The following is a 113,067-nucleotide window of genomic DNA, read 5'->3' on the forward strand; positions in this document are numbered from 1 at the left end:
GCGTCGGCGCCATCCTGGCCGCCTCGGCCACGGCCTTCCAGATCATCAAATGGTTCGGCGTCGCCTACCTTGTCTACCTGGCCTACAAGCAATGGCGAGCCTTGCCGATGGACATGAGCGATGAATCCGCCGTGCGCCCTATCGGTAAACCGCTGAGCCTGGTGTTCCGTGGCTTCCTGGTCAACGTCAGCAACCCCAAGGCACTGGTGTTCATGCTGGCGGTGCTGCCGCAGTTCATCAACCCGCATGAACCGCTGTTGCCGCAGTATGTGGCGATCACCGTGACCATGGTCACCGTGGATATGCTGGTTATGGCGGGGTACACCGGGTTGGCTGCGCGGGTTTTGCGCTTGCTGCGTACGCCCAAGCAGCAGAAGCGTTTGAACCGGACGTTCGCCGGGTTGTTCATTGGTGCGGCTACCTTCCTGGCGACCCTGCGCCGCGCGCCAGTCTGACAGACCGTATGTAGGCCATTCGCGGGCTTGCCCGCTCCCACAGGTATTACTGCAGCCCTGAGGGCAGCGCAGTACCGGTGGGAGCGGGCAAGCCCGCGAATGGGCCACCTCTATTTCTGCTTGTCCACCAACCCCTTGAGCAAATCCACCGGCAGCGGAAAGACGATGGTCGAGCTCTTGTCCCCGGCAATCGTCCCCAGCGTCTGCATGTAACGCAACTGCATCGCCCCCGGCTCCTTGCTCAGCATCTGCGCCGCCTGCATCAACTTCTCCGACGCCTGCAACTCACCCTCGGCATGGATCACCTTGGCCCGTCGTTCACGCTCGGCCTCGGCCTGGCGGGCAATGGCACGCACCATCGATTCGTTGAGGTCGACGTGCTTGATCTCGACGTTGGCCACCTTGATGCCCCAGGCATCGGTCTGTGCATCCAGCACCTGGCGAATGTCCGAGTTCAGCTGCTCGCGTTCGGCCAACAGTTCATCCAGTTCGTGCTTGCCGAGCACCGCGCGCAGCGTGGTCTGGGCCAGCTGGCTGGTCGCCACGAGGAAATCCTCGACCTGGATGATCGCCTTCTGCGGGTCGAGCACGCGGAAGTAGACCACGGCGTTGACCTTGACCGAGACGTTGTCGCGGGTGATCACATCTTGCGGTGGTACATCCAGCACCACGGTGCGCAGGTCGACCCGCACCATTTGCTGGATCACCGGGATCAGCAGGATCAGCCCCGGCCCCTTCACCTGCCAGAAGCGCCCCAGCTGGAACACCACGCCGCGCTCGTACTCGCGCAGGATGCGGAATGCCGACAGCAACAGCATCGCCAGCACGATCAGCACCGCGCCGAAGCCCAATTGCATGAACATGGTCATTCTCCTTGCGCCGCGGGCGCGGCGGCGCTCACTTCCAGCATGACGCCATGGCGCGCGGTCACCCGCACGTTCTGGCCCGCTTGCAGTGGCGTTGCACACTGCGCCTGCCATTGCTCGCCCTGGGCCAGCACGAAGCCACAGAACGGGTTGCCTGCCATCACCTGGGTGACGGTGACCAGGCTGCCGACCAGGCCGGCGTCACCGCTGACCAGCGCCCGTCGGCGGGCCTTGAGCGCCATGCCCAGCACACCGCCGATCAGCAGCGCCGAGAGCACCGCCAGGGTACCGATCAGGGCCAGCGGGATACCGAAACCAGGGGCATCGGTGTCGATCAGGATCAGCGCGCCGACCACGAAGGCGACGATGCCGCCAAAGCCGACCACGCCGAAACTGGGCAGGAAGGCTTCGGCGATCATGAAGGCGATGCCGAGCAATATCAGCGCCACCCCGGCGAAGCTCACGGGCAACAGCTGCAGGGCATACAGCGCCAGCAGCAGGCAGATGCCGCCGACCACGCCGCCTACCGTCGAGCCGGGGTTCATGAACTCGAACAGCAGGCCGTACACACCGATCATGATCAGGATCAGCGCCACGCTGGGGTTGGTGATGACCGCCAGCACCCGTGTGCGCCAGTCCGGCAGGTGCTCGACCAGGCTGGCGCCGGCAGTCTGCAGTTGCTGGGGCTGGCCAGCGACACTGAGCGTTTTGCCATCGAGCTTGCGCAGCAGGTCGGGCAGGTCATCGGCCACCAGGTCGATCACGTCGAGCCGCAAGGCCTCGCTGGCGGACAGGCTGACCGCCTCGCGCACAGCCTTCTCCGCCCAGTCGGCATTGCGCCCGCGCAGCTGCGCCAGGCCACGGATGTAGGCCGCCGCATCGTTGACCTGCTTGCGCGCGAGGGTTTCGTCATCGCTGCCTTTGGCCTTGTCGTCCTTGGGCGTGCCTGGCGGGGCGCCTATCTGCACGGGCGTTGCGGCACCTAGGTTGGTACCGGGCGCCATGGCTGCGACATGGCTGGCATAGAGGATATAAGTGCCGGCGCTGGCGGCGCGGGCACCACTGGGGGCGACGAAGGTTGCGACCGGCACGGGGCTGGCGAGAATCGCCTTGATCATCTGGCGCATGGCGCTGTCGAGCCCGCCCGGGGTGTCCATGCGGATAACCACCAGTTGCGCACCCTGCGTCTTGGCCTGGTCGAGGCTGCGCACCAGATAGTCGGCGCTGGCCGGGCCGATGGCGTCATCGATGCCCAGCACCCATACTGCACCGGGCGCTGCCAAGCTGCCTGGCGTGATACCAAGCAGCAACAGCAGCGACAGCCAGCGCCAGCAGCGGGTGATCACCTGTCGTCACCTCGTTTGCCTCTATTGCACAAGTTTAGCCCTGCCTGCTGGTACCCGGCCTAAAATTGGAAATTGGGGGGCGAAACCGGAGGTGCATCATGCGTATGGCAAAGACCCTGCAGGATCGCCTGGACAAGGCCAACTGCGATTACGACATCATTCCCCATCCACATTCGGCCACCAGCCTGGAGTCGGCCCGTACGGCCGGCGTGCCCGCCGAGCGGGTCGCCAAGTCGGTGATGCTCGATGACCGTCATGGCAACTACATCATGGCCGTGCTACCGGCCAACCGGCATCTGGACATGACCAAGGTGCGCATGTCCGGGGCCTGGCAACTGACCCGGGAAAGCGGCCTGCCGAGCCTGTTCGGCGACTGCGAGCGCGGTGCCGTACCGGCGCTGGGCGATGCCTACCAGATAAAGATGCTGCTTGATTCGAGTCTTACCCGCCAAGGCGATGTCTATCTGGAGGCGGGTGATCACGATCACCTGATCCACATGAGCATGGAGCAATATCTCAAGCTGGTGCCGCGCGCCGAAGTGCGTGAGCTCAGCTGATGCTCTCAACCCATGCCGGGCCGGCATCGTCGACGACCGGTCTGGCGACGAGGAGGAACCATGGATAAGCCGATTCATCCTTTGTCCGAGATTTTCAAACAGCTGGGTCTGTCTGACGATCCGGTCGATATCGACCGTTTCATCACCACCCATTCGCCGCTCGACGACGATATAAAGCTGGTTGACGCGCCTTTCTGGAACGATTCACAGCGCGCTTTTCTGAAAGAGAAGTACATCGCTGATGACGACTGGATTCCGATGATCGACCAACTGAACGAGGCGCTGCATCCAAGCAAAAAATAAAGCGCCGAGTGGTGCCTGACGAGTGATTGGCCGTTGCTATGCTCAGGAAAACAACAAGGGGATAGCGCGATGAAAGATCCCTACGCACCAGGCTTCTGGTGCTCCGTGACGATCCTGGGCACGTTGACGGCCAGTTATTTCTACGGCATACGGCAAACGCAACAGATGAACCAGGCGGTGCATTTCCTGTATGCCGCTGCCGCTGTCACTGTGGCGGTTGCACTGGTGGCGCTGGCCTGGATCGCCTGGCAGCAACTGCACCTGAACAAGCGTGAGGTGGTGCAGGGGCGAACGTTGCTGACCATCTGGAACACCAAGGTCGCGCTACGCCGCGTCGAGACGGTGTTCGACCGCTACTTCTGGGGCAGCTACTGGCATTCGGGGCGCACCTTCGAAGAGGTCATGGGCGAGCTCAAGGGCACGCCGCTGGAGCAGAGCCTGGATGCCCTGAAACGCCAGTGCCGCTTGCTCGATCGCGAAATTCATGACCACCATCACCACTGGCTGGCCAATGCCCGCGACCTGTCCAGCGTGGCCCAAGCCATGGCCCGTGAACGCTACCAGCTGGATGTAGGCGAGCCGACCCGCAGCGGCCATGGCAACACCGCCGTGCTCAACCGGGACTTGGAAGTGCTGGTGTACACCTGGTCGGCGCGCCTGCGCAGTTTCGACCATCAGCTGGACGAGCTGGAGCGCGCCTACCACTGAGGTGCTTCATTCGCCGCGGATGTATTGCTCCAGTTTGAGGATCAGGTTTGCCTGTTCGGCGATGGTTTCCTTGACCAGGTCACCGATCGACAGCAGGCCGAGCAGCTCGCCATTGCTGACCACCGGCAGGTGGCGCAGGTGGCGATTGGTCATCAGGTTCATGCAGTACTCGAGGTTCTGCTTCGGTTCCACGGTGACCACCGGCGCACTCATGATCTCGCGCACAGGGGTGGCGGCGGACGAGCGGCCCTTCAGCACCAGTTTGCGCGCATAGTCCCGTTCACTGACGATACCCACTACCTGGTTGGCCTCGACCACCGGTAGCGCACCGACGTTTTTCTCCGCCAGCAGCTTCAGGGCGTCGAGTACCGAGTCATCCGGGCCGATGGTGTACACGGTCTGGTGCTGGGACTTGGTCTTGAGGATTTGTTCGACGGTCTTCATACGGGCCTCTGCGGGTGAAAAAAGCGATGTCTCGGAGTAAATAAAGCATCCGGCACGGCGCTCTGCACGGCAATGCAGGAAACGGCATCGAGTCGATTGAAAAACGTCATGAGCGGTCGCCTGTGCCGGCCTCTTCGCGGGCATGCCCGCTCCCACAGGTTGCGTAATTCCTGTGGGAGCGGGCGTGCCCGCGAAGAGGCCGGTAGAGTTGGCTCAGAGCTTCGGCATCTGCCCGATCCGCGCCACCATCTCGCTCACCACCTGCAAGTCCAGCATGAATTGCTCAACGGTCTTGAACTCGTTGTCGTTGTGCCCGGTGTACTTCACATCCGGCATGGCCAGGCCGAACTGCACGCCGTTAGGCAAGTCGTGTACCGAGGTGGCGCCCGCCGAGGTACCGAACTCGTGCTTCATGCCCAGGTTCTCGGTGGCCACGTCAAGCAAGGCCTTGACCCATTCGCCCTCGGGGTTGCGGTACATCGGCTCGTCCAGGCTGTAGTCGAAGGCCACCGAGGTATGGCTCTGCCGGGTCCATTTGCCCAGCTTGTCAGCCAGTTCGTCCTTGATCGTGGCAATTGGCTTGCCTTTCGGAATGCGCAGGTTCACCGCCAGTTTCAGGCCTTTTTCATCCACCCCGACAAAGGTCAGCGAGGCGGTCAGCGGGCCCATGAACGAATCCTTGAAGGCCACGCCGAGCTTGTTGCCCAGGTAGTCCAGGCCCCAGTTGTCGGCGGCATAGCGGGCGGCATCGGTGAAGTGGTTGTGCTTGAGCGGCACATCCTTGCCCAGGCCGTTGATGAAACCAAGCATGCGCGCCACCGGGTTGACCCCGGACTCCGGCTCCGAAGAGTGGGCGGACACGCCGGTCACGGTGAGCAACACCTGCTTGCCATCGGCCTTGGCGGCGATGCTGAAGTCGCCGCCATTGCGCTTCACGTAATCGGCGCCGGCTTTTTCCAGCTGGCTGGCCAGCTTCGCCGGGTTGTCGGTGACCAGGGTCGCGACCGAGGTTGTCGGGATCTGGTTGGTGGCCAGGCCGCCGGTCAGGTTGACGATCTCGGCACCCTTGCCACTGGCCTGGCGCTTGCTGAAGCTGGCCATGATCGTGCCGTAGCCTTTCTCGGCGATGACCACAGGGTAGCCGCCATCGAGTGCCAGGTTGTAGTCGGGCGTGGGGTTGCGTTCGAAGTAGTAGGGGATGGCATCACCGCTGGTTTCTTCAGTGGTGTCGATCAGCAGCTTGAACTGGCGAGCCAGCGGCAGGTTCTCGTCCTTGGCCACTTTAAGCGCGTACATCGCCACGACAATGCCGTTCTTGTCGTCTTCGGTGCCGCGGCCGTACATGCGGTCACCGACCAGGGTGACCTTGAACGGGTCCAGGCGCGTGCCATCGGCCAGCTTCCAGTTGTCCGGGTTGACAGGCACTACGTCGGCGTGGGCATGGATGCCGACCACTTCCTTGCCGCTGCCCAGCGAAATCTCGTACACCCGGTTGTCGATATTGCGGAAAGCCAGGCCGAAGCTGTCGGCCAGGGCCTTGATCTTGTCGGCGATCCTGAGGAACTCGGGGTTCTCGTGCTGCGGCGTGCCTTCGACGTTGAAGGTGGGGATGGCCACCAGTTCACGCAGGGTTTCGCTGGCAGCCTTGCCGTACTTGATGCGGGTATACAGGCCGAGCAGGCGGTTGATCTCGTTCTGCTGCTCGGCGGCCAGTGGCTTGCCGGCCAGATAGGCATCCAGGGTTGCCGCGAGGTTGTCGGCCTTGGCCAGGTCGCTGCCTTTGAGCTTGCCGAGGAACTGCTTGAAGTCGCTTGGGTCGCTGCCGTCGAAGGCTTTGACGATGGCCGCGGACTGCTGCTGGGTAAGGTTGGCCTGTGCCGGTTGGGTGAACAGGCCGATGCTGGCCAGCAGCAGGGTGGTGGCGGTAAGTTTTTTCAGGTGCATGGTTGTGCGCATTCCTTCGCCAATCATTGTTGTGGGTTGCCCGTCGGGAAACGGGAAGACGCCCACGCTAACACCAATGACCCGTGGCACGGGAGTGCCAGAAACGCGACATGTCGCACAAACGAAAAAGCCCCGGGCACAGGCCCAGGGCTTTTTGATATGGCGCACTCGGCGGGATTCGAACCCACGACCCCTGCCTTCGGAGGGCAGTACTCTATCCAGCTGAGCTACGAGTGCAACGCGCACGCATGATACCCATCTGATCCGATGGCGTCCATCGCCTTGATCTGTAGCCGTTTTTACCTTTCGCCGAGAGCTGCCGACAGCAGCAATCACAAACGCATCTATCCATATGCGATATCGATATTTCCACAGCAGTTATTATGCCCTCTATTCTCTGGTCACAACTTGTTATAACAAGTATTCGATCAGCGAAGAGACCCCATGGCCGAACTGCTCCCCCTGTCCCCGGTACCGCTTTACACCCAGCTCAAGGAATTGCTGCGCGAGCGCATCCTCGATGGCACTTATCCGCCACATAGCCGCATGCCCTCGGAAAGCGAGCTGGGCAAGGCCTTCGACGTCAGCCGCATCACCGTGCGCCAGGCACTGGGCGACCTGCAGAAGGAAGGGCTGATTTTCAAGATTCATGGCAAGGGCACCTTCGTAGCCAAGCCCAAGGCTTTCCAGAACGTCAGTACCCTGCAGGGGTTGGGCGAGTCGATGACGCAAATGGGTTACGAGGTGATCAACCGCCTGCGCAGTTTCCGCCATGTGCCAGCCAATGCATTGGTGGCCGCGCGGCTGCAGGTCGAGGAGGGCAGCCTGGTCACCGAGATCCGCCGAGTACGGCTGATCAACCGCGAGCCGGTGTCGCTGGAGCTGACCTGGTTGCCCAAGGCCGTCGGCGAAAAGCTGGAAAAGGCCGACCTCGTCACCCGCGACATTTTCCTGCTCCTGGAAAACGACTGCAGCATTGCCCTTGGCCACGCCGACCTGGCCATCGATGCCGTTCTGGCCGACAGCGACCTGACCCAGGCCCTGGATGTTGAAGAAGGCTCGCCGATCATGCGCATCGAGCGCCTGACCCATGCCGCCGACGGTACGCCACTGGACTTCGAACACCTTTACTACCGCGGCGATGCTTTCCAGTACCGCCTGCGCATCGACCGCCAGAAGGGGAGCAAGCCATGAGCATCCAGACCCAGGACTACGACATCATCGTCATCGGTGGCGGTACCGCCGGGCCGATGGCGGCGATCAAGGCCAAGGAGCAGGACAAAAACCTGCGCGTGCTGCTGCTGGACAAGGCCAACGTCAAGCGCAGCGGTGCCATCAGCATGGGCATGGATGGCCTGAACAACGCGATCATCCCAGGCCATGCCACCCCCGAGCAGTACACCAAGGAAATCACCGTGGCCAATGACGGTATCGTCAACCAGGCCACGGTGCATGCCTACGCTACCCACAGCTTTGAAACCATCGAGCAACTCGACCGCTGGGGGGTGAAATTCGAGAAGGACGAGACCGGCGACTACGCGGTGAAAAAGGTTCACCACATGGGCGCCTACGTGCTGCCCATGCCCGAAGGCCACGACATCAAGAAGGTGCTGTACCGTCAGCTCAAGCGTGCTCGGGTCGAAATCAGCAACCGTATGGTCTGCACCCGTGTGCTGCTCGATGGTGAAGGCGCGGCCGCTGGCGTGCTGGGTTTCGATTGCCGTAGCGGCGAGTTTCGCGTGGTGCGGGCCAAGGCGGTGATCCTTGCCTGCGGTGCGGCCGGGCGCCTGGGATTGCCGTCGTCGGGTTATTTGATGGGCACCTACGAGAACCCGACCAACGCCGGTGATGGCTACGCCATGGCCTACCATGCAGGTGCCGAACTGGCCAACCTCGAGTGCTTCCAGATCAACCCGCTGATCAAGGACTACAACGGCCCGGCCTGTGCCTACGTCACCGGCCCACTGGGTGGATATACCGCCAACAGCAAGGGTGAGCGCTTTATCGAGTGCGACTACTGGAGCGGCCAGATGATGTGGGAGTTCCATCAGGAACTCGAGGGCGGCAATGGCCCGGTGTTCCTCAAGCTCGATCACTTGGCCGAGGAAACCATCCAGAACATCGAAGAGATCTTGCACAGCAACGAGCGCCCCAGTCGTGGCCAGTTCCACGCCGGGCGTGGCACCGATTATCGCCAGCACATGGTCGAGATGCATATCTCGGAGATCGGTTTCTGCTCGGGGCATTCGGCGTCGGGGGTGTGGGTCAATGAAAAGGCCGAGACCAGCGTCAAAGGGCTGTATGCCGCGGGCGATATGGCAGCGGTGCCGCACAACTACATGCTCGGGGCCTTCACCTATGGCTGGTTCGCCGGTGTGAACGCTGCGCATTACGTGACCGGGCGCGAATTCGCCGAGGTCGATGCCGAACAGGTCGAGCGCGAGCGCGCGCGGGTGTTTGCCCCGCTGCAGCGTCAGCATGGCCTGCCGCCAGCGCAGGTCGAGTACAAGCTCAGACGCATGGTCAACGATTACCTGCAACCGCCGAAGGTGACCAAAAAGATGGAAATCGGCCTGGCGCGCTTTGCCGAGATCGAACGTGACCTGGACCAGATGAAGGCCAGCAACCCTCATGAACTGATGCGTGCGATGGAAGTTTCGGTGATTCGCGATTGCGCCGAGATGGCGGCGCGGGCCTCGCTGTTCCGCGAGGAAAGCCGCTGGGGGCTGTACCACCACCGGGTGGACTTCCCTGAGCGCAACGATGGCGAGTGGTTTTGCCATTGTCATCTGAAAAAGGGCGAGAACGGTGAAATGACCAGCTTCAGGAAAGCCGTCGAGCCTTACCTGATTGCGTTGGACGCAGAAGAGCAGGCCGCCTACGACCAGCTGCGGGTAAAGGCCGATGCAGCCTAGGCGACGCTCTGTCCTGTGAACACTTCGAAGAACGAGGGCCGCAGGCCCCGAGGACTCCGTGAAATGGCCTACCAGCCGCAAGAAATCTTCTTCCGCAGCAGCGCCCCCGTCACCATCGACGAAGACAAGTGCATCGCCGAAAAAGGCTGCACCGTCTGCGTGGAGGTTTGCCCCATGGACCTGCTGGCGATCAACCCGGCCACGCAGAAGGCCTACATGGCCTTCGACGAATGCTGGTACTGCATGCCCTGCGAAAAGGACTGCCCCACGGGTGCGGTGAAGGTCGACATCCCGTACCTGCTGCGCTGATTCATCCCGCCATCCGGCGCACCACCGGACGCCCTCCTGCTGTGCCCCTCGTTTCCCACCACCCAAGCCGGGCGGCGGAGACGACCCAACTCTTATAACGACTCGAGGGGAAACACCCATGCGCCTTGTTGCAACCGTGGCCGGCCTCGCGCTGGCGCTCACTGGCCTGAATGCCAGCGCCGAAACCATCCGCATCGCCATTGGCACCCAGGACACCACCATCAACTGCGCCACTGGTGGCCTGCTGATACGCGAGCTTGGCCTGCTGGACAAGTACCTACCGCATGACGGCAAATACAAAGATGCCAAGTATCAGGTGGAGTGGAAGAACTTCACCAGCGGTGCGCCACTGACCAATGAAATGGTCGCTGGCAAACTCGACTTCGGTGCAATGGCCGACTTCCCCGGGTCGTTCAACGGTGTTGCTCACCTGGATGCCGGCAAGCGCAGCCTGTTCATAAGCGTGCTGTCGGGCAGCGTGCACGGCAGCGGCAATGGCATCGTCGTACCGGCGGCGTCCAGCGTGCAGTCGCTGGCTGAACTCAAGGGCAGGACCATTTCCGTGCCGTTCGCCTCCACCGCCCACGGCATGCTGCTGCGTGCCGTAGCAGCCCAGGGCTGGGACCCGCAGAAGGATGTGCGAATCATCGCCCAGGCGCCGGAAATCGCCGATTCCGCCCTGCGTAGCAACCGCATCGAAGCCCATGCCGACTTCGTGCCGTTCGCCGAACTGTTCCCCAACCGCGGCTTCGCCCGCAAGATCTATGACGGCGCCCAGGCCAACGCACCGACCTTCCATGGCGCTTTGGTAGATGCCGATTATGCGAAGAAATACCCCGAAGTGGTCACCGCCTACCTGCGCGCCAGCCTCGAAGCCGATCGGCTGATCGCTGCGGAACCTGAGAAGTACAGCGAGTTGATCGAGAAAGTCACCGGCATCGAGGCCGAGGTCAATTACCTGTTCCACGGCCCGCTCGGCCTGCAGACCCGCGACCTGACATGGAAGCCTGAATACCGTCAGGCAGTCGCAACCTCCATCGATACGCTCAAGCTGCTTAAAAAGACCGACCGCGGCCTCGACACCGACAAGTTCATCGACGACCAATACATCCGTGCGGCCTTCAAGGAGGCTGGCCTGGACTACGACAAGGCGCTGAAAGACTACGATCCGCAGCCACTCAAGGCCAATGACGCGCTGACAGGCAAACCGATCACCGACTTCAGCCGCCTGGCACAGATCTGGGTGCGCGGTGAAGGCAAGGTCCGCCACTACGCTTCGCCGGAGGCCGCGCTTGGCGCCTTGGCCCAGCTGGAGCAGGAGGGCAAGGACATCCGCGCCATCTACGCCCAGGCCGCCGACAGCGGAATCAAGTTGCTGGCGAACCAGGCCTGGTTCGTGCGTAACGCCAAGGGTGAACTGGCAGCGTTCCTGCTCAAGGACCAGGCCGAGCAGTACGCCAAGGCCCATGGCGGTGAAGCGCTGGACTTCGTCAGCGCCAACCAGAAGCTGGTCGCCCAGCGCTGACCGGGAGGCACCGACATGACCTGCAACCTCAAGCGCTGGCCGGTACGCCTGGCTTCGCTGCTGGCCTGCCTGCTGTTCTGGCAGGTCGCGGCGAGCGTGAAGCTGGACCTCGGGCTGCTGACGTTCACCTATGTCCCCACACCGAAGGCGGTGCTGGAAGCTGCCTGGCAGTTGCTGACCTCCAGCACCCTGCTGGCGCACCTGGGCAGCAGCCTGTCACGGGTGTTTGCCGGTTATGGCGCCGCGGCGCTGATTGGCGTGGCCCTGGGGTTGTTGATCGGCCGCTCGAAATGGGCCGAGGACACCCTGCTGCCGCCACTCGAAGTGCTGCGGCCGATTCCTGCGGTGGCGTGGATCCCGCTGGCGATCCTGATGTTCCCGTCGTCGGAACTGTCGATGGTGTTCATAACGTTCACTGGCGCGCTGTTCCCGATCCTGCTGAACACCGTGCACGGCGTCGAGGCCATCGACCCGCGCCTGGTGGCGTCGGCGCGCAGCCTCGGTGCAGAACGTTGGTCGATCCTGCGCGAAGTGGTGTTGCCTGGAGCGCTGCCAAGCATCGTCACTGGCCTGGCCATCGGCATGGGGACTTCATGGTTCTGCCTGGTCACCGCCGAGATGATTTCCGGACAGTTCGGTATCGGCTACTACACCTGGGAGTCGTACACCTTGCAAAACTACCCGGACATCATCGTCGGCATGCTGCTGATCGGCGTGCTGGGTATGGGCAGCAGCGCCCTGGTCAAGCGACTTGGGGAATTGGCCACGCCTTGGTACCGCACGCGGAGGGCCAGCTGATGAACAGTTATCAACCAGCACCAGGGCGTATCGACGGGCGTGGCCTGTCGATTCGACTGGGGCACGGCAGCGAAGCATTCGAGGCGGTGCAGCGTCTGGACTTTGCCGTAGAGCCAGGCGAGTTCGTCTGCATCCTTGGCCCCTCCGGTTGTGGCAAGTCGACGTTGCTTGGCGCCCTGGCCGGGCACCTGGTGCCCAGCAGCGGCCAGTTGAGCGTGGATGGCCAGACCGTTGCCGGGCCGTCACCGCAGCGTGGCATGGTGTTTCAGCACCACACCTTGCTGCCTTGGCGTAGCGTGCTCGACAACGTGGCCTTTGGTCTGAAGATGCAGGGCCAGGGCCGCGCCGAACGTCGCCGGCAGGCTCGTGAAATGCTGCAACTGGTGGGGCTGGGCGACTTTGCCGGGCGCTGGCCCAGCCAGCTTTCCGGCGGTATGCAGCAACGGGCCGAGATTGCCCGGGTGCTGATCAACCGCCCGCGCCTTTTGCTGATGGACGAACCCTTCGGTGCCCTGGATGCGCAAACCCGTGCACGCATGCAGGAGCTGTTGCTGGATATCTGGGCAAGCATCCGCACCACCGTGGTGTTCGTCACCCACGATATCGACGAGGCGCTGTTCCTGGCCGACCGTATCCTGGTGATGAGCCCGCGACCTGGCCGCTTTATCGAAGACCTGCACCTGGAGTTTCCGCGCCCACGCCGCGCCAGCCTGCTGACCAGCCCTGAATTCACTCACCTCAAGCGTCACTGTCTGGCCTTGCTCCGTCACGAGGAAGGCCGCGAACTGCCGCGCCTGACCCCGCTGGGCCTGCCGGACACTGAGCACCCACCGCTACGGATCGCGCTATGACTGAACGAACGACTGACAATCCCGACATCCTTGCTCTTCTGCCTCGCCTTGGTGCCGCTGATGCAGGCGTGCGCCGCATCGCCCTGATCGAACTGGCCGACCTGGAAGACCCGGATGGCTTGCCATGGCTCACCGATGCACTGCTGGTGGATGCCGCCGACGAGGTGCGTGCCGAGGCCGCGCGCCTGCTCGAGGCCTGGGAAGAACCCGAAGTTGTGCAGGCCCTGTGCGCTGCGCTGGCCGATGCTGCCGAGCCGGTACGGCTGGCTGCCGCCCAGAGCCTCAGCGAACTCAAGAGCCTTGAAACTGGTCAGCTGATCCTGCCATGGGTCAAACATGCCGATGCCTTCGTCCGTGCCAGCGCCCTGCGTGCCTTGCGCGAGCTGCGCCTGGAAGATGCTGCAGAGCCTGCACTGCTGGCCCTGGCCGATGGCGACGCCGCGGTCCGGCGTGAGGCAGTGGGCATTCTTGGCTGGCTCAAGCACCAGCCGGCATTGCCAGCATTGGCAAAGCTTGCCGCAGACGAGCCGGACACCGAGGTGCGCCGCGCGGCCATTGGTGCGCTGGGCCTCGCCCGCGACAGCGCGGTGGTGCCAGCATTGGTGGCTGCATTGGCTGACAAGGCCTGGCAAGTGCGCGAAGAAGCCGCCACCACGCTAGGCAAGGTGGGCCTGGCCCCAGCAGGCCCGGCACTGGTAAATGCCCTTGCCGATGACTTCTGGCAAGTACGTCTGCGTGCGGCGCGGTCCCTGGGGCGGCTGCGTCATGCTGCGGCCCTGGACGCGCTTGGCGAGTTGCTCGGCCACGGCATTGCCAATCTGCGCAAGGAGGCGGCTCTGGCCCTGGGTGAGCTGGGCCAGGCGCGTGCCTTGCCGGTGCTGCAGGCCGCCGAGGCCGATAGCGACCCCGAGGTGCGCAAGGCTGTGCGGATCGCCATGGCGCAACTGCGCGGGGCCTCCTGATGAACGCCCCGCAAGCTATTCGCAACATGCGCGGGCCCGGGCAATTGGTGCTGCAGTGGCAAGACGGCGAACACAGCTTCAGCCATGCCCGCCTGCGCGGTGCTTGCCCCTGTTCACAATGCCGAGCGGCACGGCTGCAGGGGAGCATCAGCCTGGTTCGCGATGATGTGCGCGTGGTGCAAATCGAGCCGCAAGGATATGGCGTGCAGCTGGTGTTCAGCGATGGGCATGAGCGGGGTATCTATCCTTGGGCTTACCTGCGTGACCTCAGTGCCCGGTGAGACCTGAATTCGCAAGCGGTCCGCGTACCCTGTGGGAGCGGCTTTAGCCGCGAAGAATCCAACTCGGTGCATGGCACCGGCTGCGCCGGTGTTCGCGGCTAAAGCCGCTCCCACAGGGGCCCTGCTAATTCAGTGAGTCATGGGCAGTTCTATGAGTACGGGCCCGTTCCCACAGGCTCAGAGCGCAATCAGCTCCGGCCTCAGCCCTTCGACCCGTCGCACCGGCGGCGTCAGGTAGCCGCCATCCCCGGTGATCTGGTGCAGCACCTTCTCCCGCAGCTCGTGAAGTGCCACGCCCGTACGCAACCGTGGGTGTGGCAGGTCGATCTCCACCACCGACTTGATCCGCCCCGGGCGCGGCTCCAGAACCACCACCCGGTCGGCCAGGTAGGTGGCCTCCTCGGCGTCATGGGTGACCAGCAGCGTGGTGATGCCGGCACGTTCGCGAATGGCCAGCAGCTCGTCCTGCAGTTGCTGGCGGGTCAGCGCATCTAGCGCGCCGAACGGCTCGTCGAGCAGCAGGATACGCGGGCTGGCTACCAGGCCTCGGGCGATCGCCACGCGCTGGGCCATGCCGCCGGACAGCTGGTGTGGGTAGGCCGACTCGAAGCCGACCAGCCCCACCAGTTGCACGAACTCGTGTACCCGCCGCGCGCGCTCACCCTGGGTGAGCGGTTCGTTGACCAGGCCCAGGGCAATGTTCTGTTCCACGCTCAGCCAGGGGAACAGCCGGTGTTCCTGAAACACGATGCCGCGTTCGCTACCAATGCCGCTGACAGTGTGGCCGTCCACACGGATGTTGCCGCTGTAGTCGGTATCCAGCCCTACCAGCAGGCGCAGCAGGGTGGATTTGCCACAGCCGGAAGCACCAACGATGGCGATGAACTCACCCTGGTTGATCGACAGGTTGAAGTTGCGGATGGCTTCCAGCGGCTGGCCATCGACGCTGAACACTTTGCCGACCCCCTCGAAGCTGACCAGGGGCGGGGTGACGTCGGGCTGGTTGGCCGCGTGAAGGTGCGAGGTATTGAAGGCGTTCATGCGGTTCTCCAGCGCGTGGCGCGCGATTCGAGGCGTTGTCCAAGGGTGCCGAGCAGGGCGCCGACCAGGCCGATCAGCAGCATGGCGGCCATTACCTGGTCCATGCGGAACAGTTGCTGGGCGCCGATCATCAGGCTGGCGATGCCACCGTCCGAGGGCATGAAGTATTCGGCACCGATGGTGCCCAGCCAGGCGTAGATCAGCGACAGGCGCAGGCCGGCAAAAATGGCCGGGGCTGCGCCGGGCAGCACCAGCAGGCGCAGGCGTTGCCACAGGTTCAGGCGCAGGGTGCGCGCGGCTTCACCCAGCTGCGGCGAGAGGCTGGCGATACCGCGCTGGGTGGCGATCAGCAACGGGAAGAACGCAGCCATGCCGACGAATACCTGCTTGGCCCCTTCACCCAGGCCGAACCAGGCTGTGAGCAGCGGCACCCAGGCAAACAGCGCCACCTGACGCAAGGCCGACAGGCTGGGCCCGAAGATACGTTCGGCATTGGCCGAAAGCCCCAACAGCAAACCGACCAGCAGGCCAGCGCTACCGCCCAGCAGCAAGCCGGCCAAAGCGCGCTGCAGGCTCAGCAGCAAGGCTTGCGGCAGCGAACCATCGGCCAGGCCGGTCAGCAGGGTGCGCAACACTTCAAGTGGCGAGGTCAGGATGTTGCTGTCGACCCAGCCAAAGCTGCTGCTGGCCTGCCACAGTGCCAACAGTGCCAGTGGCAGCAGCAGGCTTTGCCAACCCCGCGGCACGGGGCCACGGTGCTGCTCCCCTGTGGCCGCTTGCGGCCAGTACAGCAGGCGCTTTTCCAGGGCCGAGAAGCCGCGCTCCAGCAGTGCGCCGACCAGGCCGATCACCAGGATGCACAGCAGCACCAGGTCGAGCATGAACAGCTGCCGTCCCCACACCATCAGGTAGCCAATCCCTTCGCTGGAGGCCAGCAGTTCGACCGCCAGCAGCGAGGTCCAGCCGGTGGCCAGGGCCAGGCGTACGCCGGTGAGGAAGGCGGGCAGGGCAGCCGGAAGCAGCAGGCGCAGGAACATTAGATGGCGAGGCAGGCGCAGCACCGCAGCGGCCTCTCGCAGCTTGGGCTGGGCATCGCGTACACCGACCAGCGTGTGCAAGGTAACGGGGACCACCACGGCTTTCACCAGCACCACCAGCTTGAGCAACTCGCCGATCCCGAAGAACAGCATGAACAACGGGATCCAGGCCAGGGTAGGTATCTGTGCCAGCGCCACGAAGGTCGGCAGCACCAGCGTCTGCGCCCGCCGCGAAGCACCCAGCCAGACCCCCAGCAGCAACCCGCTGCCGATGCCGACCGCCAGCCCCCAGAACAACCGCTGCAAGCTTATCCACAGGTGCCCCCACAGCTCGCCGGAGCCAAACTCCACCGCGCTCTGCCACACCAATGCTGGCGCCGGCAGGATCTGCTCGCTCATCCAGTGCTCCCGGCTGGCCACTACCCACAGCAGTGCAACCAGCACAGGCAAGACCCAGGGCAACAAGCGGGCGCGATCCTTGTGGGAGCGGCCTTGCGTCGCGAAAGGGTCGCGCAGCGACCCCCGGAACAATCCCCGACCTCTGCTCAGAATTCCATTCATCGGCCATCTCTCGAAGCGTTGTTAGATTATTCATTTATGGAATTAAAAATTCTAAAAAATGACTTTCAAGAGATAAGAGCATGCGCTTCATGCATACGGAAGCCCCTCGCCGTTGCGTTTTCCTCATATTTTCCATGCGTTTTCCGCAAGCCAGCCGCAGGCCCGCATGCCGCCTGATTTATGCCTTTCAGTTACTGAAGAATGAAGTTTTGATCTTTGTAGGTTCTAACCAGACCTGCCTAGCTTCTGGCCAAAGCGCCGGCCATCGCCGGTGGCAGCCTGCCAAGGAGCCTTGCCATGAAAACCCCGCTGCGCCACCTGATCACCGCCCTTGGGCTGGCCTTCACCCTCAGCGCCCACGCAGCTGAACCGGCCAAGCCAGCAAGCATCCGCATCGCCGTGCCCGACCTCAGCGCGGGCAGCAAGCCCAGCGCCGGTGGCGTGGTCGACGTGCTGCGTGACCAGCAACTGCTGGAGAAGGAATTCGCCAAGGACAACATTCGCATCGACTGGCACTTCTTCAAGGGCGCCGGGCCGGTGGTGAACGAAGCGTTGGCCAACGGCCAGGCCGATTTCGCCTACCTCGGCGACCTGGCCGCCATCGTCGGCAAGGCCAATGGCCTGGATACCCGCGTGCTGTCGGCGGGGGTACGTGGGGTGAAGAGCTACCTGGGCGTGGTGCCCGGGTCCGGCATCAAGACCCTGCACGACCTCAAAGGCAAGCGCGTGGCGGTGTTCCGTGGCACCGCCAACCAGCTGTCGTTCGCCAGCGCCCTGGCCAGTCAGAGGCTTAGCGAGCGCGAGCTGAAGGTGATCAACCTGGACTTCAACGCCGCCAATGCCGCGCTGGCCGCCAAGCAGATCGACGCCACCTGGGGCCTGTCCAACCTGCTGTCGCTGCGCGAGCGCGGGCTGGTCGAGCTACCGGTCAACTCGCGTGACCTGGAAGGTGCCGGCAGTACCCAGGCGGTGCTGCTGGGCACTGGCGATTTCATCCGCAAATACCCCGAGCTGGTGCAACGCCTGGTCAATGCCCAGCAACAGGCCAGCGCCTGGCTGCGCGACGAACACAACCGCGAGGCCTATGTCGAGTTGGTGGCCAGCAATGCCAACTGGCCGCGCAGCATCCTCAGCGACGACCTGGCCAAGGAAGACCTGGCCCATTACTTCGATCCACGGCTGGACGCCGAATTCGTCGGCCAGTTGCAACAGGGTGTGGACCTGGCCGCCAAGGAGCGCCTGATCCGTCGTGGCTTCCAGGTGGCCGACTGGATCGAACCACGCTTCCTCGATGCCGCCCTGCAACAGAAGCAGGCCGTCCAGGCCGCCCGCTGAACCCCGATAACCCGACAATGACCGCAAGGACACGACCATGAGCAACGCCGCCCTGGCCACCGCGCCACAAACCCTCGAACTCGACATCCACCCGGTTGCCGGCCGCATCGGTGCCGAAATTCGCGGGGTGCAATTGTCCGCCGACCTTGATGCCGCCACCCTCGACGCCATCCAGGCCGCGCTGGTGAAGCACAAGGTGATCTTCTTCCGTGGCCAGACCCACCTGGATGACCAAAGCCAGGAAGCCTTCGCCAAGTTGCTCGGTGAGCCGGTCGCCCACCCCACCGTGCCGGTGGTGGATGGCACCAGCTACCTGTTGCAGCTCGATGGTGCCGAAGGCCAGCGGGCCAACTCCTGGCACACCGACGTGACCTTCGTCGACGCCTACCCCAAAGCCTCGATCCTGCGCAGTGTGGTGGCACCGGCATCCGGTGGTGACACCGTGTGGGCCAACACCGCCACGGCCTACCAGGAGCTGCCCGAGCCGCTGCGCGAGCTGGCCGACAAACTGTGGGCGGTGCACAGCAACGAATACGATTACGCCAGCGTGAAGCCCGATGTGGACCCCGCCAAGCTGGAGCGCTATCGCAAAGTGTTCACCTCGACGGTGTACGAGACCGAGCACCCGGTGGTGCGCGTGCATCCGATCAGTGGCGAGCGGGTGCTGCAGCTGGGGCATTTCGTGAAGCGCATCAAAGGTTATTCGCTGGCGGATTCGCAGCACCTGTTCGCGGTGCTGCAAGGGCATGTGACGCGCCTGGAGAACACCGTTCGCTGGCGCTGGCAGGCGGGGGACGTGGCGATCTGGGATAACCGCGCGACGCAGCATTATGCGCTGGATGATTACGGGACCCAGCCGCGGGTGGTGCGGCGGGTGACCCTGGCGGGTGAGGTGCCGGTCGGGGTGGATGGGCAACTCAGCCGCACTACGCGTAAAGGCTGATATCGCCGGGGCCGCTTTGCGGCCCTATCGCCGGCAAGCCAGCTCCCACAGGTACATCACAGGCCAGAAGGCAGCGGTGATCTTGTGGGAGCTGGCTTGCCGGCGATTCGGGGGCAAAGCCCCCGCCAGCTACAACTCGGTATCGCAGGCAATCAACTGCCTGACCAGCCCCTGAGCCAACGGCGATAGCCCATACCCCACCCGGCTCACCACCCCATAACGGGTATAGAACGCTTCTTCCTGCTCCACCGTCAGGTCGGCCAGCTGCAATGCCACCAATCCCCCATCACGCTGATACGGACGCAAGTTGGCATTGCAGGCAATGCCGATGGTGTCCGAATGCATCACCACATTCAGCAGTGCATAGCCATGCTCGCACTCCACCGTCGGCAGAAAATCCTGCCGACCGCTGAGGTCGCTGAGGATCTTGCGGATGTTCGGCGGGCGGAAGGTGGTGGCCAGGGGGTAGTCGAACAGGTCGCGCGCCCGAACGCTCTCGCGCTCGGTCAACGGGTGCCCGACGCGGCAGCAGAAATGCCAGCGCTGCGGCGTCAGCTTGTGCACCTGGTAGTCCGGGTCGGACTCGAACTGGCGGGTGTCAGCGACGAAGAACTCGATCTCCTCGGCAACCAGCTTGCGGTTCAGCGCCTGCCAGTTGTCCACCTGGAAGCAGGTACGTGCCGCGGGGTATTCGGCGACGAAGCGTGCCACCGCCCGCGGTACCAAACCCCCTGCCGGCGCCGGGCCGGAGCCGAAACGCACCACGCCGGTAGTGGCACCGTTGAACTGATGGATCTCGTTGACCAGGTTGTGCGCCCCATGCACCAGCCGCCGCGAATGCTCCAGCACCAGCAGGCCCTGGCGAGTCGGCGCCAGCTCCTTGCTGGCGCGGTCCACCAGGCGGCAGCCGATGTTGTGCTCGAGGGTCTGGATGCTGCGGCTGAACGCTGATTGCGACAGGTTCACCGCTGCCGCCGCAGCAACGAAGCTGCGGTGCTCGACAAGGGCAATGTAGTGGCGCAGCTGACGGAGATCGATATGCATTTTTTACATTGAAACTTTCGGTCGAATGCAATTGCTGACAAGGGTTAGCCCCCTTATAAAGGGAGTCACTTATTCCACAAAATATGAATTACAAATATTTATATCACCTAAAAGAATATAAGCCCGACTGACCGCGATTCGGTTCCGCCAACGGAAATGCTCGCCAGGGCCCATGCCTCAAGGAGCATTTGCATGTCCGGAGTTTCCCGTTGGCCTGCGCGCGCGTCGCGTTTCACCTTGCAACCCTTGGCTGCCGGCGTGCTGCTGGCGGCGTCCTCTGCCAGCTTCGCCGAAGAGCCAGTCAGCGCCACCCCGGCGGTGGAGCAGGAAGCCAAGCTCGGCACTGTCACGGTCAATGCCCGCCGCCGCGAAGAAACCGCGCAAAGCGTGCCCACGCCGATCAGCGTGCTCGACAGCGAAACCCTGGAAAGCCAACGCATCTACCGCGTGCAGGACCTGCAGCAATTAGTACCCAGCACCAACGTCGCCTACGTTCATGCCCGGCAGTCGAGCATTTCGATCCGTGGCCTGGGCAACAACCCCGCCAGTGATGGCCTGGAAGGCAGCGTCGGCATCTACCTGGACAACGTCTACCTCGGCCGACCCGGCATGGCGGTGTTCGACCTGCTGGATGTGGAGCAACTGGAGGTGCTGCGCGGCCCGCAAGGTACGCTGTTCGGCAAGAACACCACCGCTGGCGTGCTCAACATCACCACGCGCAAGCCCACCTTCCACCGCGAGGGCAGCATCCAGCAGTCGTTTGGTGAAGACGGTTACCTGCAAACCCAAGGCAGCTTCTCGGGGCCGATCAGCGACACACTGGCCGGGCGCATCAGCGCCTATCGCACCGAAGACGACGGCTATGTGAAGAACATCCACAACGGCGACGACCTCAACGGCGGCAAGCGCCAAGGTTTTCGTACCCAGCTGCTGTTCAAACCGAGCGAAACCTTCAACCTGCGCTGGATCGGCGAATACAACGAAGAAGACTCCGACAACGGCATCCTCAGCCTGTACAGCACCGGCCCTACCATCAATGGCGTCAACCGCTACGAAAGCCTGGCCGCCCAGGCCGGCGCGACGTTGGTGTCGGGCAAGCACCGCAAGGTGAACTTCGACGCTGACCAGCAGGTGACGGTGTTCCAGGGCGGTACCTCGGTGGAGGCCAACTGGACCCTGCCCAACGACTTCACCCTGACCTCGATCACCGCCTACCGCTGGTGGGACTTCACCCCGCGCAACGACGACGGCCTAAACGTGCCGGTGTTCTACAGCGCCGGGGTATCGGTGCGCGACAAGCAGTACTCGCAGGAAATCCGCCTGGCTTCGCCCACCGGTGGTGCCTTCGACTACGTGCTGGGCGCGTACTACTTCAAGCAGGACCTGGACAACAAATCCTTCACTTTCTACGGGCCGCAGGCGGACATCTGGAACCTCACCCCGGCCGGCGCCCTGGCCAACGTCGACACCATTGGCAACGGGCACATCGACACGGACAGCTACGCGCTGTTCGCCCAGGGCACCTGGCACATCACCGACCGCCTGGACTTCACCGCCGGCGTTCGCGGCACCTATGAAGAAAAGAGCGCCTGGGTGACCCGCGATGCACCAACCGGCGGTGCGGCAGTAACCGGGGCCGCCGCAGCAGCACGCCAGGGCCGGGTAGGCGCCTACGATTCAGGCGACCTCAACCAGTACAGCTTCAGCCCCTCTGGCCTGCTGGGCCTGAGCTACCGCTTCAACGAGCAATTGCTGGGCTACGCCACCCTGACCCACGGCGAGAAGTCTGGCGGCATCAACCTTACCGTTGGCGCTGCGCCACGGCTGGGTACCGACTCGCTGCTGGTCGGCACCGAGCGGGTCAACAACGCCGAACTCGGCTTGAAAAGCTCGCTGTTCGACGACCGCCTGCAACTCAATACCAACCTGTTCTGGGCCGAAGTGCATGGCTACCAGGCCAACGTCTACGACCAGATCAACCGCGTGCAGTACCTGGCCAACGCCGGCCGCGTGCGCTCGCGTGGCCTGGAGTTCGAAGCCACGGCGCTGCCGCTGCGCGGCCTCACGGTCAACTTCAACGGCTCGTGGAACGACGTGCGCTACACCGAGTACAAGGACGCCCCATGCCCGCCGGAAGTGAGCCTGGCCAATGCCACCGCCACCTGCGATTTGTCCGGCCACCAGGTGGTCGGCGCCTCCAAGTACATCGCCAACCTCAACACCCAGTACAAGTGGCAGGCCAGCGAGCACATCGAACCCTACGTCACCGCCAGCTACGCCTTCCGCTCCAAGGCGGTGGGCACCATCGACGATTCCGATTTCGGCCAGATCCCCAGCTACGCGCTGGTCAACCTTTCCGCCGGTGTGCGCCTGGACCAGGGCGACGGCGTGGTCGACCTGTCGTTGTGGGTGAAGAACGCCGGTGACAAGACCTATTTCACCAGCCTGTGGAACTCCGCCAACGGTGGCTATGCCGGCGTGCTCGGTACCCCGCGCACTTTCGGCGCCACCGCCCGTTACGACTTCTGAGCACAAGGAGCTATGCCATGAATGCCAAGACCGAAACCCCTGCATTGCCTGAAGGCGCCTGCCTGACCGCCAAGGTTCCCGAACGTGACGAGGCGCTGCTCGGCGACGTGGTGGTCAACCCGTATCGCCTGGCGCCGCTGACCGCGATCATTCGCGACGGTGGGCGCAGCCTCAGTGCCGCGCACGTGCGCGTGCTGGGGCGGGGCGAGCGCGGTGTGGACATCGCCTACGAGGTGTCCGACCGTTCGTTGTGGACCTATGGCGGCATCCCGGTATTCGGCCTGTACCCGGATCACGTCAACCAGGTGGAAGTGACCTACAAGCTCGACGGCGAGCGCATCCGCGAGCAGTACCAGATCTACGCCCCGGCCGTGCGCCTGCCGGTGGTGGCCAGGCAGACCGCTGCCTTGCCTGAAGTGCAGCCAGTCAAGGTAGCGCCAGGTTTTGAACAGCGCCTGTACCTGTTCAACCACCTGCAGGGGGACATCCCGGGCGGGCGCGCCTTCAAGTGGAATGCCCTCGGCGGTGCGGCGGAATGGGACCAGGTGGGCAACAACTGGATCGCCGACAGCAATGGCGACGTGCGCTGGTACCTGGACATCGAGCAGATCCACGACTCCAACCGCCGCGATGGCCTGGGCGGCACCATGGGCTTCCAGCAGACCCGCGACGGCAAGCTGATCTGGGGCCAGGGCCAGACCTACTCCAAGTACGACCTGCTGGGCCGGCGCATCTGGCAGCGCAGCCTGCCCGACAAGTTCGCCGACTTCTCCCATGAAATCCGCGAGACCGCCAATGGCACCTACCTGCTGCGGGTGGGCACCAGCGACTATCGCCGGCCCGACGGCAAGCGCGTGCGCTCGATCCGCGACCACATCATCGAGGTCGACGAGGCCGGTGATGTACTGGACTTCTGGGACCTCAACCAGATCCTCGACCCGTACCGTGGCGACCTGCTGGAAACCCTGGGCAAGGCAGCCATCCAGTTGCCGGCCGGGGTGCAGAAACAGGACGAGCGTCTGGCCAACGAACTGGCCGAGGGTGACCTGCCCTTTGGTGACACCCCGGGGGTGGGCACCGGGCGTAACTGGGCGCACGTCAATGCCATCGACTACGACGCCGATGACGACAGCATCATCGTTTCAGCACGGCACCAAGGCGTGGTGAAGATCGGCCGCGACAAGCAGGTGAAGTGGATTCTCGCCTCGCCCCAAGGCTGGCCTGAGCGTCTGCGCGAGAAAGTGCTGAAGCCGGTGGCGAGCGAAGGCTTCGACTGGTCCTGGACCCAGCACACCGCCTGGCTGACCGGAAAAGGCACACTGACCGTGTTCGACAACGGCTGGGGCCGCGACTTTGCGCCGACCAGGCTGACCGGCAACTACAGCCGGGCGGTGGAGTACCGCATCGACGAGGCCAAGGGCACGGTCGAACAGGTGTGGGAATATGGCAAAGAGCGCGGCGACGAGTGGTACAGCCCGGTGACCTCGGTGGTGGCCTACCGGCCGGAGACCGACACCCAGTTCATCTACTCGGCGTCGGTGAACTTCCTGACCCCGGAGAAACTGACCACCACCGTGCTCAACGAGGTGCGGCGCGGGACCCAGGAGGTGCTGGTGGAGCTGAAGGTGCACAGCCGGCAGCCGGGCAGCGTGGGTTACCGAGCCCTGGTGATCGACCTGGCCAAGGCCTTCTGACCCATCCCTTCCGGGAGGGCCGTCGGTCCTCCCATCACATTTCCTTCAGCTCGTTCGTCTAACCTTTACTGACCCTATCGCCGGCAAGCCAGCTCCCACAGGGACCCCACAAAATTCAGCACCTGTGGGGTCCCTGTGGGAGCTGGCTTGCCGGCGATAGGGCCGGTTGCTACGGCACAGAAATGTGAAATTTCCGCCAGGGTGTTCAACCATTCGTTCTTTTTTTCGAACAGCCTATTGTCCAACACCCCAGCAGCCGCTTAGCATTCGTTTGAGATTTCAAACGCTCGATGCCCTGCCTTGGGCGCTTTTCAACAATCAACAATTCGGGAAGCCGACATGCAGCTCAAAGACGCTCAGTTGTTCCGCCAGCAAGCCTACATCAATGGTGAGTGGCTGGATGCGGACAACGGCCAGACCATCAAGGTCACCAACCCGGCCACTGGTGAAGTCATCGGTAGCGTGCCGAAGATGGGCACCGCGGAAACCCGCCGCGCCATCGAAGCCGCCGACAAGGCTCTGCCGGCCTGGCGTGCCCTGACCGCCAAGGAGCGTTCGGCCAAGCTGCGTCGCTGGTTCGAACTGATGATCGAGAACCAGGACGACCTGGCTCGCCTGATGACCACCGAACAAGGCAAGCCGCTGGCCGAAGCCAAGGGCGAAATCGCCTACGCTGCCTCGTTCATCGAGTGGTTCGCCGAAGAAGCCAAGCGCGTCTACGGTGACACCATCCCGGGCCACCAGCCAGACAAGCGCCTGATCGTCATCAAGCAGCCAATCGGTGTTACCGCGGCCATCACCCCGTGGAACTTCCCGGCCGCCATGATCACCCGTAAAGCCGGCCCGGCCCTGGCCGCTGGCTGCACCATGGTGCTCAAGCCTGCCTCGCAGACCCCGTACTCCGCCCTGGCCCTGGTCGAGCTGGCCCACCGTGCCGGCATCCCGGCTGGCGTACTGAGCGTGGTTACCGGCAGCGCTGGTGAAGTTGGCGGTGAACTGACCGGCAACTCCCTGGTCCGCAAGCTGTCCTTCACCGGCTCGACCGAAATCGGTCGCCAGCTGATGGAAGAATGCGCCAAGGACATCAAGAAGGTTTCCCTGGAGCTGGGTGGCAACGCCCCGTTCATCGTGTTCGACGACGCCGACCTGGACAAGGCGGTCGAGGGCGCGATCATCTCCAAGTACCGCAACAACGGCCAGACCTGCGTCTGCGCCAACCGTATCTACGTGCAGGACGGCGTCTACGACGCGTTCGCCCAGAAGCTGGCCGCCGCTGTTGCCAAGCTGAAGATCGGTAACGGCCTGGAAGAAGGCACCACCACTGGCCCGCTGATCGACGGCAAGGCTGTCGCCAAGGTCCAGGAACACATCGAAGACGCCGTTGGCAAAGGCGCCAAGGTACTGTCCGGTGGCAAGATCATCGAAGGCAACTTCTTCGAGCCGACCATTCTGGTCGACGTACCGAAGACCGCTGCCGTCGCCAAGGAAGAGACCTTCGGCCCGCTGGCGCCGCTGTTCCGCTTCAAGGACGAGGCCGAAGTCATCGCCATGTCCAACGACACCGAGTTCGGCCTGGCCTCGTACTTCTACGCCCGCGACATGAGCCGTGTGTTCCGTGTTGCCGAAGCCCTGGAATACGGCATGGTAGGTATCAACACCGGCCTGATCTCCAACGAAGTGGCACCGTTCGGTGGCATCAAGGCTTCGGGCCTGGGCCGCGAAGGTTCCAAGTACGGTATCGAGGACTACCTCGAAATCAAATACCTGTGCATCAGCGTCTGATAGCACGGTAACGGCTTTACCTCTGCCAGCGGGGCGCGAGAGCGACGTCTCGCTGGCCTTTTTTACATCGCAGCACCTGGTGGCCAGGGCGTTCACGGCAGTCGATCAACGAATACTGTTCGCGAGCACTCCCAGCCACCCCCGAATAAAAGCGCCACTCCAGACCGGCGCAATGAGGGCATTATGAGCAAGACCAACGAATCCTTGATGCAACGTCGTGTCGCCGCCGTCCCACGTGGCGTTGGCCAGATCCACCCGATCTTCGTCGATACCGCGAAGAACTCGACCGTGATCGACGTTGAAGGCCGCGAACTGATCGACTTCGCCGGCGGCATCGCAGTACTGAACACCGGCCACCTGCACCCGAAAGTGGTTGCGGCCGTGCAAGAGCAGCTGACCAAGGTCAGCCACACCTGCTTCCAGGTGCTGGCCTACGAACCTTATGTAGAGCTGTGCGAAAAGATCAACAAGCTGGTCCCAGGCGACTTCGACAAGAAGACCCTGCTGGTCACCACCGGCTCCGAAGCCGTTGAAAACGCCGTCAAGATCGCCCGTGCCGCCACTGGCCGCGCTGGCGTCATCGCCTTCACCGGCGGCTACCACGGCCGTACCATGATGACCCTGGGCCTGACCGGCAAGGTCGTGCCGTACTCCGCTGGCATGGGCCTGATGCCAGGTGGCATCTTCCGCGCCCTGTTCCCGAGCGAACTGCACGGCATCAGCGTTGACGACGCCATCGCCTCGGTCGAGCGCATCTTCAAGAACGACGCCGAGCCGCGCGACATCGCCGCGATCATCCTCGAGCCGGTACAAGGCGAAGGCGGCTTCCTGCCAGCGCCGAAAGAGCTGATGAAGCGCCTGCGCGCCCTGTGCGACCAGCACGGCATCCTGCTGATCGCCGACGAAGTACAGACCGGCGCTGGCCGTACTGGCACCTTCTTCGCCATGGAACAGATGGGCGTTGCGCCTGACCTGACCACCTTCGCCAAATCCATCGCTGGCGGCTTCCCGCTGGCCGGTGTGTGCGGCAAGGCCGAGTACATGGACGCCATCGCTCCTGGCGGCCTGGGCGGCACCTACGCCGGTTCGCCGATCGCTTGCGCCGCGGCCCTGGCCGTGATCGAAGTGTTCGAAGAAGAGAAACTGCTGGATCGCAGCAAAGCTGTGGGTGAGCGCCTGACCGCTGGCCTGCGCGAAATCCAGAAGAAGTACCCGATCATCGGCGACGTCCGTGGTCTGGGCTCGATGATCGCTGTCGAAGTCTTCGAGAAAGGCACTCACACCCCGAACGCTGCTGCCGTTGGCCAGGTTGTCGCCAAGGCGCGCGAGAAGGGCCTGATCCTGCTGTCCTGCGGCACCTACGGCAACGTCCTGCGTATCCTGGTTCCGCTGACCGCCGAAGACGCTCTGCTGGACAAAGGCCTGGCTATCATCGAAGAGTGCTTCGCTGAAATCGCCTGATGTGACGTGCTTCAGAAAAAACCCGCTTCGGCGGGTTTTTTTTTGTGCCCAGGAAAGCCGTGGGGCGCTATCGTTGTCGGAGGATTTGCTCAGGAAGCTGCGACGGACTGTGTGTCAGGGCTATTCAGGAGTTGGCGATGAACGCTGCAGACCCCACCCCACCAAGTGTACTGATTGTCGAGGGCGACCCCTGGGTACGCGACATGCTCAGCGAAATGCTGTTGAGCGTGCGCTGTGATGCCCGGCTGCAGGTCTGCGCCGACGGCTCGCAGGCCTTGAGTGCGCTGTCCAGTAAACCCGACCTGATCATCGCCGCGCGCGAACTGGCCGGTGTCGATGGCCTCGACTTGTTGCGCAAGGTGCGCGCCAAAGGTTCGGGGTTGCCGTTCATTCTCATGAGCAACCGCAGCGACAGTGCCAGTGTGCGCGAAGCACTGCCCTTGCACCCCACGGCCTACCTGAGCAAGCCGCTGAACCTGGACACCCTGCGCAAGCGCCTGGAAGAGCTGCTGCTGGCGGTTGGCGAAGAGATCGCCTGCCCGGTGCCGGCCTTGCAGGCTGGTGCCAGCCTGCCGGCCTACCTCGAACAGCGTCGCGCTACCGCCGATGGCGGGCCGCTGCTGGCCGATGTGCAGGTGGCGATCAAGCGCGCGCTCAACCCCCAGGGCCTGAACCTGAGAGTGCTCGAAGAGGAAGTGCAGGGCGACCCGCAGATCACCGCCGTGCTGATCGCTGCGGCCAACAGCGCAGCGCTGCACCGCGAAGCACCGGTGCAAACGTTGCTGCAGGCCTTGAACAAGCTTGGCAGCACCCAGAGCATGAACCTGATCCTGGGCATGACCCTCAAGCGCAGTGCGCGCCTCAGTGACCCGCTGCTGGCGGAGCATGCGGCCCGTTACTGGGAGTTGTCGCTGCACGCTGCCGAATATGGCCGCACCTTGGCACGCATGCTCGAGCTGGACGAAGGGCGTTGTTATTGCGCGGGGTTGCTGCATTGCCTGGGTGACCTGGCGGTGCTGCGCTGCCTGCAGGAATGGCGGCTGGCCGGGGGCGAGCTGGATGAGGACCAGGTGCAGCTGTCGCTCAACGAGTTCGGGGCGGCGTTCGGCTCGGCGCTGCGTACGCGCTGGCGGTTGCCGCTGGGGTTGCGCGAGTTGATTGCGGCGATCTACCAGCTGGGCGGCGGGGTGTATTCGCGGGAGATCCTGGCCATGAACCTGGCCGGGCAGTTGTCGCGGCTGCCGGCCGAGCAGGGGCTGGAGAAGGTGGCCAGCAGCAAGACCGCGCGGCTGCTCAAGCTTGGCCTGCCGGAACTGAGGCGGTTGCGTAAGGTGGAGAACCCTGAGGTGAAACCCCAGGAAGAGCCGCCGGTAGCTGAGGCCGAGGTTTCCAGCTGAGATTTTGGGGCTAGGTTCGTTGAACCCGGCGCAGATCCTGTGGGAGGGGCCTTGTGTCGCGAAAGGGCTGCGAAGCAGCCCCAGCAATTTGTGCATCTGCGCTGAGATCCAGGGGCTGCTTTGCAGCCCTTTCGCGACACAAGGCCGCTCCCACAGGGACCGTACAGGCCAGCAAGTGGTGTAAAACAGTCAGCCGCGGACGATCTGGTTCTTGCCCTGTCGCTTGGCCTGGTACATCGCCGCATCGGCCCTGGCATACAGGCTGTCCAGCGCCACATCCTCGTCAGTCAGCCCGGTCACCCCCTGGCTCACCGTCACCCCGTAGGTCTGCTCCCCATGGCTGAAGCTCAGCCGCTGGATCTGCCGTTGCAAGCGCTCGGCAATCTGCTCCGCGACCTGGGCACTACAGCCGGGGAACACTGCCGCGAACTCCTCGCCACCAATGCGCCCGAACAGGTCACCTCGGCGTAGCACGGCCTTGCCGCTATCGGCGATCTGCTGCAACACCTGGTCGCCTTCCTGGTGACCGTAGCTGTCGTTGATGCGTTTGAAGTCGTCGATGTCCAGCAGCAGGAAGGCCAGTGGCGTACCGTCTTCGCGGGCGCTGTCGAAGGCTTGCTGGGCGCATTCGAAAAAGTGCCGGCGGTTGCTGCTCTGGGTCAGCACGTCGGTGGTGGCCAAGCGCTGCAGTTCACCTTCGAGCTGCTTCTTCTCGGTGATGTCTTCGGCGATGCCGACGATGATCACCCGGTCACCATCGCGTTGCTGGTTGATGTAGCACTTGTCGCTCAGCCAGCGTAGCTGGCCGTCGGCATTGAGGATGCGGTACTCGCGGTCTTCCACCGAGCCCTTGAGCAGTACCTGGGCCAGGCTGCGCTCGGCGAACTCCAGGTCGTCGGGGTAGATGCTGTCGCGCCACTCGTTGTAGTCGGCCAGCACCAGGCTGGCCGGGCGGCCGAAGATGCGTTCGTAGGCGGGGCTGACGTACAGCACCTGACGGGTTTCCCAGTCGAAGGCCCATAACACCGCGTTGACGCTGTCGAGCAGCGAGCTGAACAGCTGCTCGCGCTCGCTCAGGCGGGCAACCTCGCCCTGGGCGTGGAGCAGCGCAAGCAAGGTCTGGGCGGCTTCGGGAGGCGGGGTGCCGGGCAGTGTCGTTGGAATGTTCTTGGCCATGTGCACGGAGCAGATCTCGGCGTGAAAGCGTGCGGCCAGCATCTGGCCCGCCACGCGGGCGATGTGCCAGATATGAGTGTAAACGAGAGGGCGAAGTTCCGAGCGGCACGCCCCGCCAAAGGGGCGTGCCGATCAACGGCGGTCAGGCGCCGGTCGGGCGCAGGGAGTAGGTCTTGAGCTGTGCCGCGAAGTCGCGCAGGGCATGGATGCCGCTGGTTTCCGCCTCGTGTACCCAGTCCTTCATGGCGGCCAGCATGTCGTGGCCGTTGGCGCTGGTGCGCGCCCAGATCTGCTGCAGTGCCAGGCGTTTTTCGTAGATGGTCTTCAGCGCCTGGCTGTGGGCGAGCATCGACTCGATGCGCACATGGTGGCGGTCTTCCAGCAGGCTGGTCTCGCGCGACAACAGGCGCTTGGCGCGGCGGAAGTGGTGGCGCAGCGAGGCATCGACGCGGGCCAGTTCCTGCTTGACCAGCGGGCCGATCACCAGCTTGCGGTACTGGGCCATGATCTGGAAACGGTTGTTGAGGATGGCCATGGCGGTGTCCATGTCCAGGCTGGCCTTGCCGGCCACCCGGTGGGCGATGGGCGCGACGCGCTGCACCTTGGCCAGGCGCAGCAGGCAGAACAGGCGGATCCACGCCCAACCCATGTCGAACTCCCAGCGCTTGACCGACAGCTTGGCCGAGTTGGGGTAGGTGTGGTGGTTGTTGTGCAGCTCTTCGCCACCGATGACGATGCCCCACGGCACCAGGTTGGTGGCGGCGTCGCGGCACTCGAAGTTGCGGTAGCCGAGGGCATGCCCCAGGCCGTTGACCACGCCGGCGGCCCAGAACGGAATCCACATCATCTGCACTGCCCAGATGGTGATGCCGATGGTGCCGAACAGCAGCAGGTCGATTACCGCCATCAGCGCGATGCCACCCAGCTTGTAGCGCGAGTAGAGGTTGCGCTCGATCCAGTCGTCCGGGCAGTTCTTGCCGTAGATGCGCAGGGTTTCGGGGTTGCGCGCCTCTTCCCGGTAAAGCTCGGCACCCTTGCGCAGCACCGTGCCCAGGCCCTTGTACAGCGGGCTGTGCGGGTCGTCGGGGGTTTCGCACTTGGCGTGGTGCTTGCGGTGGACGGCAGTCCATTCGCGGGTGTTCTGCGCCGTGGTCAGCCACAGCCAGAAACGGAAGAAGTGCTTGAGCGCGCCATTGAGCTCCAGGGCCCGGTGCGCGGAATAGCGGTGCAGGTAGACCGTGACGCTGACGATGGTCACGTGGGTCATCAGCAGTGTGATGCCGACCAGTTGCCAGGCCGACAAGTCGAGCAGGCCGTTGTACCACATAGGTGTAAATACCCTCGGAATGCAGGAGGAGGGGCTGATTATCCCTTGGGCAGGAAATAAATACAGTCACCCGTTCAGATAGGAAGTCACGACATGTTTCAGCCTTTATAATGCCCCATCATTTTTTATGGGCAATTGCACCCGACATGTCTGTTTCCGTTCGCGACGCCTTGCGCATGGCTGCGCTGTATGTGGTGCTCTCGATCCTCTGGCTGACGCTGGCCGAGGTGGTGTTGCACAGCATGACCGAGGATCCCCTGGCACTGACCGTGGGCCGGCAGATCAACGTGGTGGTCTGGGTGCTGCTGAGCGCCTTGCTGATCTATGTGTCGCGGGTGCGGCTGCTCGACTTCATCGGCGTTGGCGCGCGTATGCGTGGTGAAGACCGTGAACGCCTGCGCATGGCTGCGGCAGTGTTCGACAGCACCCTCGAAGGCGTGCTGGTGACCGACCGCCATGGCCTGATCGTGCACGTCAACCGTGCCTTCATGCGCATCACCGGCTACCAGCAGGACGAGGTCATCGGCCAGCGCCCGAACAAGTTCAAGTCGGGCCGCCATGGCCTGGCGTTCTACCAGCAGATATTCGCCACCTTGGCGGAAAAGGGCGAGTGGAGCGGCGAAATCTGGAACCGGCGCAAGAGTGGTGAAATCTACCCGCAGTGGCAGACCATTTGCGCCATCCGCGACGATGAAGGCGAGCTCAGCCATTACGTGGCGGTGTTCAGCGACATCAGCGCGATCAAGCATTCGGAACAGGAACTGGCCTACCTGGCCCACCACGACCCGCTGACCGACCTGCCCAACCGCCTGCTGTTCAACGACCGGGTCGAGCAGGCCCTGGCCGCGTCCCAGGCCAACAAGCGTGGTTGTGCCCTGCTGTTGCTGGACCTGGACCACTTCCAGAGCATCAACGACGGCCTTGGTCACACCATTGGCGACCAGTTGCTGAAACTGGTGGGCGAGCGCCTGGGTGAGGTGCTGGGCAGCGGCGTGACCCTGGCGCGCCTTGGGGGCGACGAATTTGGCGTGCTGGCGGAAAACTGCCATGAGGTCGGCCAGGCGGGCAAGCTGGCGCAGGGCATCATCGAGCGCATGCGCGAGCCGTTCCTGTTCGACGGTCACCGCCTGTTTATCAGTGTCAGCGTGGGCATCAGCCTGTTCCCCAGCGATGCCTTGAGTGCCGAGCAGTTGCTGCGCAATGCCGACTCGGCGTTGTACAAGGCCAAGAGCAACGGGCGGGCCTGCTACGCGCTGTACACCGAAGAGCTGACCGCCCACGCCCAGCAGCGGGTCGAAACCGCCGGCGAACTGCGCCGGGCCCTGGAGCAGGACGAGCTGCGGGTGTTCTACCAGCCGGTGCACGACCTGGCGAGCGGCCGCCAGGTCGGCGTCGAGGCCTTGGTGCGTTGGCAGCACCCCCAGCGCGGCCTGGTGCCGCCGGGCGAGTTCATCCCGATTGCCGAGCGTACCGGGCTGATTGCAGAGATCGACGCCTGGGTACTGCGCCAGGCGTGTCGGCAGATGGTGCGATGGCAGGGTGAAGGGCGGCAGCTGGCGTTCGTGGCGGTGAACATCTCCAGCCGCCTGTTTGGCCAGCACGAGCTGTACCAGCAGGTGGCCGAGGTGCTGCACGACACCGGTCTGGACCCGGCCTTGCTGGAGCTGGAGGTGACCGAGAGCGCGGTGATGGAGGACCCGGAGGTGGCCCTGGAGCAGTTGCATCGCCTGCGCGAGCTGGGGGTGACCCTGGCCATCGACGACTTCGGCACCGGTTATTCATCGCTGCTGCGGCTAAAGCGCTTGCCGGTGCAGAAGCTGAAGATCGACCAGGGCTTCGTTGCCGGGTTGCCGCTGGATGAGGACGACATCGCGATCGTCCGGGTGATCATCGCCCTGGCCCGTAGCATGGGCATGCAGGTGCATGCCGAGGGCATCGAGCAGGCAGAGCAGGCCAGTTTCCTGCTGCATGAGCTGTGTCAGCTGGGGCAGGGGTACTGGTTCGGGCGGCCGGTGCCTGCCGGGGATCTGCGCTGGGGTTGAAGGCCCCTTCGCGGGCATGCCCGCTCCCACAGGGATATCGTTGTATTCAAGCCCTGTGCAGTACCTGTGGGAGCGGGCGTGCCCGCGAAGAATTCAGCGTTTGTTCAAGCCTTTCGCCAACCGGTCTCCACCCAGCTGGATCAACGCCACCAACGCCACCAGCATGGCAATCACGGTCAGCATGATCTGGCTGTCGAAGCGCTGGTAGCCATAGCGGTAGGCGATGTCCCCCAGTCCCCCGGCACCGATCGCTCCGGCCATGGCCGAGGAGTTGATCAGGGTTACCAGGGTAATGGTGAAGCCCCCGACAATCCCCGGCAGCGCCTCTGGCAGCAGCACGTGCCAGACAATGTGCCAGCGTCGGCAGCCCATGGCCTGCGCAGCCTCCACCAGGCCGTGGTCGACTTCGCGCAGGCTGACCTCGGCAATCCGCGCGAAGAACGGCGTGGCGGCAATGGTCAGCGGCACCACCGCCGCCCACACGCCATAGGTGGTACCCACCACCAGGCGGGTGAAGGGGATCAGCGCGACCATCAGGATCAGGAACGGGATCGAGCGGAACAGGTTGACGAAGGCACCCAGAACCCGGTTCAGCAGCGGCGCCTCGAAGATCCCGCCCTTGTCGCTGGTGACCAGCAGCACCGCCATCGGTACCCCCACCAGCAGGGCGATCAGCGACGACACGCCAACCATCAGCAGGGTATCGAGCAAGCCTTCCAGCAGGCGATCAAACCACATGGCCCAGTACCTCCACGTCCTCGGCCCAGCGGCGGGCGCGTTCCAGCAATTGATGGGTATCGTGCGGCGAGTGCTGCACCGACAGGATCAGCTGCCCCAGGGCATGCTCGCCAATGGTTTCCACACCGCCCTGCAGCAGGCGCACGCGGCCGCCAAGGTCGTTGAACAGGGCAGACAGTTCGGGCTCGCCGAGCAGGGTCAGCCTCAGCACCACGGCACTGTCGCGGGTTGCCGGGCTGGCCCGCAGGCTGGCTTGCAGCGCGGCTGGCAACCGGGCTTGCAACGGTGCCAGCAGGGTGCGGGTGACTTCGTGGCGTGGTGAGCCAAACACCCGCCAGACCTCACCCTGCTCGACCACTTCTCCACGTTCCAGCACCACCACCCGGTGGCAGATATCGCGGATTACCGCCATTTCGTGGGTGATCAGCACGATGGTCAGGCCCAGGCGCTGGTTGATGTCGCGCAACAGTTCGAGAATGGAAGCGGTGGTCTCCGGGTCCAGCGCCGAGGTGGCCTCGTCGCACAGCAGGATCTCGGGGTCATGCACCAGCGCCCGGGCAATGCCCACGCGCTGCTTCTGCCCGCCGGACAACTGCGCCGGGTACACGTGGTGCTTTTCCTGCAGGCCGACCAGCTCAAGCAGTTCGCGTACCTTGCGCTGGCGTTCGGCCTTGGCTACGCCGGCCACCTTCAGGGGCAGTTCGACGTTCTGCCACACGGTCTTGGCCGACATCAGGTTGAAGTGCTGGAAGATCATGCCGATACGCCGGCGCAGGGCTACCAGGTGGTCCTCGTCGAAGGGCGCGATGTCCACCTGGTCGATCAGCACCCGGCCCTGGCTGGGTTGCTCCAGACGGTTGATGGTACGCAGCAGCGATGACTTGCCGGCGCCGCTGCGGCCGATGATGCCGAAGATCTCGCCATGGCGGATGTTCAGGTCGATGCCTTGCAAGGCCGGTTGCGCCTGGCCCGGGTAGGTCTTGCCCAGGCCGATGAAGCGCACATGGGCTTCATTGACCTCCGGGCGCAAGGCCTGCTCCCTGGCCGTTGGCGGCAGTGGTTGTGCGGTGGGCGCCCGGAGCGCGCTGGCCTGGCTCATGTCAGCCCTCCCAACCGGCCTGGTAGAGCTTGCCGTGGGCTTTGTCCAAGGCTGCGCGCACCACTGGCGAGTGCTGGTAGATGTCGACGAACTTGGCCAGGCGTGGGTCGTCCTTGCTTTGCGGTCGAATGACGAACTGGATCACGTACTCCTTGTTCTCCAGGCCGTCGAACAGCAGTGCGGAGCTGGCGTCGAAGCTGTTGGCCAGGCGGATGTAGGCCGGGTAGCCCTGCACCAGGTCGGCGTCGTCATAGGCGCGTACCAGCTGTACGGCCTCGACCTGAAGGATCTTCAGTTTCTTCGGGTTGGCGACGATGTCGTCCTCGGTGGCCTTGTAGCCTACCCCCGGCTTGAGGGTGATCAGCCCGGCCTTGGCCAGCAGCTGCAGGCCACGGCCGCTGTTGATCGGGTCGTTGGCGATGGCCACGCTGGCACCTTCGGGCAGGTCGGCGAAGCTCTTGTACTTTTTCGAGTACAGGCCGACGTTGTTGATGATGCCCGGGGCGTAGGGCACCAGGTTGAAGCCCGCGGCCGCCTTGGCGTTTTCCAGGAACGGGATGTGCTGGAAGTAGTTCACATCGATGTCGCCGCTGTTGAGGCTGACATTGGGTGCGATCCAGTCGCTGAACTCGACCAGCTTCACTTCCAGGCCTTGCTTGTGCGCTTCTTCCACTGCGGCTTCCAGCGGGATGGCAAAGGCCGAGGTGGTGCCGATCTTCAGCGGTTCGGCAGCCAGCGCGCTGGCGGACAGGCCGAGGGTGAGGGCAATGGCCGCGACGGGCCGGAACAGTTTATCAAGCATGGTGCAGGGCTCCAGTCGGGGCAGGGGTAGAGGTAAAGCGGTAAGCCGAGCCAGGGTGGTCGGCGGGCAAATGCGGGTGGTCGGCCTGGAACAGTTTTTCGCGCAGGGTGCCTTCGGCGTAGGCGGTCTTGTAGCGGCCACGCTGTTGCAACTGCGGAATGACCAGGTCGATGAAGTCCTCGAAGCTTTCCGGGGTTACGGTGCGGGTCAGGTTGAAACCGTCCAGGCCGGTTTCATCGATCCAGGCGATCAGCTGCTCGGCCACCTGCTCGGGCGCGCCGACCAGGGTCACGTAACGGCCACCCAGGGCGTGCTGCTGCAGCAGGCGCCGGCGGGTCCAGGCGTTGTCCTGCAACTGGCGCGTGGCCGACTGGATGGCGTTGCCCTGGCTGAAGGCAATCGGCTCGTCCAGGGCGTAGGCGGCGAAGTCGATGCCGGTGGACGCTGCGAAGTGCGCGACCCCGGCCTCGGCGCTGGCATGGCGCAGGTACTCGGCATGCTTGGCCTGGGCCTGCTGCTCGGTGGCGGCGACGATCACCGTGATGCCCATGAACACCTTGACCGCTTGCGGGTCGCGGCCAGCGGCCTGGGCGGCGGCGCGCACCTTGTCGACCTGGGCGCGGGTGGCGGCCTTGTCCTGGCCACTGATGAACACGCATTCGGCATGGTTGCCGGCGAAGGCCAGGCCACGCTGCGAGCTGCCGGCCTGGAACAGTACCGGTGTGCGTTGCGGCGAGGGCTCGCACAGGTGGTAGCCGTCGACCTTGTAGAACTCGCCCTGGTGGTTGACCTTGCGCACCTTGTCGGGCCTGGCATAGACGCGCTGCTGGCGGTCGGCGACCACGGCATCGTCTGCCCAGCTGCCTTCCAGCAGCTTGTACAGCACCTGCAGGTACTCGTCGGCCTGGTCGTAGCGGCGGTCATGCTCGGGTTGCTGCGTCAGGCCCATGGCCCGGGCAGCGCTGTCGAGGTAGCCGGTGACGATGTTCCAGCCCACCCGGCCATTGCTCAGATGGTCCAGGGTGGAAAGGCGCCGGGCGAACAGGTACGGCGCTTCGTAGGTGAGGTTGGCGGTAAGGCCGAAGCCCAGGTGGCGGGTGACGGCGGCCATGGCCGAGACCAGCAGCAACGGGTCGTTGACCGGTAGTTGGATCGACTCCTTGAGGGTAACGTCCAGCGACTGGCCGTAGATGTCGTAGGTGCCGACGATGTCGGCGATGAACAGCCCGTCGAACAGGCCGCGCTCCAGCAGGCGCGCCAGGCTGGTCCAGTAATCCAGGGTCTTGTACTGGATCGAGGTGTCCCGTGGGTGGGTCCACAGGCCGTGGTTGATGTGCCCGATGCAGTTCATGTTGAAGGCATTGAGCAGGATCTGCTTGGCCATCAGATGGTCCCCCGGCGTGGTGGGTTGGCATCGTTGAGGTAGTAGTTGCCGATGGCGTGGTACTTCCAGCGCACCGGGTCGTGCAGGGTGTGCACGCGGGCGTTGCGCCAGTGGCGGTCGAGGTTGTGTTCGGCCAGGGTGGCCTGGCTACCGCCCAGTTCGAACAGGGTGGTGCCGGCCACGAGGGAAATCTCAGTGCTGATGGCACGGGCCTCGGCCACCGCGATGGAAGCGGCGGCCACGTTGTCGGCAGTGCTGTCGTCGCGGGCGCGGTCCAGGTATTCGCCGGCGCGTTCCAGCAAGGCTTCTGCGGCGTGCAGGCGGATCGCCAGGTGGCCGAAACTCTTCAGCGTCAGCGGGTCATCGCTGGCCTTGTCCAGGCCGGAGTCGACCCAGGGGCGGCTGCGGGTGCGCACGAAGTGCAGGGCATCTTCGTATGCGGCGCGGGCGATGCCGGTGTCGATGGCGGCATGAAGGATCTGCGCCAGCGGGCCGACCGGGGTGGGGCGTTCGAAGGCGCTCTGGAACGGCACCACGTCGGCGGCGCTGACGTACACATTGTCGAACACCACCGAGCCGCTGCCGGTGGTGCGCTGGCCGAAGCCGCTCCAGTCGTCGATCACCTGCAGGCCCTGGCTGTCGGCCGGGACGAAGGCCAGGTGCTGCACGCCCTGTTCATCGACCACCGAGGTGGGAATGCGCTGGGCGTAGATGGCGCCGGTGGAGTAGAACTTGCGGCCGTTGATGCGAAAGCCATCGCCGTCGCGGGTCAGGCGAGTGGTGCGCTCGTTGGCGGTCTTGGTGCCCAGTTCGGCCAGGGCGTTGCCGAAGCGGCTGCCGGCCAGTACTTCGGCGTACAGGCGCTGTTGCTGTTCGGGTGTGCCGTTTACCCGCAGCACTTCCAGGCCATAGAAATGGTTTTGCGGGATTTGCCCGAGCGAGCCGTCAGCCTGGGCGATGCGGGCGATGACCTTGGCCAGGGTGACGTTGGACACGCCGGCGCCGCCGAAGGCCTTGGGCACGCTGATGGCCCACAGGCCGGAGCGGGTGAACAGTTCCAGTTCGGCGTGCGGCAGACGGCGCTCGCGGTCGCGCAGGGCGCTGTCGCGGCGCAGGTGTCGGGCGATGTCTTCGGCGACACTCAGGGCCTGGGTGTCGCTGGTGATGATTGTTGTAGTCATGTTGTTCTCCGGGGCCCTAGGGGCCGCTTCGCGCCCCAATCGCCGGCAAGCCAGCTCCCACAGGGACCGCACAGGTCTTGAAGGCAGTGCAGAACCTGTGGGAGCTGGCTTGCCGGCGATTGGGCTGCAAAGCAGCCCCAAGGCCCACAAATCAGATCCAGGAATGCCGTGCAGGCAAGGTTCCGTTGAGGTGGTAAGCGCCAACCGCGTGGTACTTCCAGCGCACCGGGTCATGCAGGGTGTGCACCCGGGCATTGCGCCAGTGGCGGTCGAGGTTGAACTCGGCGAGGGTGGCGCGGCTGCCGGCCAGCTCGAACAGCTTTTCGCTAGCCTGCAGGGCAATCTCGGTAGTCAGCACCTTGGCCTCGGCCACCGCGATCGAAGCCCGCGCCGCGCTTGCAGCATCGACCGGCGCGGCGTTGACCTCGTCGAGGACCCGCGCGGCCTTGCGCAGCAGCGCTTCGGCGGCGTGCAGCTCGAGCTTCAGGCGGCCGATGTCGGCGATTACATAGGGGTCGTCGCTGGCGCGGTCGACCTTGGCCTCGATCCATGGCCGGGCCTTTTCGCGCACGAAGCTGATGGCGTCTTCGATCGCTGCTTCGGCAATGCCGGCATCGATCGCCGCCTGGATCAGCTGCGAGGCAGCGCCCTGGATGTTGGGAATGTCGCGCTGGCGCCAGTTGTCGATCACCAGGTCGGCATCCACCGGTACCTGGTCGAGCAGCACGGTGCCGCTGGCAGTGGTGCGCTGGCCGAACCCGGACCAGTCATCGACGATGCGCAGCCCCGGGCTGCCTCGGCGCACGAATGCCAGGCGCTGGCGGCCTTCGTCGTCCAGTGCCTTGACCGCCACCCAGTGGGCGAACAGGGCGCCGGTGGAATAGAACTTCTCACCGCTGATGCGATAGCTGTCGCCGACGCGGGTGATCCTGGCCTTGAGGGTCAGGGTGTCCTTGGTGCCGCGTTCGGGGCCGGCATTGCCGATGCGCCAGCCATCGAGCACGCTGCGGAAGATCACCGCCTGTTGCGCCTCGGTGGCAGTCAGGCGCAGCAGTTGCAGCATGCCGAACTGGTTCTGCGGGATCTGCCCCAGGGCCGGGTCGGCGGCGCTGATCAGGCGGAACACTTCGGCCACGGTCTCGAATGACACATCGGGGCCGCCATGGGCCTTGGGTACGCTGATGCTGCCCAGGCCGCTGCGGGTGAACAGTTCGATCTCGGCCCATGGCAGTTTGCGTTGCTGGTCGCGGCGGGCGGCCTGCTCGCGGGCGACCTCGGCCAGTTCGCGGGCCGCTTGCAGGGCTTCGGCGTCGTTGCGCAGTACCTTGGCCGGCAGCAGCAGGGGCGAGCTGTCGAGATCGCTGTGGAATTGGGTATTGGGTTGGCTGGACATCAGTACCGCTCCTTGGCTGCACTCAATGCCCTGGCGTTACGCACTGGGGTGATTGTGATCCTGACCATTCCTGACCTCACAAAAAAGTAATGCCGCTACAGCTGATCGCGACAGATGTGTGCTGGTCCGGTGGTCCGGTTTATATACCCTAATGCTTTATAAAAAGTTTATGAACTAACTCTTTGGAATATGTATAGAAGGAGGGATTTGCTGTGGATGTACTGGCCCTATCGCCGGCAAGCCAGCTCCCACAGGACGCCACAGGTCTTGATTACTGTGGGGTATCTGTGGGAGCTGGCTTGCCGGCGATAGGGCCAGTGCAGGTTTACTCGGAGGCAGCAGTCCCCAGGAACTTGCGCAAGAACTGCCGGGTACGCTCTTCCTTCGGCGCCGCAAACAGCGCCTTGGCCTCGCCCTGTTCCACGATCACGCCCTTGTCGAAGAAGATCACCCGGTTCGCCACATCGCGGGCAAAGCTCATCTCGTGGGTAACGATGATCATGGTGCGCTTCTCCTCGGCCAGGCCGCGGATGGTCGCCAGCACTTCACCCACCAGTTCGGGGTCCAGCGCCGAGGTCGGCTCGTCGAACAGGATCACCTCCGGTTCCATGGCCAGGGCGCGGGCGATGGCCACCCGTTGCTGCTGGCCACCGGAAAGGCGCCGCGGGTAGGCATCTTCCTTGCCCGCCAGGCCAACCTTGGCCAGCAGGCGCCGGCCCAGTTCGATGGCCTGCTCGCGGGGCGTCTTCTTGACGATCACCGGCCCCTCGATCACGTTTTCCAGGGCGGTGCGATGAGGGAACAGGTTGAAGTTCTGGAACACGAACCCGGCCTGCTGGCGCAAGCGGCGAATCGCACTTTGCTGCCCACCCAGCGGGCGGTTGGCATCGATGCTGATGTCGCCAATCTGGATCTGCCCGGCATCGGGTGTTTCCAGCAGGTTGAGGCAACGCAGGAAGGTGGTCTTGCCCGAGCCGCTGGGGCCGATGATGGCCACCACTTCGCCGGGCTGCACGGTCAGGTCGATACCGTTGAGCACGGTCTGGCCCTTGAACCGCTTGGTCAGGCCTTTGACTTCAATCATGCTCAATGCTCCTGGTCATGCTGGTTGACTCGCGCTTCCATGCGGTTCTGGAAGTGCGCGAGGATGCTGCACAGCACCCAGTAGATGACCGCCACCGCCACGTACATGGTGAACACTTCGAAGGTGCGCGCGGTAATCAGCTGGGCCTGGCGGAACAGCTCGGGCACCTGGATGGTCGCCGCCAGGGCGGTGTCCTTGACCAGCGAGATGAAGCTGTTGCCCAACGGCGGCAGTGCGGTGCGCAAGGCCTGGGGCAGGATCGCCCGGCGCATGGCCTGGACGCGGGTCATGCCGATACTGGCGGCGGCTTCCCACTGGCCACGGTCGATCGAGGAAATCGCCGCGCGCAGGATTTCGCAGATGTAGGCGGCCATGTTCAGCGACAGGCCGATCAGCGAGGCCGGGATCGGGTCGAGCTCGATGCCGATCTGCGGCATGCCGAAGTAGATGACGAACAGCTGCACCAGCAGCGGCGTGCCGCGGAAGAACGACACGTAGACCCGCGCCAGCCAGTTCAGCGGCAAGATCTTCGACAACCGCATCAGTGCCAGGGCAAAGCCCAGCAGCAGGCCGAAGAACATGCCGCCAACACTGAGCAGCACTGTATAACCCGCGCCCTTCAGCAGGAAGGGCGCGGAGTCGACAACGAGTTGCAGGCTTTCAGCAATCATTTGGTGACATCGGCACCGAAGTATTTCTCGGACAGCTTGGCCAGCGTGCCGTCAGCCTTGAGCTTGTCCAGCGCCTTGTTGATCGCTGCCAGCAGTTCCGGCTCGCCTTTGCGCAGGGCCACGCCGCTTTCCAGGCGCGAGAAGGCATCGCCGGCCAGTTCGGTGTCCTTGGCTTTTTGCGCGTATTCCAGCGCGGCCAGGCGGTCGATCAGGATGGCGTCGATACGGCCGTTGCGCAGGTCGGCGAACTTGCTCGGGTCGTCTTCGTAGGTGCGCACATCGGCTTGCGGCACGTCCTTCTTGACCCATTGCTCGTAGTTGGTGCCCAGGCCCACGCCGACCTTCTTGCCGGCCAGGTCTGCGGCCTTGTGGATGTTCAGCTGCTCGGCCTTCTTCTTCAGGATCAGCGCCTGGATGCCGGAGATGGTGTAAGGCTCGGAGAAGTCATACTTCTTCTTGCGCTCTTCGGAAATGGTCACCTGGTTGATCACCACGTCCAGGCGCTTGGACTCCAGTGCGGCGAGGATGCCGTCCCACTTGGTCGGCTGCACCTTGGCCTTTACCCCCAGCTCCTTGGCCAGCAGTTCGGACAGTTCCACTTCGAAGCCGGTCAGCTTGCCGTTTTCGTCCTGGAAGCTGAACGGTGGGTAGGTGCCTTCGAGGCCGACGTTGATCACCCCTTTTTCCTGGATGGTCTTCAGCTGCTCGCCGGCGAAGGCCTGGCCGAGCAGGCCGGCACCCAGCAGGAGTGCCAGGCTGGCGTTGAGTAGCGGTTTGGCGAATTTCGACATTTCAAAGCCCCGCGCTTGTTGTGTAAGTGGTGGGTGGCGACTATAGGGTCGGCTGCTTAGGCCAGGAAATACTAAAAAATTATTTTGTTATTCCCTTTTTGGTTTTTGCCAGGTGCTGGCTGCTTTGAGGGTAGGCGAGGTTGCCTGCTCCGTCATCGCGGCTTATGCCTGACTTAGCGCAGGATGGAATAAAGCGTTGTTTTTTCCAAGGGATGGATTTGCCGTAGAGTGGATTGCATGTAGGCAGGTCCGGCCCTTTCGCGGGCTCGCCCGCTCCCACTGGTACTGCACAGGGCTTGGAATTTGTGCAGTCCCTGTGGGGGCGGGCGAGCCCGCGAAGAGGCCGGACCTGCAAATAAAAATGAGTTTGGCCTACTCAGGCAGGAGAAAACCGTGAGCGAACAACCTTCACCCGGGCACTGGCAGTTGCAGAGTATCGTCACCGGCCTGCGCGGTGCCCGTGAACAATGGCGTACCCGCAATGGCCGCAGCAGCGGCGAGCAGGGCGGGCGTGAGCTGCCTTCGCGCGAAGCGATGCGGCACATCCTGGAGCAACTGTGCGGCGCGCTGTTCCCCATGCGCCTTGGCCCGGTCGACCTGCGCGAAGAAAGCGAAGACTTCTACGTCGGCCATACCCTGGATGCCGCGCTGACCGCCTTGCTGGCCCAGGCCCGCCTGGAGTTGCGCTACGCCGCACGGCAAAGCAAGGGCGAGCTGGCCGGCGTCGATGCCCATGCGCTGAGCCTGGTGCAGGGCTTCGCCGCCGCCCTGCCGGGCCTGCGCGTGCTGCTCGACACCGATGTGCTGGCCGCCTACCACGGCGACCCGGCGGCGCGCAGTGTCGATGAAGTGCTGCTGTGCTACCCAGGCATCCTGGCGATCATCCACCACCGCCTGGCGCACCACCTGTACCAGGCCGGCCTGCCGCTGCTGGCGCGGATCAGCTCGGAGTTGGCGCATTCGGCCACGGGGATCGACATTCACCCCGGGGCGCAGATCGGCCCGAGCTTCTTCATCGACCACGGTACCGGCGTGGTGATCGGCGAAACCGCGATCATCGGCGAGCGCGTGCGGATCTACCAGGCAGTGACCCTGGGCGCCAAGCGCTTCCCCAGCGATGAATCGGGCACCCTGCACAAGGGCCTGCCACGCCACCCGATCGTCGAGGACGATGTGGTGATCTATGCCGGGGCAACGGTGCTGGGGCGGATCACCATCGGCAAAGGCTCGACCATTGGCGGCAATGTGTGGCTGACCCGCAGTGTGCCGGCCGAGAGCAACATTACCCAGGCCAACCTGCAGCTGGATTGCCAGGACAAGAACTGATCTGGCATTTCCTTGGCCTGTACCGGCCTCTTCGCGGGTAAACCCGCTCCCACAGGACCCCCACAGATTTTGAATCCTGTGCAGTACCTGTGGGAGCGGGTTTACCCGCGAAAGGGCCGGAACAGGAGGGCACCAATCAGCGCCCCAATTCGCATTGAAATCCGATCCATGTTTAACTTGAACGCTTGTTCAATGAAAAAACGCTGGTCCGCTGCCGGTGTTCAACAGGAGGATTCCTTTGCTGAACCCGTTCATTCCGAGCCTTACGTCATTCGACGAGGTGCGCCCCCAATGAGTGCACCGACGCCTTCCCTTGCCAATGGCAAGATCCGCATGAACCCCCCGGTGTTCTATTTCGCGGCAAGTTTCATCCTCATCTTCGGCCTGGTGGTCATTTCCTATCCGCAAGCAGCAGGCGACTGGTTGCTGGCGGCGCAGAACTGGGCGGCCAACACGGTCGGTTGGTACTACATGCTGGCGATGACGCTGTACCTGGTCTTCGTGGTGGTCACCGCCTTGTCCGGCTACGGCAAGATCAAGCTCGGTGCCGACCACGACGAGCCCGAGTTCAGTTACCTGTCGTGGGCCGGCATGCTGTTTGCCGCCGGCATCAGCATCACCTTGTTCTTCTTCTGCGTGTCCGAACCCCTGACCCACATGCTGCAGCCGCCCCAGGGCGAAGCGGGCACGGCCGAGGCCGGGCGCCAGGCGATGCAGATCCTGTTCCTGCACTGGGGCCTGCATGGCTGGGGCGTGTTCGCCTTCGTCGGCATGGCCCTGGCCTACTTCGCCTACCGGCACAACCTGCCACTGGCCTTGCGTTCGGCGCTGTACCCGCTGATCGGCAAGCGCATCAACGGGCCGATCGGTTATGCGGTGGACGGCTTCGGCATCATCGCCACGGTGTTCGGCCTGGGCGCCGACATGGGTTTTGGCGTGCTGCACCTGAACGCCGGCCTCGACTACCTGTTCGGCATCGACCACAGCCAGTGGGTGCAGGTGCTGCTCATCACCCTGATGATGGGCGCGGCGGTGGCCGTGGCCGTCGCCGGGGTGGAGAAGGGCGTGCGGGTGATGAGCGACATCAACCTGTTCCTGGCCTGCGCGCTGTTGCTGTTCGTGTTGTTCGCCGGGCCTACCCAGCACCTCTTCAACACGCTGATCCAGAACCTCGGCGATTACCTGGGTGCCTTGCCGCGCAAGAGCTTCGACGTTTATGCCTACGGCGAGAACCGCGACTGGCTGGGCGGCTGGACGGTGTTCTACTGGGCCTGGTGGATTGCCTGGGCGCCGTTCGTGGGCCTGTTCATCGCCCGCATCTCTCGTGGCCGCACCATACGCGAGTTCGTCTTTGGTGTGCTGTTGATTCCGCTGGGCTTCACCCTGGCGTGGATGTCGATCTTCGGCAACAGCGCCCTGGACCAGGTCATCAACCACGGCATGACCGCGCTGGGCCAGTCGGCGCTGGATAACCCGTCGATGAGCCTGTACCTGCTGCTGGAGACCTACCCCTGGAGCAAGACGGTGATCGCCATGACGGTGTTCATCAGTTTCGTGTTCTTCGTCACCTCGGCCGACTCGGGCACCGTGGTGCTGTCGACCTTGTCGGCCAAGGGTGGTGATGCCGACGAGGATGGGCCGAACTGGCTGCGCATCTTCTGGGGCGCGATGACGGCGCTGATCACCAGTGCGCTGTTGTTCGCCGGCAGCATCGATTCGTTGAAGTCGGCGGTGGTGCTGACCTCGCTGCCGTTCTCGCTGATCCTGTTGTGCATGATGTGGGGGCTGCACAAGGCGTTCTACCTGGAGTCGCAACGGCAGATCGCGCAGATGCATTCGCTGGCCCCGTTCGCCCAGTCACGCCGCGGCCGTGGCGGCTGGCGCCAGCGCCTGAGCCAGGCGGTGCACTTCCCGTCGCGTGATGAGGTGTACCGCTTCATGGACGACGTGGTGCGCCCGGCAATTGCCGATGTGCGTGAAGTGTTCGAGCAGAAGGGCCTGGTACTGATTACCCAGGACGACCCGAGCCACGACAACGTCAGCTTGAAGATTGGCCATGGCGAGGAACAGCCGTTCATTTACCAGGTGCAGATGCGTGGCTACTTCACGCCATCGTTCGCCCTGGGTGGGCTGGGTACGCAAGAGTTGAAGAACCGCCGTTACTACCGGGCGGAGGTGCACCTGAGCGAAGGCAGCCAGAACTATGACCTGGTGGGCTACAGCAAGGAGCAGATCATCAACGACATCCTCGACCAGTACGAACGGCACATGCAGTACCTGCATCTGGTCAGGTAATAACCTGTACCGGCCTCTTCGCGGGTAAACCCGCTCCCACAGATATAACACTGGCTCAATACCGGTGCGGTACCTGTGGGAGCGGGTTTACCCGCGAAGAGGCCGGCACTGCTGATGCATCTCTATCAGAAGGGCGCATCCCCGAGGATGGTCGCCCGATGCATCACCCGCCGGTTCGGCCGGTAGTCATCCACGGCAAAATGCTGGGTCACGCGGTTGTCCCAGAAAGCCACGTCATTCTCCTGCCACCGCCAGCGAATGCTGAACTCCGGCCGCGTCGCATGGGCAAACAGCAGCTTCAACAGTGCCTCGCTTTCCAGTTCGCTCAGCTCATTGATGCACGTGGTGAACCCCTCATTGACGAACAACGCCTTGCGCCCGCTCACCGGATGCGTGCGCACCACCGGGTGCGACAGCGGCGGGTTGTTGCGCCGGGTTGCTTCCCAGCGCGCCAGGTCTTCCGGCGTGGTACCAAAGCGCTCCAGCGGGAACGACTTGGTGAAGTCATGGGTGGCGGTCAGCCCGTCGAGCAGCTCGCGCAGCGGCGCCGACAAGGCTTCGAAGGCCGCGATGCCGCTGGCCCACAGGGTGTCGCCGCCGTAGGCCGGCAACTGCTTGGCGCTGAGCACCGCGCCCAGGGCCGGGGTCGGCAAGAAGGTCACGTCGGTGTGCCACACGGCGTTGTCGCGCACATCGGTAACTGCCGTATCGAGGATCAGCACCTGCGGGGTTTCCGGCACATTGGGGTAGATCGGGTGGATGTGCAGGTCGCCGAAGCGGGCGGCAAAACGTGCCTGCTGCTGCGGGTTGATCGGCTGGTCGCGGAAGAACAGCACCTGGTGTTGCAGCAGCGCCTGCTCGATGGCGTCACGTTCTTCGACGGTGATATCGCGGCTGATGTCCACGCCGCTGATCTGGGCGCCAAGCGCCGGGCTGAGGGGGGTGATGGTCAGGCTCATGTCGGTCTCTTCAATCAGGCGCCAGGCTGCTGGCGTGGTCAACAGGATTCAGTGGCTCTGCCCGTGCCAAGGCACCAGTTTGCGTTGCAGGGCACGCAGGCTCATTTCCAGGGCGAAGGCGATCAGCGCGATCAGCAGGATCCCCAGCACCACCACATCGGTAACCAGGAACTGCGCCGCCGACTGCACCATGAAGCCCAGGCCACTGGTGGCGGCGATCAGCTCGGCGGCCACCAGGGTCGACCAGCCGACCCCCAGGCCAATGCGGATGCCGGTGAGGATGTCGGGCAGGGCGCTGGGCAGGATCACGTGGCGGATCAGCTGGGCTTTGGTCGCGCCGAGCGACTGCGCGGCACGCAGCTTGGCCGGGTCGACCGTGCGCACGCCGGTGGCGGTGGCAATGGCGATGGGGGCGAAGATTGCCAGGTAGATCAGCAGCACCTTGGACAGCTCGCCGATGCCGCACCAGATGACGATCAGCGGCAGGTAGGCCAGCGGTGGGATCGGCCGGTAGAACTCGATCAGCGGGTCGAGAATGCCGCGGGCCACGCGGTTGTAGCCGATGGCGATACCCACCGGGATGGCGGTGAGGGTGGCGGCAAGCAGGGCCACGCCGATGCGCCCCAGGCTGGCACCCAGGTGCTGCCACAGGCTGGCATCCATGTAGCCTTGGGTCAGCAGGGTCCCGGCCTTGGCCAGGATGTCGGCGGGCGAGGGCAGGAACAGCGGCTCGATCCAGCCGGCCGCGGTCACCAGCCACCAGGCCAACAGCAGGCTGGCCAGGGTCAGGGTGCTGATCCAGCGGGTGGGCAGGGGGCGGCGCAGCTTGGTGGCTGGCCGGGGTTGGGTGTTGCGTTTGCCGGCGACCGGCAGGTCCAGGCTGCTCATGCGCGCTCCTGCAGGCTTTGACGTTGGGAGAACACCCGCGCCAGTACGTGCTCGCGGGTTTCGATGAAGGCCGGGTCGGACTTGATCGCCCGCGCCGGTTCACCGGCTGCGTAGCGTTGGCCGAAGTCCAGTTGCAGGCGCTCCACCACGCGCCCCGGGTTGGGCGCCAGCAGCACCAGCTCGCTGGCGAGGAACACTGCTTCTTCGATGTCGTGGGTAATCAGGAACACCGGCTTGGCGGTGCGTTGCCATACCTGCAGCAACAACTCCTGCATCTGTTCGCGGGTGAAGGCATCCAGTGCGCCGAACGGCTCGTCCATCAGCAACACCCGTGGGTCGGCTGCCAACGCCCGGGCCAGGCCCACGCGCTGCTTCTGGCCACCGGACAATTGCCAGATACGCCGCTCGCCAAAGCCGTCGAGGTCGACCAGGGCCAGCATTTCGCGGGCCTTGGCTTCACGCTCGGCGCGTGGCACGCCGGCCAGTTCCAGGCCGAATGCGACGTTGCCCAGCACGTTCTGCCAGGGCAGCAGCGCATCGTCCTGGAACACTACGCCGCGCTCGGCGCCGGGGCCCTGGACGGGCACGCCGTCCAGGGTGATGCGCCCGCCGCTGGGGGCGACGAAGCCGGCGATCAGGTTGAGCAGCGAGGTCTTGCCGCTGCCGGAAGGCCCCAGGGCCACCAGCAGTTGGCGTGGCCCCAGGCTCAGGTTGATGTCGGCCAGTACCGGGGTTTCGGCACCGGGGTACTGTGCGCTGATGCGCTCCAGTTCGAGCAAGGCCATGGCAGGCTCCGGTCGGTTTTCTACAGGCTTAGTTGGGGAGGTACTGGGCGCTGACGTACGGCGAGTAGTCCGGCAGCACCGCGTCGACCTTGCCTTGCTGCTTGAGGAAGGTGGCCGTGTCGGTCAGCGCCTGGGTGGTCGGTGCGCCCAGTGCATTGGCCTGGTCGGCGGCCAGCGGGTAGACGTTGCCCTGCAGCAGCACCGGGATGTCAGCAGGCTTGGCGCCAGACAGTTTGGCCAGTTTGCTCACGTTGTCGGGGTTGGCCAGCCAGGCTTGCGGGTTCTTGCGGTAGTCGGCGTAGGCGTCGAGGGTGACCTTGGCAAAGGCCTTGACCACGTCGGGGTGCTTGGCGGCAAAGTCCTTGCGCACGATCCATGCGTCGAAGGTCGGTGCGCCTTTCTCGGCCAGCTCGCCGGAGGTGATCAGCACCTTGCCGTTTTCCTTGGCCACGCCCAGGGCCGGGTCCCAGACGTAGGTGGCGTCGATGTCGCCGCGCTTCCAGGCGGCAATGATCGCCGGCGGCGCCAGGTTGAGGATCTGCACCTTGGACGGGTCGATGTTCCAGCTCTTCAGCGCGGCCAGCAGGCTGTAGTGGCCGGTGGAGACGAACGGCACGGCGACTTTCTTGCCGACCAGGTCTTGTGGCGTCTTGATGCTGTCGCGGGCGACCAGTGCTTCACCGGCGCCAATCTGGGTGGCGATCAGGAAGGTCTCGACCGGCAGCTTGCGGGTGGCTGCGGCGGCCAGCGGGCTGGAGCCCAGGTAGCCGATCTGTACATCGCCGCTGGCTACGGCGGTGATCACGTCGGCACCGTTGTCGAATTTGCGCCAGTCGATGCTGGCCTTGCTGGCTTTTTCGTAGTTGCCATCGACCTGCGCCACCTTGGCCGGGTCGACGGTGGTCTGGTAGGCCACGGTCAGGTCGGCAGCCTGGGCCAACCAGCTGGCGCTGGCGAGGGTCAGGGCGGCGAACAGGCGCAGCGGAGCGTGCGGGATCATGGTGAACCTCTCGTCAGGCAATCGATGTGATGGATGGCGAGAAGGCTAAATGATCTAAGAAAAGTAAAATAAATAACTTTTTTCCATTAGCTTAGGAGCCAATTGCTTTAACCACGCTGTCTTTACGCGATCCCCTGTGGGAGCGGGCGTGCCCGCGAAGCAAGCGAGGCCGTGGATGGCACCGGCGTAGCCGGTGTTCGCGGGCATGCCCGCTCCCACATCGAGCGCACGAAGGCCGCAACATAGGTAATCCTGGGCAATGGCGAAATCGCAGACGGCTGCTAGGCTTTTTCGTCCCAATAGAACGATACGGAATTAGGTTATGAGCAAACGTTTGCAAATAACCAAAGGTTATGAAAAGCGATCTGCTGCTAACGAATCGCAGTAACAGTTCCTAACATATTCCTTAAAAATCTTACCAATTCATAAAACGGTCATTTTGGATTTATAGGATTGTCATTATCCTGTAGCGCAGGTGGCGTCTTAGACCAAAGTCGCGAAACGTTTAGAAACGATTGACTAAACGGTCACGCTTTGGGACTAAATCGCCAATCCACGGTGAGCGGGGCAGCAGATCCCACCGCCAGAGATACACAAGAATTAGAACGTAGAGGAGCAAAACATGTACAAGTCCAGCCTGGCCCTGGCCGTGGCACTGGGGGTTCTCGCCCAACAAGCAGGCGCTGCCGGTTTCGTTGAAGACAGCAAACTGTCGCTCAGCTCGCGCACCATGTACTTCAACAACGACAATCGTGAAGCTCACGGAGATGTTCGTCCGGATCAGCGTGAATCCGGCCAGGGCTTCAAGCTCGACTACATCTCGGGCTTCACTGAAGGTACCGTTGGCTTTGGTGTTGATGCCCAAGCGCTATGGGGTATTCACCTGGATGGTGGCCAGGGTTACCACAAGGGTGGTTTCTTCCCGGATGACGGCAAGGGTTCTGCAGCCCAGTGGGCCCGTTTTGGTGCCAACGCCAAGGCTCGCTTCTCGAAGACCGAAGCGCATTTCGGTAGCGCGCTCGCGCCAAACCTGCCGATCCTGGTCTCCAACGATGGCCGTCTGCTGCCGCAAACCTTCGAGGGTGGCACCATCACCTCGAAGGAAATCGACAACCTGACCATCAACGCCGGTCAGCTGACCCATGCCATGGGGCGTGCCTCGAGCAACCGTACCGGTCTGTCCGTTGCGGGCGCTACCGCTGAAAGCAACAAGTTCCGCTACGGCGGCCTGGACTACAAACTCACTCCAGACCTGACCCTGCAGTACTACTACTCGAATCTGGAAGACTTCTACAAGCAGCACTTCCTGGGTGCTACCCATGTCTTCAAGATCGCTGACGACCAGTCGTTCAAGACCGATCTGCGCTACTTCGATAGCAGCGCCGACGGCAAGAACAAGAAAGGTGGCCCAGGCGAGTACAACTTCAATAACAACGGCGGTTACGAGAAGACCGACGGCAAGATCGACAACAAGACCTGGTCCGCCATGTTCACCTACACCCTGGGTGGCCATGCGCTGATGCTCGGTCACCAGCAGGTCGGTGACGACGGCGGCTTCGTATGGCTCAACCAGGGCAGCCTGGTCAACGACAGCGGCACCTCGGAAGGCGCTGGTGGTTCCAGCTTCTACCTGTTCACCGACAGCATGATCAACCAGTTCGCTCGCGCCGGTGAGAACACCACCTTCGGTCAGTACTCCTATGACTTCGCGTCCCTGGGCGTTCCAGGCCTGAAGGCTTCGGTGGCCTACCTGCGTGGTGACGATATCCGCAACAAGTCGGGCGACGGCAGCTACAACGAATGGGAACGTGACGCGCGCGTCGACTACACCATTCAGCAGGGTACCCTCAAAGGCTTGGGCTTCAGCCTGCGTCAGGGTGTCTACCGTGGTAGCGGCGAAAGCAGCGCTGACCAGGATCAGACTCGCTTCATCGTGAACTACACTTACGCCTTCATGTAAGTTCGTGGTGTAACCAAAAGAGCCTCGCCTAGTGCGAGGCTTTTTTGTGTCTGCGATTTCGTATGCCTTATGGTTATAAACAAATCAGTATTTATTCTTTTTGTTTTTAATCGAATGCAGGCACATTGAACCCACACGGTACAGAACCCAGCACAGGAGCCGCAGCCCATGAGCCTAAAACTCGGCGATATCGCCCCCGATTTCGAACAGGATTCCAGCGAAGGCAAGATCCGCTTCCACGAGTGGCTGGGCAACAGCTGGGGGGTATTGTTCTCCCACCCTGCCGACTTCACCCCGGTGTGCACCACCGAACTGGGCCTTACCGCCAAGCTTAAGGACGATTTCGCCAAACGCGGGGTCAAGGCCATCGCCCTGTCGGTGGACCCGGTCGATTCGCACCACCGCTGGATCGATGACATCAACGAAACCCAGAATACCGTGGTCAACTTCCCGATCATTGCCGACGCCGACCGCAAGGTGTCCGATCTGTACGACCTGATCCACCCGAACGCCAGCGACACCCTGACCGTGCGCTCGCTGTTCGTCATCGACCCGAACAAGAAGGTGCGCCTGACCATCACCTACCCGGCCAGTACCGGGCGCAACTTCAACGAAATCTTGCGGGTGATCGACTCGCTGCAGCTGACCGACAACCACAAGGTCGCCACGCCAGGTAACTGGCAGGACGGTGACGACGTGGTAATCGTGCCCTCGCTGAAGGACGAGGAAGAGATCAGGCAGCGCTTCCCCAAAGGTTACCGGGCGGTCAAACCCTATCTGCGGCTGACCCCGCAGCCCAATCGTTAAAGGATTCCTCGTTGCATTGCTCTTAGCCAAAGCAGGGATATTCGGGCCGTTTCGACGGCCCTTTTTTTTTGCCTGCTGAAACTGCGTGGGCTTCTTCGCGGGTAAACCCGCTCCCACAGGGATAGCGCAAGTCTCAGGCCTTGTGCGGTCCCTGTGGGAGCGGGTTTACCCGCGAAAGGGCCAAAACAGGAGATAGATAAAAAATGGAATAAACAAATGAAAAAATATGATTTCTAGATATATGCGGCGACTGTTAATGTCACCTCCAACAGAACACAAGGAAGCGCTGCAATGCTGGTCGTCTCAATCGGTGGTAGCCCCAGTACCCGTTCACGCTCCGGCGTGCTGCTGGAGCGTTCTCGCCAGTGGCTGCAGGACCGTGGCGTCGAGGTAGTGACATTCCAGGTACGTGACTTTCCCGCCGAAGACCTGCTGCACGCCCGATTCGACAGCCCGCAGGTGCAGCACTTCCAGCAGCTGGTGGCCCAGGCCGATGGCCTGATCGTCGCCACGCCGGTGTACAAGGCCTCGTTCGCCGGTGCCCTGAAAACCTTGCTCGACCTGCTGCCCGAACGCGCCCTGGCACACAAGATCGTGTTGCCGATCGCCACCGGCGGCAGCATCGCCCACATGCTGGCGGTGGATTACGCACTGAAACCCGTGCTGTCGGCACTCAAGGCGCAAGAGACCCTGCAAGGGATCTTCGCCGACGACAGCCAGGTCGCCTACGCAGAAGGCTCCAGGCCCGCGCAGCTGGTAGCGGCGCTGGAAGAACGCCTGCAGGACGCGCTGGAAACCTTCCACGTTGCACTGGCCCGTCGGCCGCGCCCCGTGGCCCCCGGCGTATTGAACGAACGCCTGATCAGTGCTCGCTGGAGCATCTGACCGGCCCAACCCGCTTTACCACCTTACTCGCCCGACAACGAGGCAAGCAGGTGCAACCCGAACCCACTCGCACAGGAGAGCGCCATGCGCACAGTCTTCTTGCGTCGCGGTCTGGTCGCCCTGTTTGCGGCGGCTGTGTCCTTCGGCGCCATCACCCAAGCCCAGGCCGAGAGCCTGCGTATCGGTTACCAGAAATACGGCACCCTGGTGCTGCTCAAGGCCAAGGGCACGCTGGAAAAGCGCCTGGCCGAGCAGGGCGTGCAGGTGCAATGGACCGAGTTCCCCGGCGGCCCGCAACTGCTTGAGGGGCTGAACGTCGGCTCCATCGATTTTGGCGTCACCGGTGAAACCCCTCCGGTGTTCGCCCAGGCCGCCGGTGCCGACCTGCTGTACGTCGCCTACGAGCCGCCAGCGCCGCACAGCGAGGCGATCCTGGTGCCGAAGGGCTCGCCGATCCAGTCGGTCAAAGACCTCAAGGGCAAGAAAGTCGCCCTCAACAAAGGCTCCAACGTTCACTACCTGCTGGTTCGCGCCCTGGAAGACGCCGGCCTGAAATACAGCGAAATCCAGCCGGTGTACCTGCCCCCGGCCGATGCCCGCGCCGCCTTCGAACGCGGCAGCGTGGACGCCTGGGTGATCTGGGACCCGTACCAGGCTGCCGCCGAGAAACAGCTGCAGGCTCATACCCTGCGTGACGGCAAGGGCCTGGTCGACAACCATCAGTTCTACCTGGCCACCCGCAACTACGCGAACCAGCACCCGGCGGTGATCAACACCCTGATCGAAGAAGTGCGTGCCGTAGGTCAATGGTCCCAGGCCAACCCGCAGGAAGTGACCGACCAGGTCGCGCCGCTGCTCGGCCTGCCTGCCGATATCACCCTGACCTCGGTCAAGCGCCAAGGCTACGGTGCCGCGCCGCTCACCCCGGAAGTGGTAGCCGCGCAACAGAAGATCGCCGACACGTTCCAGGCACTGAAGCTGATTCCCAAGCCGCTGAGCATCAAGGACGTGATCTGGACACCCCCGGCCAAGGTCGCCAGTGCGCCTTGATTGATTTGCCTGCGCCGGGGCGCCGCCCTGGCTGAGCCCCCTTGAGGAGACAACTCCAATGAGCCTTAACATCTTCTGGTTCCTTCCTACCCACGGTGACGGCAAGTACCTGGGCACCTCCGATGGCGCGCGCGCCGTCGACCATGGCTACCTGCAGCAGATCGCCCAGGCGGCCGACCGGCTCGGCTTTGGTGGCGTGCTGATCCCTACCGGGCGCTCCTGCGAGGACTCCTGGCTGGTCGCGGCATCGTTGATCCCGGTGACCCAGCGCCTGAAGTTCCTGGTCGCCCTGCGCCCCGGGATCATTTCGCCGACCGTGGCGGCACGCCAGGCAGCAACCCTTGATCGCCTGTCCAACGGCCGCGCGCTGTTCAACCTGGTGACCGGTGGCGACCCGGACGAGTTGGCCGGTGACGGCCTGCACCTGAACCATCAGGAACGTTATGAAGCCTCTGTGGAGTTCACCCGTATCTGGCGCAAGGTGCTGGAAGGCGAGGTGGTCGACTACGACGGCAAGCACATCCAGGTGAAGGGCGCCAAGCTGCTCTACCCGCCGATCCAGCAACCACGCCCGCCACTGTATTTCGGCGGTTCCTCGGAAGCTGCGCAGGACCTGGCCGCCGAGCAGGTCGAGCTGTACCTGACCTGGGGCGAGCCGCCGAGTGCGGTCGCTGAAAAAATCGCCCAGGTGCGTGAGAAAGCCGCCGCCCAGGGCCGCGAAGTGCGCTTCGGTATCCGCCTGCACGTGATCGTGCGGGAAACCAACGAAGAAGCCTGGGCCGCTGCCGACAAGCTGATCTCGCACCTGGACGACGACACCATCGCTCGCGCCCAGGCCTCGCTGGCGCGCTTCGACTCGGTCGGCCAGCAACGCATGGCCGCCCTGCACAACGGCAACCGTGACAAGCTGGAAGTCAGCCCCAACCTGTGGGCCGGTGTCGGCCTGGTGCGCGGTGGTGCCGGTACCGCGCTGGTGGGGGATGGCCCGACCGTCGCGGCGCGGGTCAAGGAATACGCCGAGCTGGGCATCGATACCTTCATCTTCTCCGGCTACCCGCACCTGGAAGAGTCGTACCGGGTGGCCGAGCTGCTGTTCCCGCACCTGGATGTGCAACGCCCGGAGCAAGCCAAGACCGGTGGTTATGTGAGCCCGTTTGGCGAAATGGTGGCCAACGACATCCTGCCCAAGTCCGTTGCGCAGAGCTGAGGGCCAGGCCATGAGTCGTGCAACTTCCAACAACCTTGGCCAGCGCCTGGCGCCATGGGCGCTGCCGGTACTGCTGCTGGCTGCCTGGCAGCTGGCGGTCAGCGCCGGCTGGCTGTCGACGCGTATCCTGCCGGCGCCCAGCGCCGTGGTCAGCGCCGGCGTCGAGCTGGTGCGCAGCGGCGAGATCTGGACCCACCTGGCCATCAGTGGCTGGCGTGCCGGGCTGGGCTTCGTCATCGGTGGCAGCATCGGCCTGGTGCTGGGCTTCATCACCGGCTTGTCGAACTGGGGCGAACGCCTGCTCGACAGCTCGGTGCAGATGATCCGCAACGTGCCGCACCTGGCGCTGATCCCGCTGGTGATCCTGTGGTTCGGTATCGACGAGTCGGCAAAGATCTTCCTGGTCGCGCTGGGCACGCTGTTCCCGATCTACCTGAACACCTACCACGGCATCCGCAACGTCGACCCGGCGCTGGTGGAGATGGCGCGCAGCTATGGCTTGTCCGGCTTCAGCCTGTTCCGCCAGGTGATCCTGCCCGGGGCATTGCCTTCGATCCTGGTAGGCGTGCGCTTTGCCCTGGGCTTCATGTGGCTGACCCTGATCGTTGCCGAAACCATTTCGGCCAATGCCGGCATCGGTTACCTGGCGATGAACGCCCGTGAGTTCCTGCAGACCGACGTGGTGGTGCTGGCCATCGTCCTGTATGCGGTGCTCGGCAAGCTTGCCGACCTCGCCGCCCGCGGCCTGGAGCGTGTGTGGCTGCGCTGGCACCCGGCCTATCAAGTGGCGAAGAAGGAGGGCGCATGACCGTACTCAAGGAACAGCCGCCACGCCTGCTGCGTGGCATCCCGCTGGCTTCCAGCGGCCTGCGCAAGACCTTTGGCCAGCGCGAAGTGCTGAAGGGTATCGAGCTGCATATTCCTGCCGGCCAGTTCGTCGCCATCGTCGGCCGTAGTGGCTGCGGCAAGAGCACCTTGCTGCGCCTGCTGGCCGGTCTCGACCAGCCCACTGCAGGCCAGTTGCTGGCCGGTGCCGCGCCGCTGGAGCAGGCCCGTGAAGAAACCCGCCTGATGTTCCAGGACGCGCGCCTGCTGCCATGGAAGAAGGTGATCGACAACGTTGGCCTGGGCCTGTCTGGCGACTGGCGCCCGCGTGCGCTGGAAGCGTTGGAGTCGGTTGGCCTGGCCGACCGCGCCAATGAATGGCCGGCGGCTCTGTCGGGCGGCCAGAAGCAGCGTGTGGCCCTGGCCCGGGCGCTGATTCACCAGCCGCGCCTGCTGCTGCTGGACGAACCGCTCGGTGCGCTGGATGCATTGACCCGTATCGAGATGCAGCAACTGATCGAACGCCTGTGGCGTCAGCACGGCTTCACCGTGTTGCTGGTTACCCACGATGTCAGTGAGGCAGTCGCCGTGGCTGACCGGGTGATCCTGATCGAGGACGGCGAGGTCGGGCTCGACCTCACTGTCGACCTGGCACGGCCTCGGGCGCGTGGTTCGCACCGCCTGGCCGCGCTGGAAAGCGAAGTGCTCAACCGTGTTCTGTCGGCCCCGGGCGCTGCGCCCGAGCCGGATCCTGTAGCCCCTTTGCCCACGCAACTGCGTTGGGCGCACTGACTCACTTACCAGACTGAAGCCATAGAGAAGGAATCAAATCATGACCATCAAAGCCATCAACGTTCGCAACCAGTTCAAAGGCACCGTGAAGGAAATCCTGGAAGGCCCGGTACTGTCGGAAATCGACGTGCAGACCGCCTCGGGCATCGTAACTTCGGTCATCACCACCCGCTCCGTGCGTGAGCTGGAGCTGCAGGTGGGCAGTGAAGTGATTGCCTTCGTGAAGTCGACTGAAGTGTCCATCGCCAAGCTGTGATGGGTGTGGGCCATGGGGCTGCTTTGCAGCCCAATCGCCGGCAAGCCAGCTCCCACAGGTGCCCACAAGCTTCAGGCGTTGTGCTGTACCTGTGGGAGCTGGCTTGCCGGCGATGAGGCCATCAAATTTAACGCTTGGCCAGAAATGGCGGCAGATACAACCCCAGATACGCCTCGAACACTCGCTTGCCTTCCTCGGCCATGCGCGGGGTAATCGCCTCATGCAGCTGCACCGACCGCGCATACACCCGGTCACTCAACTCCATGGCCAGGGCAAACACGTCCACATCCGCCGGCATCACTGGCAGATGAAAGTGCTGGTCGAACAACTTGTGCATCAAGTCGCCCAGTTCCATGTCGTGCTGCCGGTCGGCCTGCACCACTTCGCTCAGGCCATGCTGGGCCAGGATCAGTTGCCGCGCCGCCGCGTCCTCGTTGTAGATATCCAGCATGCGCTGCTCGATCAGCCGTGACAGTTCGTGCCAGGTGTTGAACGCACTGCTGTCGATCGGCGCGCTCAGCGCTTCACGGAAGGCCCGGTGTACATCGGCCGTCAACGCCTCCAGCAGCGCCGGCACGCTGGCGAAGAAGTGGTACACCGAAGACGGTGGAATCTGCGCACGCTCGGCCACGCTGTAGATCGACAGGCTCGCCACCCCCAGCTCGGCCAGCAACTCGCGTGCAGCCGCCAGGATCGCCTCGATCCTGGCCTGGCTGCTGGCGCGCGGCTTGCGCGGGGTGGCAGTGCGGGTCATCAGTTGCTGATCGCCAGGATGCTGGCCTGGTAGGCGCCGACGAACAGGTCGAAGTCGCCGACTTCCTGCTGTTCCAGGCGCGACTGCTCGGCCAGCGAGTCGCGGGCGAGGGTTTCGAAGGCCTGCTGGCGCTCGACCGGCAGTGGCTGCTCGCGGAAGGTTTCGGCGTGGATGCGGCTCTGGCGCAGGGAGAACTTGACGAAGCTTTCGTCATGCTCGGTCATGCGCGCCAGTACCTGGGCCGACGGGGTCAGCGAGGCGTCGTCGACCTTGGCCTGCTGGGCATCCAGGGCCTTGCCGTGTTCTGCACCGCCTTGCGCCTGGTCGAGCAGATCGGCCAGTGGCCGAATACGCTCGATCAGCTCGCTGGCCCAGGCCTTCAGGCCGATCGGCTGGCCATTGCGGTGCAGTTCCAGGCCCGGGCGACGGCCTTCCTTGACCACGGTCAGGAAGTTGTTGGTGCACTGGCCGCATTCGCCGTTGTCCAGTTGCGGGCTGTCTTCCAGTGCGCAGAACAGCAGGAACGCGTCGAGGAAGCGCGCCTCGGTCAGGTCGATGCCCACCGGCAGGAACGGGTTGATGTCCAGGCAACGAACTTCCACGTACTGCACGCCACGCGAGGTCAGGGCCTGGATCGGCCGCTCGCCGGTGTAGGTGACGCGCTTGGGGCGAATGTTCGAGTAGTACTCGTTTTCGATCTGCAGGATGTTGGTGTTCAGTTGTACCCACTCGCCATCCACGTGCGTGCCGACTTCGACGTAAGGCGGGTAGGGCGTGCCCACCGCCTTGCGCAGGCTGTCGGTGTAGCTGGCCAGGTTGTTGTAGCACGGCGTGAGGCCGGCCTGGGCGTTGCTCTGGTAGCCCAGGTCGCTCATGCGCAGGCTGGTGGCGTAGGGCAGGTACAGGGTTTCGGCGTCCAGCTCTTCGAGCTGGTGCGGGCGGCCACGCAGGAAGCCTTTGTCCAGGGCCGGCGAGGCGCCGAACAGGTACATCAGCAGCCAGCTGTAGCGGCGGAAATTGCGGATCAGCGCGATATAGGCCGACGACTGGTAGTCGCGGTCGCTCTCACTGCCGCCTTCTGCGGCGCGCAGCAACGGCCACAGCGCTTCGGGCAGCGAGAAGTTGTAATGGATACCGGCGATGCACTGCATGGTGCGGCCGTAGCGCAGGGCCAGGCCCTTGCGGTAGACGTGCTTGAGCTTGCCGATGTTCGAGCTGCCGTACTCGGCGATCGGGATGTCCTCCTCGGCCGGCAGCGTGCAGGGCATCGACGGGCTCCACAGGTATTCGTCGCCCAGCTTGCTGTAGACGAAACGGTGGGTCTCTTCGAGGCTTTCCAGCACCTTGGCCGGGTCGGGCAGGGCTGGGGTGATGAACTCCAGCAGCGACTCGGAATAATCGGTGGTGATCTGCTCGTTGGTCAGCGCCGATCCCAGTGCTTGCGGATGCGGGGTCTGGGCCAGGCGACCTTCGTCGGTCACGCGCAGGCATTCGCGCTCAATACCGTGCAGGCACTGCTTGAGCAGGGGGAGATTGGCGCCGAGCAGGCTCAGGCGGCGGTTGAGGAGGTCGCTCAAGATGTATTCCTTCACGCGTCAGTCGCCCCAATATGGGGGTAGAAAAGACGGTCTACAAGGGTAGTGGGAAAAGGAACTGGCGTTGTCGCCTGGTTTACGCGGTTCCGGCATTGCGCAGCGCCGACTTCGGGGGCCGCTTCGCAGCCCATCGCCGGCAAGCCGGGCTCCCACAGGTAAACCACGATATTCAGGCTTGTGGATTACCTGTGGGAGCCCCGCTTGCCGGCGATGGGGCGCGAAGCGGCCCCCGGCTGTTGCCGAAAATACCGCAGATACCGCTTGGTGAGCTAGAGAACCGCGAAGGTTCCTTGCGCTTTCGCCACCAGCTTGTCGCCCTGAACTACGTCGGCGTCGACCACCAGGGTGCGCCGCCCGGCGTGCAGCACACGGGCGGTGCACAGGACCTCGCCGTCACTGACGGCGCGCATGTAGTTGATCTTGCACTCGATGGTGACGCTTTGCTGGTCGAAGCCATGGCTGGCCGAGCAGGCCAGGCCCATGGCGATATCCACCAGGCTGAAGATCGCGCCGCCGTGCAGCTTCTGGCCACGGTTGCGCAAGTGTGGCTCGAGCGCCAGGGCTACCTCGGCAACACCTGTTTCCAGGCGTTGCAGGCGGCAGCCGAGGAGCTGGCTGAAGGCGCTTTCGACGTATTCGCTTGGAACGTCCATCACTTCTTCTTCAGCTGCTTGGCGTTGGCGAACAGGGCGGCCATGGCGTTGTTGGCCGGTGCCGCAGTGGCGGTTTCGCGCTGGCGCGGCGCCTGCTGCTGGCGGTTGCCGCCATTGCCACGGTTACCACCGCGGTTGCCGTCTACCTTCTCGCCCGGGGTGTCGCTCATGCGCATGGACAGGCCGACGCGTTTGCGCGGGATGTCCACTTCCATGACCTTGACCTTGACCACGTCGCCGGCCTTGACCGCTTCACGTGGGTCCTTGATGAACTTCTCCGACAGCGCCGAAATATGCACCAGGCCGTCCTGGTGCACGCCGATGTCGACGAAGGCACCGAAGTTGGTGACGTTGGTCACCACGCCTTCGAGGATCATGCCCGGTTCCAGGTCCTTGAGGTCCTCGACGCCGTCCTGGAAGGTGGCGGTCTTGAACTCGGGGCGTGGGTCGCGGCCTGGCTTGTCCAGTTCCTGCAGGATGTCGGTGACGGTCGGCAGGCCGAAGGTTTCATCGGTGAATTTCTTCGGGTCCAGGCGCTTGAGGAAGCTGCTGTCACCGATCAGCGAGCGGATGTCGCGGTCGGTGTCGGCGGCAATGCGCTGCACCAGCGGGTAGGCCTCGGGGTGAACCGCGGAGGCGTCCAGCGGGTTGTCGCCGTTCATCACGCGCAGGAAGCCGGCGGCCTGTTCGAAGGTTTTCTCACCCAGGCGGCTGACCTTTTTCAGCGCAGCACGAGTGGCGAACGGGCCGTTGGCATCGCGATGGGCGACGATGTTCTGCGCCAGGGTGGCGTTGAGGCCGGAGATGCGCGTCAGCAGCGCCACCGAGGCGGTGTTGACGTCCACGCCCACGGCGTTCACGCAGTCCTCGACCACGGCGTCCAGGCCGCGCGCCAGTTTCAGCTGGGACACGTCGTGCTGGTACTGGCCGACACCGATGGATTTCGGGTCGATCTTCACCAGCTCGGCCAGCGGGTCCTGCAGGCGGCGGGCAATCGACACGGCGCCACGGATCGACACGTCCAGGTCCGGGAATTCGCGGGCGGCCAGTTCCGATGCGGAATACACCGAAGCGCCGGCCTCGGAGACCATGATCTTGGTGATCTTCAGCGCCGGGTACTTCTTGACCAGCTCCGCCACCAGCTTGTCGCTTTCGCGGCTGGCGGTGCCGTTGCCGATGGCAATCAGCTCCACCGAGTGCTTGGCGCACAGTGCAGCCATGATCGAAATGGTGCGGTCCCAGTCGTTCTTCGGTGCGTGCGGGTAGACCGTGGTGTGGTCCAGCAGCTTGCCGGTGGCATCGACCACGGCGATCTTGCAGCCGGTGCGCAGGCCCGGGTCGAAGCCCAAGGTGGCACGCGGGCCGGCCGGGGCGGCCAGCAGCAGGTCGTGCAGGTTGTGGGCGAACACATTGATCGCCTCGCCTTCGGCGTTGTCGCGCAGCTCGCCGAACAGGTCGGTTTCCAGGTGGGTGTAGAGCTTGACCTTCCAGGTCCAGCGCACCACTTCGCCCAGCCACTTGTCGGCCGGGCGGTTGCGGTTCTCGATGCCGACGTGGTTGCCGATCATCAGTTCGCACGGGTGCAGGGTGCCGGGCAGTTCTTCGCCGACTTTCAGCGAGGCGCTCAGCACGCCTTCGTTACGCCCGCGGAAAATTGCCAGGGCGCGGTGCGACGGAGCGTTGCGCAGCAGTTCGTCATGGGCGAAGTAGTCGCGGAACTTGGCGCCTTCTTCTTCCTTGCCAGGCACGACGCGGGCGCTGAGCACCGACTCCTGCTTGAGGAAGCTGCGCAGCTTGTCGAGCAGGGCGGCGTCTTCGGCGAAGCGCTCCATGAGGATGTACTTGGCGCCTTCCAGCGCGGCCTTGACGTCGGCCACGCCCTTGTCGGCGTTGACGAAGCGTGCGGCTTCGCTTTCCGGGGCGAGGTCGGGGTTGTTGAACAGGCCGTCGGCCAGCTCGCCGAGGCCGGCTTCCAGGGCGATCTGGCCCTTGGTGCGGCGCTTCTGCTTGTACGGCAGGTACAGGTCTTCAAGGCGGGTCTTGGTATCGGCCAGCTTGATCTCGCGGGCCAGTTCCGGGGTCAGCTTGCCCTGCTCCTCGATGCTGGCCAGGATGCTGGCGCGGCGCTCGTCGAGTTCGCGCAGGTAGCGCAGGCGCTCTTCCAGATGGCGCAGCTGGGTGTCGTCCAGGCTACCGGTCACTTCCTTGCGGTAGCGGGCGATGAAGGGCACGGTCGAGCCTTCGTCCAACAGGCCCACGGCCGCCTCGACCTGCTGGGGGCGTACGCCCAGTTCCTCGGCGATACGGCTGTTGATGCTGTCCATGTAAACCACCTGACATTTGTGAATACGGGGGTCGCCTGTGGGCCTTTCGCCCGGCGGCGCTGGATGAAAGCCGCGCATTATACCCATCGCAAACGGCTTGCGGTGATGGCGCCCGGCCAGCCGAAACTGGCGCCGGGGGAAAAATCTGCTAACAATGCTCACGCAACGTGCAGCAATGGCTACGCCATAATGCGCGGCGATATCAGAGGAGTTATTCATGACCGGCACGCCAAACACCGCTGAAGGTGACAAGATTCTCATCGTCGACGACGACCCGGGGCTGAGCAGCCTGCTGGAACGTTTCTTCACCAGCAAGGGCTACCGTGCCCGCGCGGTACCCAACACCGAGCAGATGGACCGCCTGCTGCAGCGTGAGGTGTTCAACCTGGTGGTGCTCGACCTGATGCTGCCCGGCGAGGATGGCCTGTCGGCGTGCAAGCGCCTGCGTCAGCAGAACAACCAGATCCCGATCATCATGCTCACCGCCAAGGGCGACGAGCTCAGCCGTATCAAGGGCCTGGAGCTGGGCGCCGACGACTACCTGGGCAAGCCGTTCAACCCGGACGAGCTGATGGCCCGGGTCAAGGCCGTGCTGCGCCGCCAGGCGCCGAGCGTGCCGGGTGCGCCTGGTAGCGAAGACGAGTCGGTCACCTTCGGCGACTACGAGCTGTCGCTGGCCACCCGCGAACTCAAGCGTGGCGACGAAGTGCACATGCTCACCACCGGCGAGTTCGCCGTGCTCAAGGCGCTGGTGATGCACGCACGCGAGCCGCTGACCCGCGACAAGCTGATGAACCTGGCGCGTGGCCGCGAATGGGATGCGCTGGAACGCTCCATCGACGTGCAGATTTCGCGTCTGCGCCGCATGATCGAGCCGGACCCGTCCAAGCCGCGTTATATCCAGACCGTGTGGGGCGTGGGCTACGTGTTCGTGCCGGACGGAAACGCCGGTAAATGATGCCGCGCCGTCGATGAAAACACCGCTCTGGTTTCCGCAAAGTTTCTTCGCCCGCACCCTGTGGCTGGTGTTGATCGTCGTCCTGTTCTCCAAGGCCTTGACCCTGGTCTACCTGTTGATGAACGAGGACGTGCTGGTCGACCGTCAGTACAGCCACGGTGTTGCGCTGACCCTGCGCGCCTATTGGGCGGCCGACGAAGAAAACCGCGACAAGATCGCCGAAGCGGCAGGCCTTATCCGGGTCACCGGCTCGGGCGTGCCCGAGGGTGAGCAGCACTGGCCCTACAGCGAAATCTACCAACGGCAGATGCAGGCCGAGTTGGGCGAAGACACCGAGGTACGGCTGCGCATTCATGCGCCGCCGGCGTTGTGGGTCAATGCGCCAAGCCTGGGCCCGGGTTGGTTGAAGGTACCACTGTACCCGCACCCGCTGCGTGGGCAGAAGATCTGGAACGTGCTGGGTTGGTTCCTGGCCATCGGCCTGTTGTCCACAGCTTCGGCCTGGATCTTCGTGCGCCAGCTGAACCAGCCGCTCAAACGCCTGGTGTTCGCCGCCCGGCAGTTGGGCCAGGGTCGCAGCGTGCGCCTGCCGATCAGCGACACGCCCAGCGAGATGACCGAGGTGTACAAGGCCTTCAACCAGATGGCCGAGGATGTCGAGCAAGCCGGGCGCGAGCGCGAGCTGATGCTGGCCGGGGTTTCCCACGACCTGCGCACACCGCTGACGCGCCTGCGCCTGTCATTGTCGTTGCTGGACAGCGACAGCGAACTGAGTGACGACATGGTCCGCGATATCGAGGACATGGACGCGATCCTCGACCAGTTCCTGGCCTTTATCCGCGATGGCCGTGACGAGCCGGTTGAGGAGGTCGACCTGGCCGACCTGGTGCGCGAAGTGGTGGCGCCGTACAACCAGCCGGAAGAACGGGTGCGGCTGTGCCTGGAGCCGATCCCACCGTTCCCGCTGCGCCGGGTTTCGCTCAAGCGCATGCTGGGCAACCTGATCGGCAATGCCCTGCACCACGCCGGCAAGGGGGTCGAGGTGGCCGCCTATGTGTCGGGCGACGAGAGTGCGCCGTATGTGGTGCTGAGCGTGCTGGACCGCGGGACGGGGATCGACGAGTCGGAGCTGGAGACCATCTTCAACCCGTTCATTCGTGGTGACCGGGCCCGGGGTGGCAAGGGCACCGGGCTGGGGCTGGCGATCGTCAAGCGGATTGCAGCGCAGCATGGTGGGAATGTGGAACTGCGCAACCGCTCTGGTGGCGGGATCGAGGCGCGGGTACGGTTGCCTTTGGGGCTGTTGCTGCCGCGTAATGCTGTATGAATCTGGTTGGCCGCACCGGCCCTATCGCCGGCAAGCCAGCTCCCACAGGTAATCCACAAGCCTGAAGGTCGTGGTAATCCTGTGGGAGCTGGCTTGCCGGCGATAGGGCCGGTACAGGCTTGAATCAGCCCTTACCCTTGGTCCGAGTCTGATTAGGCCCACCATTCTTCTCCAGATGCTCGATGATCATGGCGGCCACGTTCTTGCCGGTGGTCACTTCAATCCCCTCCAGCCCCGGCGACGAGTTCACCTCCATCACCAGCGGCCCGTGGTTGGAGCGCAGGATATCCACACCCGCCACACTCAAGCCCATCACCTTGGCCGCGCGAATGGCGGTCATGCGTTCTTCCGGGGTGATCTTGATCAGGCTGGCCACCCCACCGCGGTGCAGGTTGGAGCGGAATTCCCCCGGCTTGGCCTGGCGCTTCATCGACGCGATGACCTTGTCGCCGACCACGAAGCAGCGGATATCCGCGCCACCCGCTTCCTTGATGTATTCCTGCACCATGATGTTCTGCTTCAACCCCATGAACGCCTCGATCACCGATTCGGCGGCCTTGGTGGTTTCGCACAGCACCACGCCGATGCCCTGTGTGCCTTCCAGCACCTTGATCACCAGCGGGGCGCCGTTGACCATCTGGATCAGGTCGGGGATGTCGTCCGGCGAGTGGGCGAAGCCGGTAATCGGCAGGCCGATGCCGCGCCGCGACAGCAGTTGCAGCGAGCGCAGCTTGTCACGGGAGCGGGCTATCGCTACCGACTCGTTGAGCGGATACACGCCCATCATCTCGAACTGGCGCAGCACCGCGCAGCCATAGAAGGTCACCGAGGCACCGATGCGCGGGATCACTGCGTCGAAGCCTTCCAGCGGCTTGCCGCGGTAGTGGATCTGCGGCTTGTGGCTGGCAATGTTCATGTAGGCCCGCAGGGTATCGATCACCACCATTTCGTGGCCCCGCTGGGTACCGGCTTCGACCAGGCGGCGGGTGGAATACAGACGCGGATTGCGCGACAGCACAGCGATCTTCATGCAGCACCTGTGGCAGTAGAAAGGGTGGCCGGGAAGGCCGGTTTGTCTTGTACGTATTTGAGGCCAGGGTTGACCACCAGCTGGCCATGGATCAGAGCCTTGGAACCCAGCAACAGGCGATAACGCATGTTCTTGCGGCACGCCAGGGTGAACTCCACCTCCCACACACCATCGCCCAGGGCCAGTGACGTGCGGATGACATAGCGGGTCTGGGCCTGGCCGTTGGAGCTCTTGATGGTTTTCATGGTCACCAGCGGTGCCTCGCAGCGGCGGTGGCGCAACTGCACCACCGAGCCCAGGTGTGCGGTGAAGCGGACCCAGGGCTGGCCGTCGCGCTCGAACGGTTCCACCTCGGTGGCGTGCAGGCTGGAGGTGCTGGCGCCAGTGTCGATCTTGGCGCGCAGCCCGGCCACGCCAAGGTCGGGCAGGGCGACCCACTCGCGCAGGCCGATCACAGTCAAATGGTCAAATGTCTTCACGAAACGCACCCTGCGGATGAGGTGGTGAACTGTAAGCACGGCGGGGATTTTTTGCATCCGATCGTTACGGTAGTACAGTTCGATGAAACACAGCGTTCGAGGTAACGGGATGGCACAAAAAGCCGAAGACGACGACAAGGTCCGCCTGGACAAATGGCTGTGGGCGGCACGCTTCTACAAGACCCGCGCGCTGGCCAAGGCGGCGATCGAGAGCGGCAAGGTGCATTGCCGGGGTGAGCGCTGCAAGCCGGGCAAGGAGCCGCGGGTGGGTGAGGAGTTCGTGCTGCGCACCGGGTTCGACGAGCGCACCGTGGTGGTGAAGGCTCTGTCGGTAGTGCGACGTGGGGCGCCTGAGGCGCAGACGTTGTACGAGGAGACCGAGGACAGCGTGCGCCGGCGTGAGCAGGCGGCGGAACTGCGCAAGGCCGGGGCGATGGGCGTGACCACCGATGGGCGGCCGACCAAGAAGCAGCGGCGGCAGATTCACCAGTTGCATGGGAGCTTCGAATAGCCGGGGCCGCTTTGCGGCCCATCGCCGGCAAGCCAGCTCCCACAGGTACTGCGCAAGCCCTGAAACTTGTGCAATCCCTGTAGGAGCGGCCTTGTGTCGCGATGGGCTACGCAGTAGCCCCAAGGATCTAGCGGGTCACCGCCAAGCGCCCGACCAACGGTAACTTGGCCGCGATCGCAAACAACGGCGCCGTCCAGCGCATCAGCACTCCACTCCCCTTGGCCGCCAGCGGCGTGTAGCAGCTCCAGCCCAACGCCAGCACTGCCATCAGCAGCCCGCCGATGTAGTCATCCTGCCCCCAGTGGGCACCGGCCACCAGGCGCGGCAACATGAACAACACCGCCAGCCCCCAGACCACAAGATACTGCACCAGGCGGCGGCTGAACACGCTCATGAACAGCGCCCAGACCAGCAGCACCGAGGCATGATCCCCCGGGAAACTCTTGCTGGAACGGTCCTTGAGCTCCCAGGCCGCCTCCAGGTTCGGATAGTAGTCGCTGAGGTGCACCACCTCGTCGAACATCATCGAAGGGCTCTTGTGCTGCCAGCCGGCTGCATCCACCCACTTGGAAAACAGCGCGCGAATCACCACTAAGAGGATTAGCGTGACCAGGAAGCCGAAAAAGGCCTGGCGCACCTGGGTTGCCTTGAACACCCAGTCGCCACGGATAAGCACTGCCAGAAGGATCAGGCCGACGACGATGTCGAATGGGCGCAGGCTACCGACGGTCCAGATGTAGCGCCAGGTGGTGTTGTCGGCCAGCGGCGCATTCAGGCTGTGGAACAGCCACTCGTCGAAAGTCAGGCACAAGATCTGGCCAATGGGCCATAACCAGAAACACAGTAGAGCGATAGGAAGCAGCGTACAGGCTGCCAATGGCCCCCAGGACCACCTTGCTTGGAACAGTGGTCGATTATCCATAAAATACCTCTATTGCAAACAGGAATCGGAGCGCCTTGTGAGCGCTCTGTCACGGGGTTCTCGGATGTTTTTCGACAACCCTTGTAACCATTTTGTCATCATTTTCAGATAGCCAAAACCTATGAGCGACTTGCCTGATACCGATTTCACCCAACGTTTCATCTTCGACGAGCGCGATGTGCGCGGCGAGTGGGTGTCTCTCGATGACAGCTACGCCGCGGTGTTGGCGCGTCATGAGTACCCGCAGCCGGTGCAGGCACTGCTGGGCGAGCTGATGGCCGCCACCGCCTTGCTGGTGGGGGCGCTGAAGTTCGACGGCCTGCTGATTCTGCAGGCGCGTTCCGCAGGGCCGATCCCGCTGTTGATGGTCGAATGTTCCGGTGACCGGGACATCCGTGGCATGGCCCGCTACGAAGCGGACCAGATCCCGGCGGATGCGACCCTGTCGCAGCTGATGCCCGACGGCCACCTGACCCTGACCATCGATCCGGTCAAGGGCCAGCGCTACCAGGGCACTGTCGACCTCGACGGCGCCACCCTGTCGGAGTGCTTCACCAACTACTTCGTCCAGTCGCAACAGCTCAACACGCGCTTCTGGCTCAACGCCGAAGGCGGCAAGGCCCGTGGCCTGCTGCTGCAGCAACTGCCGCGCGATCGCCAGCCGGACGATGAAGAGCGTGAAGAAAGCTGGCAGCACGTTGTGGCATTGGCCACCACGCTCAAGGCTGATGAGTGGGCGCTGGACAACGAAACCCTGCTGCACCGCCTGTACCACGAAGATGCCGTGCGCCTGTTCGATATCCAGCCGCTGCGCTTCAATTGCAGCTGCTCTCGCGAACGTTCCGGCAATGCGCTGGTCAGTTTGGGCGAGCACGATGCCAAGGCGCTGGTGGAAGAATGCGGCGGGCAGGTGGAGATCGATTGCCAGTTCTGCAACGAGCGCTATTTCTTCGACGCCAGCGATGTGGCGCAACTGTTTGCCGGTGGCGGCACTGACGTAGCCTCAGAAACTCGTCACTGAAACGTTTAACTACAGGACAATCTCCTGTCGAATTGCGCAAAAGCGCAGTTCTGACAGGAGGGGCCTACTTTTTTTGGGCGTTTCTGGCATAATCCGGCCACTTTTTTCGCTGTAGTAGTTTTTTCAAGACAACTACAAAACGTTTGGAGCACTCGGCCTCGGGCCGGATGGGGTATCTCATGACGCAAGCCAACAACACCGTGTACACCGACCTGAGCGTCGATGAGCTGGTAAAAGAAGCGCTGCAACGCGGTGAAGGCGTACTAGCCGATACTGGCGCACTGGTCGTGGAGACCGGTCACCGTACTGGCCGTTCGCCGGCTGACCGTTTCATCGTCGAAGAGCCTTCCACCCAGGACGCCATTTCCTGGGGCCCGATCAACCGCAAGTTCCCGGCCGACAAGTTCGATGCCCTGTGGGACCGCGTCGAGGCGTTCAACAACGCCCAGGATCACTTCGTTTCCTACGTTCACGTAGGGGCTGCCGCCGAGCACTACCTGCCGGTGAAGATGACCACCCAGACTGCCTGGCAGAACCTGTTCGGCCGTTGCCTGTTCATCAACCCGGAGCAGTACAACCCGGCAGGCCGTGGCGAGTGGCAGGTCCTCAACGTCGCCAACTTCGTGTGCGAGCCTGAGCGTGACGGCACCAACTCCGATGGTTGCGTGATCATCAACTTCGCCCAGAAGAAGGTGTTGATCGCTGGCATGCGCTACGCCGGCGAAATGAAGAAAGCCATGTTCTCGGTGCAGAACTTCCTGCTGCCGGCTGCCGACGTGCTGCCAATGCACTGCGCGGCAAACATCGGCGAACAAGGCGATGTGACCCTGTTCTTCGGCCTGTCCGGCACCGGCAAGACCACCCTGTCGGCCGACGAAAGCCGTTACCTGATCGGTGACGACGAGCACGGCTGGGGCGAGGGCGTGGTCTTCAACATCGAAGGCGGCTGCTACGCCAAGTGCATCGACTTGTCCGAGAAGAACGAGCCGGTCATCTGGAAAGCCATCAAGCATGGCGCCGTGCTGGAAAACGTCGTACTCGACGCCAACAAGCACGCCGACTACACCGATGTCAGCCTGACCCAGAACAGCCGTGCGGCCTACCCGCTGGAGCACGTTGCCAAGCGTTCCGAAGCGAACCTGGGCGGCGAGCCGAACGCAGTCATCTTCCTGACCTGCGACCTGACTGGTGTTCTGCCTCCGGTTTCGATCCTGAACAACGAGCAGGCGGCCTACCACTTCCTGTCCGGCTACACCGCGCTGGTCGGTTCCACCGAAATGGGATCGGGCAGCGGCATCAAGTCGACCTTCTCCACCTGCTTCGGCGCACCGTTCTTCCCGCGCCCGGCTGGCGAGTACGCCGAGCTGCTGATCAAGCGTATCAAGGGCTTCGACTCGAAGGTCTACCTGGTCAACACCGGCTGGACCGGCGGTGGCTACGGCGTTGGCAAGCGCTTCAGCATCCCGACCACCCGTGCCGTGATCGCTGCGATCCAGAGCGGCGCGCTGATCGGTGCCGAAACCGAGCACCTGGACATCATCAACCTGGACGTGCCGAAGGCCGTTCCGGGCGTTGATACCGAGCTGCTCAACCCGCGCACCAACTGGGCTGACAAGGCTGCCTACGACGAGGCCGCCAAAGGCCTGGCCAAGCTGTTCATCGAAAACTTCAAGAAGTTCGAAGTTTCCGACGCCATCAAGGCCGCTGGCCCACAGCTGTAAGCTGAGCTTACCTGTAACGAAAGGCCGCCCCAACGGGCGGCCTTTTCATTTTCTACTGCCTGTACCGGCCTCTTCGCGGCTAAAGCCGCTCCCACAGGTACACCACCAACGTTGAATGCAGTGCAGTACCTGTGGGAGCAACTGTCTTGCTCAATTTCTAAAATCTAGCGCGATCCCTGTGGGAGCGGGCTTGTCCCGCGAACACGGGCGAAGCCCGTGCCATCCAGCGCGGTATTGGCTTGGTGGGCAAGCCCGCTCTCATATGAATTACGTCGGTTTCCTGATCTAGGTCCGCTTAGGCTGTGGCAAGACCAGATCCAGCCAAGGCTCGCCAGTCCTGAGCATGGCATTGAGCCGTACGAGGAATACCCGCATACAGGCTACGATAGCGACCTTGGCAACTTTTCCTCGTTCGCGCAGTGCCTCATAACGAGCCTTGAGTGCTGGGTTGTACTTCATCGCCACAAGGCATGACATGTACAACGATCGCCTGGCCTCAAACCGCCCGCCTGAGATAGAGCGCTTGCCCACGAATTTTCCGCTGTCGTGGTTGAAGGGCGCCACCCCGACCAATGAGGCTATTTCTCTAGACTCGACACGCCCCAGTTCTGGCAGAAGCGTTACCAGCTTGCCCGCCGTAACCAGCCCAATGCCTTTGACCTGGACCAGCTGAGTAACCCGTTCATCTTTCAGGGCTTCCGCTTGCTGGCTGATCGCTTGCTCAACCAGCTTGATCTGCGATTTGAAGTGCTGGAGGTTGGCTTTCAGAAAGTCGGACACCACGCGGGACTGCGCCTGTTTCAGGCGCCTCAGATCGTCATCACGCTGCTGAACCAGCCGATCACGTTGCTGCAGCAATTCCCGCAACAGCGCACGTTCCGGGCTGATCCGCAGGGTGGACTGGTCTGGAATGACCTCAGCGTAGTGGGCCAGTACTTCGGCATCGATGGCGTCGGTCTTGGCTTTGACGCCGATGGATTCTGCGAACGCTCGGGCTCGCTTGGGATTGACGCGTATGACTTTGTAGCCGCCATCCTGCAAGAAATGCATGACATCTCGCTCGTAGCCGCCCGTGGCCTCCAGCAAAACGCGCTTGATACTGCGCCCGCCAAGGCTTCGCTGCAGCTCCTCGAAGCCTGCCCGATCATTGCTCACATGGATTTTTATGCCCTGTGGCCGCACCAGCGCATCGAGTGATCGACTGGAAACATCAATACCCAGGAAGGACGCCATCACCAAACCCTCCTAAACTCAACACTGTGAGAGGACTTTGGCTTGGCCCACGCTTGTGATTCGAGATCAGAGCCGCATCCAACTGTTCGGGCTCTCGCCAAAGTGGAACGGTGAATGACAGCTTGTGCTCCCACTCGTGCTCATGGCACCTGCGGCATTCAGCTTGTCATTCACCGCTCTCACTCCAGATTTTAATCCCTCATCAAGACACAAGCGGCTTTAGCCGCGAAGAGGCCGGCACAAGCAGCGGAAATCCGGTTTTTCTGTTTCACTGTCAGCATCCATTGCGAAGACAAGAGCCAGCCAGATGACCGAATCCCCTCAGCGCACTGCCTTCTCCCACTTCCACCCCATCCTCACCCGCCCCCAGGACAATGACCTGAACGGCCACATCGCCGGTGCCACCGTGCATGGCTTCTTCGAAACCGCCATCCAGGCGTTCCTCGTCGAACAGGCCGACCTGGACCTGCGTGACGGCGAGCTGGCGGCCTTCGTGGTCAGTTCGGCGGCGGATTTCTACGCGCTGCCAGGCTTCCCGGACGTGCTGGAAGTGGGGCTGGGGGTGGCACGCCTGGCGGGCAGTACGGTGGAGTACCGCCTGGCCCTGTTCCGCCCAGGCGAGCCGGAGGCGTGTGCGGCAGGCACGGTGGTGCAGGTGTTCATCGAACGCGCCAGTGGCCGGCCAGTGGCATTGCCAGAAGCGCTGCAGGTGATCCTGTCTGGTTTGCTGCTGGAACAGCAGGCATAAAAAAGCCCCGCTGGCAGGGGCGGGGCTTTTGTTGCCGGGGCAAGGCCCTCAGGCGTTAGTCGCGCCAGTGGCGCTTGTGCTTGCGATGGCCGTAGTGGTGGCCACGGTCCCAGTGGCGGCGGTCGTCGTCATAACCACGACGGTAGCGGCGGCCTTCGTGGTAATCGTCTCTGTCGGCCTCTTTACCCATGTAGTTACCCAGTGCGCCACCGGCACCACCGCCGGCTGCTGCGCCAATGTAGCTACCGGTAGTGCCGCCCACGGAGCGGCCGACCACGTTACCGCCTGCTGCGCCCAGCGCGCCGCCGATAGCGGCTTCCCCACGTTGACGCTTGTCGGCACCCAAGGCACCGCCAGCCGCGCCGCCCAGACCGGCACCAATGGCGCCGCCGGTGCTACCACCGATGGAGTTGCCCACCACGGAGCCCAGTACCCCACCCAATGCGCCGCCAATGCCGGCCTCGGTGGTGCCGCCTGCCATGGCAACGCCGCTGAGCAAGCTGAAAGACAACAACAGTATCGAGGAGTACTTCTTCATCAAGAGAGCCTCATAAGGATGACGAGGCGATTTTTGAGCCTTGCAGGCACGCCTGGCAACGGAAATCCGACGAGTAACACGAGTTGTACACAATTCTCTAACTTACTGTATTTACTGTGAAACTTTATCGTTTTTTCGCTGTCTGAGACCTTTATGACGAAGCCCTGAACCGCTATGGAACAGGGCTTTTTTATTTTTGCGCAGGGGCTTCCGGCCTCTTCGCGGGTAAACCCGCTCCCACAGGGATACCACCGCTCTCAGTCCTTGAGTTGCCTCTGTGGGAGCGGGTTTACCCGCGAAGAGGCCAACACCGTTCCTACAGGATGCGCCCGTCGTCCCGCGCCCGCTCCAGCTTGATGGCAATGAACTTCGACGTCGGTGTATGGCTGCCATCGCCAATGCTCTCCAGCGGCACCAGCGGGTTCACCTCCGGGTAGTACGCCGCCGCCTGCCCGGCCGGGATGTCGAAGGCCAGCAGAGTGAAGCCGTGCACACGGCGCACATGCTCATCCCCCCACAGCGACACGATGTCGACCTGCTGCCCCGGCTGGAAGCCCAGGCGGATGATGTCGGCTTCGTTGGCGAACAGCACCTCGCGCTGGCCACGCACGCCACGGTAGCGGTCGTCCAGGCCGTAGATGGTGGTGTTGTACTGATCGTGCGAGCGCATTGACTGCATGATCAGGTCAGGCACCTGGCCGCTGGCGCGTACACGCTCGTCGAGCAGTGTGTCGGGCAGCAGGTTGGCCTTGAAGTTGGCGCGGCCGGTGCTGGTATTCCATTCGCGGCTGGCAGCGCTGTTGCCCAGGTAGAAACCGCCCGGCTCGCGCAGGCGCTGGTTGAAGCCGCTGAAGCCGGCGATGGTGTCGCCGATCAGCTCGCGGATACGGTCGTAGTCAGCCACCAGCCAGTGCCAGTCCACGGGCTTCTTGCCCAAGGTGGCGGCGGCGATACCGGCGATGACCGCCGGCTCCGAGCGCATCTGCGTCGAAAGCGGCTTCAGCTGGCCATTGGAGGCGTGGACCATGCTGAACGAGTCCTCTACCGTTACCGCCTGTGGCCCTTCTGCCTGCAGGTCGATGTCAGTGCGGCCCAGGCACGGCAGGATCAGTGCCTGCTTGCCGTGCACCAGGTGGCTGCGGTTGAGCTTGGTGCTGATGTGCACGGTCAGCTCGCAGTTGCGCAGTGCCTGGGCGGTGCGCTCGCTGTCCGGCGTGGCCTGGGCGAAGTTGCCGCCCAGGCCGATGAACACCTTGGACCGGCCGTCGAGCATGGCGTGGATCGCCTCGACGGTGTTGTGGCCATTGTGCCGGGGCACAGGGAAGCCGAAGCGCTGCTCGATGGCGTCCAGCAGGGCCACCGGCGGGCGCTCGTTGATGCCCATGGTGCGGTCACCCTGCACGTTGCTGTGACCACGCACCGGGCACAAGCCTGCGCCTGGCACGCCGATATTGCCGCGCAGCATCTGCAGGTTGACGATTTCCTGGATGGTCGGCACCGAATGGCGGTGCTGGGTAATGCCCATCGCCCAGCACATGATCACCCGCTTGCCACGGCAGTACATGCGCGCGGCCAGTTCGATGTCGGCCAGCGCCAGGCCGGACTGGGTCTGGATGTGCTCCCACGGGGTGGCATCCACTACCTCCAGGTAGTCGTCGACGCCATGGCCATGTTCGGCGATGAAGGCGTGGTCGAAGACTGCCGGTTCGCCGTTGGCCTGGGCTTCGCGTTCCCATTGCAGGACGAACTTGGCCATGCCGCGCAGCAGCGCCATGTCGCCGCCCAGGGCCGGGCGGAAGAATGCGGTGTTGGTCGGCCGGTCGCTGTTGGTCAGCATTTCCAGCGGGTTCTGCGGGTGCTGGAAGCGCTCCAGGCCACGCTCCTTGAGCGGGTTGATGCACACCACCTGGGCACCGCGCTTTACCGCATCGCGCAGCGGGTCGAGCATGCGCGGGTGGTTGGTACCGGGGTTCTGGCCCCAGACGAAAATCGCGTCGGCGTGCTCGAAGTCGTCGAAGGTGACGGTGCCCTTGCCGACCCCGACGCTTTGCCCCAGGGCCACGCCGCTGGCCTCGTGGCACATGTTCGAGCAGTCGGGGAAGTTGTTGGTGCCGTAGGCCCGCACGAACAGCTGGTACAGGTACGCTGCTTCGTTGCTGGCGCGCCCCGAAGTGTAGAACTCGGCCTGGTCAGGGCTGGCCAGCTTGTTCAGCTCGCGGGCGATCAGGGTGAAGGCGGCGTCCCAGCTGATCGGCTGGTAGCGGTCGCTGGACGCGTCATAGACCATCGGCTCGGTCAGGCGCCCCTGGTACTCCAGCCAGTAGTCGCTCTGCTGCAGTAGCGAAGTGACGCTGTAGCGGGAGAAAAAGGCGGCATCGACGCGGCGCTTGGTCGCCTCCCAGTTCACTGCCTTGGCGCCGTTCTCGCAGAACTTGACCATGCCGCTTTCCGGCGAGTCGCCCCAGGCGCAGCCGGGGCAATCGAAGCCGCCGTTCTGGTTGGTCTTGAGCAGCGCGCGAATGTTCTTCAGCGCGTTATCGCTGCCAACCCAGGCCTTGGCCACGCTGCGCAGCGCGCCCCAGCCACCGGCGGGGCCGTGGTAGGGCTTGTAGCGAGGGGAGGAGGCTGGGGCGTTGTCCGGGAGGTGTTGGTACGAGGTCACGACTGTTACGACTCCGCCGCTGGGCTGTAGACCCGCGGTGCGCTGTGCTTGGGCAGATGGATAAGGTTGAGGTTGTGCTTGCGCGCCCATTGCAGGGCAAGGCCGGTGGGCGCCGACAGGCTGACCAGGGTCTGGATACCGGCCCGCAGCACCTTCTGGATCAGCTCCAGGCTGCAGCGGCTGGTGACGATGGCTAGGCCACCCTGGCTGTCGATGCCTTGGCGCAGCAAGGCGCCGATCAGCTTGTCGAGGGCGTTGTGCCGGCCGATGTCTTCGCGGCCGAGCAGCAGTTCGCCGTGGCGGTCCATGAACAGTGCCGCATGCACCGCGCCGCAGTGCTGGCCGAGGGGCTGGAAGGCATCGATACGCTCACGCAGGCCGACCAGCCATTGCGCCGGTGGCAAGGGTGCGCCAGGCAGCTTGGCCAGCTCTGGCAGTGCCTGCTCCAGCGCTTCGACCCCGCACAGGCCGCAACCACTGGTGCCGGCCAGCTGGCGGCGCTGGTTTTTCAGATTCCAGAACGCACGGCTGGAAATCTCCAGGTCGGCATACATTGCCGAGCCGCTGCCGGAGAGTTTCAGGTCGTAGATTTCCGTGGTGCCTTCCACTATGCCGCTGCCGACACTGAAGCCGACGGCGAAGTCTTCCAGGTCGGTTGGGCTGACCAGCATCACCGCCTGGTTCAGGCCGTTGTAAACAATGGCCAGGGCCACTTCTTCGGCCAGGGGCGTGCTGTCGCGTCTGGCGTCATTGAGCTGGACGTAATCGTAGGTGTTGCTGGCGGCGGGCATGGTCAAGGGCGATGAGGCCGCGCAGACCGGAGGTTTGCTGTTCATCGGGGCTGACTTTTCATCGGGGCTATCGGCAGCTTTCAGATAGCACAAGCCTAGGCGTGCGGGCCGGCGGCGTCTAATCGCTAGGGTCTATGCCTTGATAGACCGCGTCGATTGGTCGCATTGGGGCGGTAGGGGAAAAGCTGGCCTAGACTGCTGTGTCCGAGGTTTCGTCAACAAGGAGAGCGCTATGAGCTTGTTCAGTTTCGTCAAGGAAGCGGGCGAGAAGTTGATCGACCTGCTGACCCCCGGCAATGCCAATGCCGAAGAGCAGCTGAAGAAACACGTGGAAAGTGTCGGCCTGGGCAACCCGAATATCACGGCCACTGTAGAGGGAGACACGATCATCCTCAAGGGTGAGGTGGCCAGCCAGGAGGAGAAGGAGAAGATCATCCTGGCGGCGGGCAACGTCGCTGGCGTGGCCAGTGTCGATGACCAGATCACCGTGACCGGGCCGGTGGCCCAGGCCGCGCGGTTCGTGACGGTGGAGAAGGGGGATACGTTGAGCGCCATTTCGAAGAAGGTGTATGGCGACCCCAACAAGTATCAGAAGATCTTCGAGGCCAACAAGCCGATGCTCAAGCACCCGGACAAGATCTATCCGGGGCAGGTGTTGCGTATTCCTGACTGATCTCTGCAGCCTGTACCGGCCCTATCGCCGGCAAGCCAGCTCCCACAGGATTACCACAGGCCTGAGGACCTGCGAGGTATCTGTGGGAGCTGGCTTGCCGGCGATAGGGGCCTCACAGGCCGATCAATAGCTCCCGGTAATCCTCGACCGCCGCAAACTCTTCGGTATCCCGCGGCCCTGCCTGGCTATCCGGCTGGCGCACCGCCAGCAGATGCCCCACGCCAAACCGTCGCGCACTGCGCAGAATTGCCAGGGTGTCATCGATGAACAGGCTGCGCTCCGGTTCAAAGCCGATGTCCGCCTGCAATGCGTCCCAGAACTGCGGGCTTTCCTTCGGGTAGCCATAGTCATGCGAGCTGATCAGCCGTTCGAAATACGGCGCCAGTTCCACCCGCTCCAGCTTCAGCGACAGCGAATCCCGGTGCGCATTGGTGATCATCACCACGCGCTTGCCCGCGTCGCGGATAGCGGCAAGGAAAGTATCGGCATCCGGGCGCAGGGCGATCAGGTCGGCGATTTCTTGTTTCAGCTCGCGGATCGGCAGCCGCAGTTCGCGGCTCCAGAAGTCCAGGCAATACCAGTTCAGCGTGCCGGCATTGCGTTCGAACAGCGGCTGCAGCTCCATTTCCGCCATGGCCCGGCTCACCCCGTGCAGCTCGGCATAGCGCTGGGGCAGGTGGTCCAGCCAGAAGCGGTTGTCGTAATGCAGGTCAAGCAGGGTGCCATCCATGTCCAGCAGGACGGTATCGATGGCGGACCAGGGAAGAACAGGCATGGGAAACTCTCGATCAGTCGGCAAGCCACGGTATAGTAACCCGTTCACGCCAAGGAGCCGCCCCATGCGCCAGAAACCCACCGTCCTCAGCCGCGAAATCGTCGCCAGCAGCCGCCTGTTTCGCGTCGAAGCCGTGCAATTGCGCTTCAGCAATGGCAACGAGCGTACCTACGAGCGCCTGGTGGGCCGGGGTAATGGCTACGGCGCGGTGATGATCGTGGCCATGCTCGATGCCGAGCACGCGGTGCTGGTGGAGGAATACTGCGGCGGCACCGACGAATACGAGCTGTCGTTGCCCAAGGGCCTGATCGAGCCGGGCGAGGACGTGCTGGCGGCAGCCGACCGGGAGCTCAAGGAAGAGGCCGGTTTTGGCGCGCGCCAGCTGGAGCACCTGACCGAGCTGTCGCTGTCGCCGGGCTACATGAGCCAGAAGATCCAGGTGGTGCTGGCCAGCGACCTCTACGAGGAGCGCCTGGAGGGCGACGAGCCGGAGCCGATGCGGGTCGACAAGGTCAACCTGCGCGAACTCTCGGCCCTGGCCATGCACCCACAGTTCACCGAGGGGCGTGCCCTGGCGGCGCTGTACCTGGCGCGTGACCTGCTGATTCAGCGGGGGCTGCTGGAAGCATGAACGACCTGCAATTGATGCACGAAGTGGTCAAGCTGGCCCTGTTGGCGGGCGAAGCGATCTTGCCGTTCTGGCGCGCCGATGTGGCCGTGACCAACAAGGCCGACGATTCGCCGGTCACTGCCGCCGACCTGGCGGCGCACCGGCTGATTGCCGATGGCCTGCTGGCGCTGGCGCCGCAGATCCCGGTGCTGTCCGAAGAGGACTGCAACATTCCGCTGGCCGAGCGTCAGGGCTGGAGCCGCTGGTGGCTGGTCGACCCGCTGGACGGCACCAAGGAATTCATTGCCGGCAGCGAAGAGTTCACGGTCAACATCGCCCTGGTCGAAAACGGCGAGGTGGTGTTTGGCGTGGTTTCCATGCCGACCAACGGGCGCTGCTACTTCGGTGGTCGCGGGTTGGGCGCTTGGCGTGCGGACGCGGGTGAGGTCGCCCAGGCGATCCAGGTACGCAATGCGCCGCCGGCGGGTGGGCGTTTCACCGTGGTTGCCAGCCGTCGCCATTCCAGCCCGGAACAGGAAGCCTTGTTGGCCGGGTTGGGGGCTGCGGTGGGTGAGCTGGAGCTGGCCAATATCGGCAGTTCGCTGAAGTTCTGCCTGTTGGCCGAGGGTAGCGCCGATTGCTATCCGCGCCTGGCACCGACCTCGCAGTGGGATACCGCGGCGGCGCAGGGCGTGGTGGAAGGTGCTGGTGGGGAGGTAATCGGGCTGGATGGCTTGCCGTTCCGGTACCCGGCGCGGGAGTCGTTGCTCAACCCGCATTTCCTGGCGTTGCCGGCAAATGCTGCTTGGCGCCAAGCCTTCCTGAGCCTGATCTGACGGGTATCATCACACTCTGTTGGAGCTCAGGATTTCAGCTTCGCCGCCTATATCGCCGGGGCCGCTTTGCGGCCCATCGCCGGCAAGCCAGCTCCCACAAGTACTGCGCAGACCTTCAGCATGGCGCTGCACCTGTGGGAGCTGGCTTGCCGGCGATGGGCTGCGCAGCAGACCCAACAGCACTAACTGACTGGCATCAGTACTTGCCCGCGGTCAGCGGTGCAGCACGTACTGGCCGCTGAAGGTAACAGCAGGCTCGTCACCACCGGCATTGCTCACCGTGGTCTCCAGCGTCAACCGTGCCCGCCCGCGGCGCTGGTACATGGTCAAGAACCGCTCCCAGGTCTTTTCATCCGGCGCCGCACAGCGCGCCACCGCCGCTCCGGTAACCGGCAGCGGATAACTGATCTGCCCTTCCTGGATGACGATATGCCCGTCATCGATCCCCAGCTCGCGCAGGCGCAGGTGCAGCCAGCCCCAACCCACCAGCACCGCGGCGCAGTACAGGCTGCCGCCGAACATGGTGCTCTTGTGGTTGACGTTGGCCGCGAGCGGCAATTGCAGGCGCAGGGTGTGCTGCTGCCAATCGAGCACTTCCAGGCCCATTTCGCGGGTCAGGGGGATGTCGCCGTGCAGGACGGACTGCAAGTACTGGCTATCGGTGTTCATTAACGGTTGTCCTCTTGATCGTCATGCCCGCCGCTACCGCCGTCGAAGCTCAAGCCATGCTTGCGCAGCTTGTCGTGGAGGGTCTTGCGGGGGATACCCAGCGCCTCGGCCAGGCTGCGCATGGAGCTGTGTGGCTGGGCCAGTTCGGCAGCGATCAGCGAGCGTTCGAACTGCTCGACCTGTTCGCTGAGGTTGCCGCTCGGCATCGGTACCGCAGGCATTGCCGCAGGTGGCGCCTGGCCGTCCAGGGCCAGTTCCAGGCCAAGGGCGAAACGTTCGGCGGCGTTCTGCAGCTCGCGTACGTTACCGGGCCAGTCGTGACGCAGCAGCATGGCGCGCTGGGCCGGCTGCAGGGCGTGTGGCGGCAGGCCATGGCGCTGGCTGGCGGCGTCGGCGAAGTGCTGGAACAGCACTAGGATGTCATCGCCGCGTTCGCGCAGCGGTGGAATACGCAGCGGCGCCACGTTCAGGCGGTAATACAGGTCGGCGCGGAAACGCCCCTGGTCGGCCGACTGGCGCAGGTCCTCCTTGGTCGCGGCGATGATGCGGATGTCCAGCGGGATCAGCTGGTTGCCACCCAGGCGCTCGACCACCCGTTCCTGCAGCATGCGCAGCAGTTTCACCTGCACATCCAGGCTCATGCTCTCGATTTCATCGAGGAACAGCGTGCCACCGTTGGCGAACTCGAACTTGCCGATGCGGCGTTTCTGCGCGCCGGTGAACGCCCCGGGTTCATGGCCGAACAGCTCGCTTTCGACCACCGACTCGGCCAGTGCGCCGGCGTTGATCGCCACGAATGGCCCATCGCGGCGGCTGGACAGGTCGTGCAGGGCGCGGGCCACCACCTCTTTGCCGGCACCGGTCTCACCCAGGATCAGCACATCGGCGCGGGTGCCGGCCAGGGCGCCGATCTGCTCGCGCAGGCGCTGCATGGACGGCGACTGGCCCACCAGGCGGGTGGCCAGTTGCTGGCGATCGCTCAGGGCCAGGCGCAAGCTGCGGTTGTCCAGCACCAGGCGGCGCAGGGCCAGGGCGCGGCGCACGCTGTCCAGCAGGGCGTCGCTGGCAAAGGGCTTTTCCAGGAAGTCGTAGGCGCCGGCGCGCATCGCCTGCACCGCCAGCGGTACATCGCCGTGGCCGGTGATCAGCAGCACCGGCAGTTCATTGTCACGGCCGTGCAGTTGTTCCAGCAGCTGCAGGCCATCGATGCCCGGCATGCGGATGTCGCTGACCACCACCCCGGGCCAGTCGGCCTCGATGCGTTCGGCCAGGCCCTGGGCATCGGCCAGGGCGACCACCTTGAGCCCGGCCAGGTCCAGGGTCTGGCTCAGGGCCTGGCGCAGGTGCGGGTCATCATCGACCAGGATGACCTGGGCTCGGCTGTCGATCAGTGTCTCGGTGGTCATGCCGAGGGGTCCTCCGAATTGGGCAAAGTAGCGCCAGGCGCGGCCACACGCAGCTGCAGGGTCAGCAGTGCGCCACCCTCCGGGTGGTTGGCCAGCAGCAGTTCACCGCCCAGGGCGCGCATCAGGCTTTCGCAGATGGCCAGGCCCAGGCCCAGGCCCTGGGTGCGGGTCTTGGTGGTGAAGAACGGCTCCTTGGCGTGCTCCAGGGCCTGGCGGCTGAAACCGGGGCCGTTGTCGCGAATGTACAGGTAGACGCAGTCATCGCGCTGCTCGGCACTTAGCCACAGGCGGCGCGGGTTGGCCTTTTCGGTCAGGGCGTCGAGGGCATTGGCCAGCAGGTTGCCAAGCACCTGGCGCAGGCGGGTCTCGCCGGCCTGTACCCACAAGGTGGCTTCCGGCAGGTCGCGGATCAGCTCGACGGCCATTGCCCGGCGGCGCTTGGCCAGCAGCGCCAGGGCATCGTCCAGGGCCGGCTGCAGGGCCACGCTCTCCGGGGCATGGCGGTCACGACGGGCGAAGGCGCGCAGGTGGGCGATGATCGAGGCCATGCGCCCGGTCAGCTCGCCGATCAGCTTGAGGTTGCCGCGGGCGTCTTCGGTACGCTGGTGGTCGAGCAGGATCTCGGCGTTTTCCGCGTAGCTGCGGATGGCGGCCAGCGGCTGGTTGAGTTCGTGGCTGATGCTGGCCGACATGGTGCCGAGCACCGACAGCTTGCCGGCCTGCACCAGTTCGTCCTGGGCGCGCACGGCCTCCTGCTGGGCGTTCTCGCGCTCCAGCACGGCGCTCTTGAGCCGGGTGTTCAGGCCTTCGAGGTCGGCGGTGCGCTCGGCCACGCGTTTTTCCAGTTCCTGGCGGCCACGTGCCTCGAAGTCGATGCGGTCGATGTAGTGACGGCGCCGTTGCATCACCAGGCCGGCCAGCAGCATCAGCACCAGCAGGGTGCCAGCGCCGATGGCCATCACGGTTTGCACCGAACGGTCGACCAGCATGCGCGGGGCGAGGATGCTGACCTGCCAGCCGGTTTCCTTGATGTCGCGGGTCTGGCTGATCCAGGCGTCCTGGTTTAGCACCAGCGGTTGCGGGGCCTGGGTCGGGTAGGGCTGGATGGCGATGATGGCCTGGCGCTCGGCTTCGGTCAGCGCGCGGGTCGCGCGGAAGCGCCAGTCGGGCCGCGAGGTCAGGATGACCACGCCATTGTGGTCGGTCAGCAACAGCTGCTCGGGGGTGCGGCCCCACAAGGTTTCGGTGTGGTCGAGGTCGACCTTGACCACCAGTACGCCAACGATGCGTTCACGGTCTCGCACGGCGGCGGCGAAGAAGTAACCGCGCTTGGCCGATGTGGTGCCCTGGCCAAAGAAGCGCCCCAGGCGGCCGGCCATGGCTTCGTTGAAGTAGGGGCGGAAGGCGAAGTTGCGGCCGACGAAGCTGTCGCGCTTGTCCCAGTTGGAGGCGGCCAGGGTGTTGCCGCTGACGTCCATCAGGTACATCACCTCGGCGCCAGTCTGCTGGACGATGTCCTTGAGCAGGCGGTTGGCGTTTGTCACCGCTTCCAGGCGGAACGGGTCGGCCAGCACCCCGCGCAGCGCCGGCAGGTCGCCGAGTATCTGCGGCAAGGTTTCGTAGCGGTGCAGGGTACCGAGCAGGTTGGCGACGTACAGGTCGAGGGTCTGGCGGTTCTGCGAGGCCAGTTCTTCCTGGTAGTAACGTTCGGCCAGGTGATGCAGGGGCCACAGTAACGGGGCCAGGCACAGGGCCAACAGGGCCAGGCTGCGCCAGCGGGGACGGCGTGGGGGCGTGGGTTTTGCAATCATCACGTAAAGGCGCCAGAAAAGTCTGCCGCAATTATGCGCTAGTTAAGGCAGCAGTTCCGCCTCTGCCAGCGGCAGGCCGAGCTTGTCCTTGTCCGACAGCACCGGTGGCTGCTGCAGCCCCCAGTCGATGGCCAGCGTCGGGTCATCCCAGCGAATGCAGCGGTCGGCGCCCGGGTTGTAGTAGTCGGTGGTCTTGTAGAGAAACTCGGCCGACTCGCTCATCACCGCAAAGCCATGGGCGAAGCCGGGCGGAATCCACAACTGGCGATGGTTGTCGGCCGACAGCTGCACCGCGACCCATTGGCCGAAGGTTGGCGAGCTCTTGCGCACGTCCACGGCAATATCACGGATTTCCCCCTGCACCACGCGCACCAGTTTGCCTTGGGTGTTTTCTACCTGATAGTGCAGACCACGCAGTACTCCCTTGATGGAGCGCGAGTGGTTGTCCTGAACGAACTCGACATTCACGCCGGTTTGCCGGGCGAACTCACGGGCGTTGAACGCCTCGAAGAAAAAACCACGGCCGTCACTAAAAATCTTTGGCTCGATGATCAGTACTTCAGGGATCGCGGTAGGGATGATGTTCATGGCGGTTCGCTGGCCCGTTCTGCTCATGTATTGACCCTAGCCGGTCTGGCCGTTTTTTCCGCCTTGAGCTTCAACGGCATTCACAAGGGCTGTCTATGGTAGAGGTCGTGCCGCTTTGGTTCTCGGCCAAGGTTGGGTGTGTGTCGATTGTTATCGATTTAATGTCCCTGATCGTTCATGATTTTCCCGATTATCGGGCTTCAAATATCGATATATATCGGTTATAAATTGACAAACGCCCCAGCACAGTCCGGCTCAGGGCCATCACAGAGGTCAACCATGAAAACCCTCAACTCCACTCCCCGTGCCGATGGTTTCCACATGCCCGCCGAGTGGGCCCCGCAAACCCAGGTGTGGATGGTCTGGCCGGAGCGCCCGGACAACTGGCGCCTGGGCGGCAAGCCGGCGCAGGCTGCCCATGTGACCCTGGCCAAGGCCATTGCCCGCTTCGAGCCAGTTACCGTCGCGGTTTCCGCTGGCCAGTACGAAAATGCCCGTCGTCAGCTCGACCAGCCGAACATCCGCGTGGTCGAGATCAGCAACGACGACGCCTGGGTGCGTGACACCGGCCCGACCTTCGTCATCAACGACCAGGGTGAAGTGCGTGGCGTGGACTGGGGCTTCAATGCCTGGGGCGGCTTTGACGGCGGCCTGTACGCACCGTGGAACCGCGACGAGGAGCTGGCAGCCAAGGTCCTGGAAATGGAGCGCTGCCAGCGCTACCAAACCGAAGGTTTCGTGCTCGAGGGCGGCTCGATCCACGTGGACGGCGAAGGCACCGTGATCACCACCGAAGAGTGCCTGCTCAATCGCAACCGCAACCCGCACCTGAACCGCGAGCAGATCGAAGCGGTGCTGCGCGACCAGCTGGCGGTGGACACCGTGGTCTGGCTGCCGGATGGCCTGTACAACGACGAGACCGATGGCCACGTCGACAACTTCTGCTGTTACGTGCGCCCGGGCGAAGTGTTACTGGCCTGGACCGATGATTCCAACGACCCCAACTATGCACGCTGCCATGCCGCCATGGAGGTGCTGAAGAACACCCGCGATGCCAAGGGCCGTGAATTCATCGTGCACAAGATGCCGATCCCGGGCCCGCTGTTCGCCACCGCCGAAGAGTGTGCCGGTGTCGATCAGGTGGCTGGCAGCCAGGAGCGTGACCCGTCGGTGCGCCTGGCCGGCTCGTACGTGAACTTCCTGATCGTCAACGGCGGCATCATCGCGCCAAGCTTCGACGACCCGGCAGATGCCGAGGCCAGAGCGATTCTGGCGAAGATCTTCCCCGACCACGAGGTGGTGATGATCCCAGGTCGCGAGTTGTTGTTGGGCGGTGGCAACATCCACTGCCTGACCCAGCAGCAGCCGGCACCGGTCAAGCGTTGAGCGCACGGTGAATGAAGGGGCCCGTCAGATGACGGGCCTTTTTTGTTTCCGGGGCCGTCCGCAGGCCTGTGCTGGCATATGTTTTGTATTGTTTTCAGTCAGATAGCTCGGCCATGCCGAGCTCTCGGATCTGTAACAATCCTTACGTAGATTAGCCGCTCACGGGCCAGGGAGTACGTGTAGAAATGAACGCAGCAAGTGAGTCGGCTTTGCGCCCATCGGCAGTGAATCACCAATCGCTCAGGCTTGTGGCGAAGTGGTTGAAACACCATGGATGCATCAGGGTCAGGACGACCGACCCACAACGTCTGCTTGCCGGACGATACCCCCAAGGGCTGATCAGCGAAGCAGAAATGCAGGCGCTGATGGCGGTGTGGCACTGATCGATTGCTTAAACCTGTGCTGGCCCCTTCGCGGCTAAAGCCGCTCCCACAGGTACCCCACTGGCTCGATACATGTGGGGTACCTGTGGGAGCGGCTTTAGCCGCGAAGAGGCCGGCACAGGCAATAAAGATCAGAAGCTGTAGCTGCCAGTCACCACCAGGCTACGCGGGTCACCCACCTGGATCTGCGCCGCACTGGTCGCCGAGCTGTAGTAGGTCTTGTCGGCAATGTTGCTCAGCGCCGCCCGCACATCCCAGTCCTGCGTGCGGTACCCCGCCAATGCATCCCAGCGGCCATACCCCGGCAGCACCGTGGTGTTCTGGTTGTCCGCATATCGCTCGCCCACCAGCGTCAGGCCGGTTTCGGCGTACCAGCCCAGTTCCGGTTTCCAGGTCACGAACAGGCTGCCGTTGCGCTTGGCCACATCATTGATGCGGTTGCCTTCCTGGCCGTTGTTGTCCTTGACGATGGTCGCGTCCTGCAGGCCGATGCCACCGCGCACGTACCAGTTGCCAATGATGTTGCCGGTGGCGGTCAGCTCGATACCGCGCGAACGCTGCATGCCGCTGAGCAAGATGTTTTCCGGGACAAGCGGGTCGCGAGTGCGGCGGTTGTACAGTTCCAGCTCGTAGATGGCCAGGGTGGTGGTCAGGCGCTGGTCGAGCCAGTCGCTCTTCACGCCGATTTCTTTCTGGCGGGTTTCTTCCGGCTTGGCGTCGTTACCGTTGCCCTTTGCGCCGGGGGTGATGCCGATGAGACCGCCGCCAACCGGCGAGAAGGTCTTGCTCCACGAGGCGTAGAACGAATGGTCGCGCCACGGTGTATAGACCACACCCAGGCGTGGGCTGGTGCTATTGCTGTCCTGTGTTTCGCTCAGGCCATCCTTGTTGGTGGTCTGCACGTCGAACTGGTCGAAGCGTACGCCGGCAAGTACCTGCCACTGATCGTTCAGGCGGATCTGGTCTTGCAGATAAAGGCCGCGGCTATCGACCACGGTATGGTTGTCACTAAACAACGTCATTGGGCCATTGAGTTGCTGGTTGCGGCCGGGCTTGCCCAGGCCCTGCAGCTCCTGGTCGACCGCTTTGTACAGCACCGGGTCGCGCTTCTGGTTGCCGAACTCCAGGCCCAGCAACAGCTTGTGCTCCAGGCCCAGGGTGTCGAAGTCGCCCTCGGCCTCCAGGGTGTTGAACAGGTTGCGGGTGTTCAGGTCCTGCTGCCAGCGCTGGCGGGTCAAGGTATCGGTGCTGGCGTCGTAGCCCGTGACGTAGGTGTTGTCGAACTCACTGTCGAGCTTGAACAGGCCCAAGGTATGGCGCAACTGCCAGGTTTCGTTCAGCTGGTAGTTCAGGCGCGAGCGCAGCGACTGGGCGCGGTCGTCGATGTAGTCGCGCTGGGTGTCGCCATAGGTGGTGCTGCGGCTGACATCGGCCGGGCGGCCGTTGACCCCGGGTATGCCACGGTCCGGGGTGCGGTTGTAGCGGCTGTATTCGTATTGCACCAGCCAGTTCAGGTCGGGGGTGACCTGCCAGCTGATCGACGGGGCGAACAGCTGGCGGCTGCCGTCGATGCCGTCGCGGAAGCTGTTGTTGTCCTGGTTGCCCATGTTCAGGCGCAGGCTGACGGTGTCGCTGGGGTCTGCACTGAGGTCGGCATACAGGCTGCGCAGGTCCTCGCTGCCGGCCTGCGCCTCGATGCTCGAACGGCGGCCGTGCTCCGGCGCCTTGCTCACCCGGTTGACGATACCGCCCTGGCTGCCACGCCCATAAAGCACTGCCGCCGGCCCCTTGAGCACTTCGACCCGCTCGATGTTATGCAGGTCGCGGATGTACTGGCTGTCGTCGCGAATGCCGTCCAGGTAGAAGTCGTTGCTGGCTTCGAAGCCGCGGATGCGCACACTGTCGAAGCGGGTGTCGGCACCGCTGCTGACGTTGGGGATGCCTTCCAGCGCCTTGCCCAGGGTGTTGCTGCCGTAATCCAGCACGTTGACGGTCTTCACCGTGTCGATGGCCTGCGGCACATAGCGTACTGGCGTCGAGGTGCGGGTCGCGGTGCTTACCTCCTTGACCCGCGGGTTGTCCTCTTCGCGCTCACTGTCGGCGGTTACCGACAGTTCCGGCAGGGTGGTGGTGGCGGCACTGGCCAGGCTGGCGCCGAACAGCAGCGACAGGCCAAGCGTCAGGGGTGAAAGACGGCAGGGTACAAGCATGGGCACATCCGGATCGAGCAGGTGAAAAAGAGGTGCGGATGGTAATGCTTGTTATTTGCTGTTGCTTGAGTATTTGTAAAGGGTTGTCATTACAACTGTGTCTGTTTGTTACGGATCCTGCCGCGCCGCCTTTCCCTGCAGGAGCAGCCTTGCGCTGCGAACGTGCCCTCACAGGAAAATTGTCCGTTCGATCAAAAGGCCATTTCCCACACAAGATAAATTGTCCGCTGATAGCCCAAACCTGCATGGAAATGCACCAGACCCACAGGCAATTTTGGTTATATCAACCTGCATTTCACGACTTTTTGACATTTGTAATCGCACACGGCTAGGATTCGGCCAACGCCTGCTGGCCATGATCTTGGCCATGCTGCTGCCAGAGGCCGCCCGTGTGATTACCGGCAGGCCTTCCAGTCTGGATCCGCATAGCGTCGAACCTACGAAGGGGCGTTGGTTCCTGGCGTCATATTGCAGAGCGTTTTTGATTAAGAAATAAGGAAAACAACATGTTGAAAACCAGGATCAGCCTGGTCGCCCTGGCGATGATCGCCGCGACCCAGGCACAGGCCAATGATCAGGCCGACAGCAAAGGCTTCATCGAGGACAGCCACGCCAACGTCCTGCTGCGTAACGCCTACATCAATCGTGACAAGAAGCACGGCACCGACGACCAGATCGAGTGGGGCCAGGGCGTCATCGCCAACTTCTCCTCCGGCTTCACCCAGGGCACCGTCGGTGTCGGCGTCGATGCATTCGGCCTGTACGCCGTGCGTCTGGACGGCGGCAAGGGCCACAATGGTGGCGCCGGTGTCGACTTCTTCAAGCCTTCGGACTTCAAGGACGAGAACGACAACGCCAACTCGCCGCACAACCTGGCCCGTGGTGGCGCTGCAGTGAAGTTCCGCATCTCCAACACCGTGCTCAAGTACGGTGACCAGATGCCGGCACTGCCAGTGCTGCAGTACGACGACGCCCGTCTGCTGCCAGAAAGCTTCACCGGTACCCTGATCACCTCCAAAGAGATCCAGGGCCTGGAACTGAACGCCGGCCGCTTCACCCAGGAAGCGCGCAAGAGCGCCGAGCGCCGTGACGGTGGTGGCTTGAAGTCGATCAACGTGCTTGGTGGTAGCTACAAGTTCACCGACAACTTCACCGCTTCGCTGTACACCGCCGACAACGAAGACGTGATGAAGAAGCACTACCTGGGCCTGAACTACGTCTTCCCGATCGCCAATGACCAGTCCCTGACCCTGGACTTCAACGGCTACAAGTCGGACATCGACAACAAGTTCGTCAAGAGCGCCAAACTCAACGGCGACTCCAACACCATCTGGAGCCTGGCAGCTACCTACGCGTACGGTGCGCACTCGTTCACCATCGCCCACCAGCGCAGCACTGGCAGCACCGGCTACAACTACGGCTGGTACCAGAACGAGGGTGGCGTGGGTGACGGCGGTTCGACCATCTACCTGGCCAACTCGTACTGGTCCGACTTCAACGCCGAAGACGAGCGCTCCTGGCAGCTGGGCTACGGTCTGGACTTCGGTGCCTACGGCATCCCTGGCCTGACCTACAAGCTGGCCTACGTGGTGGGTGACAACATCAACACCCGCAAAGTGGGTAACCCGCAGGGCTTCGGTGAAGGTAAAGAGCGCGAGATCTTCAACCAGATCCGTTACGTGGTGCAGGACGGCCCGGCCAAGGACCTGTCGATCAAGCTGCGTAGCTCGTTCGTGCGTACCAACAACGCCGTGCAGCAGAACGGTTACAACGACGACGGCAACGAAGTCCGCGTATTCGTCGAGTACCCGATCAGCATCTTCTGATCCTGATCTGATGGCCTAGGGGCTGCTTTGCAGCCCATCGCGACACAAGGCCGCTCCTACATGAGATTGCGTACTCCTGTAGGCGCGGCCTTGTGTCGCGAAAGGGCCGCAAAGCGGCCCCCGGCTTTCACGCAGGCTCCACTTCCCTGCGCCGCACCCCAGCAACCTTCACCTCTCCCGCCCCAGTCTCCGGCGCAAAGCTGTCACTACGCGCCATCTGCCACATCCGCGCATAAAACTCGCTTTCAATCGAGCCACTGAGCAATTCGCCCGGCTTGAGGAACGTGTGCAGGTCCGAGAACAGCCCGATTTCGCTAGGGCTGATACGCCGCGCCAGGTGCTTGGGCTTGAGCTCCGAAGGGTGTTCCAGGCCCGCGGCAGCCAACATTTCGGCCAACGTATGCAGCGTGTTGCGGTGGAAGCTTGCCACCCGCTCGGCCTTGTCCGGCACCACCAGGGCGCGCTGGCGCAGCGGGTCTTGCGTGGCCACGCCGGTCGGGCATTTGTTGGTATGGCAGCTCTGCGACTGGATGCAGCCAATGGCGAACATGAAGCCGCGCGCGGAGTTGACCCAGTCCGCCCCGATGGCGAGCACGCTGGCGATGTCGAAGGCGCTGACGATCTTGCCTGCCGCGCCAATGCGGATACTGGCGCGCAGGTTCAGGCCGACCAGGGTGTTGTGCACGAACATCAGGCCTTCACGCATCGGCACGCCCATGTTGTCGCTGAATTCGCGTGGCGCCGCCCCAGTGCCGCCTTCCTTGCCATCGACGACGATGAAGTCCGGAGTGATGCCAGTGGCCAGCATGGCCTTGGCAATGCCCATGAACTCCCAAGGGTGGCCCAGGCAGAATTTGAACCCCACCGGCTTGCCGCCCGACAGCTCGCGCAGTCTGGCAACGAACTGCAGCAACTCGACCGGGGTACGGAAGGCACTGTGCGCCGCCGGCGAGATGCAATCCTCGCCCACGCGCACGCCACGGGTTGCGGCAATTTCGGGGCTGACCTTGTGCCCCGGCAGGATGCCGCCGTGGCCCGGCTTGGCGCCCTGGCTGAGCTTGATCTCGATCATCTTCACCTGCGGCGAGCGCGCCTGCTCGGCGAAGCGCTGCGGGTCGAAGCGGCCGTCCTCGGTGCGGCAGCCGAAGTAGCCACTGCCGATTTCCCAGATCAGGTCACCGCCATGTTCGCGGTGGTACGGGCTGATGCTGCCTTCGCCGGTGTCATGGGCAAAACGGCCCATGCGTGCACCGCGGTTCAGGGCAGCGATGGCGTTGGCGCTGAGGGCGCCGAAGCTCATGGCCGAGATATTGAAGATCGATGCCGAGTAGGGCAGGCGGCATTGCGGCCCGCCAATGGCGATGCGGAACGATGCCGGGTCTGGCGTGGCCACTGGCAGCATGGAATGGCTGATGAACTCGAAGCCGGGCTTGTAGGCATCGTTGAGGGTGCCGAAGGCCTTCTCGGCGCTTTCGTTCTTGGCCCGGGCGTAGACCAGCGAACGCTGCGAGCGGGAGAACGGCAGCTTGTCGTCGTCGCCCTCGATCAGGTACTGGCGGATTTCCGGGCGGATGGTTTCGATCAGGTAGCGGATGTTGCCCAGGATCGGATAGTTGCGGCGCACGGCGTGGTGGCTTTGCCGCAGGTCGTTCAGGCCGACCAGGCTGAGCAGCGCGGTGATCAATGTGAACGGCCACAGCCAGGCATGCTGGGGTAGCAGCGGCAGGCTGGTGGAGGTGAACAGCAGGCAGAGGGCGAGGCAGGCGTAGCGGCTGGGTAGAGAGTGTTTCATGGGTCCATCGCAGGCAGGATGACCGGGCATAGGATAGGCAAAGGCGGAAAGGGGAAAACCTGGGTAATCGGTAAAAGACTGTTACCTGAATGTGGTTGTGTTGCCTGTGCTGGCCTCATCGCCGGCAAGCCAGCTCCCACCTCGACCGCACCGATTTCAAGCCATGCGCAGTACCTGTGGGAGCTGGCTTGCCGGCGATGAGGCCCGCACAGGCGGTACAGTTCCTCCCCCGCAAAAGTGTTAGCGAGGCAACAACACGCTGACCCGCAACCCACCCCCCTCGCGGTTCGCCAGCAGCAACTCGCCCCCATGACTGGCAGCAATCCGCTGGGCGATGCTCAACCCCAGCCCATACCCCCCGGACGCCTGGTTGCGCGACCCTTCACCACGCACGAACGGGTCGATGATGGTCGCCAACAGGCTCGGAGCAATCCCCGGGCCGCGGTCATCGATATGGATGAACACCCCCGTGGTCGCCTGCTCCAGCGTGACCGAAACCTCCTTGGCATAACGCAACGCATTGACCAGCAGGTTCTGCAGGCAGCGCTGCAGCAGCAGGGCATCGACCCGCAGGCTGCCCGCCTGGCCATGCACCGGCAACGGCTCTTCGGCAGTGGCCAGCTCCGCGCACTGGCGCACCACCAGCCGGTCCAGGTCCACCTGCTGCAGGTTCTGTTGCTCCCCCGCGCGCAGGTAATCGAGCACCTGGCCGATCATGTTGTCCATCTGCGCAATGTTCTGCCGCAGGCGTTGCCGGTTTTCGTCGTCCGGCAGGCGCTCCAGGCGCAGGCGCATGCGCGTCAGCGGGGTGCGCAGGTCGTGGGACACGGCGGCCAGGAAGTAGGCCTTGTCGTTGACCATCGCGATCAGCCGCTGCTGCATGGCGTTGAAGGCCTGGGCCGCCTGGCGCACTTCCTCCGGGCCATCCAGCGCCAAGGGCGGCTGCTCGAGGTTGCTACCCAGGCCGCGCGCGGCATCGGCCAGGCGCCGCAACGGGCGCAGGCACAGGCGCACGGCTATCAGGCACACCAGCAAAACCGCGACGATGCGCAGCGCGTACACCCGCAACAGGTAATCGCTGATCAGCACCCAGGCCGACTCGCCGCTCCAGCCTTGCAGTTCCTGGCCCTCGATGGTCAGCCAGTGCCCATCGGCCAACGGCACCGCGAACTGCAGATGCGCCTGGGCCGTGCGCAGGCCGAACAGGCTGCGCCAGACGATCGGCTGGCCCTGTTCGTCGGTCAATTGCACCTTCATCAGGCGCACGTCCTGGGCATGCCCCAACTCGTACTCGAGGGCCTGGTGCAGCAACAGCTCGACACGCCTGCGCCCGCGGCGCTCGTCCTGCACCGGCGTGGGCAGGGCTTCACTGCAACGCAGTTGGTAATGCGCAGGCGCCTGCAGTGCACCGGCACCGCAGTCGGCCTGAGCGATCAACGGCGCGCTGCGTGCGGCAATCAGCCGGACAGGGGCCTCGAGAACCTGGGCGAAACGCACATCGAACCAGATGCTGCTGGACATCAACTGGATCAGCACGGTGCCGCTGACCATTATCAGCAGCAACTGGCCGAACAACGTGCGTGGCCACAGCCGGCGCAGCCAGCGCATGTCAGGTATCGGCCCCGTTGGCGGCGATGCTCAGCAAATAGCCTTCGTTGCGGATAGTGAGAATTTGCGCGGCACCCGCCGGCGCGTGGCGCAGATGCTGGCGTAGGCGGCTGACGCACATGTCCACCGAACGGTCGTCGGGCAGGTGGTCGCGGCCGAACGCACTGCGCGTCAGCTGGTCGCGGGACACCACGCGGTTGTTGGCTTCCAGCAGTTCGCGCAGTACGCGGTAGTCGGAGCGGGGCAGGGTCAGGGTCTCTCCATCGGGGCGGGTGAGCAGGCGCTTCACGTGTTCCAGGCGGAAGCCGGCGAACAGCTGGGCATCTTCTACCGGCTCTTCGGCGGGGGCATCCAGGCGTTGCGGACGACGCAGCACGGCCTTGATCCGAGCGATCAGCTCGCGTGGCTCGAAGGGCTTGGCCAGGTAGTCATCGGCACCCACCTCCAGGCCGATGATGCGGTCCAGCGTGCTGCCCTTGGCCGACAGCATGATCACCGCCAGCCCCGGCGTGGCTTGCAGCTGGCGGCACAGGCTCAGGCCGTCTTCGCCCGGCAGCATCAGGTCCAGCACCACCAGCTCCACCTTGTGCCGGGCCAGTTGTTCGCGCATCTGCTCGCCGTCAGCCGCTGCCAGCACGTTATAGCCGGCATCTGTCAGGTAATCACAAAGAAGTTCGCGGATCTCGTCGTCATCGTCGACAACAAGCAAAGTTGTGCTCATGCAGATAAACACCTGTTCGGTGAGGGCCGGTGGCGCTCGTTACGTTCGATTACATCCCCGTACAAGCCGGGTCTGGAGCCCGGGGGGCCGATCCCTAGAATCCTAACAAAAAATCATCTGCAAATACGAAGCCTTCCCAAATGAACTCCGAGAGCACACCGAACGCCTTCCCCTCCATCAGCCGAGGCGGCACGCGCCTCAAACCGCTGGCCCTGTTCATTGCCGTGGCCGTCAGCGGTGGCGCGATGGCTGCCGACAGCAAGCCCCTGGAACTGGAGGCCACGCAGATCGAAGACAGCGCCCTGCTGCCTGCCGACGAAGCTGGTCAGCTGGGTTACACCGTCGAAAGCACCCGCAGCTCCACCGGCCTGGCCCTGACGCCGCGCCAGACGCCGCAGTCGGTCACCACCATTACCCGCCAGCAGATGGATGACCGCGACATCCACACCATCGAGCAAGCGCTGGAAACCACCCCGGGTGTGACCGCGAGCAAGTCCGAAGTGGGCGGGCGTACCGACTACCGTGCCCGTGGTTACTCGATCAGCAACTGGAAGGTCGATGGCCTGCAGTTTCAGGGCGGCTCGGACTTCAGTGGCGGCGGCAACGCACTGAACATGGACCTGTACGAGCGCATCGACATCGTGCGCGGCGCCAACGGCCTGCTGGGCGGTACCGGCGACCCGTCGGCCACCGTCAACCTGATCCGCAAGGCACCGACCAGGACGTTCGGCGGTAGCGCCTATGCCACCTACGGCAGCTGGGACAAGCGCCGCCTGGGCGCCGACCTCAACCTGCCGCTGTCCGAAGACGGCCGCCTGCGTTCGCGCTTCGTGATGACCCAGCAGGACGCCAACTCATTCCGCGACAACCAGTCCGAGCGCTCCCGCGCCGCGCTGGCCAATTTCGAGTTCGACCTGGACGACGCCACCACCCTTGGTGCCGGCTACCAGTACGAGTACAACAAGATTGTTGGCGGTGGCTGGGGTGCGAACATCCCGATCTGGTACAGCGATGGCAGCAAGACCGACCTGCCGCGCAGCACCAACGTGGTACCCAGCTGGAGCTTTGGCGAGTACACCACCCGCACCGCGTTCGGCTCGCTGGAGCACCGCTTCGACAACGACTGGACGCTGAACCTGAAAGCCGCCCAGAGCACCGCCGAAACCCTCAACCACCGCGGCCTGGCCAAGGTCAACTCGGCGGGCCGTGGCAGCTACGGCGGCTACTGGGACCAGGATGGCAGCGGCGCCGTGCTCAACGGTCTGCACAGCTCCACCGACACCACCCAGCAGTCGGCGCAGATCGACCTGTCCGGCCCGTTCCAGCTGTTCGGCCGTACCCACCAGGCGATGGTTGGCTACAACGACAGCCGCACCGTGGCCTGGTCGCCGGAATACACCTGCACCATGGTTGGCGACGGCATGGCCAGTGCGCCTGCGCTGGGTTGCCAGTTCCGCGCCAACAACGGCTTCCCGCTGACCGACTGGCGCAATGGCGTCGATGACGACTACAACATCATCGCCTCGCGCACCGGCCGCCACAGCAAGACCACCACCCGCCTGCAGGGCATGTACGCGGCAACCCGCCTGAGCATCACCGACCCACTGTCGGTCATCCTCGGCGTGCGCACCAGCAACTACTCGGCCACCACCCGCAGCGTGACTGGCGCACGTACCAGCCAGGAAGAGAACGGCATCGTCACCCCGTACCTGGGCGCCGTGTACGACCTCAACGACAACTACTCACTGTATGCTAGCTACACCGACATCTTCACCCCGCAAACCGCTGAAACCAGCAGCGGCAGCAAGGTCGAGCCGATTCGCGGGCAAAGCTACGAGACGGGTATCAAGGGAGAGTGGTTCGATGGCCGCCTGAATGCTTCGGCGGCGTACTTCCGCACCAAGCAGGAAAACAAGGCAGTGCTCGACGGCGACCTGACCACCCCGACCGGTGGCGACGCCTACAAAGCCGGTTCCGGCCAGGAAACCGACGGTATCGACCTGGAAATCGCCGGCGCCCTGACCCCCAGCTGGAACCTGTATGCCGGCTACACCTACCTGCACTTCCGCCGCGTCGACAGCGACGGCCGCAGCGACCCATCGCACCTGTTCAAGGCCTCGACCACCTACCGCCTTTCTGGCCCGCTCGACCGCCTGACCCTGGGCGCCGGGGTTACTGCGCAGAGCAACATCCGCGCAATATCCAGCCCAGCGGGCCAGCCGAGCAATGGTGTGAGCAACGGTGCCACCGACGTGAACTGGTCCGGTTATGCCATCTGGAATGCCATGGCCAAGTACCAGCTGACCGACGACACCAGCGTCAGCCTCAACGCCAACAACCTGTTCGACAAGCACTACTACACCCGTTACGGGTTCTATGCCGGGGCGATTTATGGTGACCCACGCAACCTGTCGCTGACGGTCAGCACAGCGTTCTGATCAGGCTGGCGCAGTCAGGTGTAGGAGCGGCCTTGTGTCGCGAAAGGGCTGCGCAGCAGCCCCGGCAATTTGTGCATTTACGCTGAAGTTCTGGGGCTGCTGCGCAGCCCTTTCGCGACACAAGGCCGCTCCTACAAGGGACCGCGTAAAGCTCACTTGGGCCCTGTGTCCTGCTCTTGTTCAATCGGTTTCTCCAGCCGGTCCTCGAAACTGTCCCAGTCCTCACCAAACAGTTCCACCGGGTGCATGGTCCGACTCGCCCCATTGCCACAGGCCAATGACTTGGCCGGGCAGTACAGGTCGCAGCCCCAGCAGATGCGCTCCGGGTGGCTGGGGTTTGTGGGGAATTTCTTGGCCATGGTTTCCTTCCCTCAAGGACTGACTGATCTCAGGCTAAGCTGCGTGCTGGCGTCAGGCTTGATTGAGATCAATCTTGGGGGAAGGGATGATGCAGAGCGTGCTGGAAACAAAAAAGGCCCACCTTTCGGTGAGCTTTTTTGATACTGCATATGGTGCGGCACCAGGAGTCAAAAATATCCCTAATTCAATGATTTGTAGTGTTTTTATTTATGATCATTTTGACCTCTATCCCTAAAACTATCCTTTGCATTAGGCTTGTCTTTCCTAGGTGTAATTAACATCAAGCTAGGGACGGTTTCTCATTCGGCTGCGGCACACCTCTAATTTATAATAATTGGAAAAGTACCTACTGCTATGGTGCGTGAGAGCATCCATCCTAGCACTGCGATTAATAAAATTGGTAAGCAGACAGGCGCGGACCATCGCTTGGCGATTTTTGGTCTGAACCCAGTAATCGTGAATTTTCTACGAACCAATAGAGTTAGATGAATTTCAATTTGTTTATTGCAGGTGCCTTTCGTCTTTCGAAAGTGTAGAATCGACTGATTATAAATAATTAGGGATAGGGTAAGTGGAAAACCACCAGGACGCAATATTGAATGACGCGCTAAGAGATGCAATAGCAACTCTTGGGGAAAGTGTGACGCCTGAACACGTTGACATACTTCGAGCTATTTTTTCAGCTGAGACCCAAGCGTGCTTCAAAGTCGTGCAAGATGTCGCTGGTTTTGAAATGGAGGTTAATCTAAAAAAACCGTTTTTAGATTTTCATCAATATGTGACAAATCCTCAGCCTGATTTCATTACTCGACTCCGAAATAATGCAAACAAAGGAGATTACTGGTATCACCAACTCGTGAATGGGATTCTTGGAAACGTACAGCAATCATTCTTGTGTGTGCTGTACCACCAAGGTAGATTGCTCGATGTGGAGGCCGAATTAATGAGGAGGTTGGCATCACTCGGCGAAATCCCTGCTCTCTCGAGAAACTCAACGCTTGGAATAGGTGGGACGCAGATTCTGGACTTTGAATACCAAGCGTATGTAATGGCATATCGTCGCTGTCTGGACCAACTTTCCACAGCCATTAGTGCTTTCTTCAAAGAACGTATTAGCTCTTTTAGAACTCTGCCTAAAAAACTTGCTCGCAAACGCCCGCTAGAAGTTGTGGAAGCTATCGCAGGTGCGCACAACAAATACATATCGGCCTTCGAATTTGTAATGTCCGAAGGCGGCGCACCATCAATAAGGGACCGTATAGCGCATTTTGAGTTCGTTCCCGCTGGCACTTTAAATATCCGAGCGGATGGAGCAGTTCTTGTTGGCGGAGGAGAGGGTTTGAACTTTGATCAAACTACAAGTGTTGAAAAAATGGAGCTTGCCAAGATAATCAATGATAAGACTGTAGCTCTGCATTCTTGCATTGCAGATATTTTAAATGGTTTTATTCAATCTGTAACTGCATGGGAGTTTGAGTCGAAGGAAGAATGAGTAGGTGTGGCTCACTGTGGTCCATTGATATAGAGTCGCGCCGGTAGTGCAAAAATACATAACGAGATCATTCGCCAGATTCTGCTGTCGGAAAAACTCAGGCTTTCGGGTTTACAGAAACACTGATTGATTCACTTTCCTCCCCAGTCAGTTGATAAGGGAGGAAAATGATCGTTCACATTTAGATGCAAGATTAAATGGTGTATGCGTCTCGCGTGCAGTGCACTTAAAATTGCGTTTGGTTGAGAGGCGTTACGAAACGGGCCTTGGGAACAAAGCAGTCCAAGAAGGTTCCTCTTTTTTTGTTCTGTAAAGAATAGGGAGAGAATTATTTGGGCAGGTTTCAGGAAGGACTAATAGTAAGCCTTGTCCTTTAAAGCCTAACGGATTTTTGTAGAGTTTAGATCCTAAATTTCTGCACAGTGCTTTTGCTCTGTGCATTTCGCTTATATCGTTCCAGAAGCTGATTTCTTCGTCGAGGAATGCAAAACCAGATGAAGGGATTATCTCGCAAATATGAAGTTCGCTTTTTATAGAAAGTTTGGATAGCGCCGAGTTAACTTTACGCTCACCTTCCTCTGTTGAAATCAATGCGATAGCAATAAGGGGGATGTCCAGCTTAAGAAGCGCTTCAGAAAACTCTTCTCCAAAATTCAATATTCCTGAAGATAGGGTGTCTCCACTGCCAACGACATCATCTATTAAGACAACAGCCTTGGGAGGTATTTCGTCTTTAAGGTTGGATAGTTTTCTTGTTATCGTCGCTGGATCAAAAATGCAAGTGGTGGTAATCGCATTTGATTTAGCATACATGCGAGCATATTGAAGCCCGCTTTTTCCTATGCCATCAGCGAATGTCACCCAAATATCATTCCGACGATCAGTTCTTCTAGTTACTGTAGATGCGCCAACTGAGGGGTGAACGGCTTTGCTATGAGCGATCTTTAGATAATCATCAATTTCCGTAGGGGTTAAAAATCTAATATTGTCAAGGATTTTGAAAAGCATTCGTTGATCTAAAATGTCTGGAACTTGGTCTAGCCATGCCCTAATTTGCTCGCCATTTACCTTTTGTGCGCGATAAGATGGCCAGCGGTTTACGAGATTTTGGATTTCTTGGGCCGAGACATGGGCTTTGTCTTCTGCAGCTCTGATAGCATCTTCGTAATCATCGCCCAATGTGCTAGTTATTAGTTTATTTAACCCAAAATCCTTGAGCCAAAGCTCAAATAACGGCACTGTAAAATAGAGCTCCCCTTCACGCTCGCTTAGAATTTCGCGTCGTTTGAAATCGTCTATTAGTGGTGTTATCTCATGTTCCTGAAGTTGAGCGCAGACAGCACGACGCTTAGCATCATCTTCAAGTCTTTTGTTTTCTCTGAAAGAGCGGCCTATGCCAACTAGTAGTCTGAGGCGTTTAAGTTCTGCTACTTCAGCTTGCTCGCGCTCGAAGCTGATACCATCCTTCCATAGATGCGCAAAAGCGTTGGTATCAAGTTCCGATAGTAGTGCGGGAAGCTCAGAGGTTATATTTGACTCGGTGATTTCTGTGTCGCGTTCGCTTACGGTAGAGCTTACGATTTTTGAACACACGAGTTTCGTGTAATAGGGATGGCCGTGGGTTATTTTGAAAATTTCATTTATAGATGCTTCGTTCCAGTTTAATTTTCCTTCAACTGGCTTTGTAATAAGCTCAAGGTACTCAACCCATTCCTCGCTGCGTGAGAAGTAATCTACAGTCTGTCGTGAGAATTTATTTAGTTGGTCTCCTTGTGCGCCTATGATAAACGGCATTTTCTCACCGCCAACCAATATAAATGCTAGGTTCTTTCGTGCTGCAAGTGTTCTAAGGTTGGCAAAGAAGGTTTCGGCAAGAGGCCCGGAGCGATAAAGTTCTGGATGAATTTCGTCAAACTCATCTAGAATTATAATAAATTTTTTTGTCGGGCTCTTTGTTTCTAATTTTTTTGCGGCCAAATTAAGGTCGGCAATGGACTCACTGAAGTCAGGTGTAAAGGCATCAGTAGCTGAAAAATACTCACTTAGAAAGTGAAAGATATTTTCGCCAAGAGACTTTAGTGTTTTTTCCGGGGTTGCTGAGCAATATTCACCATACTCTAAATATAAGCTGTGAAAGTCTTTATGCTCTCGTTCCAAGTAATCGACCACTGCTTTTGCAAGCGAAGTTTTACCTATTCGCTTCTGGCCAGTAATATATGTCGAGGTCATCGGGCGTTTCAATAGCTTGTTGGCAATTGCTTTAACCTTAGCTCCACGTCCAACAAACATATCACCTTCAGCAACCTCGAGACTGTATGGCTCTAGAGCTTCAAGCGAGGCCCAATCTACTTTTTCATTCTGTCCCTCAATCGTGATATCAAATATCTGGCTTTTTGTTTCGCCAAAAATTTCAGCCCAAGTTATTTCAATGGTCATTCCTGCTTTTTTGCATGGATTGACAATGCAGGCTCTTAAGTATACTGCGAAGTTCCCTGGAGAAACATCTCCAAGGCTCACATTTTCGTTCTCCAGAATTATGTCGGATTCATCGCCGCAATCAACTTCGACTGAAACATTAAGTGCAGTTCCTGGTCCTCTATTGATGAGTGGAATGAGAATGTTTATATAGCGCTCACTCTGGTGCAGAGGGTATTTTTTCTCTGCTGAGCCTGGAGGTTTTCTAAGCGGCTCAATATGGGATGATAACCTTTCGGAAGACGTATTTTTTATTGTCCCAATTGCGTTTCTTACAGTTTCCAGAAACGGTTGGGCAAATTGGGTTGTAAAGAAGGAGTGGCAGCTTTCAACTATAGATTGCGCTTCTTCTAGAGTAAGCTCTATTTCGTCTAGCCGCTGCTTATATTCGGAGCCATTGCAAGAGGCTAGTCCATCTATGCCCTCTAGCAGCCCTTCTAGCTTGGTTTTAATTTGGACGTAATTAAAAGGCTGTAGATAGCTTTGAAATTGTTTGTGTTTGAGTGCTTTTGAGAGTATGGCTTTTTGAGTGGCTATCTCTGATATAGAGCCAGAAACTTGATTGAGTGGCGTGTAATTAGTGCAAGCGTTGCCATGGAATGCGCGTATGATGTTTATTTTTTCATACGTTTGCATTTGCTTTTCTAGGCGTAGGAATTTCAGTAGATCTGGAACATGGCTCTCTATTATCGATAGCAGCTTTCTATTTATAACATTTGGCTGTTCGTCTAAAGGGAGCAAACCTTCAACTGCCATGCAGCGGATGAGAATAATTGACGCTGTTCGATGCCCAATTGTTGCAGATTCTATTTTTCCAAGAACACGCTCTAAATTCTGTCCAGTGTAAACTCCTGAGATTTGGCAAGTTTGCGTCAATGCGCCAACTAGGAGCGTTCGAGCGTGCTCGTAAGTGCTGCTACAGTTTATATCGCTTCCGAGTCGGCTTAATTCTAGCTCTAGCTCAAAAATTGCAGAGTTAACTGATTCAGCCGTCAGTCCTTTATCGTCTGTCTTTAGTGCGTCACTTTCCATGTCTGTCCTAAATGCTTAGGTTGGTATTTTTACATAATATATGATGGCCAAATGATGCTGTCACGATTTTTTTCGGACGGTTAACCCCCCTCCGTATTCCAGGGGTAGGCTCCTAAAACTCTATAGGCTAGGGAACGGCCTACAGTCACCTTGCACCTGAATTTCCCTGCCACCTGAAAGGCAACCGCCAAAGAAGGTGGAAAATCTTGGTCAGCTCTGGTGGAAAACGTATGCCCTAGCGAACAAGAGGTTTTCAGTGTGTTGAGACGTGAAATTCGTATATATGATTTCTTCGATGAATCCGTCGGATACCATAGGCCACGTCTTGAAGGTCCTGATTATCAGAGATAGGCCTCACTCAGCGATGAATACCCATGATTTTCCTAAACGATGAGCGAGTAACTGCACAGTTAGTAGATAGTAATATCGTGTCGCTCTACTATGCTTATTTTGGCAATGCTCGAGAAACCAAATCACATGTTTTCGCTGCCAAGACCAGGGCGTTTCTCGCTGCCAGCGCTCAGTAATTTCAGCCTGGATGATTTTCGCCTGTCGCAGATGGCGTTGCCGGGTCGCGTGCGAGCCGGTTAGCACTCCGGTCAAGAACAGCTCCATGTCGAATTGCTTACTCATGCCCGCCCACCAATGTAAGCAGCGACCACGTCGATCCGCCCGTGCCCCAGCTCGAAGCTGATTTGCCACCGGGCCTCACGATCAAGGTTCTTATCTACCTGGCAACATTGGCCGCCGTTGATTGGCGCGGTGTGTTGGGTGATCTGCTCGTAGCGCTCACATGCGTACGCCGCTCGGAGCTCATGGAAGCCCTTGAGGTTGTGTGCATGCAAGACGTCCCGTGCAGGACGGATGATTGCTTGCAGAGTAGTCAGATAGCTTTCGTGTGGCGCAATCAGGTTGCGGCTACCCGCAGGCGAAATCTGCCTTGCAAACTTAAGTGCATCTCGAATATGGCCGTCCACAGCAATCCAACGCGGCGCCGACGCACCGGCGCGACCGCCTTTGGTGCCATCCTGAATGTTAATCCTACCTAGATTGCTAGCCTCACGGCTTAACCGTGGCAGGTCAGCCAAGATGGCCTCACGCAAGCGCATGCCGGTGGCTCGCGCCAACAGAACAATCGCGGCAGCCCGCAGCTGATGACGGCTGCAAAGCGCATCGACGATCTGCTTAACCTGTTCGCGGTCTTGGCCTTGCGGCACCAATTGGCGAACCCCTGTGCGCTGCATGCCCAGAGCTTTGCTCGGGCTGGACAATTTCACGCACTGATCACCGCGAAGCGCTGCCATGGTCCTGTTAACACTGGATAGCCGATTTTGTGCGGTGCTGACGGCGAGGTCACCGCGCCTAACCACGTCGCGCAGATACGCCGCATAGTCCGCCAATACCTTCCGATCAATCTGCCGCGCATCATTGATACCTGGCCCTTGTTCGGAGCGGCACCACTTCACGAATGCCTGCCATCGATCACTGTGCGCCTTGACCGTACCATAGTGGCCACCGCCGAACATGTCTTTCAGCGCCTGCGGCCCTGCATAGCTCAATTGTCTGCCATAGCCGAAATTGCGGCCATCGCGTCTACCCACCAATGCCATGTCGCTCACCTCATCTTCCGATCTCCGATCCTCGCCCCACGTCATCCCGCCAAGAATGCTGAGTGTTATCAGGGATCAAGGCCCCTGCGACCTGTGGGGATGTCCTCTAACGCGGGACTGGCGGCTCCTTACGTCCAGGAGCAAGGGCATCTCATGATCTGGCCTCCTGAGCACCGTTACCGGTGGGCGGGTGGAGGCTGCATTGGCTGACGAGACCAGCGCCGCGAGATCCTGAGCCAGGTGCAAGCAGCAATGCGATGACCGGGGCATACCTGACTGTCAGTCAGGTGCAGTCCATTCCTTGGTCTGCGGCACCATCATCTACATGGCTGTTGCTGGTGACATCGGCGTTTGTCACGCCGATTGTCACGAGGGGGAATGCCGCAAAGCCTTATGCGATCAGGGCTGCAGCATTGGTAGAAGTGCCCGTCTCTTTCCAGAGAAAGAGACGGGCACAGGTTGGCGCAGGATTCGGCCAAGCGGATAGGTTGCTGCAGGGCAGCGAGGTACGGTGTATCTGGCGCACGAGCGCTATATGTGTAAGAGCATCCATCACATGGGTAGTGACCGGGCGAGCTGCCGGATGCTAATCGCCCTTGGGGAGAACCACCGCCAAAGCGGCGTGACCTTTAAGGTTCGGGCCACCTGGGTGCTGTCATCGACAGCGCTTGCAACTCCCGGTCTACGCCTGTGGACAATGTTCGTCAAGCAAAGCGATTTCAGGGATTTAGCGCCTGTGGATAAAACTATCCTCCGGTGGGCATCAGTGGTTTTCCACAGACGTACGCTGTGCCTGCGGTTTTTTTCTTAGGTATGGTCCTTTCAAACGGGGCGGCTTTGCAGCCCCGTTTGAAAGGACCCGCGCGGAGGAGCTTCATGCGGTGCTGTGGGTAACTTCACAGCCAGTTTGAGGTGGTGGTGCGGCGGCTTACTCGGTCCTCTTGGCACTGCGTAGGCGCGTGACGTTCTCGCCCGTCTGTTTTGCAAACTCATGCGGCGTCACATGGTCCTCGCGGTTTGCCTCTAGAAACCGGCTCCACCAGGTCATGATCATCCGGCGCTCTTCAAGGAACTCAGCCTTGTGGGTATAGGCGGCGCGTACGTTGTTGCGTTCCTTGTGGCTCATCTGCCGCTCGATAGCCGTCTCCGACCAAAGCCCGGACTCGACCAGCGCACTGCACGCCATGGCTCGGAATCCGTGGCCGCAGATATCCACCTTGGTGTCGTAGCCCATCGTCCTGAGCGCGGCATTCACCGTGTTCTCGGACATCGGTTTCCACGGTTTGGCATCCCCCGCGAACACCAGCTCGAACTTGCCGGTGATCGCGTGGATCTGCTCAAGCAAGGCCACTGCCTGTGGCGATAAGGGTACAACGTGGATATCCCCGGCCATTTTTGTACCCCTTGTGGAAAAGGGTACTCCGTCCAGCGCCGGGCGGGTGTCGGGGATCTCCCAGATGCCACGCTTGAGGTCAAACTCGTTCCAACGGGCGAAGCGCAGTTCACTGGAGCGCACGAACACGTGCAGCGATAGCATCACCGTTAGGCGCGTGAGCGGGCGACCTTTGTAGCCGTCGATACGCGCCTGTAGCTCAGGCAACCGCGATAAGGGTAGTGCGGGTCGATGTGTAACCCGTGGCGTTTTGATCGAGCCATCGAGGTCGTGAGCCGGGTTTGCTGTGATTAGTCGCAGCCGTTTGGCTTCACGCATTATGCTTTGCAGGTAGTTCTTGACCCTGAGCGCCACGTCGATGGTGCCGCGCTTCGTCACGGCTTCCAGTGGCTGCATGAGGTCGTGGGTGTCCAACTCAACGATTGCTCTGGCACCGATCAAAGGGAATACATGGGTCTTCAATCGGCTAAGTACAGTCTTGGCGTGGCCGGGCGCCCACTTCGGCACCATGCTCGCATGCCAGTCGAGCGCAACGCTTTCAAAGGTGCGGCCGTTGATCACGGCTTGGGTCTTGGTTTGTTGCTTGTACTGGATGGGATCTATGCCGTTGGCGAGCTGCTGCTTGATCTCGAAGCGCTTGCGGCGTGCGTCGCCCAGCCCGACCACCGGATAGCTGCCGAGGGCGGTCAGGCCTTCGCGGCCATCGGGTTTCACATACCTGAGCCGCCAGCCTTTGCGGCCGTTGGGTTGCACAAGCAGGTAAAGACCGTCGCCGTCGAAGAGCTTGTACTCGCGCTCTCTGGGCTTTGCCGTGCGACAGGTGGTGTCTGTAAGCGGGGCAGTGGTACGGGCCATAAGGGTAGTCTCCGATATCGAAACGGACCTCTATCCTTAAAACTACCCTTATTAGCGCTGGCTACCCTCGGAATCCGACGGAACGCCAAAACAAAAAAACCCGCCAGAAGGCGGGTTTTTCGGGGGTTCCAGAGATTTTGAAAGCTTTCTATGGAACCTTGAATGGTGCCGGCACCAGGAATCGAACCCGGGACCTACTGATTACAAGTCAGTTGCTCTACCATCTGAGCTATACCGGCAATGGGGCGTCATTATAACGATCGGTTGGCGCCTGTAAACCACTTCGTTGCGAATGTTCGCAAATGACCTAAGTCACCGACCTGAAAGAAGAATTTTCCTACCAGCCGCGATGGATGGTGGTGACGCTCGGCTCGGTTTTGCCCGGGTTGAAGAACAGCTTGTCGTTGTCGCAGCCGCGCTTGCGGCAGGGGCTTTCGGTGCGCAGGGGCAGGCCGTTGTCGCCGCCCAGCTGCATGCCGGGGTGGTTCCAGCCCAGGCTGCTGGTGGGGTGGGGAGCGGTGCCGCTGGCGCAGCCGGTCAGGGCCAGGGCGAGGGTCAGCAGGGCGAGGGGCTTGGCTTGGGTCACGATGGTCGGGTCCGTTAGTCCATTGTCGGTTCTGGCGCAACGCCAGAAGGTCGCGGGGCTGGCGGGCAGCGCGCGACGTCACTTTTTAATGATTTGGGGGGCGGATGATACACCGTTGGGCGGGATCAGCGGTGAGGCTTTAGCTTTTTGTTGCCTGTTCTGGCCTCTTCGCGGGTGAACCCGCTCCCACAGAGATATCACTGTTCTCAAGCCTTGTGAGATTCCTGTGGGAGCGGGTTTACCCGCGAAAGGGCCATCAGCCGTACGAAAATTCTGAACTAGGGGGCTAACAGCTTCAGGGTTTGGTGGCTTCGGAACTATCCTACGCGCGCCGCCGAAGTATCGCTGTTGTCGGGGAAATGGCTCACGGATACCGTTTTCGGGTCGCTCTGGCGACCGGGTGTGAGAACCCGATTTTGAACGTATCGGCTGCGTAATGGCGACCGTGCGCGGGCAGACTTTGGTCTGGCCGAGCTTCCTATGTTCACTCGGTTTCTCACCTCGTGCACGGTTGCCGCCTTTGTTCCGTGAGAAAGAATGAACACGGCAACTCCTTTGAACTAGGGAGTTTGAAAATTGAAAACGATCGATACTGATCCCCGCAGCCCCAAGCCAATCACCACCGCAGGCGTGGAAACCTTCCTCGCAGCCGGTAACCCATCCCTCAATCTGCTACGCGTCGAGCCTGGCGTCCCCGTCGATGCTGCCTACGAACATGTCTCGATTCTGATGGGCTACATCAAGCATCTGGTGCGCGAGGGGGATATGGAGGATGACCATAAATTCCTGGGCGCCGCCGATTATTTGTGCGACATGGCCAAGGCGCTGATGAACGATATCGAGATTGCCAAGAACAAGGCGCATTGATGCGGTCAGTGTGGGAGCGGCCTTGTGTCGCGATGGGCCGCAAAGCGGCCCCCGTTTTTGGCGTATTTGCAGAGATCGCTGGGGCTGCGTTGCAGCCCTTTCGCGACACAAGGCCGCTCCTACAAGGGACCGCGTAAATCAGGCCATTCTGGGTAAGGCTTTAGACGCAGTCGCCAACCACAAGAAATGTTTATGCACAAGTGGCATCGGCGCCTTGCGCGAAAGGCATGCCGGATCGATACACCGCCGGTCTTTGCGCAAACGCCTGTTTTTACTGGCCTTGACGCGCAAGCTGGAATAAGCGAAACGCTTGAAATAGCGCTTGGATCCAACAGGTAATCACAAGCTTGTTCACAGAGTTATCCACAGGTTGTGCTGCGGCTAACGGTCGCGTTCGGCAAGGATTAGCAGGTTGCGCGGGGTGAGTGGGTAGTCGCAGAACAGGCCAAGGCGCACGTTATAGCCTTGTTCTTCGAGGAACAGGGCGCGATCGAGTACCAGCCACAGCTCCAGCGGCCGGCGGAACAGGTTGCGCACGCGCTCCAGGTTGCGAACCTCGGCCAGGCGTTGCCAGCCGTCGGCTTCCAGGGCTGCCCAGTCCGGGTTGCCAGTCAGCTGCAATTGCTTGAGTTCGGCCAGGTCGCGGCAGTACTGCTCGAAGGGCTTCTCCAGCCAGGCCACGGGTAGCGACGGTGTCGGCAGGTACTCATCGGTCTGGCGCTGCTGGCGTTGCAGCAGGTCGAAGCCCAGGCGCCGGGCCATCGAGGTGTCGCGCTGGCGTCGTACGCGGGCGCCGGCGGTAACGGTTTCGCTCAAGGGCAGGCCAAGGTCGTCCAGTGACAGCCGCAGGCTGGAGGCTTGGGCGGCTGTGGATAACGCCTGGTATTGCTGCGCCGCGATGCGGTTGTAGCAGCAGGGGGCCACGGCCAGTTGCCGGCAACCTTGCTGGCTGGCCAGTTGCATCAGGCGCACATGCAGGTCGCCACAGGCGTGCAGGGCTACCACGCTTTTGTCGCCAGCCAGGTGGCGGGCGCTGTCGTTGGCCATCACATCCTGGTGCACATGCTGCGCTGGCAAGTGGTGGTGCGCGCTCAGGGCCTGGCCGGCGGCGACCAGTTCGGCATCGTATTCCAGGCAGGTCAGGTGTTGGCCGGGTTGCAGCAGGCGGCGGCCCAGGTGGCCTTTGCCGGAGCACCAGTCCAGCCAGAGACGGGGCTGTTCGCGGAAGGCCAGGTGGCTGGCGAAGGCTTCGATCTGCTGCCATTTGCGGCCGGGGACGGCTACGTCGAGGCGGTGCGCGGCGGGGGGCAGGTCGGTTTCCGGGAGGTTGCCGAGTGCCGAAAGCTGTCGGGCTTGCTGGGCCAGTTGCGGGAACGGGGCGGGCAACGGGGCTGCGGTGGTGTCGGTTTCGGCGTCTGCCAGGGAGCATTGGCGCAGGTGGGCGGCAAGCTCGGGGTGGGCGGTTTCCCAGGCCAGCTGCAGGCTGGTGAAGGGGCGGGGTTTCCACAGCTGCTGGTGCTCGATCAGGAACTGGTCGAGGGCCTGGAAGCGGGTGCTTAGGTGGGGGCTGTGGAGGTGGTTGGGCATGGGATGTGTGTTGGTTTTGAGGGCCTCTTCGCGGGTGAACCCGCTCCCACAGGTATAGTGCACAGCTTGAGGGCTGTGGGGTCCCTGTGGGAGCGGGTTTACCCGCGAAGAAAGCTAAGTGGTCTCAGCGGCCCTGGCAGGCATCCACGCGCAACCAGCGCTCCAACAGCTTGAAGCCCTGCACCAGCACGAACGAGATCACCAGGTAGAACACCCCGGCGGCAAAGAAGATCTCTACCGGCAGGTAGGTGCGGGCGATGATGGTACGGGCCATGCCGGTCAGTTCCAGCAGGGTCACGGTACTGGCCAGGGCGCTGGCCTTGAGCATCAGGATCACTTCGTTGCTGTACGCCGGCAGGCCGATGCGCGCGGCGCGTGGCAGCATGATGTAGAACAGCGTCTTGCCCCGCGACATGCCCAGCGCCCGCGCCGCCTCGATCTCACCCTTGGGGATAGACTGCAGCGCGCCGCGCAGGATCTCGGCGATGTAGGCAGCAGTGTGCAGGGTCATGGTCAGCACGGTGCACCAGAACGGGTCGCGCAGGTACGGCCACAGCGAACTCGAACGCACCATGTCGAACTGCGCCAGGCCGTAGTAGACCAGGAACAGCTGCACCAGCAGCGGCGTGCCACGGAAGAAGAAGATGTAGCTGAACGGCACCGCGCGCACATACCAGTGGCGCGAGGAGCGGGCGATGCCCAGCGGGATGGCCAGGATCAACCCGGCAACCACCGCGATGGCCACCAGCTCCAGGGTCAGGGTCGCACCCTGGGCCAGGCGTGGCAGCCATTTGATGATGACTTCCCAATTCATTATTCGGCCCTCGCAAAGCCGCGAGCGGCGCGTTTTTCCATGAAGTGCATGCCGGTCATGGCAATGATGGTCAGGCTCAGGTAGATGCAGGCCGCAACCATGTAGAAGGTGAACGGCTCTTTGGTCACGGTCACGCCGATTTGTGCGTGGCGCATGATTTCTTCCAGGCCGATCACCGACACCAGGGCGGTGTCCTTCATCAGGATCATGAACAGGTTGCCAAGGCCGGGCAGGGCGATGCGCCACATCTGCGGCAGGATGATCCGCGACAGGATGCGGCTTTTGGACAGGCCAAGCGCCAGGCCGGCTTCACGGTGGCCCTTGGGGATCGCCAGGATGGCGCCACGGAACACTTCGGTGGCGTAGGCGCCGAAGCACAGGCCCAGGGCGATCACACCCGCAGCGAAGGCGCTGAGCTCCAGGCCCGGCATGTTCAGGGCTTCACCGAGGGCGTTCATCAAACCGACGGTGCCGAAATAGATAAGCAGTACCCACAGCAGTTCGGGCACGCCGCGAACCAGGGTCGAATAGAAGCCACCAAGCCATTGCAGCGGCTTGATCGAGGAAGTCTTGGCCAGGGCGCCGAGCAGGCCCAGGACCAGGCCCAGCAGCAAGGCGCAAAGCGCCAGTTTTACGGTCATCAGGGTGCCGGCTATCATGGCCGGACCGAATCCGTGCAGGTCGATATTCATGGGCAGGTCATTCTAGGGACTGGCGCGCCGCAAGGGCGCGCCGGTCGGGGCGGATCATTCGATGCTGAACGGGAAGTACTTGTCGTTGATCTTCTTGTACGTGCCGTCGGCCTTGATTTCTGCCAGGGCCTTGTTCAGGTCGTCGCGCAGCTTGGTGTCACCCTTGCGCACGGCAATGCCGATCTTGTCGCTGTCCATCACCGGCTCGCCCTTGAACTCGAAGTTCGAGCCGTCTTTGCTCTTCAGCCACTCGTACTGCACGTACTTGTCGGCCAGGATGCCGTCGATGCGGCCGGAAACCAGGTCGAGGTAGGCGTTTTCCTGGGTGTCGTACAGCTTGATCTCTACGTCGTCACCGTAGTTGTCCTCCAGCCAGGTGCCAGCCAGGGTGGCGCGCTGGGTGCCGATCACCTTGCCCTTGAGCGAGGCCTTGTCGGTCTTGAAGTCGACGTTCTTTGGTGCGATGAACTGCAGTTTGTTGGAGTAGTAGGGGTCGGTGAAGTCGACGGCCTGCTTGCGCTCGTCGGTGATCGACAGCGACGACACCAGGAAGTCGAACTTCTTGGCGTTCAGGGCCGGGATGATGCCGTCCCAGTCGGAGGTGACGACCGAGCACTCGACTTTCATCTTGGCGCACAGGGCGTCGCCGATGTCTTTGTCGAAGCCGACCACGTTACCGCTGGCATCCTTGTTGTTGAACGGTGGGTAGGCGGCTTCGATACCCATGCGCAGTTTTTCTGCGGCCAGGGCGTTGGCCGACATCACCAGCGTGGCAGCAGCTGCCAGGAGGAACTTCTTGTAAGTGTGCATGTATTGCTCCGTTAGCGGTGGCTGGACATGAATTGCTTGCAACGCGCCGAGGTCGGGTTCTCGAAGACCTGCTGCGGCGATCCCTGCTCTTCGACCAGGCCCTGGTGCAGGAAGACGACTTCACTGGACACATGGCGGGCAAAGTTCATCTCGTGCGTCACCAGCAGCATGGTACGGCCTTCTTCGGCCAATGCGCGGATAACGTTTAGCACTTCCTGGACCATTTCCGGGTCGAGCGCCGAAGTTGGCTCGTCGAACAGGATGACCTTGGGCTTCATGGCCAGGGTACGGGCAATGGCGGCGCGCTGTTGCTGGCCACCGGAAAGCTGGGCGGGGTAGCTGTGGCGCTTGTCGTAGATGCCCACCTTGTTCAGCAGGGCTTCGGCGGCTTCGATGGCCTCGGCCTTGCTCTGGCCGAGCACGCGGCGTGGCGCCTCGATGATGTTGTCGAGGATCGACATGTGCGGCCACAGGTTGAAGTTCTGGAAGACGAAACCGATCTCGCTGCGCAGGCGGTTGATCTGGCGGTTGTCGGCGGCGACCAGGTCGCCGTTCTTGGCGGCCTTGAGCTTGAGGGCTTCACCGGCGACCAGGATTTCGCCCTGGTGCGGGTTCTCGAGCAGGTTGATGCAGCGCAGCAGGGTGGACTTGCCGGAGCCGGACGACCCCAGGATGGAGATCACGTCACCGTCGCGTGCGGTCAGCGAAATGCCCTTGAGAATTTCCTGCTCGCCGTAGCGTTTGTGCAGATTGCGGATTTCCAGCGCGGGCGTGGCCTGAGCCATGTGCGGTCCTCATGTGTACGGGTGCGTTCCCAGCTGTTGGCGGCCTTCCTGGCGTGCGCCAAGCTAGCATAGCGGCATTATCACGGCCAACAGGGTCGCTGGGGACTCGGGGCGCTGGTGGGGCGGTTTGTCGCATCGTTGCAGCGCAACGTCGCGCGGATGTCCGCGAAGGTGTCGCCCAGCACCAGAGCCTTGATGAAAAAAGGCGCGATGGTGCCAGCTTTGGCCCGCTCATGGAAGCGGTTTTAGACCTTTCGCGGGCTCGCCCGCTCCCACAGGTTCGTTAAAAAGCTCAAATGGTTGCACCTGACCTGTGGGAGCGGGCATGCCCCCGAGCGGGTGCGGTCAGGTCTTCAGGTTGTACCTCTAGGTTGCACTTTTTTGCATTGCAGCGGTGCACAGGTGTTACCGGGGAGCACCTTTGGTGCGTTTGTAAGTGGGTATTTCAGTAATCCGATGATTTGGCGGCCTTTCGGTCAGCCGTTGGCCGAAAGCCCTCCAAACCGCATACTAAAAGGCCTGCCGACTTTTCTGACGAATGCATTCAGCACATGGCGCGCTTATTGCCAGTAGGAAACCGCCGATTGCAGCGACGCCCAGGTCAACCCCAGGCGCGCTCCGTAACCGCAGTCGGAGTGGTCCACTCCTTACAAAGGTAGTTTTAATGAGCGGTAACAATTCCAATGACCTCGCTCAGGGGCTCAAACAACGGCATGTGACCATGCTGTCCATCGCTGGCGTCATCGGTGCCGGCCTGTTCGTTGGCTCCGGCCACGCCATCGCTGCTGCGGGCCCAGCCGTGCTGCTGGCTTACGCTGCCGCCGGTACGCTGGTCGTGCTGGTGATGCGCATGTTGGGTGAAATGGCTGTCGCCTCGCCTGACACCGGTTCGTTCTCTA

Annotated in this window: 99 protein-coding genes and 2 tRNA genes (2 of these 101 cut by a window edge); 46 read left to right on the top strand and 55 right to left on the bottom strand. The window is 62.4% G+C overall.

What is annotated here, in order from left to right:
- Window positions 1-455, top strand: partial view of a LysE family transporter gene (locus tag ABX298_RS11515; protein WP_046616418.1) — the 3' portion only. The gene continues 178 nt to the left of window position 1, outside the view; only the last 455 of its 633 coding nucleotides appear in the window; its start codon lies beyond the left edge, outside the window; it ends in the stop codon at window positions 453-455.
- Window positions 456-565: 110 nt separating this feature from the next.
- Here ABX298_RS11515 and ABX298_RS11520 read toward each other — a convergent pair whose 3' ends face one another.
- Window positions 566-1,318, bottom strand: a complete 753-nt coding sequence (locus ABX298_RS11520) for a slipin family protein (RefSeq protein WP_025337287.1) — start codon at window positions 1,316-1,318, stop codon at window positions 566-568.
- Between the two features lie 2 nt (window positions 1,319-1,320).
- Window positions 1,321-2,667: a nodulation protein NfeD gene (locus ABX298_RS11525; protein WP_075044290.1), complete on the bottom strand. Its 1,347-nt coding sequence runs from the start codon at window positions 2,665-2,667 to the stop codon at window positions 1,321-1,323.
- A gap of 98 nt (window positions 2,668-2,765) precedes the next feature.
- On the opposite strand from ABX298_RS11525, the gene ABX298_RS11530 reads away from it, so the two are divergent.
- From ABX298_RS11530 to ABX298_RS11540, 3 genes are all read left to right on the top strand, one after another.
- Window positions 2,766-3,224: an aminoacyl-tRNA deacylase gene (locus ABX298_RS11530; protein WP_003260230.1), complete on the top strand. Its 459-nt coding sequence runs from the start codon at window positions 2,766-2,768 to the stop codon at window positions 3,222-3,224.
- A gap of 60 nt (window positions 3,225-3,284) precedes the next feature.
- Window positions 3,285-3,527 carry a DUF2789 domain-containing protein gene (locus ABX298_RS11535; protein ID WP_075044292.1) on the top strand — a complete coding sequence of 81 codons (243 nt, stop codon included), beginning with the start codon at window positions 3,285-3,287 and terminating at the stop codon, window positions 3,525-3,527.
- A gap of 69 nt (window positions 3,528-3,596) precedes the next feature.
- Entirely contained in the window at window positions 3,597-4,235 is a 639-nt protein-coding gene (locus ABX298_RS11540; protein ID WP_075044293.1) for an NADH:ubiquinone oxidoreductase subunit N, read from the top strand.
- Window positions 4,236-4,241: 6 nt separating this feature from the next.
- Here ABX298_RS11540 and ABX298_RS11545 read toward each other — a convergent pair whose 3' ends face one another.
- The 3 genes from ABX298_RS11545 to ABX298_RS11555 form a co-directional block, all read right to left on the bottom strand.
- Window positions 4,242-4,679, bottom strand: coding sequence for a CBS domain-containing protein (locus tag ABX298_RS11545; protein ID WP_025337291.1), 438 nt, complete (start codon window positions 4,677-4,679; stop codon window positions 4,242-4,244).
- Window positions 4,680-4,892: 213 nt separating this feature from the next.
- Entirely contained in the window at window positions 4,893-6,623 is a 1,731-nt protein-coding gene (locus ABX298_RS11550) for a dipeptidase (protein WP_158091103.1), read from the bottom strand.
- Window positions 6,624-6,783: 160 nt separating this feature from the next.
- A tRNA-Arg gene (locus ABX298_RS11555) sits at window positions 6,784-6,860 on the bottom strand.
- 207 nt (window positions 6,861-7,067) lie between these two features.
- Between ABX298_RS11555 and ABX298_RS11560 the strand changes: the two genes are divergently transcribed.
- From ABX298_RS11560 to ABX298_RS11595, 8 genes are all read left to right on the top strand, one after another.
- Window positions 7,068-7,817 carry a GntR family transcriptional regulator gene (locus ABX298_RS11560; RefSeq protein WP_075044295.1) on the top strand — a complete coding sequence of 250 codons (750 nt, stop codon included), beginning with the start codon at window positions 7,068-7,070 and terminating at the stop codon, window positions 7,815-7,817.
- Window positions 7,814-9,538, top strand: a complete 1,725-nt coding sequence (locus ABX298_RS11565; RefSeq protein WP_367394404.1) for a fumarate reductase/succinate dehydrogenase flavoprotein subunit — start codon at window positions 7,814-7,816, stop codon at window positions 9,536-9,538. The genes ABX298_RS11560 and ABX298_RS11565 overlap by 4 nt, the downstream gene beginning before the upstream one ends.
- Window positions 9,539-9,601: 63 nt before the next feature.
- On the top strand, window positions 9,602-9,847 hold the full coding sequence (locus tag ABX298_RS11570) for a ferredoxin family protein (protein WP_008096634.1): 246 nt from the start codon (window positions 9,602-9,604) through the stop codon (window positions 9,845-9,847).
- A gap of 118 nt (window positions 9,848-9,965) precedes the next feature.
- Entirely contained in the window at window positions 9,966-11,372 is a 1,407-nt protein-coding gene (locus tag ABX298_RS11575) for an ABC transporter substrate-binding protein (protein ID WP_367394405.1), read from the top strand.
- A 15-nt stretch (window positions 11,373-11,387) separates the two neighbouring features.
- The gene (locus tag ABX298_RS11580; protein ID WP_015268565.1) at window positions 11,388-12,170 is read left to right on the top strand and encodes an ABC transporter permease; all 783 of its coding nucleotides are present in this window, start codon (window positions 11,388-11,390) and stop codon (window positions 12,168-12,170) included.
- A complete protein-coding gene (locus tag ABX298_RS11585) occupies window positions 12,170-13,021 on the top strand; it encodes an ABC transporter ATP-binding protein (protein WP_367394406.1) in 852 nt (283 codons plus the stop codon). The genes ABX298_RS11580 and ABX298_RS11585 overlap by 1 nt, the downstream gene beginning before the upstream one ends.
- A complete protein-coding gene (locus tag ABX298_RS11590) occupies window positions 13,018-13,983 on the top strand; it encodes a HEAT repeat domain-containing protein (protein ID WP_085618377.1) in 966 nt (321 codons plus the stop codon). Before ABX298_RS11585 ends, ABX298_RS11590 begins: the two co-directional genes overlap by 4 nt.
- Window positions 13,983-14,264 carry a gamma-butyrobetaine hydroxylase-like domain-containing protein gene (locus ABX298_RS11595; RefSeq protein ID WP_085591800.1) on the top strand — a complete coding sequence of 94 codons (282 nt, stop codon included), beginning with the start codon at window positions 13,983-13,985 and terminating at the stop codon, window positions 14,262-14,264. Before ABX298_RS11590 ends, ABX298_RS11595 begins: the two co-directional genes overlap by 1 nt.
- Before the next feature lie 177 nt (window positions 14,265-14,441).
- Here the strand turns inward: ABX298_RS11595 and ABX298_RS11600 are convergent, their stop codons facing one another.
- Together ABX298_RS11600 and ABX298_RS11605 are read right to left on the bottom strand one after the other, a co-directional pair.
- Window positions 14,442-15,305 carry an ABC transporter ATP-binding protein gene (locus ABX298_RS11600; RefSeq protein WP_025337300.1) on the bottom strand — a complete coding sequence of 288 codons (864 nt, stop codon included), beginning with the start codon at window positions 15,303-15,305 and terminating at the stop codon, window positions 14,442-14,444.
- Complete coding sequence (locus ABX298_RS11605) at window positions 15,302-16,903, bottom strand: ABC transporter permease (protein ID WP_367394407.1); 1,602 nt, start codon at window positions 16,901-16,903, stop codon at window positions 15,302-15,304. Before ABX298_RS11605 ends, ABX298_RS11600 begins: the two co-directional genes overlap by 4 nt.
- A 297-nt stretch (window positions 16,904-17,200) precedes the next feature.
- On the opposite strand from ABX298_RS11605, the gene ABX298_RS11610 reads away from it, so the two are divergent.
- Together ABX298_RS11610 and ABX298_RS11615 are read left to right on the top strand one after the other, a co-directional pair.
- Window positions 17,201-18,238, top strand: coding sequence for an ABC transporter substrate-binding protein (locus tag ABX298_RS11610; RefSeq protein ID WP_367394408.1), 1,038 nt, complete (start codon window positions 17,201-17,203; stop codon window positions 18,236-18,238).
- Between the two features lie 37 nt (window positions 18,239-18,275).
- Window positions 18,276-19,181: a TauD/TfdA dioxygenase family protein gene (locus ABX298_RS11615; protein ID WP_367394409.1), complete on the top strand. Its 906-nt coding sequence runs from the start codon at window positions 18,276-18,278 to the stop codon at window positions 19,179-19,181.
- A gap of 129 nt (window positions 19,182-19,310) precedes the next feature.
- Here ABX298_RS11615 and ABX298_RS11620 read toward each other — a convergent pair whose 3' ends face one another.
- Window positions 19,311-20,225, bottom strand: coding sequence for a LysR family transcriptional regulator (locus tag ABX298_RS11620; protein ID WP_075044302.1), 915 nt, complete (start codon window positions 20,223-20,225; stop codon window positions 19,311-19,313).
- 192 nt (window positions 20,226-20,417) lie between these two features.
- Between ABX298_RS11620 and ABX298_RS11625 the strand changes: the two genes are divergently transcribed.
- From ABX298_RS11625 to ABX298_RS11645, 5 genes are all read left to right on the top strand, one after another.
- Window positions 20,418-22,754, top strand: coding sequence for a TonB-dependent receptor (locus tag ABX298_RS11625; RefSeq protein WP_085591806.1), 2,337 nt, complete (start codon window positions 20,418-20,420; stop codon window positions 22,752-22,754).
- A gap of 17 nt (window positions 22,755-22,771) precedes the next feature.
- Window positions 22,772-24,448 carry an aryl-sulfate sulfotransferase gene (locus ABX298_RS11630; protein ID WP_025337306.1) on the top strand — a complete coding sequence of 559 codons (1,677 nt, stop codon included), beginning with the start codon at window positions 22,772-22,774 and terminating at the stop codon, window positions 24,446-24,448.
- A gap of 339 nt (window positions 24,449-24,787) precedes the next feature.
- On the top strand, window positions 24,788-26,230 hold the full coding sequence (gene gabD, locus ABX298_RS11635) for an NADP-dependent succinate-semialdehyde dehydrogenase (RefSeq protein WP_367394410.1): 1,443 nt from the start codon (window positions 24,788-24,790) through the stop codon (window positions 26,228-26,230).
- 183 nt (window positions 26,231-26,413) lie between these two features.
- Window positions 26,414-27,691: a 4-aminobutyrate--2-oxoglutarate transaminase gene (gene gabT / locus ABX298_RS11640; protein WP_003255866.1), complete on the top strand. Its 1,278-nt coding sequence runs from the start codon at window positions 26,414-26,416 to the stop codon at window positions 27,689-27,691.
- Between the two features lie 137 nt (window positions 27,692-27,828).
- Window positions 27,829-29,088: a response regulator gene (locus tag ABX298_RS11645; RefSeq protein ID WP_075044305.1), complete on the top strand. Its 1,260-nt coding sequence runs from the start codon at window positions 27,829-27,831 to the stop codon at window positions 29,086-29,088.
- A 189-nt stretch (window positions 29,089-29,277) separates the two neighbouring features.
- On the opposite strand, the gene ABX298_RS11650 is transcribed toward ABX298_RS11645, so the two are convergent.
- Together ABX298_RS11650 and desA are read right to left on the bottom strand one after the other, a co-directional pair.
- Window positions 29,278-30,306: a sensor domain-containing diguanylate cyclase gene (locus ABX298_RS11650; RefSeq protein WP_039614264.1), complete on the bottom strand. Its 1,029-nt coding sequence runs from the start codon at window positions 30,304-30,306 to the stop codon at window positions 29,278-29,280.
- A 100-nt stretch (window positions 30,307-30,406) separates the two neighbouring features.
- Window positions 30,407-31,591 (bottom strand): delta-9 fatty acid desaturase DesA, encoded by a 1,185-nt coding sequence (desA, locus tag ABX298_RS11655; RefSeq protein ID WP_039614263.1) that lies wholly within the window; start codon window positions 31,589-31,591, stop codon window positions 30,407-30,409.
- A gap of 146 nt (window positions 31,592-31,737) precedes the next feature.
- On the opposite strand from desA, the gene dibA reads away from it, so the two are divergent.
- Window positions 31,738-33,633 carry a phosphodiesterase DibA gene (gene dibA, locus ABX298_RS11660; protein ID WP_075044307.1) on the top strand — a complete coding sequence of 632 codons (1,896 nt, stop codon included), beginning with the start codon at window positions 31,738-31,740 and terminating at the stop codon, window positions 33,631-33,633.
- A 93-nt stretch (window positions 33,634-33,726) separates the two neighbouring features.
- Here dibA and ABX298_RS11665 read toward each other — a convergent pair whose 3' ends face one another.
- From ABX298_RS11665 to tcyJ, 9 genes are all read right to left on the bottom strand, one after another.
- Window positions 33,727-34,371, bottom strand: a complete 645-nt coding sequence (locus ABX298_RS11665) for a methionine ABC transporter permease (RefSeq protein ID WP_008096606.1) — start codon at window positions 34,369-34,371, stop codon at window positions 33,727-33,729.
- Window positions 34,361-35,470, bottom strand: coding sequence for a methionine ABC transporter ATP-binding protein (locus ABX298_RS11670; protein WP_075044308.1), 1,110 nt, complete (start codon window positions 35,468-35,470; stop codon window positions 34,361-34,363). Before ABX298_RS11670 ends, ABX298_RS11665 begins: the two co-directional genes overlap by 11 nt.
- Window position 35,471: 1 nt before the next feature.
- Window positions 35,472-36,272 carry a MetQ/NlpA family ABC transporter substrate-binding protein gene (locus ABX298_RS11675; RefSeq protein WP_274120038.1) on the bottom strand — a complete coding sequence of 267 codons (801 nt, stop codon included), beginning with the start codon at window positions 36,270-36,272 and terminating at the stop codon, window positions 35,472-35,474.
- Complete coding sequence (locus tag ABX298_RS11680) at window positions 36,265-37,656, bottom strand: LLM class flavin-dependent oxidoreductase (RefSeq protein WP_367394411.1); 1,392 nt, start codon at window positions 37,654-37,656, stop codon at window positions 36,265-36,267. Before ABX298_RS11680 ends, ABX298_RS11675 begins: the two co-directional genes overlap by 8 nt.
- Window positions 37,656-38,837: an SfnB family sulfur acquisition oxidoreductase gene (locus ABX298_RS11685; protein WP_367394412.1), complete on the bottom strand. Its 1,182-nt coding sequence runs from the start codon at window positions 38,835-38,837 to the stop codon at window positions 37,656-37,658. Before ABX298_RS11685 ends, ABX298_RS11680 begins: the two co-directional genes overlap by 1 nt.
- Before the next feature lie 151 nt (window positions 38,838-38,988).
- The gene (locus ABX298_RS11690; protein ID WP_075044311.1) at window positions 38,989-40,230 is read right to left on the bottom strand and encodes an SfnB family sulfur acquisition oxidoreductase; all 1,242 of its coding nucleotides are present in this window, start codon (window positions 40,228-40,230) and stop codon (window positions 38,989-38,991) included.
- 325 nt (window positions 40,231-40,555) lie between these two features.
- Entirely contained in the window at window positions 40,556-41,314 is a 759-nt protein-coding gene (tcyN, locus tag ABX298_RS11695) for an L-cystine ABC transporter ATP-binding protein TcyN (RefSeq protein ID WP_013970435.1), read from the bottom strand.
- Window positions 41,315-41,316: 2 nt separating this feature from the next.
- On the bottom strand, window positions 41,317-41,985 hold the full coding sequence (gene tcyL / locus ABX298_RS11700) for a cystine ABC transporter permease (RefSeq protein WP_025337317.1): 669 nt from the start codon (window positions 41,983-41,985) through the stop codon (window positions 41,317-41,319).
- Window positions 41,982-42,776 (bottom strand): cystine ABC transporter substrate-binding protein, encoded by a 795-nt coding sequence (gene tcyJ / locus ABX298_RS11705; RefSeq protein ID WP_003257420.1) that lies wholly within the window; start codon window positions 42,774-42,776, stop codon window positions 41,982-41,984. The genes tcyL and tcyJ overlap by 4 nt, the downstream gene beginning before the upstream one ends.
- 393 nt (window positions 42,777-43,169) lie before the next feature.
- On the opposite strand from tcyJ, the gene epsC reads away from it, so the two are divergent.
- Together epsC and betT are read left to right on the top strand one after the other, a co-directional pair.
- Window positions 43,170-44,102, top strand: a complete 933-nt coding sequence (gene epsC, locus ABX298_RS11710) for a serine O-acetyltransferase EpsC (protein ID WP_085618358.1) — start codon at window positions 43,170-43,172, stop codon at window positions 44,100-44,102.
- 333 nt (window positions 44,103-44,435) lie between these two features.
- Complete coding sequence (gene betT, locus ABX298_RS11715; protein ID WP_170929293.1) at window positions 44,436-46,397, top strand: choline transporter BetT; 1,962 nt, start codon at window positions 44,436-44,438, stop codon at window positions 46,395-46,397.
- Between the two features lie 125 nt (window positions 46,398-46,522).
- Here the strand turns inward: betT and tauD are convergent, their stop codons facing one another.
- From tauD to tauA, 4 genes are read right to left on the bottom strand one after another with little or no spacing between them, the layout of a single operon-like run.
- Window positions 46,523-47,356, bottom strand: coding sequence for a taurine dioxygenase (gene tauD, locus ABX298_RS11720; protein WP_367394413.1), 834 nt, complete (start codon window positions 47,354-47,356; stop codon window positions 46,523-46,525).
- A 48-nt stretch (window positions 47,357-47,404) separates the two neighbouring features.
- Window positions 47,405-48,244, bottom strand: coding sequence for a taurine ABC transporter permease TauC (gene tauC, locus ABX298_RS11725; RefSeq protein WP_075044313.1), 840 nt, complete (start codon window positions 48,242-48,244; stop codon window positions 47,405-47,407).
- Window positions 48,241-49,029 (bottom strand): taurine ABC transporter ATP-binding subunit, encoded by a 789-nt coding sequence (gene tauB, locus ABX298_RS11730; RefSeq protein ID WP_075044314.1) that lies wholly within the window; start codon window positions 49,027-49,029, stop codon window positions 48,241-48,243. The genes tauC and tauB overlap by 4 nt, the downstream gene beginning before the upstream one ends.
- A gap of 28 nt (window positions 49,030-49,057) precedes the next feature.
- The gene (tauA, locus tag ABX298_RS11735; RefSeq protein WP_075044315.1) at window positions 49,058-50,029 is read right to left on the bottom strand and encodes a taurine ABC transporter substrate-binding protein; all 972 of its coding nucleotides are present in this window, start codon (window positions 50,027-50,029) and stop codon (window positions 49,058-49,060) included.
- A 622-nt stretch (window positions 50,030-50,651) separates the two neighbouring features.
- On the opposite strand from tauA, the gene ABX298_RS11740 reads away from it, so the two are divergent.
- The 8 genes from ABX298_RS11740 (at window position 50,652) to ABX298_RS11775 (ending at window position 57,811) form a co-directional block, all read left to right on the top strand.
- Window positions 50,652-51,989, top strand: a complete 1,338-nt coding sequence (locus ABX298_RS11740; protein ID WP_075044316.1) for an OprD family porin — start codon at window positions 50,652-50,654, stop codon at window positions 51,987-51,989.
- A 168-nt stretch (window positions 51,990-52,157) separates the two neighbouring features.
- Entirely contained in the window at window positions 52,158-52,796 is a 639-nt protein-coding gene (locus ABX298_RS11745) for a peroxiredoxin (protein ID WP_015268594.1), read from the top strand.
- A 291-nt stretch (window positions 52,797-53,087) separates the two neighbouring features.
- Window positions 53,088-53,681: an NADPH-dependent FMN reductase gene (gene ssuE / locus ABX298_RS11750; protein WP_024087992.1), complete on the top strand. Its 594-nt coding sequence runs from the start codon at window positions 53,088-53,090 to the stop codon at window positions 53,679-53,681.
- A gap of 84 nt (window positions 53,682-53,765) precedes the next feature.
- Window positions 53,766-54,731 carry a sulfonate ABC transporter substrate-binding protein gene (locus tag ABX298_RS11755; protein WP_367394414.1) on the top strand — a complete coding sequence of 322 codons (966 nt, stop codon included), beginning with the start codon at window positions 53,766-53,768 and terminating at the stop codon, window positions 54,729-54,731.
- Between the two features lie 58 nt (window positions 54,732-54,789).
- Window positions 54,790-55,938 carry an FMNH2-dependent alkanesulfonate monooxygenase gene (ssuD, locus tag ABX298_RS11760; protein ID WP_025337326.1) on the top strand — a complete coding sequence of 383 codons (1,149 nt, stop codon included), beginning with the start codon at window positions 54,790-54,792 and terminating at the stop codon, window positions 55,936-55,938.
- Between the two features lie 10 nt (window positions 55,939-55,948).
- A complete protein-coding gene (ssuC, locus tag ABX298_RS11765; protein ID WP_039614250.1) occupies window positions 55,949-56,746 on the top strand; it encodes an aliphatic sulfonate ABC transporter permease SsuC in 798 nt (265 codons plus the stop codon).
- Complete coding sequence (gene ssuB / locus ABX298_RS11770; protein ID WP_013970450.1) at window positions 56,743-57,555, top strand: aliphatic sulfonates ABC transporter ATP-binding protein; 813 nt, start codon at window positions 56,743-56,745, stop codon at window positions 57,553-57,555. The genes ssuC and ssuB overlap by 4 nt, the downstream gene beginning before the upstream one ends.
- A gap of 40 nt (window positions 57,556-57,595) precedes the next feature.
- Window positions 57,596-57,811, top strand: a complete 216-nt coding sequence (locus tag ABX298_RS11775; RefSeq protein WP_003255829.1) for a molybdopterin-binding protein — start codon at window positions 57,596-57,598, stop codon at window positions 57,809-57,811.
- A gap of 127 nt (window positions 57,812-57,938) precedes the next feature.
- Here the strand turns inward: ABX298_RS11775 and ABX298_RS11780 are convergent, their stop codons facing one another.
- From ABX298_RS11780 to ABX298_RS11795, 4 genes are all read right to left on the bottom strand, one after another.
- A complete protein-coding gene (locus ABX298_RS11780; protein ID WP_075044318.1) occupies window positions 57,939-58,565 on the bottom strand; it encodes a TetR/AcrR family transcriptional regulator in 627 nt (208 codons plus the stop codon).
- Entirely contained in the window at window positions 58,565-60,142 is a 1,578-nt protein-coding gene (gene gshA, locus ABX298_RS11785; protein ID WP_075044319.1) for a glutamate--cysteine ligase, read from the bottom strand. The genes ABX298_RS11780 and gshA overlap by 1 nt, the downstream gene beginning before the upstream one ends.
- 287 nt (window positions 60,143-60,429) lie before the next feature.
- Window positions 60,430-60,813 (bottom strand): PaaI family thioesterase, encoded by a 384-nt coding sequence (locus ABX298_RS11790; protein WP_112251310.1) that lies wholly within the window; start codon window positions 60,811-60,813, stop codon window positions 60,430-60,432.
- A complete protein-coding gene (locus tag ABX298_RS11795; RefSeq protein ID WP_025337330.1) occupies window positions 60,813-63,137 on the bottom strand; it encodes a Tex family protein in 2,325 nt (774 codons plus the stop codon). The genes ABX298_RS11790 and ABX298_RS11795 overlap by 1 nt, the downstream gene beginning before the upstream one ends.
- A 217-nt stretch (window positions 63,138-63,354) precedes the next feature.
- Between ABX298_RS11795 and ompR the strand changes: the two genes are divergently transcribed.
- Both ompR and ABX298_RS11805 read left to right on the top strand, forming a co-directional pair.
- Window positions 63,355-64,095: a two-component system response regulator OmpR gene (ompR, locus tag ABX298_RS11800; protein WP_012270052.1), complete on the top strand. Its 741-nt coding sequence runs from the start codon at window positions 63,355-63,357 to the stop codon at window positions 64,093-64,095.
- 13 nt (window positions 64,096-64,108) lie between these two features.
- Window positions 64,109-65,422, top strand: coding sequence for an ATP-binding protein (locus ABX298_RS11805; RefSeq protein WP_013970454.1), 1,314 nt, complete (start codon window positions 64,109-64,111; stop codon window positions 65,420-65,422).
- A gap of 124 nt (window positions 65,423-65,546) precedes the next feature.
- Here the strand turns inward: ABX298_RS11805 and rimK are convergent, their stop codons facing one another.
- Both rimK and ABX298_RS11815 read right to left on the bottom strand, forming a co-directional pair.
- Window positions 65,547-66,452: a 30S ribosomal protein S6--L-glutamate ligase gene (gene rimK / locus ABX298_RS11810; RefSeq protein ID WP_013970455.1), complete on the bottom strand. Its 906-nt coding sequence runs from the start codon at window positions 66,450-66,452 to the stop codon at window positions 65,547-65,549.
- A complete protein-coding gene (locus tag ABX298_RS11815) occupies window positions 66,449-66,865 on the bottom strand; it encodes an ATP-dependent zinc protease (protein WP_230491514.1) in 417 nt (138 codons plus the stop codon). The genes rimK and ABX298_RS11815 overlap by 4 nt, the downstream gene beginning before the upstream one ends.
- 175 nt (window positions 66,866-67,040) lie before the next feature.
- Between ABX298_RS11815 and ABX298_RS11820 the strand changes: the two genes are divergently transcribed.
- Complete coding sequence (locus ABX298_RS11820) at window positions 67,041-67,442, top strand: RNA-binding S4 domain-containing protein (RefSeq protein ID WP_075044321.1); 402 nt, start codon at window positions 67,041-67,043, stop codon at window positions 67,440-67,442.
- A gap of 127 nt (window positions 67,443-67,569) precedes the next feature.
- On the opposite strand, the gene ABX298_RS11825 is transcribed toward ABX298_RS11820, so the two are convergent.
- A complete protein-coding gene (locus ABX298_RS11825) occupies window positions 67,570-68,364 on the bottom strand; it encodes a phosphatase PAP2 family protein (RefSeq protein ID WP_367394415.1) in 795 nt (264 codons plus the stop codon).
- A 121-nt stretch (window positions 68,365-68,485) separates the two neighbouring features.
- Between ABX298_RS11825 and hslO the strand changes: the two genes are divergently transcribed.
- Window positions 68,486-69,385 carry an Hsp33 family molecular chaperone HslO gene (gene hslO, locus ABX298_RS11830; RefSeq protein ID WP_015268604.1) on the top strand — a complete coding sequence of 300 codons (900 nt, stop codon included), beginning with the start codon at window positions 68,486-68,488 and terminating at the stop codon, window positions 69,383-69,385.
- Between the two features lie 179 nt (window positions 69,386-69,564).
- The gene (locus ABX298_RS11835; protein WP_025337333.1) at window positions 69,565-71,106 is read left to right on the top strand and encodes a phosphoenolpyruvate carboxykinase; all 1,542 of its coding nucleotides are present in this window, start codon (window positions 69,565-69,567) and stop codon (window positions 71,104-71,106) included.
- 285 nt (window positions 71,107-71,391) lie between these two features.
- On the opposite strand, the gene ABX298_RS11840 is transcribed toward ABX298_RS11835, so the two are convergent.
- Window positions 71,392-72,339, bottom strand: coding sequence for an IS110 family transposase (locus ABX298_RS11840; RefSeq protein WP_367393531.1), 948 nt, complete (start codon window positions 72,337-72,339; stop codon window positions 71,392-71,394).
- 307 nt (window positions 72,340-72,646) lie between these two features.
- Between ABX298_RS11840 and ABX298_RS11845 the strand changes: the two genes are divergently transcribed.
- Window positions 72,647-73,087, top strand: a complete 441-nt coding sequence (locus ABX298_RS11845; protein WP_075044324.1) for a thioesterase family protein — start codon at window positions 72,647-72,649, stop codon at window positions 73,085-73,087.
- A 55-nt stretch (window positions 73,088-73,142) separates the two neighbouring features.
- Here ABX298_RS11845 and ABX298_RS11850 read toward each other — a convergent pair whose 3' ends face one another.
- The 3 genes from ABX298_RS11850 to fdhD all read right to left on the bottom strand — a co-directional run bounded on the left by ABX298_RS11850 (window position 73,143) and on the right by fdhD (window position 77,123).
- Window positions 73,143-73,625: a glycine zipper domain-containing protein gene (locus ABX298_RS11850; RefSeq protein WP_025337335.1), complete on the bottom strand. Its 483-nt coding sequence runs from the start codon at window positions 73,623-73,625 to the stop codon at window positions 73,143-73,145.
- Between the two features lie 316 nt (window positions 73,626-73,941).
- Window positions 73,942-76,287 carry an FdhF/YdeP family oxidoreductase gene (locus ABX298_RS11855; protein WP_367394416.1) on the bottom strand — a complete coding sequence of 782 codons (2,346 nt, stop codon included), beginning with the start codon at window positions 76,285-76,287 and terminating at the stop codon, window positions 73,942-73,944.
- 5 nt (window positions 76,288-76,292) lie between these two features.
- Window positions 76,293-77,123 carry a formate dehydrogenase accessory sulfurtransferase FdhD gene (fdhD, locus tag ABX298_RS11860; protein ID WP_075044326.1) on the bottom strand — a complete coding sequence of 277 codons (831 nt, stop codon included), beginning with the start codon at window positions 77,121-77,123 and terminating at the stop codon, window positions 76,293-76,295.
- Window positions 77,124-77,310: 187 nt separating this feature from the next.
- Between fdhD and lysM the strand changes: the two genes are divergently transcribed.
- The gene (gene lysM / locus ABX298_RS11865; protein ID WP_023661080.1) at window positions 77,311-77,751 is read left to right on the top strand and encodes a peptidoglycan-binding protein LysM; all 441 of its coding nucleotides are present in this window, start codon (window positions 77,311-77,313) and stop codon (window positions 77,749-77,751) included.
- 112 nt (window positions 77,752-77,863) lie between these two features.
- Here lysM and yrfG read toward each other — a convergent pair whose 3' ends face one another.
- Window positions 77,864-78,526, bottom strand: a complete 663-nt coding sequence (gene yrfG / locus ABX298_RS11870; protein ID WP_367394417.1) for a GMP/IMP nucleotidase — start codon at window positions 78,524-78,526, stop codon at window positions 77,864-77,866.
- 64 nt (window positions 78,527-78,590) lie between these two features.
- On the opposite strand from yrfG, the gene nudE reads away from it, so the two are divergent.
- Window positions 78,591-79,157, top strand: a complete 567-nt coding sequence (nudE, locus tag ABX298_RS11875) for an ADP compounds hydrolase NudE (protein ID WP_015268611.1) — start codon at window positions 78,591-78,593, stop codon at window positions 79,155-79,157.
- Complete coding sequence (gene cysQ / locus ABX298_RS11880; RefSeq protein WP_367394418.1) at window positions 79,154-79,972, top strand: 3'(2'),5'-bisphosphate nucleotidase CysQ; 819 nt, start codon at window positions 79,154-79,156, stop codon at window positions 79,970-79,972. Before nudE ends, cysQ begins: the two co-directional genes overlap by 4 nt.
- A 213-nt stretch (window positions 79,973-80,185) precedes the next feature.
- On the opposite strand, the gene ABX298_RS11885 is transcribed toward cysQ, so the two are convergent.
- Genes ABX298_RS11885 through rfbC form a run of 4 tightly spaced genes read right to left on the bottom strand, consistent with a single transcriptional unit; the run spans window position 80,186 to window position 84,446 of the window.
- Complete coding sequence (locus tag ABX298_RS11885) at window positions 80,186-80,641, bottom strand: YiiD C-terminal domain-containing protein (protein WP_025337339.1); 456 nt, start codon at window positions 80,639-80,641, stop codon at window positions 80,186-80,188.
- Window positions 80,641-82,047, bottom strand: a complete 1,407-nt coding sequence (locus ABX298_RS11890; protein WP_025337340.1) for a sigma-54 dependent transcriptional regulator — start codon at window positions 82,045-82,047, stop codon at window positions 80,641-80,643. Before ABX298_RS11890 ends, ABX298_RS11885 begins: the two co-directional genes overlap by 1 nt.
- Window positions 82,044-83,858 carry an ATP-binding protein gene (locus ABX298_RS11895; protein WP_025337341.1) on the bottom strand — a complete coding sequence of 605 codons (1,815 nt, stop codon included), beginning with the start codon at window positions 83,856-83,858 and terminating at the stop codon, window positions 82,044-82,046. The genes ABX298_RS11890 and ABX298_RS11895 overlap by 4 nt, the downstream gene beginning before the upstream one ends.
- A 42-nt stretch (window positions 83,859-83,900) precedes the next feature.
- Window positions 83,901-84,446 (bottom strand): dTDP-4-dehydrorhamnose 3,5-epimerase, encoded by a 546-nt coding sequence (gene rfbC, locus ABX298_RS11900; protein WP_367394419.1) that lies wholly within the window; start codon window positions 84,444-84,446, stop codon window positions 83,901-83,903.
- A gap of 279 nt (window positions 84,447-84,725) precedes the next feature.
- Between rfbC and aguA the strand changes: the two genes are divergently transcribed.
- Both aguA and ABX298_RS11910 read left to right on the top strand, forming a co-directional pair.
- The gene (aguA, locus tag ABX298_RS11905; RefSeq protein ID WP_367394420.1) at window positions 84,726-85,832 is read left to right on the top strand and encodes an agmatine deiminase; all 1,107 of its coding nucleotides are present in this window, start codon (window positions 84,726-84,728) and stop codon (window positions 85,830-85,832) included.
- Window positions 85,833-86,017: 185 nt separating this feature from the next.
- Window positions 86,018-86,215, top strand: a complete 198-nt coding sequence (locus ABX298_RS11910; RefSeq protein ID WP_075044327.1) for a hypothetical protein — start codon at window positions 86,018-86,020, stop codon at window positions 86,213-86,215.
- Window positions 86,216-86,346: 131 nt separating this feature from the next.
- Here the strand turns inward: ABX298_RS11910 and ABX298_RS11915 are convergent, their stop codons facing one another.
- Window positions 86,347-88,425, bottom strand: coding sequence for a TonB-dependent receptor (locus tag ABX298_RS11915; RefSeq protein ID WP_367394421.1), 2,079 nt, complete (start codon window positions 88,423-88,425; stop codon window positions 86,347-86,349).
- 506 nt (window positions 88,426-88,931) lie between these two features.
- Here ABX298_RS11915 and ABX298_RS11920 point away from each other — a divergent pair.
- Window positions 88,932-90,251, top strand: coding sequence for an OprD family porin (locus ABX298_RS11920; RefSeq protein ID WP_286100853.1), 1,320 nt, complete (start codon window positions 88,932-88,934; stop codon window positions 90,249-90,251).
- A 127-nt stretch (window positions 90,252-90,378) separates the two neighbouring features.
- Here the strand turns inward: ABX298_RS11920 and ABX298_RS11925 are convergent, their stop codons facing one another.
- The 3 genes from ABX298_RS11925 to ABX298_RS11935 form a co-directional block, all read right to left on the bottom strand.
- Complete coding sequence (locus tag ABX298_RS11925) at window positions 90,379-92,043, bottom strand: FMN-binding glutamate synthase family protein (protein ID WP_367394422.1); 1,665 nt, start codon at window positions 92,041-92,043, stop codon at window positions 90,379-90,381.
- A gap of 240 nt (window positions 92,044-92,283) precedes the next feature.
- Complete coding sequence (locus ABX298_RS11930) at window positions 92,284-93,651, bottom strand: ATP-binding protein (RefSeq protein ID WP_367394423.1); 1,368 nt, start codon at window positions 93,649-93,651, stop codon at window positions 92,284-92,286.
- A 1-nt stretch (window position 93,652) separates the two neighbouring features.
- Entirely contained in the window at window positions 93,653-94,372 is a 720-nt protein-coding gene (locus tag ABX298_RS11935) for a response regulator (protein WP_025337347.1), read from the bottom strand.
- Between the two features lie 140 nt (window positions 94,373-94,512).
- On the opposite strand from ABX298_RS11935, the gene ABX298_RS11940 reads away from it, so the two are divergent.
- Window positions 94,513-96,810 carry a TonB-dependent siderophore receptor gene (locus ABX298_RS11940; protein ID WP_367394424.1) on the top strand — a complete coding sequence of 766 codons (2,298 nt, stop codon included), beginning with the start codon at window positions 94,513-94,515 and terminating at the stop codon, window positions 96,808-96,810.
- A gap of 152 nt (window positions 96,811-96,962) precedes the next feature.
- Here the strand turns inward: ABX298_RS11940 and ABX298_RS11945 are convergent, their stop codons facing one another.
- Window positions 96,963-97,169, bottom strand: coding sequence for a DUF3079 domain-containing protein (locus ABX298_RS11945; RefSeq protein WP_085721806.1), 207 nt, complete (start codon window positions 97,167-97,169; stop codon window positions 96,963-96,965).
- A gap of 572 nt (window positions 97,170-97,741) precedes the next feature.
- On the opposite strand from ABX298_RS11945, the gene ABX298_RS11950 reads away from it, so the two are divergent.
- Entirely contained in the window at window positions 97,742-98,662 is a 921-nt protein-coding gene (locus ABX298_RS11950; protein ID WP_367394425.1) for a hypothetical protein, read from the top strand.
- Between the two features lie 252 nt (window positions 98,663-98,914).
- On the opposite strand, the gene ABX298_RS11955 is transcribed toward ABX298_RS11950, so the two are convergent.
- The 6 genes from ABX298_RS11955 to ABX298_RS11980 all read right to left on the bottom strand — a co-directional run bounded on the left by ABX298_RS11955 (window position 98,915) and on the right by ABX298_RS11980 (window position 106,613).
- Window positions 98,915-102,169, bottom strand: coding sequence for an ATP-binding protein (locus tag ABX298_RS11955; protein ID WP_367394426.1), 3,255 nt, complete (start codon window positions 102,167-102,169; stop codon window positions 98,915-98,917).
- Between the two features lie 354 nt (window positions 102,170-102,523).
- Window positions 102,524-102,802, bottom strand: a complete 279-nt coding sequence (locus ABX298_RS11960; protein ID WP_367394427.1) for a hypothetical protein — start codon at window positions 102,800-102,802, stop codon at window positions 102,524-102,526.
- Window positions 102,799-103,779 carry an integrase domain-containing protein gene (locus ABX298_RS11965; RefSeq protein WP_367394428.1) on the bottom strand — a complete coding sequence of 327 codons (981 nt, stop codon included), beginning with the start codon at window positions 103,777-103,779 and terminating at the stop codon, window positions 102,799-102,801. The genes ABX298_RS11960 and ABX298_RS11965 overlap by 4 nt, the downstream gene beginning before the upstream one ends.
- A gap of 928 nt (window positions 103,780-104,707) precedes the next feature.
- On the bottom strand, window positions 104,708-106,027 hold the full coding sequence (locus ABX298_RS11970) for a tyrosine-type recombinase/integrase (protein ID WP_367394429.1): 1,320 nt from the start codon (window positions 106,025-106,027) through the stop codon (window positions 104,708-104,710).
- A 163-nt stretch (window positions 106,028-106,190) separates the two neighbouring features.
- Window positions 106,191-106,266: transfer RNA gene (locus ABX298_RS11975), tRNA-Thr, on the bottom strand.
- 98 nt (window positions 106,267-106,364) lie between these two features.
- The gene (locus tag ABX298_RS11980; protein ID WP_015268625.1) at window positions 106,365-106,613 is read right to left on the bottom strand and encodes a hypothetical protein; all 249 of its coding nucleotides are present in this window, start codon (window positions 106,611-106,613) and stop codon (window positions 106,365-106,367) included.
- Between the two features lie 576 nt (window positions 106,614-107,189).
- Here ABX298_RS11980 and ABX298_RS11985 point away from each other — a divergent pair.
- Window positions 107,190-107,480 (top strand): DUF3077 domain-containing protein, encoded by a 291-nt coding sequence (locus ABX298_RS11985; protein ID WP_003257466.1) that lies wholly within the window; start codon window positions 107,190-107,192, stop codon window positions 107,478-107,480.
- 381 nt (window positions 107,481-107,861) lie between these two features.
- Here the strand turns inward: ABX298_RS11985 and ABX298_RS11990 are convergent, their stop codons facing one another.
- The 5 genes from ABX298_RS11990 to ABX298_RS12010 form a co-directional block, all read right to left on the bottom strand.
- Complete coding sequence (locus ABX298_RS11990; RefSeq protein WP_367394430.1) at window positions 107,862-109,067, bottom strand: methyltransferase; 1,206 nt, start codon at window positions 109,065-109,067, stop codon at window positions 107,862-107,864.
- A 124-nt stretch (window positions 109,068-109,191) separates the two neighbouring features.
- Window positions 109,192-109,881 carry an ABC transporter permease gene (locus ABX298_RS11995; RefSeq protein ID WP_039613181.1) on the bottom strand — a complete coding sequence of 230 codons (690 nt, stop codon included), beginning with the start codon at window positions 109,879-109,881 and terminating at the stop codon, window positions 109,192-109,194.
- On the bottom strand, window positions 109,881-110,573 hold the full coding sequence (locus ABX298_RS12000; protein ID WP_286100863.1) for an ABC transporter permease: 693 nt from the start codon (window positions 110,571-110,573) through the stop codon (window positions 109,881-109,883). Before ABX298_RS12000 ends, ABX298_RS11995 begins: the two co-directional genes overlap by 1 nt.
- Window positions 110,574-110,627: 54 nt before the next feature.
- Window positions 110,628-111,383: an ABC transporter substrate-binding protein gene (locus ABX298_RS12005; protein WP_046614504.1), complete on the bottom strand. Its 756-nt coding sequence runs from the start codon at window positions 111,381-111,383 to the stop codon at window positions 110,628-110,630.
- Between the two features lie 11 nt (window positions 111,384-111,394).
- Complete coding sequence (locus ABX298_RS12010; protein ID WP_075044343.1) at window positions 111,395-112,168, bottom strand: ABC transporter ATP-binding protein; 774 nt, start codon at window positions 112,166-112,168, stop codon at window positions 111,395-111,397.
- A gap of 664 nt (window positions 112,169-112,832) precedes the next feature.
- On the opposite strand from ABX298_RS12010, the gene gabP reads away from it, so the two are divergent.
- Window positions 112,833-113,067, top strand: partial view of a GABA permease gene (gene gabP, locus ABX298_RS12015; protein ID WP_025337364.1) — the start only. It continues 1,151 nt past the right edge of the window; only the first 235 of its 1,386 coding nucleotides appear in the window; its start codon is at window positions 112,833-112,835; the stop codon falls past the right edge of the window.

Origin of the sequence: Pseudomonas sp. X4, assembly GCF_040784925.1 — a bacterium.
Lineage (GTDB): Bacteria > Pseudomonadota > Gammaproteobacteria > Pseudomonadales > Pseudomonadaceae > Aquipseudomonas > Aquipseudomonas putida_Z.

Excerpts from the sequence above, each read along its gene's own strand:
- ABX298_RS11520 (WP_025337287.1), bottom strand. The coding sequence starts at position 1,318 with ATGTTCATGCAATTGGGCTTCGGCGCGGTGCTGATCGTGCTGGCGATG.
- ABX298_RS11530 (WP_003260230.1), top strand. The coding sequence starts at position 2,766 with ATGCGTATGGCAAAGACCCTGCAGGATCGCCTGGACAAGGCCAACTGC.
- ABX298_RS11535 (WP_075044292.1), top strand. The coding sequence starts at position 3,285 with ATGGATAAGCCGATTCATCCTTTGTCCGAGATTTTCAAACAGCTGGGT.
- ABX298_RS11540 (WP_075044293.1), top strand. The coding sequence starts at position 3,597 with ATGAAAGATCCCTACGCACCAGGCTTCTGGTGCTCCGTGACGATCCTG.
- ABX298_RS11545 (WP_025337291.1), bottom strand. The coding sequence starts at position 4,679 with ATGAAGACCGTCGAACAAATCCTCAAGACCAAGTCCCAGCACCAGACC.
- ABX298_RS11550 (WP_158091103.1), bottom strand. The coding sequence starts at position 6,623 with ATGCACCTGAAAAAACTTACCGCCACCACCCTGCTGCTGGCCAGCATC.
- ABX298_RS11560 (WP_075044295.1), top strand. The coding sequence starts at position 7,068 with ATGGCCGAACTGCTCCCCCTGTCCCCGGTACCGCTTTACACCCAGCTC.
- ABX298_RS11565 (WP_367394404.1), top strand. The coding sequence starts at position 7,814 with ATGAGCATCCAGACCCAGGACTACGACATCATCGTCATCGGTGGCGGT.
- ABX298_RS11570 (WP_008096634.1), top strand. The coding sequence starts at position 9,602 with ATGGCCTACCAGCCGCAAGAAATCTTCTTCCGCAGCAGCGCCCCCGTC.
- ABX298_RS11575 (WP_367394405.1), top strand. The coding sequence starts at position 9,966 with ATGCGCCTTGTTGCAACCGTGGCCGGCCTCGCGCTGGCGCTCACTGGC.
- ABX298_RS11580 (WP_015268565.1), top strand. The coding sequence starts at position 11,388 with ATGACCTGCAACCTCAAGCGCTGGCCGGTACGCCTGGCTTCGCTGCTG.
- ABX298_RS11585 (WP_367394406.1), top strand. The coding sequence starts at position 12,170 with ATGAACAGTTATCAACCAGCACCAGGGCGTATCGACGGGCGTGGCCTG.
- ABX298_RS11590 (WP_085618377.1), top strand. The coding sequence starts at position 13,018 with ATGACTGAACGAACGACTGACAATCCCGACATCCTTGCTCTTCTGCCT.
- ABX298_RS11595 (WP_085591800.1), top strand. The coding sequence starts at position 13,983 with ATGAACGCCCCGCAAGCTATTCGCAACATGCGCGGGCCCGGGCAATTG.
- ABX298_RS11600 (WP_025337300.1), bottom strand. The coding sequence starts at position 15,305 with ATGAACGCCTTCAATACCTCGCACCTTCACGCGGCCAACCAGCCCGAC.
- ABX298_RS11605 (WP_367394407.1), bottom strand. The coding sequence starts at position 16,903 with ATGAATGGAATTCTGAGCAGAGGTCGGGGATTGTTCCGGGGGTCGCTG.
- ABX298_RS11610 (WP_367394408.1), top strand. The coding sequence starts at position 17,201 with ATGAAAACCCCGCTGCGCCACCTGATCACCGCCCTTGGGCTGGCCTTC.
- ABX298_RS11615 (WP_367394409.1), top strand. The coding sequence starts at position 18,276 with ATGAGCAACGCCGCCCTGGCCACCGCGCCACAAACCCTCGAACTCGAC.
- ABX298_RS11620 (WP_075044302.1), bottom strand. The coding sequence starts at position 20,225 with ATGCATATCGATCTCCGTCAGCTGCGCCACTACATTGCCCTTGTCGAG.
- ABX298_RS11625 (WP_085591806.1), top strand. The coding sequence starts at position 20,418 with ATGTCCGGAGTTTCCCGTTGGCCTGCGCGCGCGTCGCGTTTCACCTTG.
- ABX298_RS11630 (WP_025337306.1), top strand. The coding sequence starts at position 22,772 with ATGAATGCCAAGACCGAAACCCCTGCATTGCCTGAAGGCGCCTGCCTG.
- gabD (WP_367394410.1), top strand. The coding sequence starts at position 24,788 with ATGCAGCTCAAAGACGCTCAGTTGTTCCGCCAGCAAGCCTACATCAAT.
- gabT (WP_003255866.1), top strand. The coding sequence starts at position 26,414 with ATGAGCAAGACCAACGAATCCTTGATGCAACGTCGTGTCGCCGCCGTC.
- ABX298_RS11645 (WP_075044305.1), top strand. The coding sequence starts at position 27,829 with ATGAACGCTGCAGACCCCACCCCACCAAGTGTACTGATTGTCGAGGGC.
- ABX298_RS11650 (WP_039614264.1), bottom strand. The coding sequence starts at position 30,306 with ATGCTGGCCGCACGCTTTCACGCCGAGATCTGCTCCGTGCACATGGCC.
- desA (WP_039614263.1), bottom strand. The coding sequence starts at position 31,591 with ATGTGGTACAACGGCCTGCTCGACTTGTCGGCCTGGCAACTGGTCGGC.
- dibA (WP_075044307.1), top strand. The coding sequence starts at position 31,738 with ATGTCTGTTTCCGTTCGCGACGCCTTGCGCATGGCTGCGCTGTATGTG.
- ABX298_RS11665 (WP_008096606.1), bottom strand. The coding sequence starts at position 34,371 with ATGTGGTTTGATCGCCTGCTGGAAGGCTTGCTCGATACCCTGCTGATG.
- ABX298_RS11670 (WP_075044308.1), bottom strand. The coding sequence starts at position 35,470 with ATGAGCCAGGCCAGCGCGCTCCGGGCGCCCACCGCACAACCACTGCCG.
- ABX298_RS11675 (WP_274120038.1), bottom strand. The coding sequence starts at position 36,272 with ATGCTTGATAAACTGTTCCGGCCCGTCGCGGCCATTGCCCTCACCCTC.
- ABX298_RS11680 (WP_367394411.1), bottom strand. The coding sequence starts at position 37,656 with ATGGCCAAGCAGATCCTGCTCAATGCCTTCAACATGAACTGCATCGGG.
- ABX298_RS11685 (WP_367394412.1), bottom strand. The coding sequence starts at position 38,837 with ATGACTACAACAATCATCACCAGCGACACCCAGGCCCTGAGTGTCGCC.
- ABX298_RS11690 (WP_075044311.1), bottom strand. The coding sequence starts at position 40,230 with ATGTCCAGCCAACCCAATACCCAATTCCACAGCGATCTCGACAGCTCG.
- tcyN (WP_013970435.1), bottom strand. The coding sequence starts at position 41,314 with ATGATTGAAGTCAAAGGCCTGACCAAGCGGTTCAAGGGCCAGACCGTG.
- tcyL (WP_025337317.1), bottom strand. The coding sequence starts at position 41,985 with ATGATTGCTGAAAGCCTGCAACTCGTTGTCGACTCCGCGCCCTTCCTG.
- tcyJ (WP_003257420.1), bottom strand. The coding sequence starts at position 42,776 with ATGTCGAAATTCGCCAAACCGCTACTCAACGCCAGCCTGGCACTCCTG.
- betT (WP_170929293.1), top strand. The coding sequence starts at position 44,436 with ATGAACCCCCCGGTGTTCTATTTCGCGGCAAGTTTCATCCTCATCTTC.
- tauD (WP_367394413.1), bottom strand. The coding sequence starts at position 47,356 with ATGAGCCTGACCATCACCCCCCTCAGCCCGGCGCTTGGCGCCCAGATC.
- tauC (WP_075044313.1), bottom strand. The coding sequence starts at position 48,244 with ATGAGCAGCCTGGACCTGCCGGTCGCCGGCAAACGCAACACCCAACCC.
- tauB (WP_075044314.1), bottom strand. The coding sequence starts at position 49,029 with ATGGCCTTGCTCGAACTGGAGCGCATCAGCGCACAGTACCCCGGTGCC.
- tauA (WP_075044315.1), bottom strand. The coding sequence starts at position 50,029 with ATGATCCCGCACGCTCCGCTGCGCCTGTTCGCCGCCCTGACCCTCGCC.
- ABX298_RS11740 (WP_075044316.1), top strand. The coding sequence starts at position 50,652 with ATGTACAAGTCCAGCCTGGCCCTGGCCGTGGCACTGGGGGTTCTCGCC.
- ABX298_RS11745 (WP_015268594.1), top strand. The coding sequence starts at position 52,158 with ATGAGCCTAAAACTCGGCGATATCGCCCCCGATTTCGAACAGGATTCC.
- ssuE (WP_024087992.1), top strand. The coding sequence starts at position 53,088 with ATGCTGGTCGTCTCAATCGGTGGTAGCCCCAGTACCCGTTCACGCTCC.
- ABX298_RS11755 (WP_367394414.1), top strand. The coding sequence starts at position 53,766 with ATGCGCACAGTCTTCTTGCGTCGCGGTCTGGTCGCCCTGTTTGCGGCG.
- ssuD (WP_025337326.1), top strand. The coding sequence starts at position 54,790 with ATGAGCCTTAACATCTTCTGGTTCCTTCCTACCCACGGTGACGGCAAG.
- ssuC (WP_039614250.1), top strand. The coding sequence starts at position 55,949 with ATGAGTCGTGCAACTTCCAACAACCTTGGCCAGCGCCTGGCGCCATGG.
- ssuB (WP_013970450.1), top strand. The coding sequence starts at position 56,743 with ATGACCGTACTCAAGGAACAGCCGCCACGCCTGCTGCGTGGCATCCCG.
- ABX298_RS11775 (WP_003255829.1), top strand. The coding sequence starts at position 57,596 with ATGACCATCAAAGCCATCAACGTTCGCAACCAGTTCAAAGGCACCGTG.
- ABX298_RS11780 (WP_075044318.1), bottom strand. The coding sequence starts at position 58,565 with ATGACCCGCACTGCCACCCCGCGCAAGCCGCGCGCCAGCAGCCAGGCC.
- ABX298_RS11790 (WP_112251310.1), bottom strand. The coding sequence starts at position 60,813 with ATGGACGTTCCAAGCGAATACGTCGAAAGCGCCTTCAGCCAGCTCCTC.
- ABX298_RS11795 (WP_025337330.1), bottom strand. The coding sequence starts at position 63,137 with ATGGACAGCATCAACAGCCGTATCGCCGAGGAACTGGGCGTACGCCCC.
- ompR (WP_012270052.1), top strand. The coding sequence starts at position 63,355 with ATGACCGGCACGCCAAACACCGCTGAAGGTGACAAGATTCTCATCGTC.
- ABX298_RS11805 (WP_013970454.1), top strand. The coding sequence starts at position 64,109 with ATGAAAACACCGCTCTGGTTTCCGCAAAGTTTCTTCGCCCGCACCCTG.
- rimK (WP_013970455.1), bottom strand. The coding sequence starts at position 66,452 with ATGAAGATCGCTGTGCTGTCGCGCAATCCGCGTCTGTATTCCACCCGC.
- ABX298_RS11820 (WP_075044321.1), top strand. The coding sequence starts at position 67,041 with ATGGCACAAAAAGCCGAAGACGACGACAAGGTCCGCCTGGACAAATGG.
- ABX298_RS11825 (WP_367394415.1), bottom strand. The coding sequence starts at position 68,364 with ATGGATAATCGACCACTGTTCCAAGCAAGGTGGTCCTGGGGGCCATTG.
- hslO (WP_015268604.1), top strand. The coding sequence starts at position 68,486 with ATGAGCGACTTGCCTGATACCGATTTCACCCAACGTTTCATCTTCGAC.
- ABX298_RS11835 (WP_025337333.1), top strand. The coding sequence starts at position 69,565 with ATGACGCAAGCCAACAACACCGTGTACACCGACCTGAGCGTCGATGAG.
- ABX298_RS11840 (WP_367393531.1), bottom strand. The coding sequence starts at position 72,339 with ATGGCGTCCTTCCTGGGTATTGATGTTTCCAGTCGATCACTCGATGCG.
- ABX298_RS11845 (WP_075044324.1), top strand. The coding sequence starts at position 72,647 with ATGACCGAATCCCCTCAGCGCACTGCCTTCTCCCACTTCCACCCCATC.
- ABX298_RS11850 (WP_025337335.1), bottom strand. The coding sequence starts at position 73,625 with ATGAAGAAGTACTCCTCGATACTGTTGTTGTCTTTCAGCTTGCTCAGC.
- fdhD (WP_075044326.1), bottom strand. The coding sequence starts at position 77,123 with ATGAACAGCAAACCTCCGGTCTGCGCGGCCTCATCGCCCTTGACCATG.
- lysM (WP_023661080.1), top strand. The coding sequence starts at position 77,311 with ATGAGCTTGTTCAGTTTCGTCAAGGAAGCGGGCGAGAAGTTGATCGAC.
- yrfG (WP_367394417.1), bottom strand. The coding sequence starts at position 78,526 with ATGCCTGTTCTTCCCTGGTCCGCCATCGATACCGTCCTGCTGGACATG.
- nudE (WP_015268611.1), top strand. The coding sequence starts at position 78,591 with ATGCGCCAGAAACCCACCGTCCTCAGCCGCGAAATCGTCGCCAGCAGC.
- cysQ (WP_367394418.1), top strand. The coding sequence starts at position 79,154 with ATGAACGACCTGCAATTGATGCACGAAGTGGTCAAGCTGGCCCTGTTG.
- ABX298_RS11885 (WP_025337339.1), bottom strand. The coding sequence starts at position 80,641 with ATGAACACCGATAGCCAGTACTTGCAGTCCGTCCTGCACGGCGACATC.
- ABX298_RS11890 (WP_025337340.1), bottom strand. The coding sequence starts at position 82,047 with ATGACCACCGAGACACTGATCGACAGCCGAGCCCAGGTCATCCTGGTC.
- ABX298_RS11895 (WP_025337341.1), bottom strand. The coding sequence starts at position 83,858 with ATGATTGCAAAACCCACGCCCCCACGCCGTCCCCGCTGGCGCAGCCTG.
- rfbC (WP_367394419.1), bottom strand. The coding sequence starts at position 84,446 with ATGAACATCATCCCTACCGCGATCCCTGAAGTACTGATCATCGAGCCA.
- aguA (WP_367394420.1), top strand. The coding sequence starts at position 84,726 with ATGAAAACCCTCAACTCCACTCCCCGTGCCGATGGTTTCCACATGCCC.
- ABX298_RS11910 (WP_075044327.1), top strand. The coding sequence starts at position 86,018 with ATGAACGCAGCAAGTGAGTCGGCTTTGCGCCCATCGGCAGTGAATCAC.
- ABX298_RS11915 (WP_367394421.1), bottom strand. The coding sequence starts at position 88,425 with ATGCTTGTACCCTGCCGTCTTTCACCCCTGACGCTTGGCCTGTCGCTG.
- ABX298_RS11920 (WP_286100853.1), top strand. The coding sequence starts at position 88,932 with ATGTTGAAAACCAGGATCAGCCTGGTCGCCCTGGCGATGATCGCCGCG.
- ABX298_RS11925 (WP_367394422.1), bottom strand. The coding sequence starts at position 92,043 with ATGAAACACTCTCTACCCAGCCGCTACGCCTGCCTCGCCCTCTGCCTG.
- ABX298_RS11930 (WP_367394423.1), bottom strand. The coding sequence starts at position 93,651 with ATGCGCTGGCTGCGCCGGCTGTGGCCACGCACGTTGTTCGGCCAGTTG.
- ABX298_RS11935 (WP_025337347.1), bottom strand. The coding sequence starts at position 94,372 with ATGAGCACAACTTTGCTTGTTGTCGACGATGACGACGAGATCCGCGAA.
- ABX298_RS11940 (WP_367394424.1), top strand. The coding sequence starts at position 94,513 with ATGAACTCCGAGAGCACACCGAACGCCTTCCCCTCCATCAGCCGAGGC.
- ABX298_RS11945 (WP_085721806.1), bottom strand. The coding sequence starts at position 97,169 with ATGGCCAAGAAATTCCCCACAAACCCCAGCCACCCGGAGCGCATCTGC.
- ABX298_RS11955 (WP_367394426.1), bottom strand. The coding sequence starts at position 102,169 with ATGGAAAGTGACGCACTAAAGACAGACGATAAAGGACTGACGGCTGAA.
- ABX298_RS11960 (WP_367394427.1), bottom strand. The coding sequence starts at position 102,802 with ATGAGTAAGCAATTCGACATGGAGCTGTTCTTGACCGGAGTGCTAACC.
- ABX298_RS11965 (WP_367394428.1), bottom strand. The coding sequence starts at position 103,779 with ATGGCATTGGTGGGTAGACGCGATGGCCGCAATTTCGGCTATGGCAGA.
- ABX298_RS11970 (WP_367394429.1), bottom strand. The coding sequence starts at position 106,027 with ATGGCCCGTACCACTGCCCCGCTTACAGACACCACCTGTCGCACGGCA.
- ABX298_RS11990 (WP_367394430.1), bottom strand. The coding sequence starts at position 109,067 with ATGCCCAACCACCTCCACAGCCCCCACCTAAGCACCCGCTTCCAGGCC.
- ABX298_RS11995 (WP_039613181.1), bottom strand. The coding sequence starts at position 109,881 with ATGAATTGGGAAGTCATCATCAAATGGCTGCCACGCCTGGCCCAGGGT.
- ABX298_RS12000 (WP_286100863.1), bottom strand. The coding sequence starts at position 110,573 with ATGAATATCGACCTGCACGGATTCGGTCCGGCCATGATAGCCGGCACC.
- ABX298_RS12005 (WP_046614504.1), bottom strand. The coding sequence starts at position 111,383 with ATGCACACTTACAAGAAGTTCCTCCTGGCAGCTGCTGCCACGCTGGTG.
- ABX298_RS12010 (WP_075044343.1), bottom strand. The coding sequence starts at position 112,168 with ATGGCTCAGGCCACGCCCGCGCTGGAAATCCGCAATCTGCACAAACGC.